The following is a 115,343-nucleotide window of genomic DNA, read 5'->3' as shown; positions in this document are numbered from 1 at the left end:
TAGTAATAATTTTGCTGGTATTGGATTTTTAGCAATTGCTTTATGAATGATGGCACATAGTAGATTTTTTTTAACTTCTATTATTTGTTTTATTTTTTCTTTTTTATATCAGTATATTAATGCTTCACAAACATTTATAGTTATTAGTAATAATATTCCAAGTTGATTATGAGGAATGTTTCCATATTTAATAGCATTAGTATCATTAATGATTTTTCGTCCTAATACAGAATTGGTAAAAAGTTGAGCGCAACCTTATGTTAAAGCAGGTAGAAAATGACAATAAAATTATATGCTAGCAATATTTTAAAACCTTTATCAGGTTTAATAAATATAATGTTTTAAATGTTTTTTAATAAATTCAGTTTTTATTTTTATTCTGTATAATAAATTTATTAAGCAATGAAAAAGGGGAATTTTAAATTATGGTAAAAAACTTAAATGACAGTTTTGAGAAATTGATTGAACAGAACAATGACAGTTTAGAAAAAATATTAAAAAAAAGAAAAACATTTAAAAATAATGAGAAAAAAATAATTAATAAAATTTCTAATATTAATTATCAAAAAATTAATGATGATGAAGTAATAAGTTTTAAATCTAAAAAAAATAAATGTATAGTAATGTAAATTAGATTAAAGCATTTATTTTTTAAGAAAATATTTTTTATAATTTGTATAATAATTTTTTAAAAAAAGATTGTTAATTACTAGTATTTATTAATAAATTTATTAGTTGTTATATTAGGAACTTGGGTTTCATATTTTGTTATTTCTTCATGCAAAGATTTTGATCATTTAAGGTGTGAATTTAATGGTTTCACATTTTGTAATAATATAGATTCTTTATATTCTTGATTTCCACCACTAAGACTTTGTTTTTTTTGTGCTTCTTGTTGGTAAATTTTTTTTGTTAAATCTTTTTTAGATTTGGTTTTTTGTTCTTGATTTTAATATTTTTCTTTTTTCTGGACTTAATGCTTCCATTTTTCTTGGACTTAATGCGGGTATTTGTTCTTTTGTGAGTGCTTCTATTTGTTGATTTGTAAGTCAACTAATTTGTTCTCTTGTCAATCCTTCTATTTGTTCTGATGTTAGTGCTTGTATTTGTTCAATTGTAAGTGCATATATTTTTTTTGAAATAATTATTGCTGAGATTTGTTTTGTTGTGAAATATGGTATTTGTTCAATTGTAAATGCTGGTATTTGTTTTTTGGTAAAGGATTGAATTTGTTTTTCTGTAAAAACTTGTATTTGTTTTTTGGTAAATGTTTGTATTTGTTCAATTATGAATCATTGTATTTGTTTTGAAATTATTCCATTTATGTATTTAATTGGAAACTCTTGTATTTGTTCTGGTGCAAATGATTGTATTTGTTGTGTTGTGAAAGCTTGGATTTGTTTTTCTGTAAATACTCTATTTTGTCTTGGTGTTAGTGCTTGTATTTGTTGATTTGTAAATATTTGTATTTGTTCTTTGGTAAATTCTGGTATTTGTTCATAATCAATTCATTGGATTTGTTGTGTTGTGAAAGCTTGGATTTGTGAAACTTTGAATTTCTTAGTTCATTGTGATGTAAACATTCTAATTTTATTGTAGTTAAGTGAACTTATTTGTTTGGTTGTCAAAGCTTGTACTTGTGAGATTTTTAAATAATAAATTTGTGAATTTGTAAATCATTGGATTTGTTGTGTTGTGAAAGCTTGGATTTGTCTTGATGTTAAGATAATAGTTTGTGAAGTTTTAAATGACGCTATTTGATTTTCTGTAAAAGATTGTATTTGCGAGACTGTAAATGCGGGTATTTGTTCTTTTGTGAGTGCTTGTATTTGTTCTTTAGTAAATATTTCAATTTGTTTGATTGTGAGTGCTGGTATTTGTTTTTTGGTTAATGCTTTTATTTGTATTTCTGTAAATGATGCTATTTGTTTTTTTCTAAGTCAAGTAATTTGTAAGTTTGTGAATCATGATATTTGTTTTTTGGTGAATCAAGAAATTTGTAAAGTAGTAAATGATTCTATTTGTTTTTTTGTCAATGATTGAATTTGTAATTTTGTCAATATTTGGATTTGTTCAATGGTGAATCAAGTAATTTGTCATTCTGTAAATGCTTGTATTTGTCTTGATGTTAAAATTACTATTTCTTCAGTTGTCAATCTCTGTAATTCTTTTTTTGTGAGTATTTCAATTTCATGTGTAGTTAATTTATTTATATTTTGTAGATTTATATCTTTTTTTTCTTCATTTATTTTAATAAATAGTACTTCTCTTTTCATTTTATTTATGAAATGTGGTTTATATGTATTTATTGATTTATTAAATAAAACCTTTGATAATTCTTGTGATTTTAGAAAATTTTGATATATTTCTTCAAGTTTGTTTTTATGTTCTTGGATAGGATTTGTTCAATTATTAATTTGTATACTGATTAGGTTTAATGAATTATTATTAATAGATTTTGTTAGTTCGTTTGAAAAATTAAGTAAAATTTTCATTTTTTTATTTTTCCTTTCAATGATATAAATTAAAACATAAAAACTCATTTACTTTAAATTAAGCAATGAGTTAAAAAACTTTTATAATTTTTTAATAATTCTTATTATATGTGTTAATTATATTTGAGTTTAAAGAAAATACAACGAAAATGATATTTTAAAGGTTTTAAATTATTTTTAGTAATATTTAATTTTGAAGGATAGTAGTTATGTGATAAAATTTCAAACATATACTAAAAAAACATTATAATTAAATATAATTTAATTATTTAAAGCATTATATTTATAGTCTACTTTAAATAAAGTATTTTATTAAATGATTGATTTAGGAGTAAGCAATGAATAAAAATTGAGCTATAGGTTTAACTAATTTAACTTTAACCCCAATAATGGAACAACAATTAAGTCAGTATTATAAAATTTTAATTGCTGAAAATAAAAAATATAACTTAACAACGATCATTGAAGAAATGGAAGTTTATTATAAACATTTCTATGATTCTCTTTTAATTAGTAATAATATCATTTTGGAGGATCAAAATATTTGTGATGTTGGTAGTGGTGCTGGTATACCAGGAATAATTTTAAAAATTTGTTTTCCCAAATTACAATTAACTATTATTGAATCAAATACAAAGAAATGTCAATTTCTAAAAACAGTAATTACTGAACTAAACTTAGAAAACGTTTATATAATTAATCAAAGAGCAGAAACATTTGCTCATCAATATCGTGAAACATTTGATATTGTAACAGCAAGAGCATTAGCACCGCTAAATATTTTAAGTGAATTATGTTTAGGATTAGTTAAAGTTGAAGGATTATTTATTGCTTATAAGGGTCTTAAAGTTGAAGAAGAACTTGCGTTGGCACAAAATAGTATTAACACAATGGGTGCAAAGTTAATTAATCAATTTACTGTTCAATTACCAAACAACTATGGTCAAAGAACAATCCTTCATTTTCAAAAATATAAATTATGTGCTTTAAAATATCCAAGACCTTATCAACAAATTAAAAGTAAACCTTTGTAAATAATATTAATTAAAATTAGTGTTAAACTTAATTAGTAGGATAAAATATTAGTCTATTAATTTAGAAAGGTAATTATTATGGGCAAAATTATTGCAATTGCTAATCAAAAAGGTGGAGTTGGAAAAACAACTACTGCTACTAATCTTGCTGCAGGTTTAGGTATAAAAAATAAAAAAGTGTTACTTATTGATTTGGATCCACAAGGTAGTGCTACTATTTCAATGGGTTTTGCTGCTGATAAAGTTGAACAAGATATATATGATGTTTTAGTACATGATGTTCCATTGGAAAAAGTAATTAAAACTGAAGTTTGTCAAGGAGTAGATTTATTACCATCAACCATTTCTTTGGCGGGAGCCGAAATATTTTTATTAGAGCAATCTCGTAATAAAAGAAATATTTTATTAGAAAAATTAGAACCCGTAAAGGAAGTATATGATTTTATTATTATTGACTGTCCACCTAGTTTAGGATTAGTTAATCGTAATGCTTTAGCTTCAGCTAATTCAGTTATTATTCCATTGCAAGCTGAGTTTTATGCATTAGGTGGTTTGGTACAATTATTATCTACTATTCGTTTAGTACAACAATTATTTAATCCCAATTTAGAAATTGAAGGGATTTTATTAACTATGGTTAATATTAGAACAACTTCTTCTGTTGAAGTTATCAAAGAAATTCAAAAAAATTTTAGAGAAAAAGTTTATAAAAATTATATTCCAAGAAATGTAACTCTAAGTGAAGCACCAAGTCATGGTAAAAATATTTTTAGTTATCGGCCACGTTGCAGTGGTGCTATTGCTTATCAAAGTTTAGTGAATGAGGTGTTAAATAATGTCTAATGATAAAAAAAATCGTATTTCTGCTAAAGGCTTAGCATCAATTTTTGGTGAAGGTTTAAATGATTTGATAACTAACATTGAAAGTTCACCAGAAATTGCTAAAACTTTTTCACAAACTATTTCTCTTGCAAAAATTATTCCTAATCCATATCAACCGCGTGTAGTATTTAATGAACAAGAAATTAAAGAACTAAGTGATTCAATTAAAATTCACGGTTTAATTCAACCAATTATTGTTAAAAAAACGATAACAGATGGTGTTTTTCAATTAGTTGCTGGTGAGCGTAGAACTAAAGCTGCAAAATTAGCAGGTCTAACAGAGATCTCTGCAGTAACTATTGAAGTAACAGATCAACAATTAATGGAATTTGCTTTGATTGAAAATATTCAACGTGTTGATTTGAATGCTTTTGAAGAAGCACAGGCATATCAAACTTTAATTAGTAAAATGAAATGAACTCAAGAACAACTCTCACAAAAAGTTAATAAATCACGTAGTCACATTGCTAATACTTTACGAATTTTGCAATTGCCAGTAGAGATTTTACAAATGCTTCAACGCAATGAATTAACAATGGGTCATGTTAAACCGTTATTAAGTTTAGGCACTAATCTTAATTTAATGGTAACTATTGCTAAAAGGGCATATAGTGAACAATGGAGTGTTCGTAAGGTTGAAGATGTTATTAAGATGCAACAATTAAGTTTAAATCAAAAACAAAATGTTAATAAAAAGTCAGATCTTCATTTAGTAGCATTAGAAAATACTTTATCAAGAACTTTAGATACTAAAGTAAAAATCAATAAAAAACAACTAATCATCAATTATAGTAATCATAAAGAATTAAATCGAATTTTAGAATTTTTAAAATTAATATAAATTTAAAATGAGTATAAATGTTTTAAAACATTTATACTCATTTTTTATCTTGTAAATTTATTTTATGATATTTCTCTAAAAGGAAATATTAATCCTGAATTAGTATAGATAATTAAGTTTGTAATAAAAACAAATAAGATAGACAAACCAATTGCAATTTTACTTATACCTAGTATGATTAATAACTTTTTTGATATATCATGAGGATAAGTTAAAAGTTTCTTTTCCATATTTTCCTCCTAAAAGTTATATTTATTTTTAAGCCTTACTTATTTATAATTATATACTATTGTAAAAGTTTTTATCATTATATTTGATGTTATAATGTTATTTAAAATAATTTATTTTAACATTGAAAGGAAAATTAAATATGCCAGAAAAAGATAAGAATACGTTATTTAAACGTATTATTTTTAGAAAATGCTGAATTATACTTGTAAGTGCAAGTATAACTCAGCATTAATAACTTTAGTAGTTCTGTTTTTAACTAATATTGCTAAAGTAAATCGTGATACTCTTTCAACTAAAGTTATTAAACATGATTTGCTTTTACCTCGTGATGATACTATAGTATCTCCTTCTCAATGACCAAGTGTTATACGATCATTAACATTTATATCTCGTTCTTTAATTGATTTACCATTAAACTTGCCACGATTTTCTTTAGATTTTCGTTTTTTACCTTTTCTTCTTAAATTTTTACTAGTAACTTTATCAAGCATTCCAAAATAAATTCAAGTATAAATTGTTTTAAAACTAATAATTCATTCTTTATGAAAATTTTTAATTCTGCCATAAATTTGTTCAGGTGATCAACCTAATAGTAATTTTTGTTGTACATATTTTACTAAATTCTTATTTTTAAACTTATGAAAACTAATATGTGATTGTTTTCGATTTTCAGCTTTATTTTGTGCAATTAATGAAAAATAATGATTATTATCTTTATTTCTATTAATTTCTCGAATAATAGTACTAATACTTCGATTAAGATTTTTAGCTATTTCACTAATTTTAAATTTAAATTTCAATTGATTCTCAATATAAATTCTTTCATCTATGCCAAGATGTTTATAACTCATATAAAAACTCCTTACTTTTTTCTAAACTAAATTTAGCATTATGAAATTTTTATATGAGAATTTTTTGCAATTTTATTTACTTGCACTTACAAGTATAACTCAGCATTTATTTTTTAAATTTAAGTTTTAATTTATAATAACTGGATAATTGTATTTATTTGATAACATTTAAAATTAACCATTTTTGTATACATATCAATGTTATAAGTTCTATCACCAATCATATGCTTTAAAATTTGTTTAATATTAGTTTCAGTAAAGCAACCAATATTTTCAACTAATGCTTGGTTTAATACACCATCTTTTGCATTAATAAAATAACCAACTTTTAATTTTTTATATGCTGAGTTATACTTGTAAGTGCAAGTAAATAAAATTGCAAAAAATTCTCATATAAAAATTTCATAATGCTAAATTTAGTTTAGAAAAAAGTAAGGAGTTTTTATATGAGTTATAAACATCTTGGCATAGATGAAAGAATTTATATTGAGAATCAATTGAAATTTAAATTTAAAATTAGTGAAATAGCTAAAAATCTTAATCGAAGTATTAGTACTATTATTCGAGAAATTAATAGAAATAAAGATAATAATCATTATTTTTCATTAATTGCACAAAATAAAGCTGAAAATCGAAAACAATCACATATTAGTTTTCATAAGTTTAAAAATAAGAATTTAGTAAAATATGTACAACAAAAATTACTATTAGGTTGATCACCTGAACAAATTTATGGCAGAATTAAAAATTTTCATAAAGAATGAATTATTAGTTTTAAAACAATTTATACTTGAATTTATTTTGGAATGCTTGATAAAGTTACTAGTAAAAATTTAAGAAGAAAAGGTAAAAAACGAAAATCTAAAGAAAATCGTGGCAAGTTTAATGGTAAATCAATTAAAGAACGAGATATAAATGTTAATGATCGTATAACACTTGGTCATTGAGAAGGAGATACTATAGTATCATCACGAGGTAAAAGCAAATCATGTTTAATAACTTTAGTTGAAAGAGTATCACGATTTACTTTAGCAATATTAGTTAAAAACAGAACTACTAAAGTTATTAATAAAAATGTCAGTTATTATTTATCAATTCTTCCTAAAAACATTGTTAAAACTATTACTTTTGATCGTGGCAAAGAATTTTCAAATTGACAACAACTTGAAAAAAATTTAGATGTAAAAATTTATTTTGCCAATCCATATTCACCTTGACAAAGAGGTACTAATGAAAATACTAATGGTTTAATTAGAGAAAAATTTCCTAAAAAATTTATTTTTTCAAAAACTAATAAAAATGAAGTTCATAAATTTATATTGTCTTTAAATCAAAAACCGAGAAAAATACTAAATTATCTTTCACCAATCGAATATTTGGATAGAAAAATAATTTAGTTGCACTTACCTTTACAATTTAGCATATTGTAAAGTTAATGATTGTAAAAAATCAATTAATTCATAATATTGACCTTTGGCAAATAAATTTATTGCATTTTGATAGTGTAATTTAGCAATTTGATTTTTTCTTCTTCCTGCCATTATACCAAGAAATAAAACATGAAAAGCATGAAATTTATCTAAAATAAATTTAGCATTTAAAATTGTAGCAGTTTTTCTAATTCATTTTGCACTATCTTCACAAACTATTAAATTTGCTTGGTCAAAGTTTTCAAAAAATAAATTACCATATTTTTCTATTAATTTTGCGGTTTTTTCAGCACCAATTTCTGTTTTTGAAACTCTTATTTTACATACAGCTCTTTTATTAATTAATTTTCCATTTTTCTTTTTACCAGTACACATTACTATTAATCTCATCGAACATTTTTTACAATTTTTAGTATTGTGTTTTTCATTAAACTTAAATTTTCGATGACCATCATCAATATTTACATATAAATTTTGATTTGGTTGTAATGGTATTTTGGGAATATTTGCTTTTGGTAATTCAAATTTTTGATATGTTCTACAAACTGTACTATTACTTATTAAATCTTCAATAAAAGTATCACAAACATCACGATACTTTTTACCATCAGCAAAATATTTTAAAATTTGTTTAATAACGTTAGGTGCAAGTTTACTATATTTTTTAACACCAAGATAATTATCTAATAATGATACGTACTCCATTTTTTGTGTTTTTGTGTTATAATGTGTGCAAATACGTCGTTTATAAGTTAATAAACCTTTTTTTGCTTTTAATTTTCGTTGTCTAAATCTATATGATTTATATTCAGATTTATCACATATACTTCATAAATAATCATCTATTTTTGCAAATAATTCTTCTGTTTGTTTTAAACTTAATTCATCTTGATTAAAATCATGTTTGTCTCAATCAAAATGATTTGCGAATGGTAATATAAACATTTTTAATGTTCCTTTCTAATTTTTGTTTGTTAATAATTTAAGTTTAATTTTTTTTTAAAAATAAGGAGTAAATATGGCTTTTATTAGTAGTTATGGACAATTAAATAAAAAATATAATCTTAATTTTAGTGATAATAATTATGGTTTTAGTTGAGATATTTTTAAAGAATTTGTTGGTGATGAATGAGCAGAATATTTTACTACTAATTGTTTTTATCGTTTTGTTCCAACAGCACGTGGAACAAGAAAAACTTGAAACTGTTTAGCATTTGATTTATTTATATGTTGTAATTTTAGAGATAGTAGTGTTCAAGAAGTAAGAAGATATGAAAATACTCATAGTGAAACTACAATTGGTGCTTTAATGAATGTTTGTCAAGTTTTATTAGATACATATAATATTAATTTATTACCTAATAATCCACATGGCATTAAATGAAAAATTACTAAGGATGGGGGATGTATTATCTTTCCAAGTAATCAACAAATTGACTTTATTGGTTATGCTAATGGTAATAAGATTTTTGGAAAAGAAGCAGGTGGGTCAAGTTTTTTAGGTTCAAGAACAGATGAAATTATTATGGCAGAAGAAAAAGAAACATTAACTGAAAAACAATTAACATATCGATATGAACGTTTACAAAACTCTATGTTTAGAAGTAATCGTATTAAAGTATCAAATAAACCTATTAAAGAGTGAAGTTAAACATTTATTGATAAAAATATATATAGTTCTACCTTTGGACAAAAGATTACTCGTTATTTTTGCTGAGTTATACTTGTAAGTGCAAGTAAATAAAATTGCAAAAAATTCTCATATAAAAATTTCATAATGCTAAATTTAGTTTAGAAAAAAGTAAGGAGTTTTTATATGAGTTATAAACATCTTGGCATAGATGAAAGAATTTATATTGAGAATCAATTGAAATTTAAATTTAAAATTAGTGAAATAGCTAAAAATCTTAATCGAAGTATTAGTACTATTATTCGAGAAATTAATAGAAATAAAGATAATAATCATTATTTTTCATTAATTGCACAAAATAAAGCTGAAAATCGAAAACAATCACATATTAGTTTTCATAAGTTTAAAAATAAGAATTTAGTAAAATATGTACAACAAAAATTACTATTAGGTTGATCACCTGAACAAATTTATGGCAGAATTAAAAATTTTCATAAAGAATGAGTTATTAGTTTTAAAACAATTTATACTTGAATTTATTTTGGAATGCTTGATAAAGTTACTAGTAAAAATTTAAGAAGAAAAGGTAAAAAACGAAAATCTAAAGAAAATCGTGGCAAGTTTAATGGTAAATCAATTAAAGAACGAGATATAAATGTTAATGATCGTATAACACTTGGTCATTGAGAAGGAGATACTATAGTATCATCACGAGGTAAAAGCAAATCATGTTTAATAACTTTAGTTGAAAGAGTATCACGATTTACTTTAGCAATATTAGTTAAAAACAGAACTACTAAAGTTATTAATAAAAATGTCAGTTATTATTTATCAATTCTTCCTAAAAACATTGTTAAAACTATTACTTTTGATCGTGGCAAAGAATTTTCAAATTGACAACAACTTGAAAAAAATTTAGATGTAAAAATTTATTTTGCCAATCCATATTCACCTTGACAAAGAGGTACTAATGAAAATACTAATGGTTTAATTAGAGAAAAATTTCCTAAAAAATTTATTTTTTCAAAAACTAATAAAAATGAAGTTCATAAATTTATATTGTCTTTAAATCAAAAACCGAGAAAAATACTAAATTATCTTTCACCAATCGAATATTTGGATAGAAAAATAATTTAGTTGCACTTACCTTTACAATTTAGCTTTTATAAAAGTTTTTTCATTACTTTTACATGTAATCCTTATGATAAATATCATCCATTTTATTTAAAATACTGTACACCATTTTTACCATTAAATGATGAAGTCATGAAAAATCTTAAAAAAGTTGGTAAAGTTTATTATGAAAATAAAGATATGTTTAGTGGTTTAGGTTTATTTGTTTTAAGATTTACTATTCAACCATTTTGAAATAAATTACCTGACATTCAACAAAGAACATTATTAGAAATGGAAAAAAGTAATCCAGATGAATATAATACTGTTTATTATGGTTTTGAATTTTTAGATAGCGATGCAACAATTTTCCCATTTCAAAAAACAGTAAAATATTGACAATCATATGATTTAAAACAATTTTATAATCAAGAAAAAGAAATGTATAAATTTGATTTTTATAGTGTTGGTATTGATTGAGCTACGGGACCAAAAGACCATACTGTATTTATGGTAGTTGGTTTTAAAGAATATAATAATACTGGTTATTATGATGCTTATATTATTTGTGAATTAGTAGTTACACCAAATGACTTTATAAATGAAAATGAAAAAATTAATGCTTATGTTAATGAAATTTTAGGATTAATGGATAATTTTGAAAATTTTGAACAAGCAATTTATTTTTATGATGATAAAGCACGAACTGCCATTGATTGATTAAATCAAAAATTAATCGATGAACATAATACTATTCTAATAACACAAACTGCTATTAAACATGCTTCAAATTTAAATCAAGAAGCAGGATTAACTAATAGAGTGGTTTGAATGAGAAATATTATGAGTTATGGAAATTTTTATGCAAATAAAGATGATTTACCAAAAACAACTCAATGTTTAGAAGAATTACGTTATGATGAAACAAAAACTAATATTCCTGACAAAAATATGTATCAAGACCCATATGATGCTTTGTTTTATTCACTGTATCCATATAAAAATGTAATTAGGGGTAAAAATAATGCTACTGTGAAAAAAAGTATCTTCACATTTGCTATATAATAAACAAATACAATTCAATTAATAGTATAGGTATCAAAAAATAAAAACCTTTAATTTAGGCGTTATTTTGCTTTTAAAAGCATACTTGTAAAAATAATCAAAAATAGTACAATTTAAAAGTAAAATCAAGGAAAAAAGGAGTAATTTAATATGAAAACATGAATAAAAACAAATTTAAGTAAAATAACATTAGCATTAGCACTAACTGGTGCTACAACCGGAACAATAGGATTAATCATGGGGGGTGCTTACCCATGAAAATACTAAACTTAAATATTATTTAACACCAGATGGAAAAGCAATATATGGAACAAGTATTATATGATGAAATAAAGCAATAAGCCCCAATAAAACAGAATTATATTTTGCATGAAAACCTACTAATAAAGAAGACGTAAAATGAGATGGAAATTATACTACTGGATATTTTAGTAATTAAATTTCTAGATTTATATAAGAAATATTTTCATTATATTTATCAAATAAATTAATATTTTGTAAGTTTATTTCTTGTTTATCAGTAATTAAAATTAAATCATAATTACCAGCACCAAATATTCCACTAATTTCAATTCGATTTAAGTTATTAATCGGATTTTCAATTTGCAATTCAAATTCGTTATTATTATCAATTTGTGAAATTTCTTTATAAAATTCTAATTTTGAAAATAACTGAAATTTATTTGAACCATATAAATTTAAAGAATTTTCAATTTTACTTTTATCAATAACTACTCTTGTAAAATATTTTCCATATTCACCATTACCTAATGTTCAATCTGCTGGGATTAGTGACGGTATATTATTAGTTTCTAATTCATTTGTAATAGATAATCAATTAAATTGATTATCATCTAATTTAAATAATTCATTTTGACTAATATCAATATTTTTTAATTTAATATTATTGATATCTATAAAATCAAAATATGCAGATTTTAATGTTACTTTTGCATCTTTAAAATTTCAAACTTCACCACTATCTGTATGTATAGGATTTGATTTTAATTCGAAATAATATGGTAATAAAATTTTATTATCATCATTTAAACCTTTATTAATTGACATATTTGAATAAATATTATGTGATAACATAATTATTAATTGTTTAAATATTTTTACTTGCTCTAAGTTAATATAATTTGGATAATCTAATTTTCATTGTTTGAATAAATTAGTAATAACATCATCGGGTTTTTGTCCTTCAAATTTTTGTCTTAATTCTGCTATTTTATTTTTAGGATTTCCATTTTCATATATAGCACCATCAAAGTTTCTATTATAATTATATGTATAAGTTAGCATATCTAATAATACTTTTTGTAAACTATCAACTGGTGGTTTATCTTTTATTTCTAATTCAACATCTTTAAATTCATCATTTGTAGCAATACTTGTATATGTTGTACCTAATGCATCATGAATTTTTCATACTTCTTTATCTTTCAGTTCTCGTTTTTCTTTTAATGGTCATTGTCCAAAATCATGAGAACTTATAAAATAACCTAATCAAGCATTAGTTACTCTGGCATTATTAATAATTTCTTTTCTTGTTTCTCTACCACCACCAATAGCAATTAAATCTAAAACTGATTTTTCTTGCCCTATAAATTGTTTTGCTAATTTTCAAGGTAAAATTTGTTCACTAAATCATTGTTGTAATATTCTAACTTTTGGTTGAGTTTCAATAGGCATTGATAATAGCGGAAATGCTATCTTATCTTTGACAAATAACTTTGGGTATACTTCCATATTATCAACTTCACCAAGTACCTTTATATTGCCAAAAATCATGCTTCTGGGTGATTTAATTTTTAAACCAATTACTTTTGTGTCTTTATCTAATGGTTTTTGTAATTTAATAATGATTGGATAACCATCTCTTGTTTTAAAATCTTTAATTTTAATAATAGTAATACTTTTAGTACTTCTTGTTTTTGGATTTTGATAAGGTTGTGAATAATTATTAATGATATATAAATTATCAATATTATTTTCAGTTAATGGTTCATTTATACTAACTGCATATAATTTAAATTGATTTAATAAATTTATTTCTTGAAATATTAAATTTTTAATATCAGTCATACTATATTCAATTGTATTATCATTAATATTTGTGCTAGCTCTTTGATTTAATTGCATAGTAAAGTCTGATGTTTCAACGGCAGTGGTTTTTAATGCTTTATCAATATCAATAAAACCTATTTTAATAGTATTTGCTGAAAATTTTAAACTATTATTTTCATTATTTTTAAATAAACGTTCAATTTCATAAATATATATAGTTCTTTTTTTAAATTCATCATATGCTCTATTAATATCTGGGTCACTAGTAGCACGCATCATATTAGTAAAGTCATAAGGAATATTATCAATTAAATAATCATTTTCTACTTCTGCTTGATTAAGTTTAGTTTGTTTCTGCGGAAACTTCGTTTGTGGTTTGTTGTCTTGGTTGTCCATTGTTTTCTCCTATTAATTGGTTATTTTCGGGATTAAATAATTTTAATTTAACTGTTAAATTATTAATTTCTTGTTCATCATTAATATTAAATGTTTTACTAATGCTGAGTTATACTTGTAAGTGCAAGTAAATAAAATTGCAAAAAATTCTCATATAAAAATTTCATAATGCTAAATTTAGTTTAGAAAAAAGTAAGGAGTTTTTATATGAGTTATAAACATCTTGGCATAGATGAAAGAATTTATATTGAGAATCAATTGAAATTTAAATTTAAAATTAGTGAAATAGCTAAAAATCTTAATCGAAGTATTAGTACTATTATTCGAGAAATTAATAGAAATAAAGATAATAATCATTATTTTTCATTAATTGCACAAAATAAAGCTGAAAATCGAAAACAATCACATATTAGTTTTCATAAGTTTAAAAATAAGAATTTAGTAAAATATGTACAACAAAAATTACTATTAGGTTGATCACCTGAACAAATTTATGGCAGAATTAAAAATTTTCATAAAGAATGAGTTATTAGTTTTAAAACAATTTATACTTGAATTTATTTTGGAATGCTTGATAAAGTTACTAGTAAAAATTTAAGAAGAAAAGGTAAAAAACGAAAATCTAAAGAAAATCGTGGCAAGTTTAATGGTAAATCAATTAAAGAACGAGATATAAATGTTAATGATCGTATAACACTTGGTCATTGAGAAGGAGATACTATAGTATCATCACGAGGTAAAAGCAAATCATGTTTAATAACTTTAGTTGAAAGAGTATCACGATTTACTTTAGCAATATTAGTTAAAAACAGAACTACTAAAGTTATTAATAAAAATGTCAGTTATTATTTATCAATTCTTCCTAAAAACATTGTTAAAACTATTACTTTTGATCGTGGCAAAGAATTTTCAAATTGACAACAACTTGAAAAAAATTTAGATGTAAAAATTTATTTTGCCAATCCATATTCACCTTGACAAAGAGGTACTAATGAAAATACTAATGGTTTAATTAGAGAAAAATTTCCTAAAAAATTTATTTTTTCAAAAACTAATAAAAATGAAGTTCATAAATTTATATTGTCTTTAAATCAAAAACCGAGAAAAATACTAAATTATCTTTCACCAATCGAATATTTGGATAGAAAAATAATTTAGTTGCACTTACCTTTACAATTTAGCTAATTAATAAATCTTTATCAACTTTCACTAATATTTGAATAAATTTAAGAATATCAATATTAAATTGTCATAATTTTTGTTCAATATAATTAATGGTTGAAATATTTACAGCTGTACTTTCGGGAACTGATTGTTGTGCTGATTTTTTTTGACTTGGAATGTGAATACCACAACGTTTAAATATTTCATTAACATTTCAATCGTATATATCGGTTAAATTTTTACCTTTAAAATTACTATTTGTCATATTGATATTTTCGTTTTGTTCATTATTATCTCCACCACTTTTAAATATGTAGTTTTTAGTAACCAAAGTTCTTACTGCTTCTTCTAATGCTGATTGAACATTACCATAAGTTTGACTAAATATAAATTTAGGTGAGTTTAAAATAGTATCTAAAACAATTTGTTCATAAATAACATCTAGTGCTTTAATTTTATCCATTACTTTTTCACAATCTGCTTGTTCATTTGCTTTATTTCTCATAATTGCTATTGGTATATAATTAATATTTAGTATTTGTTCTTGTTCTAAATTGGGATTATTAATGTATGATTTAAAATCTAATTTATTTTGTTTTTTAGTATCATTAATACTATAACATTTAAAAAAGACTGAGAAGCAGTTTTAATTAAAATTGTTATGGTTGTTGGTTTACCATCTTTAGCTTTTGATGGTTTTATGACAAATACAACAACAGAGCAAGTTAAAACGCAAGTTGCAATTTTACTAGTTGGTTTTTTATTCTATATGATACTGGGAATAGTTGCTAAATATTTTTATATTAAATATGATAAGGATATTCAAGATACATTAGCAATGTGTACTGTATTTGCTTCAACAACATTTTTTGGAATTCCTGTAGTAACAGCACTATTTGATAATGGAGCTGCCACCTTACCAGCTAATATTTTTAATATTCCATATCGAATATTTTTATATTCATTAGGGTTTATTGTAATGAGCAAACCTATTAAAGCAGCAGTAGTAACAAAAGGACAAACTGGTGCTGATTTTATTGTTGATACAAAACTAAATACTGATGGATATGCACAAATTAAATCAGAAATGAAAGTAATAAAAAGAGAAAATTTAATAAAGAATGTAAAGCAGATTTTTTTAAATCCAATTTTAATTGCAACTATGGTTGGATTTATTTTTTGAGTTACACAATTAATTCCTGGAATTGCTATTGTTCCTGATCAAAATGATATTACTAGTGGTCAACATTTTTCACCATTACGATTAGATAATACATTTCCACCATTGTTTAAAGTAACAAAAACTTTAGAGGCATTATGTACGCCATTAGCATGATTGGCAATTGGAATTACTTTAGCAAAAGGTAATTTTAAAGATGCTGCACAAGATAAAAAAGTATGATTTGGAATGGTAATGAAAATTATTTTTGCACCATTATTTGGATTAGCATTAGTTTGTGCAGTTGCGGCAATTGGAAAAGAAACCGGAGCATGAAAATTAGATACTGTTGGATTAGGCGTTATTGTAATTATGTTAGCAGCCCCCCAGCATCAGTTATTGTTGCCTATTCAATTGCTTACAAAAAACAGCCATTGTTAACAAGTAATTTAACATTAATTGCTACATTATTTTCAATTATTTCATTACCATTTTGAGTAATTATTACTACAGCGATTGGCGCAACACCGTTATTTAGTTAAAATATAAACAAAAGAAAGGGAATAAAAATATGGCAAAAAAAATTAAAATGGTTTGTTATGGTGTTCGTAAAACAGAAAAGGTTTTTTTTGAAACATTAAATAAAAATTATGGATATGATTTAACGTTAATTGAAGAGTATTTAACAAAGGATAATATTGAAACGGCAAAGGGACATGAAGCAGTAATGGTTCGTGCTAATTGTGACTGTTATGAGCAAAATTTATTAAAAATGAAAGAATATGGCGTTAAATATTTATTAACTAGAACTGTTGGTTATAATCATATTGATTTAAAAAAAGCTCATGAATTAGGTTTTAAAATGGCATATGTACCTGGTTATTCGCCCAATGCTGTTAGTGAATTAGCAGTAAGTATGGGAAACGGCTTACTTCGAAATTTATTTTATAGTGCTAATCATCAACAAAATCATAATTTTAAAATTGATGATTTTATGTTTGCCAAAGAAATTCGTAATTCAACAATAGGAATTATTGGAACTGGCCGCATTGGTTATCAAGCAGCTAAGGCATGACATGGAATGGGAGCAAAGGTATTAGGATATGATATTTATGAAAGTGATCAAGCAAAAAGTATTCTAACTTATTGTGATTTAAAAACTTTACTTAAAGAATCGGATTTAATTTCATTACATTGTCCATATATTAAAGAAGAAAATTACCATTTAGTTGACAAGAATTTTTTAGCAAAAATGAAAGCAAAGTTTTTTTAAAGATTTTGCTGGAAAACCAACTCCCGATAATATTACAAATAAATTATTATCATTATATCCACGTGTTATTGTGACACCACATATTGGATCGTATACTGATGAAGCTGTTAAAAATATGATTGAAATTACTTATGAAAATTTAAAAGTAATTTTATCTGGTCAAGAATGTAAAAATAAAATTTAATTTAATAATTGATTATAGTTATTTTACATATTGTATATGAAAAAAATAATATGAATATTAATATATACTAATGTATTATGTTATAATAACATCAAACTTAATATAAGTTTTTTACCTATTTACTTTATTTTAAAGTAAATAGGTTTTTTATTCTAAATTTCAAATAAGGAAGATTAAAAGATATGCCCATTATGGAAAAAAGAGAAAAATTAAATAATAAAGTAAAAAATAATGTTACTCCCATTGAACTTATTGCAGCGGGTAGTACTATTGGAGTTGTTACTGGCGCTGCAAAAGTTGTTGGTATTGGTGTTGCGGCTGTTAATTTAGTTGCCTCTACGGTTGCTAATGCTGCTACTATTGTTACTAATGTAGCCTCTATTACTTGTGCAGCCGGAGGGGTTGCTATTCTTGGTACTCCTCTATTATTGGTTTAGTTGCTGTTGGTGCCATTAGTGGTGCTATCGATGGTGGTTTTGAAATAACTCAAATGTTAGCAAAAAAAGATGATGAAAAACAAGAAGAGCAAAAATTAGATTTTGAAGGTTCAAAAAAAATTATAAATTCAAATTTAGAAAATTTATATTCTTCAACAAGTGTATACAATTCTAATACATCAACAATGTAAAAGGTAATTTATTAAAACACATCAATTTCTTCTTTACTAAAAAAATAAAATATATTTTTTAAATTTATTACTTTATTTTAAAGTAATAAATTTTATTTTAATTTTATAGTAGAAAAATGAAAAAAATATTCTTTTTATTACACATTTTTACACTAATAATTTTATATTTATTTTATTTTTAATAAATAAAATAAATAATTGTTTTTTTTAAAAAATATTATATAATTTTATTTGTATTATTTAACTTAAAGTTTAGTATAAATAAACAAAAGGAGAAAATAATCAATATGAAAATTGGAAGAAAGTTAAAAACTTTAAGATTGAAACACAATTTAACTATGGAAGAGTTAGGGAAACGTTGTGATTTATCAAAGGGATTTATTAGTCAGTTAGAGCATGATGTTTCTTCACCTAGTATTGAAACACTAAAAAGTATTTTAGACATTTTTGATTGTCCATTATCAACCTTTTTTGCTGGTGAAGTAAAAGAAAAAATAGTTTTTAAATCACAAGATGTTACTGTTAGTGACGAAGAAGATTATCAAATAAAATGAATTATTCCTAATGCTCAAAAATTAACATTAGAACCAGTAATTTTAAGTTTAAAACCATTTGGTAATTCAAATAAAATTCCGCCATTTCAAGGTCAGATCTTTGGATATGTATTAAGTGGAACAGTATTTGTTCATTATGGTGCAACTAGAGTAAAAGTAGTAGCTAATGAAGCATTTTATATTAAAGGTAATGAAAAACATTATTTAGAAAATCCCAATAATTCAATTGCAACTATTTTATGAGTTTCAAATCCACCAATTTTTTAAACCATTTAAAGGAGGAAATTATGAGTGTAAATATTTTAGAATTACGTAATATTACCAAAGAATATGATGGTAAAGTTGTTTTAAAAGGAATTAGTTTAAATATTCATGAAGGTGAATTTCTTACCATTCTTGGTCCTAGTGGTTGTGGTAAAACAACATTATTAAGGATTATTGCTGGTTTTGAACAACCAAACAATGGTCAATTATTGTTTAAAGGTAAGGATTTAACTAAAATTCCAATTCATAAAAGAGAAATAAATACTATTTTTCAAAATTATGCTTTATTTCCACATTTAAATGTTTTTGATAATATTGCTTATGGTTTAAAGTTAAGAAAAATTGATCGTGAAAAAATCAAAAAAGAAGTTAAAAAAGCTTTAGATTTGGTTAAATTAAATGGTATGGAAGATAAAGATGTTAATGATTTATCTGGTGGTCAAAAACAAAGAGTAGCAGTAGCTAGAGCATTAGTTCTTAATCCTAAAATTTTATTATTAGATGAACCTTTTGCTGCTTTGGATTTGAAATTACGTCAACAAATGCAAGTAGAATTAAAAAAAATTCAAGAAGAAATTAATATTACTTTTATCTTTATTACTCATGATCAAGAAGAAGCATTTATTATGTCAGATCGGGTAGTTGTTTTAAATCAAGGTCAAATTCAACAAATTGGGACACCACAAGATATTTACAATGAGCCTGAAAATAAATGAACATCACAGTTTGTTGGTAGCTCGAATGTTATTGAAAATGGTGTATTTGTTAATGATTATTGTGTTCGTTTTGACGGTAAAAAATTTGCATGCTCTGATACTGGTTTTGGTGAACAAGAACGTAATATTGATATTGTTATTCGACCAGAAGATATTGATTTAGTTAATGCAGGTAGTGGTTTTTTTGATGGAACTATTAAAACTATTGCTTTTAAAGGATTATTATGAGAAATTGAAATTATTGCTAATAAACGCAAATGGATAGTTCATACTACTGATAATTTTGAAGTAGGTAACCGTGTTGGTTTAAAATGAAATGTTGAAGATATTCATGTTATGTGAAAGGAAATTGAAGAGTAAAATGAAAAATTTGTTTAAACGTAATATTAAAACACAAATTTTAAAATCACAAGATATGTTAGTTAATAATTCAAATCCAGAAAAAATTATTGATAATCAAAATAAAAAAAAGTATAGATTTAAAAAATGGTTTAAGCTTAAAAAAAATAATGTTTCTTTACAAGAAGTAGCAAAAAATAAATCGAAAATGAAACGAGTAAAAAAGAAAAAAGCATTGTTATGTTGAAAAAAAACAAACCAAAAAATAAGTTTTATTAAAAATAAAATCAAAGATAAATCAGTAAATTTTGGTTTTAAATCATGAGTTACGCTTGCTTATCCATATTTATTGGTGATGGTAATTTTAATTGTATTGCCATTATTAATTGTAATTTTATATTCAATTATTAAAGCAACTAATAATGCTTGAATATTTCGTTTTACATTTAGTAATTTTAATGTTTTTTTTAAAGAAAATAGTTATGTTATGGTTTTATTACGTTCAATTGGTTATTCATTTGTTGCCACTTTAATTGCTGTTATTTTTGGTTATCCCATTGCTTATATTATGGCTTTTATGTCAACAAAAATTGCTTCAAAAAATATTTGAGTTTTAGTTACTTTACCAATTTGAATTAACATTTTATTACGTACAATTGGATTACAAATTATTTTTAGTATTTTAGGTCCTAATGTTTTATTAGGAACTCCAATTGGTATTATTTTAGCAATGGTTTATATGTTTATGCCTTTCGTTATTTTACCAATTTATAATTCTTTAGAAAAAACAGATCGCAATTTATTAGAAGCAAGTCAAGATTTAGGAGCTTCTAAGATGAAAACATTTTGAAAAGTTACCTTTCGTTTTTCAGTGCCTGGTATTGTTTCTGGTTTTACTTTAATGATGTTAAGTGCTATGACTTCACTAGTAGTAGTTAAATATATTGGTGAAGGAAAAACTATTTTAATTGCAAATATTATTGAATCATATTTTTATCGTGGTGCTAATTTTGCTTATGGTGCTGCTATTTCTGTTATTTTAGGTATTATTGTTTTAATTATTATTTTTACTTTAAAAGCGATTGGTAGTTGAGCTACTGGTAAAAAAATAGGAGGTATTAATTAATGAGATCTTTTTTTAAAAATAGTTATTTAGCTATTATCTTTTTATTATTTTATACTCCAATTTTAGTTTTAATGATATTCTCTTTTAATGGTGGCGATTCAGTTCGTAGTTGAAATTCTTGATCATTGCAACCTTATTACGATTTATTTCAACAAAGTGAACTTTGAGAATCGGTTAGTGTAACATTAATTGTTGCTTTTATTTCTACTTTTGTTGCTGTTATTATTGGTACGTTTGCTGCTTTGGGTTTAAGTAAAACAAAAAAAATAACACGTAATATTACTTTAGGGATTACTAATATTCCTTTAGTTAATGCTGATATTGTTACTGCTGTTTCTTTAATGTTATTATTTATGGCATTTGGTTTTAGTTTTGGTCTTGGAACATTAATTTTCGCTCATATTTCTTTTAATATTCCTTATGTTATTATTACTGTTTTACCAAAAATTAGATCAATAAATATGTCACAATTAGAAGCAAGTCAAGATTTAGGTGCGACACCTTGATATACGTTACGCAAAATTGTATTACCAACAATTAAACCAGCAATTATTGCTGGAGCAGCTATTGCGTTTGCTATGAGTTTTGATGATTTTTTAATTTCTTATTTTACTGGCGGTAATACTTCTAACGTTTCAACTTTTATTTATTCTTTAAAACGAATTAAGCCTTATATTAATGCTTTTTCAACAATAATTATTTTATTAATTGCAGTACTTATTATTTCTTGAAATACTTATGTTCTTTGCAAAAAACAAATTAAACAACGTAATGAAAAAATTGATAAAGGTATTTATCATGATAAAAAAATTATTAAAACTGAGAAGTTGTTAACTAAATATTATTTACAATTAAATGGTTTTAACTATAAAAAGGTTAAGAGTAAAGGTAGAAAACGTAAATCATTATATAGTGATGGTAATTTTGAAATTGTAACTGAGCAAGATATTATTAAAATTCAGGATTATATTAAAAATCACCCGAAACTTATTAATCAAATTTCTAAACTTGAAGCAAAACTTGAGATGGAATCAATTTGAATTGAACATATAAAGAATAAGATTAAAAAAAAGAAAGAGTTAAAAGAAGAACGCTCAAAATCAAGAAGAGAGAAATATCGTTTTTTACTATGACCGTGAAAATTAATTATGATTAGTATCATCTTATTATCAAGTTTTATTAGTTTGGGTGCTTTCTACATTTATACTAATGTTTATGATTTATCAATTGCTAATTGAGGCGAATATATGAATCCCAATATTTTAAAAGAATTTGAAAATAAATATCAAGTTAAAATAAAATATTCAACTTTTGATGATAATGAATCATTGTATGCTAAATTGTATACTACTAGTTATGATGTAATGGTTCCTAGTGATTATATGGTGGCTAAATTAGCAAGTGAAGATAGACTTTTTCCAATTGCATCAAAAAATTCTGTAGGTGATATTGAGTATGATAGTAGAATTGATTTTAATCCCAAAGAAGATATTAATCATGATTTATATGAATTAATGAATAATTATCGAGTTGAAAATAGTGATGGAATTTTAAATGAATTTGGTTTAAATAGTTATAGTATTCCTTATTTTTGAGGTGATGTTGTATTAGTAATTAATACTACTAATACAAATAATCTTAGTGATCTTGGTATTAAAGCTGATGGTTCAAATGTTCAATGAAGTGTTTTAACAGATGCTGCAAAATTAGGTAAACGTATCGTTTTAAATGATGATATGCATAACTTATTTATGACTGCGCTTACTGATTTACACTATAAAAATAAATGAGGAGAAAATAACGGTTCAGGTCAATATAATCAAGTAGGAAATGAATTTAGTGATAATATTAATGCTCATAGTCCAATTGAAATTAAAGATGCAAGTGACTGGTTAGAACCAGTTATCAAAAATAAAAATACAAAATTATTAAATGATGATATTGTTGATGAAATTAGTAATGAAAATAAGTGGGATGTAGCAATGATGTATAACGGTGATTTATTATCTGCAATTGCTGATGATCCTGATTCTTATAATGGTAAGTACCTTGTTGTTAGACCATATATGGGGACTAATGTTTGAAATGATGATATGGTAATTAGTAAAGATTCTCCTCATAAAGATTTAGCTTTTAAATTTATTAATTATATAATGCAAAAACAAACACAAGTTGATTTAAGTAGTGAATTTGGTTATACCTCACCTTTACAAGCAGCCATGGATGAAGTTAGTACTAATTTTTCAGCAGAAATTTGAAAGCATGTATATATTCCAAAAAATGGCCAATTACCCGATCCATTAGATCCAAGTAAGCATCATGAAGGATATTTTAACGGTTTATATACTCGTAGTTTTGACCCACAAATGCAAACTGCTTATAATAGAGTATTAGCACGTTAATAAAATAAATTGTAATATTAAGTTTAAAAAAATATAAAAAAATATTGTAACTTATAGTATAATTTAATACGAAAGGGGTTAATTCATTGTGGCACGTCGTAAAAAGTGAGAAAAAGAAGACAAAGAAAAAATATGAAACTATTCTATTCAAAAAATGGAGAAATATTTTAAAGGATTATCTGAATTTTGAACATTGAATGTGCAAGCTCCTTGTCCGTGGTGTTGTTTGCCAATGATAAAAGGTGCTTATCAAGGTGAACAACCAACTTCAGCATTTGCTTGAAATATTGATCACATTGATGGTGATCCAAATAATAATAGTTTAGAAAATTTACAACCAATGCATGTTGAATGTAATATTAAAAAAAATTAATCATAATTTAAAAATTCAATGACTATTTAATTTAATCATTGAATTTTTAATTTAATTTTTATCTTAATTAAGAAAAATTATTTTGAAAATTATTTTACTATTAGTGTTCTTTTTAATTAAAAATATTCAATCTTTTTTTAAAAAGAATATTGTCTTTTTTTATAATAAGTGTAATATTATTTTTAAGGACAGAGTATTTCTTTCCTTATAATTTTAATAGGTGTATAGCAAAGTTTATATGATTATTAAAATTATTAATATTAAAATATAAAAACTAAATTTAATTGGTTTACTTTAAACCTTAGTTTTATTTTATTAAAACTAAGGTTTAAACTATTTTAATATTTTTTCCTATTTTAATATTTTAGTTAAAAATAGCAAGTTAAAGCGTTAAGCTATATTTTTCACTTTAGATTATTTTAAAAATAATGCTAGGAAAGGATTGTTAAAATGAAATATAAAATAAATAGTAATAGCCCGAGTAAAGATATGGTTAATCAGGATAAACATAAAAAAATAAAAACAGGATCTAATTCAATATATACAATTAATGTTAAAAAAAATAAGAAGAAAAGAATCTTATTATTTTCGTTGTATTTATTAGCATTTGGTTCTACAACAGTTACTACGATATTACTCTTACATACTACTGCTGCTTTCAATAATTCTGAATTTAATCCGAATTCTAATAATAAATTATGAGATGATTATTATCAAAAGCATCATCGTAACTCTAAACCTATTAGTTTAAATTCTACTATTGCTTATTTTAGTAAATCAACAAATATTGTTAATTTTAATGTTATTGAAAATGCTGCTGATAATGGTAATATTGATTTTACAAATGTTTTAAGTAGTATTGATAATAATTTACAAAAAACTGATCCTAAAATTGAAAGTGATATTGATAATGATAATTTAACTTTATTACCAATTAATTTTTTCTTAAATGCTAATTATAATCCAGCAGTTAAGTTTACTGTTGGTAAGGATAAAAAGCCGATAACTAATACTTCTTTTATTTTGCCAAAGAACTTTAATGAGTCTAAAAGTTATGTTTTAAATTTAACAACTAATGATCAAGCATCAATTTTTGGTATTGAAAATACTAACGTTAATATCGAAATTAATATTAATATTATAAATCAAGTTGCAATTAATATTGCTAGTTTACCAGTTAACTTTCCTGATAAAATTATTAATATTACTAATCCTGAAAATGCTACTATTGATTCAATAAAAGATAAATGATTAATTCCAACAATTCAAGATCAATTTGAAACAACTTTAAGTAAAGCATTAAATGTACCCAAAAAAGAAATTAAACATAATTATTACGAAATTGAATTTCAAAATAGTTCAGAACCAAAAAATTTTACTACATCTGTTCCTGTTCAATTTTCAATTACGTCTTTAGATAATAATCCTTGAAACTTTACAGGAAAAAAAGATAATTGCACTATAAATGTTAAAAATGATATTGCTGATTTAAGTAGCATGAAAGAATTAACTAATGAAATTGAAACACAATATAATAATGATAAAGATAATAAAAACTTTCAAATTACTTTAGATAATCAAAAAGATAAAAATGGTAATTTTATTAATGCCGATAGTAAATTATCAGAAGAAGATGTTAAATTTGTTAATAGTCAAATTATTGAGAGTGTAAAGAAGATTTGTCAATCTTATTTCCAAAAAAATTATTCAGATCTTAATATTAAAGATAGTGATTATACAATATCAACAAATTTAAATGTTGGTAATAATATTTTTAATAATAAATTAGGTAAAAATATTGAAATAACAATAAAAGCTGCTGATAATAGTTATAAATTAGATGGTTCTTTAAGTGCTAAAGCTATTGTTCATGGTCATAATAAAAATAATATTACTGGTAATTATCCTTCGCCAAAAGATTTTGCATTAAAAGGTATTTGATTAAAAGATGGTCAAGATGCAAATATTTTACAAGAAGGTCAACATTTTTATGAACAAGATAATTTATTAGGTAATTGAATTACTAATAAAGATAGTTTATTAAATACAATTAATAACAATTCTTATCGTCCAGTTGAGAATGCATTTACTGGACAGTTCACTATGAATTATTTATTAGATGGTGACACAAAACCAAGTGGTATGTCAGTTGATATTAGTAAAGATATTAAAGGTGGTAAGGTAAATAATTTCTGAGATTTAATTACTCAAACAAAAAGTATTTTTCTAGAAACCGATGTTGCAGTAACAACAAAATCGGGTTGAGAGTTAAATAATGTAAAACTAGTATTTACTGACAGCGAAACACAACCAACTAAAGATAATACACTTTATACTCTTGATTTATCAGAAAGGTTTGCTGGCAAAACTATTAGTGATCGTGCTACTTTAACATTCCCTGATTTTAATTTTAATTTTAATTACCAGTTAGTAAGTTAAAAAAAGGAAAAAGTAATATGAAACAATTATTAATCATTTTAAGTACATTAACAACATTAACTTTGGCAAGTAATAGTATTATTAATACTATTGATGATACTAATACTACCATTAATAAATTATTAGCAAATAAATCATCAATAAGTGATTCTGTAACTTCATTATTTAATAATCAATATGGCTATTTAAATGATAGTGATATAATAACTAATCAATCAATAACTGATCATAAGTTTTATAGTTATGACACATCAGCTTTAAAAAGTTATACTTTTGCTAATGCAAGAGATGTTTTTTTAGTAAATAATGAAGGAACTTTAATTTATAATCCTGATGTTATTATTCCTGCTGATCAAAAATTAAATATTGAAAATACGATGCAAGAAATGATTAGTCATAAAAAAATAACTACAGTTAAAGCAAATTACAATTCTTATAGTAATAGTCAGTATTCATCTACTGATTTTAGTGGTGATAATACTGATTGACAATATTTGCAATTTGGTGGAGTTGAAAAACATATTGATATTTCACAACAAGTAGGTGCTGATAAAGTTGAATATAGCAATAGTTTAAGCGAAACATCAGGTTTATATTATATTGCTAAAGCAGTAATTGAAAATAAGATTAGTCAGTCAGTTGCTATTAATTTGGGAATATATTTTATAGCACAAAGTAGTTTAAAAGGAAAAATTAATAATGAATTAATTACTAAAATTATTGATTTAATTATTAATAATAAATACGTTTATAATTTTATGTTAAATATGCCATTTTCAAATGATGATACAAGTTATGTCATTAGTTATATTTTTGATCATAATAATAATATTATTGAGTTAAATTATAATCATTATAGTTACGAAAAAAGTAATACAAGTAATTTTGAAACTCATGTTAGTCCTGGTCCTTTTGCTTCAGTTGATTATACAGGTGATATTTATATTAATTATCAGGATTTATATTATTTAATTAATAATCAAAATAATTGAGATGTAATTTATAAGTATTTTATTAATGGAAACTTATTTGATTATAGTAATATGGAGCATGAAATTGGTGATAATTGAACTTTTAAAAATTTTTGAAATTCTATATTTAAAGATAATTTAACAAAATTTTTAAATAATGTGGGTGTTAATGGAATAATAATTCATATTGACTGTTATGGTACAGATATATGACATCCTTCTTTAATTAATACATTTTATATTAAAAGTATTTCTCAATGAAATTAAGTACTTACATACTAAATTTAGTTTTTAAAATAAGCATTTTATTAATCTTCTTAAATAAAATTAATAAAGTGTTATATTTAGTATAGATTAGTCAGATATTTTTTATAAAATAATTTTTAGTAAACTTAAAACGAAAGGAGAATGTAACATGAAACAATTACTAATAACATTAAGTACATTAACAACATTAACTTTAACAAGTAGTAGTATTATTAATACTATTGATGTTACTAACACTACTGTTAATAAACTATTAACAAATAAATCATCAATAAATGATACTTTATCTTCAGTGTTGAATAATCAATATGGTTATTTAAGTAGTAGTGATTGAATTACTAATCAAATAGATAATAACTATTATAGTTATGATACTAGTCATGCTGATTATTTATTAAGTGATGGTAAGACATCAGCACGAACATTATTTACTGTTGATAATAAAGGTGAATTAGTTTATAAAAAGGATGCTGTAATACCACCAAAAGATAAAGTCGAAGTTGATGCTACTAAACAAGAAATGATTACTCATAAAAAAATTACCACAGTTAAAGATAAATATAATCCATATAGTAAAAGTGAATATTCTAACAAATATTTTAGTGGTGATAATACTGATTGACAATATATTCAATTTGGTGGCGTTGAAAAACATATTGATATTTCGCAACAAGCAGGTGCTGATAAAGTTGAACATAGTAGTAGTTTAAGTGAAACATTAGGTTTATATTATATTGCAAAAGCAGCAAAAAATAATTTAATTGATAATACTATTGCTAATAAAATAGGTCAATATTTTATGACACAAAGTAGTTTAAAAGGGCAAATTAATGATAATTTAATTAATATTATTATTAATTTAATTAGTAGCAATAATAATGTTTTTAATTTTATATATAGTGCACCAATGAACGTAAATGATAAAAATTATTCAATTAATTATATTTTTGATAAAGATAATAATTTAATTGAAGTTTATTATACTGAATTTGATAAATCAAATATAGAAAATAGCTTAAATTATAAATGAAATGACTCATATAATTGATTTAGTTCAAATTATAGTGATTATTCTAATACATATACAATAGTAAAATGAACTGACTATGCAAGTGATTGAAATACTTTTACTAATAAATATCCAACTTTTATTTTTGCTGCTAATTCATATTTAAAAGTTTCAACGGGAAGTGGTAAAGAAGACTATAAATCTCTAAATTCTCAAGTCACAACAACAAATATAAAAACTAATCAACAAAAAGATATTGATAATTCAATTTTTCAAGTCAATATTAGTACGTGACCACCATATGATCCAAATTACCCAGGAGGTGTAGGAACTGCCATTGATATTTATTTAGAACTTTGACATGATGATAATAATATTTATTGAAAATGACATATAATGACAGCTACTTTTTTAGGATCAACTTCATATTCTGATATTAAATTAAATAATATAACATTTAATAATATTATGAATTAAATAAATATGTTTTTTTCAAATTAATTATTTATTATTAAATTTAATTATGATTTTAAAAATGGTAAAAAGTAAAAGAAGGTATTGTAAATGAAACAGTTTTTATTAACTCTAAGTACAGTAACAACATTAACAATAGCAAGTAATACAATGTTTAATAGTATGATGATAGTAGTTCAAAAAAACAATATTGCTAGTAAAAAGAAAATACTACCTGTCATTCCAATAAATCAAAATAAATCATTATTTAATAATCAATATGGTTATTTAAATAATAATGATTGAATTACTAATCAATCAATAATAGACAATAAATATTATAGTTATGATACTAATCATGCTGATTATTTATTAAGTGATGGTAAGACATTAGCACGAACATTATTTATTGTTGATAATAAAGGTGAATTAATTTACAAAAAAGATGCTATGATACCAGACAAAGATAAAGTTGACGTTAATAATACTAAACAAGAAATGATATTTCATCGTAAAGTTGCTACTATTAATAATCCAACTAACAGTTATAGTGGTAGCCAATATGCTATTAATTATTTTGCTGGTGACGGTATTAATTGAAAATATGTTCAACAAAGTGAAGTGGAAACTCATATTGATATTTCACAACAAGAAAATGCTAATAATGTTGAAAATAATAATAGTTTAAGTGAAGGTTTAGGGCTATATTATATTGCTAAGGCAGTAAGAGAATCAGATGGTTCTTTTAAAGAACAAGATGCTGATATTTTAGCACACTATTTTATTACTCAAAGTAGTCTAAACGGTAGTTTAAGTGATGTTTTAATTGACAAAATTATTCATTTATTGATTACAAATGATAATGCTTATGATTATATGACTAATGTTCCGTTTTTAACTAATGATAATAGTAAGTATACAATTAATTACATTTTTGATGAGTTTAACAATATCATTCAAATTTATTACAGTTATTATGATAAAGCTTTTGATCTTTCAACTTTGTCATTAATAATTCCACAACAAGTAATATCAGTAAAAACACCAGAAGCAACTCCAATTACTGATATAAAAGCTAATTTAGTTAGTAAAATTCAAACAGAATTTAAACAAAAATTAAGTCAACAATTAAAAATTAATTCAGAAGACATTAATGATAAATATTACAATATTTTTATTAAAGATAATAAAGAAAATCAAGATTTTACTAATGCAGTAAATATTGATTACAAAATAACTAGTTCTTGAAAAAATGCTAATCAATTAAATTTTGCAGGTACTTATCAAGGACAAGTTAGTGTAATTAATAAGTGCGTTGATTTAAGTAATGAAACAGATTTAAAAAATATTATTGAAAATGCTTACTATCATCAAAATGATAAATCTAAATGATTAAATGTTGATGTTGATAATACTATTGATAATAAAAATGTTGACACTAAATTAACACAAACTACTTTAGATTTAATTAATACTAATATTAGTACTACTATTAAAGTTATTGTTCAAAATTATTTTAAAACTCATGATACTGAACTTATTATTGATGAAACAGATTATGATGTAACAACTACTTTAGCGGTGGGTGATAATATTTTTAATAATAAATTAGGTAAAGATTTTACAATTAGCATTAAAGATAACGGTTCTACTTATAAATTAAAAAATAGTTTAGAGAATATTAACGTTACTATTCATGGTCATAATAAAAAAAGTATTGCTGGTAATTTTTCAAGAACACCTTTTGATTTAGATGGTATTTGGTTAAAAGATGGTAAAGATACAAACGTTTTACAGGAAGGTCAACATTTTTATGAACAAAACAAATTATTAGATAAATGAATTTCTAATAAAGATAGTTTATTAAATACAATTGTTAATAATTCTTATTATCCAATTGCTGATAGTTTTGGTGGAAACTTTATTATTAATTATATATTAGATGGTAAAAATAAAGGTAGTATGACAGCTGATATTAGTAAAGATATTACTAGCGATAAGGTAACTAATTTTTGAGATTTAATTACTAAAACAAAAAGTATTTTTTTAGAAACTGATGTTTCAGTAAGTTCAGATTGAGCTTTAAATAATGTAAAATTGATATTTACTAATGATGAAATACAACCAACCAAAGATAATACACTTTATATTTTTGATTTATCAGACAGATTTAAAGGTGAAACTGTTAGTGAACGCGCTACTTTAACATTCCCTGATTTTAATTTTAATTACCAATTAATGAGTTAATAAAGAAAAGAGAATATAAAATGAAACAATTATTAATAACTTTAAGTACATTAAAAACATTAACTTTAACAAGTAATACTATTAATAATAGTATTAATTGCACGATTAATTGTTACTTGTTCATTGTTTAATGTATAAACTTCAAATAATCTTACAGTTTGTGCATTTTGTTCATAATTATCATAAAAAATAGTACATTGAATTAATTTACCAGTAATATCATAAACTCTTTGTTGTATGTCAACTACTTGAAAATATAAATTATCATTTGCAATATAAATTAAATAACCACTAATTCCTAATTTACTTAATTTAAAAATAGAATTTCAATTTTTTCTATAAAATTCTTGTTGAATTAAATATTGTTTAATGGTTTCATTATTAATTTCTAATGGAGCATTATATAAATTAGCATTATTTTCTGCTACAAAATCAGTAAAATAAGTTTCATGGTTAAAATCATTAAAACCAAAATAATTTAAATTTGAAGCATGTGTACTTTTATTTTTATTAGTTAAAAATTTTAATTTTTCACTTTGATTATCATTAATATTGCTTTTATCTTTTCTTTTAAATAAACTTAACATAATATTCACCACCTTTCTTTAAAATATTTGATTAATTTTTAATATGATTTTTACAATAATAAATATAATTAAACCAGCAGTTGCAGATGATAGAATTACTCCTATTAAACCTAAAATAATTTTTATAATTTTAAAAAACATAATATTATTCCTGTAATTCTTCTAATTTTAAAATTTTTCCATATAAATGTGGATATGGTGCAGTAGTTAAAAATATACTATATATATTTAATTGTAATCAAATATAAATATAATCTTGTGTAATCATACAATTTAAATATTGTGTTGTATTAACATATATAAATTATGTACATATTCAAGAAGATTTTGTATTATCATTTGTAGGAGTAAAATTATAATAAATACGATATCTTTTATTTTTAGCTGAGTTATACTTGTAAGTGCAAGTAAATAAAATTGCAAAAAATTCTCATATAAAAATTTCATAATGCTAAATTTAGTTTAGAAAAAAGTAAGGAGTTTTTATATGAGTTATAAACATCTTGGCATAGATGAAAGAATTTATATTGAGAATCAATTGAAATTTAAATTTAAAATTAGTGAAATAGCTAAAAATCTTAATCGAAGTATTAGTACTATTATTCGAGAAATTAATAGAAATAAAGATAATAATCATTATTTTTCATTAATTGCACAAAATAAAGCTGAAAATCGAAAACAATCACATATTAGTTTTCATAAGTTTAAAAATAAGAATTTAGTAAAATATGTACAACAAAAATTACTATTAGGTTGATCACCTGAACAAATTTATGGCAGAATTAAAAATTTTCATAAAGAATGAGTTATTAGTTTTAAAACAATTTATACTTGAATTTATTTTGGAATGCTTGATAAAGTTACTAGTAAAAATTTAAGAAGAAAAGGTAAAAAACGAAAATCTAAAGAAAATCGTGGCAAGTTTAATGGTAAATCAATTAAAGAACGAGATATAAATGTTAATGATCGTATAACACTTGGTCATTGAGAAGGAGATACTATAGTATCATCACGAGGTAAAAGCAAATCATGTTTAATAACTTTAATTGAAAGAGTATCACGATTTACTTTAGCAATATTAGTTAAAAACAGAACTACTAAAGTTATTAATAAAAATGTCAGTTATTATTTATCAATTCTTCCTAAAAACATTGTTAAAACTATTACTTTTGATCGTGGCAAAGAATTTTCAAATTGACAACAACTTGAAAAAAATTTAGATGTAAAAATTTATTTTGCCAATCCATATTCACCTTGACAAAGAGGTACTAATGAAAATACTAATGGTTTAATTAGAGAAAAATTTCCTAAAAAATTTATTTTTTCAAAAACTAATAAAAATGAAGTTCATAAATTTATATTGTCTTTAAATCAAAAACCGAGAAAAATACTAAATTATCTTTCACCAATCGAATATTTGGATAGAAAAATAATTTAGTTGCACTTACCTTTACAATTTAGCTTTTAATAAAATTATACTTAATAGTTTTATTATCTTCTTTTGTTCCAACTTCTTTTCATTGTGGAATATTTGGACTTGGTGTTGGATTATTTTTTAATTCAATATCTCAATTATTTTCTTCTATTTCATTTGTTTCTAAACTTTTTGAATTAATTTTAATTGGTTTATCTATATTAATTACACTTGGTGAAGTAATATCTAATGTATCACTAGTAATTTGATAAGTATTTTCTTTTAATTCCTCAAAATTAAATATAGCACCACCATCAATTTCACATTTAATAAATAAACTTCATTTATTAACCTTAGTATAATCAGCATTAAGAATTAAAGAAGCTTCTTTATTATCAATTTTACCAATAATAAGAGTTCACGTACCAGTTCCAACTGCTTGTGCTGATTTAAACAATAACATTAATGGATAACCATTTTGTAATGGTGCAAGTCTTTCTCATGTTATAAATACACGATATGTTTTACCAAGATTAATATCAAAATTACTTCATGTTCTATTATCAACTCTATTTCCTATTACAACTCAATTTTCTTTATCTTTCTTTTTATCAATATTAGTTTTATTTTCATTAATAGCCCCAGCAATAGTTTTATCAGTAGTTTTTAAATTAGGAATTTCTTGACTTAGAGCATTTATTTGAAATGCAATCGGAAATTGTGCTTTTGTATCTTCTAATTTTTTATCTACTTCTTCTTTTTTATAATAATCAGATAAATCTACTTTACCACCAGTAGCACTAATTTTATTATTTTCATCAATAGTTATATTAGTACCAGCAATTAATTTATCTTGTTTTTTATCTAATAAATTATTAGTTTCTAGTTTTGTATAATAATCACGTTCAGTATTTTCTTCTGCTATAAATTCAGTTGGTGCACCTTTTCCTATATATTGATATATTTCTTGTATATCACCAATTAAATTAATTTTTCCACGTTCAGGATAAGAATTACCGCCACCACTAAATGTTTTATTTCTATTGTTATAGTAAATAGTTCCAATATTTAAAATATTTTTATTTTGTATTTGTTCTTTATAAGTCATGGAATCAACATTTAACAATTCAAATTCATGAAAAATATTATTTAAATAAATTTTAATTACTTTATAAAATTTCATAAAGTTATTTTCTGTTGAATATTGATAACTGATTTTAATAAAATATCATTTAAATGTTTCTATATTATTATTTTCAACTTTTTTTCATAAGGGACTAGTTTCAATATTAAATCAATTATTTTTAACATCATTAATATTTTCGTTTGTTTTAATTAATTCACTATTTAATTTGGTAATTTCATTTTCATTTGTAGTAATTCGTTTTTGTTGTTTAGCAGAAAAATCACAAGTTGGTGCATGTGTATAATCACCAATTTGTGGATTGTTTTGTAAAACATCAGGTGGTAATGTTCCAATTTCATTAGGTCAATCTAAAATCATAGTTTCAGTTTTTGAGTCATATTCTGTTGCAACATAACCTTTATTTATTAAATTTGTAACTGGTCCCCTATATGTTTCATTTTTATTACCATTAATGGTATCATCATATAATTTAATTTGTTTTGATAATGTAAATTCTTTTTGTTCTTGAATTAATTCATTAACTTGGTTTCTAGTATAAAATGCTTTTAAGTCAATTTTTTCAACATCTATTTCATCATTATTATAATTTGAAAATATTTGTTTTAATTCTGTTAATCTTGCTCATATTTTCATTCTACTAGGTGCTAAATCTCAAATATTAATCGTAGGAGTACTACTTGCACTAAATTGATTACCATTATTAAATTGAATAGTAGCATCAACATTAAATTCAATTGGTGTACGATTAAATACTCAATGTTCAACCATAACATAAACCATATCTCTTAAAGTTTCTTTAATTAATTCATCTTTAAAACTATCAAAAGGAAATTTAGATAAAATAAAATCAAGATAAGCATTAATATCATTTTGAGCACGAATAGCAAATGTTTTAAATCAATCATCAACATTTGGTCATGTATTTATATATTGTCGTGGTGTTTCTGTAATTGTTCCAGTTAATGGATATCAGTTATTATAATTTTCTAAACTGACACCAGTTCAAAGTTTATTAATCATATTTTATCATTCCTTAAAAAATGCTTTTTTATAACGTTTGGTTTTTGATTTAGTTTTTCTATGTGATATATGTATAATTTCTTTTTGTAATTTTTTCTTTCCTTTTTTTACAACTTGATTATATGCAAATTTTTCTAAATGTCTTAACAATCCAGTACCAAATACAGTATTAACTGAGAATTTTAAACCCACCCTTTTAAATAATTTATTGACATTATCAATAGGATTATTAATAACATTAACTACTTTATGATAAGTTCTAATTGTCCTTAATATTTGCCTATAAATTTTAAAACTATCTTTAATCATTTGTTGTACAACTGGTGGAGCAAAAGCAATACTTTTTAATCATTTATTTTGACTAACTCCATATCCAATATATCAACCGCTATATCATCTATATCAATGAAATGGATGTATTTGAATAACAAAAGTTTCTGCTTTGATAATACTATCAATAACTACAATTGGTTTATATTTAGGATTACGATGATAAATAGTAATTCCACATTTATCTAATGATAAAGGTTGAATTTTACAAGCCATAAATACTGGTGAATTTAATGGAATTAATTGTGCATGTTTAATTGCTTTCTTTTCAGCACTTGTAAATACATCAATTGTTTTTTCTTTTAATTTATTAATTTTTTCAAATGCTTGTTTTTCTAATTTTTCGAATTTCTCTTGTAATTTATAAATATTTATTCTTATTTTTTCAAAATATGAAGTATCTTTTCAAAATTTATTTAAACCTTTTTTAAAATAAAATTTAATATCAAAATATTTAAAAGTTTGATTTGCTTTTAATACTAATTTATGAATTGAACTATTTTTAAAATTAAATTTAATTGCATTAGCACGAATTTTTTGTAAATCTAAAATTAAAGATTTTCCATATCTATTTTCTGCATGTATTGTATGAACTAAATTTAATCAGTCATGTTGGTTCATTTTTAATACTTCTTTTAAATCAGTATTATATTTTTGTAAAAAATTGTTTGCTTTATCAATATCTTTAATTTTAAATTTAGGAGTTAACTGTGGACTTAACTTTATTAATTCATTTTGTAATAATAAATAATTTTTTAATTCTTGTACTTCTAATTTTGCAAAATTATTTTTATATTGTCTTTCAGCAACAAAACCTAAATTTTGTATTATTGTTTCGCGATTTGGAGCATGGTTATAATTAAATAAATAACGTTTATTTCCAATAATTTTATCTGTTAAAAATTGTTTTTCACTTACTTGACTAATGATTTCTTGTAAATTTTTTGCTTTTTTAATACCAATTTGTTCTAATGTTTTAGTTTTTTCTGCTAAACTAATAAATTTAGTTGTACGATAACCACGACTAATTCTATTAAGTCCAGCAAATGCAGGTAATATATTAAAAAAAGCATTTAATGGTGTAACATTTCCTTTTAAATAATCATAAACTTGATTAATAGTAAAATCAGTTAAAGACTCTACACCAACAGCACTAATACTAGCAAGTAAATCACTTGCACCTAAACCAAGTGCTAAACTTTCACTTAATCCACCAGTAAAAGGAGCAAGTGCTACTGCTATAACTTGTACACCAATCATTTCTAAAATTTCTCATCATCAACTTTTATGTTCTTGTTGTTGACTTGTTCTAGTATGTTTTGGTTTATTTATGTTTAAAAGTATTGCTGTACTAGTTGTACCAATTGGCATAATAATTATCCTTATTTAAGAGTTATTTTTATAGGATTTGTTGAACCTTGATAATTTTTATCAGTGTCATTAGTAGTGATTACTACATATAAATCTCCTGCTTTTTGGTTTTGATTACTTACATCAACTTGACCTTGGGCATCACTAAAATAATTAATAATTGGAGTTGTTAAATTTGGATTTAAATTATTTAGTTCAGTTGTATTTTTAATTGTTGTATCTAATAATTTATTCTTTTTAGTAGTATCAGCAGTAATATTAGTTGTTAATGTTGTAATTTCTTCACTTAAATATTTTTTATTAACAATACCACATAACATTCATCTTGATTCTGTTTCTGAGTTTGACATATAAGGAATAGATTCTCCTGTTACTTGTCCACCAACTAAATATCTTTTTGGAACTTTACCATCTTTAATATCTTCAACATATATACTAGTTTGTTGTAACATATATCTTTTCATTGCTTTTGGTGTTGCTAAAACAAAATTCATAATTTGATTTTTATTTTCAGTATTTTTAAATGTCATATAATCATCCATAACAATTTGACATAATACACCTTTAATATATAAATTTGTTCCATTTAATCTTAATTGTTGTGCTAGTTGATTATCAGTAATTAAACCTTTATTATCTGCTAAATAAACTAAAGTATCATAAAGACTATTTGTTATAAAAAATTTACAATTATTACTATTTCTTAATTGAAATAAAGTATTTCATGCTGATAACATTGATTTTAAATATCCTACTGGTGTTGTATCAGTAATGATTACTTTTTTGGCAGATTTAGCAATTGTATTTGTATCATTATTTGCTAAATAATCTGCTAAATCATTAGCAACTTCATATTGCATACTTTCTAGTAAATTTTGCCCATTATCTGCAAATAAATCAACTTCACCAATCATTTCTCCTGTACTAGCTTCTTTTGTAATTTCTTTAATAATTTTATCAGTATCAACATAACCAACTTCTAATCCTTTACTTTTATCATTTCAATGAAGTATTTTGAATGTTGGGTCTTTTGGTTTTTTAACAATAAACTCAATATTTACTGAATCAACAATTTCAGTAGGAAAAAAGTTTGCCCATGGACTATTTGATTGTTTATAAAATTCTATAAATTCAGGTGTTTCTACTAATTTTGTAGTATTATCTAAATTTTGTTTAAATGGCACTGGATTTGGCATTTTAAATTTTCCTTTCTTTTATAAATTATTTTTCTTTTTATAATCTAATAAACTACTTTTTATTGAAGTTTCTTGATTTGTTAATATTGTTTCTTGTTTACCACCTGTATTAATTGGTTCTTTAAATAGTGGTTGTTCTTTAATCATTTTTTTAATAGTTTCTTCAATTTTTGAATTTTCTATATTACTTGTTTTAAATTTTAAAAATTCATAAAATTCTTTTTTAACTTGATATTTTTTAAATATATTAATTATTTCTTTTTCTTTAATTTCTTGATTAAGTTTATTTAACTTATTTTCTAATTCAACAATCTTAATTTCTTGCTCTTGTTGTAAATTATTATTTTCAGTTAAAGGTTCAGTATTTTGTTCAACATTAGTTTCATTTTCTAACATTTAAATCACACCTTTATTATTTATTTTCTTTTCCATTAATTTTTTCATTAAGTTTTGCTAATTTTTTTTGATGTTTCATCACTTTATTATTTCTTCTAATATGTTTTGGAGTTGTAATAAATCTTTTAAATCAAACAATTAATTCTCTACAAATTAATGTTCCTACACTTGTTCCAATAATAATTAATTCATGTAAAAATTCTTTCATTTTCAATTATTTCCTTTCAATTATTTATTTTTAATTATTCGTCAAATTGACCATTATTAATTCTTTCAATCATTGATTTTGAATTACTTATAATAGTTACCAATAAAGATATTTCTTTATTTAATTGTTCCATTCTTTCTTTATATGTCTGAATTTCATTGTTATAATATTCAATCAATTTTTCTTTATTCATTAGTTATCATCTCCTTTATAAACTATCATATGTAGTTGGTCTTTCATATAAAACATCACTACTTCCACTATTATTACTAATAGCATCACTATTAATTAATCTTCTTGTTTCATTTGTAAATGATGTTTCTTGCATTTCTTGATTATGATTTGTAGTTTCCATAGGTAATAAATTATGTATAATTTCACTTGCACCAGCAACTATTGTTGGTACTGCATAAGCATTATTAAAATCATTATTTATACCCATAGCTACACCACTTGAAATTAGACATCCACTAGTTGCCATATTACATATTTTTCTTATTACTTCAAATCTATTAGGTATTAATTCACTTAACCCACCAATTAGATTTGATATACCATAAGTACTTAAACTAATATATGTATCTCAATCCATTTGTTGTTTATTATCATTAGTTAATAATAATGGTCATGGTGGTGTTTCTGTGGTAGTAGTTGTTAATCAAGGTGGTAGTTCAGGATTAGGATTGATTTTTGTAAATTTTGCATAATTAATTAAACCAATAGTTCCTAAACCTAATAATATTTTTTTACTTGAATTTAATATTTTCTTTTTAGTACTTGGCATTTGATTTAAGTTTCATATATCAATTCCTAACTTTTTACTAAATAATAAAGCATTAATACTTCCTAATACTGGATTACCAATAATTTGACCATAATAAGCACTTGTACCAATCATTGCTGATAATGGACTTATTCCAATTCTTATTATTTTTAATAAAGTATAGTTATTTGATTGTACATTCGTGTCATTTGGCATTTTCATTTACTCCTTCATTTTTTGGTTTAATAAACACTTCAACTCAACCTGTATAGTGAACGTTATCACCAACTAAAATAGCAGTATTTGCATGTGGTTGAGAAACAACTAAATATTCAGCAATAACATTAGGATATTTTCATAAAATAATTGCTTTTATATCATTACTATCTGTTAAATCTTTGGGATTTGGTGAAAATATTTCTATTTTATCTTGACCAAATAAATCTGTTAATTTAGTCATTATCAAATTCACCTTTTTCTATTTTTTCAATTAATAAATTTAAAATATTTTTGTCCAAATCAGAGTTTGTATAATTAATTTTTTTAGTTCATTTAATTATATCTTTCATATATTTAAGTAATTTTTCTTTATTCATTATTTATTCTCCTTTCTATTATTTCTTTCTTGCTTTATTAATAAATTTATTCAAATAATTTGATTATCACCATCACCTAATTTTTTTAAAAGATATTCATATCTTTTCTTAAAATCTTCACTATCAATATCTCTATCTTGGTAAATTATTTTTTTCAATTTTTTTATTTTATACAAGGTTTTTGGAGAATATATTTCTCCATGCATGCAAAGAAAACATTTCATTATTTATTCTCCTTATTTTCAATTTGATTAGCAATTTCACTTAATATTTTTAATACTTTATATTCATTTTTTAATTCTTTGCTGAGTTATACTTGTAAGTGCAAGTAAATAAAATTGCAAAAAATTCTCATATAAAAATTTCATAATGCTAAATTTAGTTTAGAAAAAAGTAAGGAGTTTTTATATGAGTTATAAACATCTTGGCATAGATGAAAGAATTTATATTGAGAATCAATTGAAATTTAAATTTAAAATTAGTGAAATAGCTAAAAATCTTAATCGAAGTATTAGTACTATTATTCGAGAAATTAATAGAAATAAAGATAATAATCATTATTTTTCATTAATTGCACAAAATAAAGCTGAAAATCGAAAACAATCACATATTAGTTTTCATAAGTTTAAAAATAAGAATTTAGTAAAATATGTACAACAAAAATTACTATTAGGTTGATCACCTGAACAAATTTATGGCAGAATTAAAAATTTTCATAAAGAATGAGTTATTAGTTTTAAAACAATTTATACTTGAATTTATTTTGGAATGCTTGATAAAGTTACTAGTAAAAATTTAAGAAGAAAAGGTAAAAAACGAAAATCTAAAGAAAATCGTGGCAAGTTTAATGGTAAATCAATTAAAGAACGAGATATAAATGTTAATGATCGTATAACACTTGGTCATTGAGAAGGAGATACTATAGTATCATCACGAGGTAAAAGCAAATCATGTTTAATAACTTTAGTTGAAAGAGTATCACGATTTACTTTAGCAATATTAGTTAAAAACAGAACTACTAAAGTTATTAATAAAAATGTCAGTTATTATTTATCAATTCTTCCTAAAAACATTGTTAAAACTATTACTTTTGATCGTGGCAAAGAATTTTCAAATTGACAACAACTTGAAAAAAATTTAGATGTAAAAATTTATTTTGCCAATCCATATTCACCTTGACAAAGAGGTACTAATGAAAATACTAATGGTTTAATTAGAGAAAAATTTCCTAAAAAATTTATTTTTTCAAAAACTAATAAAAATGAAGTTCATAAATTTATATTGTCTTTAAATCAAAAACCGAGAAAAATACTAAATTATCTTTCACCAATCGAATATTTGGATAGAAAAATAATTTAGTTGCACTTACCTTTACAATTTAGCCTTTAATAATAAATATTAAAAATATTATTAGTGTTATACTTGTTATTAATATTGGTGCTATTAATAAAATTTCTCATCATATCATTTTTTACTCTTTTCATTTTTTAAATCATTTAACATTAATTGAACAAAATACACGATTTTTAGGAATGTTTAAAGTATTAAAAATTTGACCAGTTACAATAATTTCATCGTTTTTGTTTAATAAAATACAGCGTCTATAAAGTTTTGGGTTATTAAAAATTAAAGTAACATAGTTTAAACCATTTCATTGACCACGAACACTATAATATAATTCTTTATTACCTTTTTCGTAATATTTTGCTTCAATAGTGTTACTTAGTTTTACTGTTAATTTGACATAATTTGCTTTCTTTTTCATTTTTATAATTCCTTAAATAATATTGAATATGCTTATAAGCATCTTGTTCATGTTTTGTTAATTTTATATTTCCTTTATAATTTTCTATTTTAGTTTTATTTTTAGGATGATTTTCTAAATAATCTCAGTTCATAATATCTTCTACTAATACCATTAATGCACCAATAATTTTAGGTGTTGCTAATGGATTAGTTAATAATTGTTTTGAACTTAAAAAGAAATTTTCTACAATAACTAATATTTTTTTATCAATAAATTTTTCTTTAATTAATTGAAATTTTTCTTTATACATATTTTTAGTTCATAAAACAGTTAATGTATTAAATGTTTCATTAAAAACAATATTATTAGTTTCATTTGAATATATAACAATTCCATTATTACCAATACCAGCGGGGTCAATCCCAATAATTAAGTCATATTGCATTATTAATCAAATTCACCATTTTTAATTTTTTGATTTAATTGAGATATAAGATTTAATCTTCCATTAAAACAACTTTTTCAAAGTTTAGTTACTTTTTCATCGTCTCTCATTTCTTTATTTCATTCTCATTCATCTTTAAGATATTCAAGTATTTTTTCTTTATTCATATTTATACCTCCTACTTAACCTAATATTTAAAATACAGTCATAACAAATTGCTTTACCATTTTTATCTCTTAAAAAATATTTTTTTGTTTTTATATCATTAGTATTAAAGAATAAATAATCTAATTTATTTTGTTTACATGTTCAACAAAAATACTTTTTCATTATGAGTTGAAATTTCTTTATAGGAAGTAATTATATAATTAGTTGGTAAATCATCATGTTTATATGGATTATTTATTTTAAAACCTTTTCTGTTCTCTTCTCACGTAATGTTATATTTAAAACAAGGATTAGTAATTTTAGTTTTGTTATCTGTTATTTCACCAATAAATCAACTATTATGCTGTTCATAAAATGTTAGTTGTTCAAGTTTTACATCATTAAGATAATATTCTTTTGGAGCAGTTGCTTTATTAACAGTTATTTTTTGGTCTTTAATATATGGTTCTAATAATTTTATTAATTCATTACCACTTAATTCTCTTTTAATATTTTCTAAATTAAAAACTCAATATGTATATTTATCATCAGCAATAAAAGTATTATTTTTAACCATTCATTTTGGACATTGTAATTTATATTCACCATAATCAATAAGAATAGATTGTGGTTTATCTTTTACAATTTGTTCTTTTTTAAATTCTATTTGCATAATAATCCTTTCCTAATATGTTCTGTTGCTTCTAGCATAAAGAACATATATTTTGATTTTTAGATTATTAATAATCCCACTATTCGTTTTATTCATTCCAGCAATTCTGGGCTCAAAAATAAATTGTGAAATTTTAAAAAACATTGAGGCATTCGATTCAATATTTATTTAATTTGCGTTTAGCAAATTAATATTTTAATTGAACCGGCACCGCTCAATTTTTTTTACAAGTTTGAAATTTATTTTCTCGCCCAAAAATTTTTTAAAAAAAATAAAAAATAAAACCAACACTTGCTCACTTGGTAGTGGCAAGGTTGGTTAAATAAATAATAATAGTTGGTCCCCACTCCGGGTCTATATATACTAGTTTCCAATCCGCTCCCACCCCAAGGATTACCATTTCTGGTTAGTATATTTTATTAGGTATCACTCCACTTTTTATTTATTCATGCAAGTCCACATGCTAGCTACTATTTTTAACAACTGTGTTGTAGTTCACTTTTTTAGTTCCCTAACACGTGTTGATAATAGTGCTAAAGACGGTTATTAAAAATTTTAAAATTTTACAATTACAAAAAAAGACAAGAATTTTATTCTCATCTTTTATCATTTATTTTTAATTTAAGGGTTTAAAAAAGAAAGGAGCTATTTTTAAAACTTTTTAGTTACCGACAACATCGGTACGCTCCCTTAGATTTTGAAATTAAAAAAATAGATAATGTAATAGAAGAATTTATTAAATTAAGTAATGAAGATAAAAAAACAGTTCATGCTTTATTACAAACACAGCAACAATGAGAAAAAAATATTGCTGATTGAAAAAATAAAAAAGAATTATCTGATACAGAACGTTTAGCAGGTATTAAAAAAGATAAAAAAGAATTAGAAAATGTAACTAAAAAAATCGAAGAAATTTTAGTTAAAAATGAAGAACATAAACAAAAAACACTTAATAGTTTACTTATAGATATGAAATTAGTTAATAATTTACAAATGTTAAGTTATTTACAAAAGAGTTTATTTTTAAAAAGTAAAGAATATTTAATAGCAAGTGATGTTTTTTATCAGGTACATAATTCATTTTCACTTCTTTCAATGCAAAATATTGAGAGATATGTAAAAAGTAAAAATCCAGATAACATTTCTCCTCCTATTGGTTCAATTGCTGAAATTGATAATTTACTAAATGATAATTTTTCTGAGTTTGTTGGAATATATAAGTTATTACCAATTGAATTTCAGAGTAGACCAGTCTATATTGTTTCTAAATTATTAAATCTTTTAGATAACTTTAAAAAAATAGAAATGAATAAACTTTTAGGACAAGAAATTATTATTGATGAAGAACATATGGCAAAAGTTTATCTTTCTCTATTAAACTTTTCAGATTATGAAGGATCTTTTTCACAATTTGTATGATTAAGCAATGATTTAGAAATAAAATTATCAAAGTCTGTAAAAAATAGTAAAGAATTTAAAGTATATAAACAAGAATTAGAAGATTTAAGGGTTAAATTTTGAAAATCGTATGATTTTACTACATTAATTAATGAATTAGTAAATGTTTATTTTCCTAGTGAAAAACAAGAAATTTTACCTAAATTTAGTTTAGAAGAACACTTTTTATTAGAAGAACAAATATTACAAACTAATATTCTTAAAGACAATGATAGTCATAATATAGCAAAATTAAAACTTATGAAAGCTAATAATATATTAAAAACAAATCAGAAACTATCAGAAGGTTTTCAAAAAGAATTATCTGATGCATTTCAAATTTCAGAAGAAAGAGCAAAAATAAATTTAGGTAAATGAGAAGTTAATGATATTATTGCAGTTAATAGTTTGGTTAATATTGATGCTATTAAAGAAAATGAATTAGTCTATTTTAAGGTTTTACAAAAAAATAGAGATAATTTTACTGTTATTATTCAATATTTAAATTCAAAAAAAAACATGAGACTATAAAATAAGAGATATTACAATTAATAATTGTAAATCATTTAATTTTACTTTTTCTAAAGAAAATCTAAACTTCCCAAGTCAAGAAGAAATCATTGATTCACAAACATTAATAAATGATTATATAACTTGAAAAGATAAAACAATACCAGAATATGTATTATTATTACTGGAAAAACTTAAAAAAATTAATGATCCAATTTTAGGTTTTGTAAAAGTTAATAACCAAAATTCTTTTAATTATTGAGAATGAGAAATTAATTTGCAAAAAATTAAAGAAAAATTATTAGAGATTATTGATAAAGAAATAATGAATGATAAGCAGTTAATAGAAGAAGGTCAATTGATACATTTAGAACGTTTAAGAAATAATGAAGATTTAAGATATGTTATTAGTAATAATATTTTAACGTTTGATTTTACTGAAAATAGTAAAGAAAAAATTAAAAGTTTAAAAGAAAATGTAAATAAAACAAGTGTTATATTTGATATTAGTTATCATTCAAATTTTTTAGGTAATTATAAGAAACAAACATCTGCAATTAATTTTAAAATTAATAGAGATAGTTCAATTGCAAAAAAAAGATTAGCAGCCATAAAAGAAGAGGTTAGCAAGATAAGAAATTCAGTAGTAGTAGTTAATAGTAAGATCAGAACCGTAGCTAATGATTTACGTGACTTACACAATAGTATTCTTAATCTTTTACAAACTAAAAAACAAGAATGGGAAACATTAAGTAATCATACAAATTTAAATGTTCAATTTCAAAATCAACGAGTAATAGCAAAATTAAAATTAGATATTGAACAACTTAATGAACAATTAGTTAATATTAAAGATAAAATTTTTAAATTAAGTGCCCAAAAAGTAGAAAATTCATTGTTTTATAATGATTATATAACTTTTATTAGATATTATGATCGAGTTACCGAAGATACACCTTCAGATATGAAAAAATATTTGTATTGAGATAAAAACTATCAAATTATTAAAAATAAGTTAAAAATATATAGTGGTTATAATAATTTTGATGATTATAAAACAGTGTCTTTAAATAAAATTAATAATATTAAAGATATTGACATTGAAAATTGTAAAAAATCTTTAGTAGAATTATCAAAAACAAAATTTAAAAAACTTAGTTGATGACAGAAAATAATAAATAAAATATCTTGAACATGAAAAAAAACAAAAATAGCTATTAAGACAGTTAAAGAAAATAATACAAAAAATTTTGGAACTTTAATTGTAAATTTAAATGATAATAAAACATCAATAGATGAAATAAGCGTACCTTATCAAAGACAAAGTATACCAGAACTATTACCAACATCTGAGCCTTGAGATGAATGAATAATTGAAAAAAAACCTAAATTATCACGTTCAAATAGTACTGATAGTGCGATAAGTTCACTTTCTTCTGAATTTGAAGAAAATGATTATTCTATTATTGATATCGATAAAATATTAAGAGAACTTAATAGTTATAGTTTTCCACAGTATAGTGATTTAGAAAGCAGTACTGAATCATCTCGTCAAGAATTTAATCATTGTCTTACTAGAACAGCATCTAGTGATAGTGGCATTTGTTCTGGTCAGATTACTCCTAAACCAGTTAGTACAAATCCTTTTGATGATGAAAGCGATGATGAAGAACTTGCTGGTAATACTATTAATGAATCTAATAATTTAGTAAATACTGTACCATTACCATCCAAATCAACTTCAAAATTAAATTTTTCTTAATTGATAATTAATTTTATATTTTTCTTTATAATTTATATGATACGATGTAATCATATAAGTAAAAGAAACAGGTGTATATTATATGTTAACTGCTGGTATCGTTGGTTTACCTAATGTAGGTAAATCAACATTATTTAAAGCCATTACCAATTCACAAGTATTAATTGAAAATTATCCTTTCGCTACTATAAAACCAAATATTGGTAGCGTTCCAGTCAATGATTCAAGAATTTTAAATTTAATAAAAATCTTTAATCCACAAAAAGTTGTACCAACAATTTTAGAATTACATGATATTGCCGGACTTGTCAAAGGTGCTAGTAAAGGTGAAGGATTAGGTAATCAATTTCTTGCTAATATTAGAACAGTTGATGCAATATGCGAAGTTATTCGTTGTTTTGATGATATTAATGTTAGTCATGTTGAAAATAAAATTGATCCAATTAATGATTTTGAAATTATTGAATTGGAATTAATGTTAGCTGATCAAGAAGTAATAAGTAAACGAAAAGAAAAAGTTCGTAAAAAATCGCAAATAACTAGAGATAAACAAGGTATTGCTGAGGTAGCTTTATTAGAAAAAATTAATAATGAATTAAACAATGGTGTTGCTATTCGTAATCAAAAGTTAAGTTCAGAAGAATTACTAATGATTAAACCTTATAATTTTTTAACTGCTAAACCAATAATTGTTATTGCTAATATTAATGAAAAAGATTTAATAACTAAAACCAATAAATATGTTGAACAATTACAACAATATATGAGCAAAAAAAATATTACTGTAATTGTTGTTTGTGCTAAGACAGAATGTGAACTTTCTGAATTAGAAGCAGAAGAAAAAAAAGAAATGTTTAAAGAGTTAAATATTTTTGAATCAGGAATTGATCAAATTGTATTAGCAACTTATAAACTATTAAATTTAGGTACTTATTTTACTGTTGGACCCAAAGAAGTTCATGCTTGAACTTTTATTAAAGGAATGAAAGCACCAGAGTGTGCTGGTATCATTCATACAGATTTCATGAAAGGTTTTATTAGACTTAAAGTTTATAATTATCAAGATATAGAATTATTGGGTAGTGAAAAAAATGTTCAGGAAAAGGGAAAAATGAGAGTTGAAGGTAAAAATTATATAGTTGAAGATGGTGATATTTGTCATTTCCTTTTTAATGTTTAGTTTTAAGATAATATTAATTATAAAAAGGTTATAGTTTTGTTATAATTAATTTGAAAATATATTAGCAAGAAAGGAAAAAATTATTATGTTAAAAAGTAATTTACAAAATCCTGATTCTGACATTCAAGAAAACAATTATGTTCCAAATAAAAAAACTAAAAAGTTTGATGTTCTTAATAAAATAAAAGTTTCAAGGGCTTTACTTTTTTGATCACCAATTGTGCAAATTATTGGTAGTATTGCTTTTTTAATACTATTAATAGTTAATGCATTTGTTGGGCAAAAAATGGGGTTTGAATTTAGTAAACTGCAATTAGCTTTATCATTATCATATGTTGGAATTGCAATTTTAGTTAGTATTATTTGTTTTATGATACCAGCAAAGAAACTTAAAAAGAAATCTTCATTTAGAATTACTGCTATTTCAACATTAATATTATCAACATTAATGTTAAGCGGTAGTCTAGTTTTTTGATCAATACCAGTATTACTATTTTTTTCATTAATATCATTAATTGTATGAATATGTGAAGTAATAGCAGCGATTATTTTAATTTTAGTAGTTGAAGAATTGCCTAATGAAAAATAAAGTAGGTGAAAATAATGAAAATTAAAGATTTAGATAATATTAAAAACAAAGAAACATATTTTATTCCATATGAACAAAAGACTAAAAATGCATATTTTGTTTATTTGGCAATATCAATAGTTCTTTTTTTATCAGTTTTTATTTTTTCTTTATTTGCTGCTATTAATGTATCAAAATATAAATTATATAATGTAAAACTTACTGATTTTAATTATCCTATTTTGAATTTATTTTATGCTCCAATTGTTTGTTTAATTGCAATTACTGTAAGTATGATTTTATTAATATTTGCTCCTAGAGTAAGTATTGTCTCTTCAAAGTATAGCAGTAGAATGTTTTATACTGCTTTTTGATTATTAATTCTTAGTGTAATGTTAAGTTCAGAAGTACAATTAACTTATATTTCACAATCTGGAATATTATATAATGAAAATTATCATTGAATTAATCCAATTATTGCAAGAATATTTATTATTTTTAGTCTTTTTTTAATTTTGATTACACAACTATTTTTTTGAATTATGCGTAGAAAGTTTACATTTATGAACTCAGATTATGAAATTTATACTACTAGAAGTATGGAAAAAAAACAAAGACGAATTAGAAAACAAGAATTAAAAAAAATTAAAAAACAAGAAAAGGAATTTAGTAAAAAAACTTTGAATATTAAATAAGGGGGGCAGATTTATGAGAATTCGTAATTGGTGGTTTATTAGTTTTTATTTATTATTAAGCACATTTATTATTTATGAATTATTTTTTTTAATTGCTTTGTCAAAAAATACAGCTTTAAAAGATTTATATTATTATGGTTTTGAAATTGCAGAACCTTCACCAAGTTTTAATCCTTCAAGTTATACTGCAATTTATTATTTACCAGTAATAGGTTTAGTTGTAAGCAGTTTCGGTTTGATTAGTTGTATTTTTACGGCAAGAGTTTTTCTTGAAAAATCTCCTCGTTTTAAATTTGTATTTTTAGTTGTAAACTTTATAATTTTTGTTGTTGGATTTTTGATAAGTTTTTCTGGTCAATTGCTTTATTGTGAATGAAGTAATGATAGTGCACAAATAATACCTAATAGAGGAGGAACGATTGAAGTACCAAGCTTTTATTATAGAAATTGAGTTTCTTCAACTATTGTTTGATCAATTTTTGGTTTTTATTTTGCATTACTTGTTGCAGCAGTTATTTTATTACTTAAATTAAATTTAATTAATGTTCAAACATATCACTTTTATCGTCAACGTATTGAAGCAGCAATTGATTTTGAACCAGAATTAAAACAACCATTACCAAGTTCTAATGAATTTGATCCAAATGATACACAGACTATTACAATTTTTCTTGATGAAGAAGTAAATGAAAAATTACAATCTAAAACTAATCGTAAAAAAATAATGAAATCCTCTAAAAATAATAATAAAAAATTAAATTCTAAAAAAAGACTAATAAAGTAGAAAAAAAAGTTAATAAGATTAAAAAATCTTAAATTAAATAAAGATGGTGAAAATATGAAAATTCGTGTACGATATGCACCTAGTCCTACTGGGTATTTACATATTGGTGGTGCTAGAACAGCATTATTTAATTATTTATTTGCAAAAAATAACAAAGGAGATTTTATAGTTAGAATTGAAGATACTGATTTAGAACGTAATATTGAAGATGGAATTAGTTCACAATTAGATAATTTACATTGAATGGGAATAATTCCTGATGAAACTATTGATTTACCAGGTAAATATGGTCCTTATAAACAAACTGAACGTTTAAATATATATATTCAACATGCATTAATACTAATAAAAGAAAAAAAAGCATATTATTGTTTTTGTACACCTCAATATCTAGAAGAAATGCGTAAGAAACAAGCAGATAAAAATATTTTAGCTTTCCAGTATGATGGAACATGTTCAAAATTAGAGCAGTCTGTAATTGAAGAAAATTTACAAAATAAAATTTCATATGCTATTAGAGTTAAAATTCCCACTAATAAAAGTTATAAAATTAAAGATTTAGTTCGTGGTAATGTTGAATTTAATTCAGTAGACTTAGGAGATTATATTATTATTAAATCAAATGGAGTGGCTACTTATAATTTTGCTGTTGTTATTGATGATCATTTAATGGAAATAAGTCATGTTTTTCGTGGTGAAGAACATTTGTCAAATACACCAAAACAATTAGTTATTTATGAATATTTTAATTGGAAAATGCCAATTTTTGCCCACTTAACATTAATTGTTAATAATAAACGTAAAAAATTATCAAAACGTGATGGTAGCATTATCCAATTTATTCATCAATATCGTAAAGAAGGATATTTGCCAGAAGCAATTTTTAATTTTATTGCTTTATTAGGATGAAGTTCGCATGAAGAAAAAGAAATTTATACTAAAGAACAATTAATTAAATTATTTACCCCAAAATATTTAAGTAAAGCACCAAGTATGTTTGATCCAGAAAAATTAGTGTGAATGAATAATTATTATATTAAAAGATTAAATGTTGAACAATACTTAGCTTTAGTTACACCTTTTATTAAAGAAAAATATAATTGAAATAGCAAAACTATTGAATGATGAAAAGAAGTATTATTAATTTATCAATCACAGTTAGAATATGGTAGTCAAATTAATGAATTGGTAAGTTTATTTTTTAAAAATAATTTTAAGGTAGATATAGAAGCAAAGACTTTTTTGAATGATAATGAATGTAACTTAGTTTGTACAGCATTTATTAAAAAGATTATTGATTGTAAAAATTGAACTAGTGATAATATTAAAAACATTATTAATGAAGTTAAAAAAGAAACTAATGTTAACGGTAAATTATTATTTATGCCAATTAGAATTATTACAACAGGACAAATGCATGGACCTGATTTAGTTAGCACCATTAAACTATTAGGTTATGATACCATTATTAATAATGTTAAATTAAATTTTAAATATTAAAGAAAAATAAATATTATTACTTATATAGAAAATATAATATTTGCTTTTGTTATAAATAAAAATTATAAAATTGTTCTTTTTACTCAAAATAATTACTAAAATAGAAGAAAAATTTTATATTATGTTACTATTAAAATAAAAAATTAATAATACCTAAAATTTATAAGATATTAATGAGAGGTTAAAATTTATGTCAAGCAATAATTATAAAGTAACTTTTATTCGTGACGCTATACACAAAAATATTAATATCAGCGAACCCGTTATTCAGGCGTTAATATCTTGTAAAGAATTTCAAAGATTAAGATGAATTAATCAACTTGGTGGTGTGCAAATTGCTTTTCCTAATGCAACTCATACTAGATATGTTCATAGTATCGGTGTTTACCATATATTAAATCGTGTTCTTAGTGAAGTTGAAGGTTCTTCTTTATTAACTAAAGAGGAAAAAACAAACATTAAAATTGCTGGTTTATTACATGATTTAGGACACGGTCCTTTTTCACACACTTTTGAAAAAATCATAAACCTTAATGTTAATAAAAAAGAAAATTTTACTCATGAAGATTATACTTGTGCTATTATTAATGATAATAGTACTGAAATTAACATGATTTTAAAACAATTTAATATTAATATTAATGCTATTATTGGTATCCTTAAGAAGGATTATAAAAATTATCCTAAATATCAAATTCAATTGGTATCATCGCAATTAGATTGTGATCGTATTGATTATTTAATGCGTGATGGATATTTTACAGGAGTTGGTTATGGAAGTATTGATATTGATTGAATTATTACGAATATGATAATTGATATTAAAGAGGGTTTAGTTTTTTCATACAAGGCAATTTCTGCTATTGAAAATTATTTAATCACAAGGTTCCATATGTATTCTCAAGTTTATTATCATAAAAGCGGAATTCTTTTTGATCTTAATTTACAAAAATTATTTTCAAGAATAACTGAATTATATTTTGATAAAACTTATTCATTTAAAGTCAATATTCATGATTTTATTGCTATTTTTGAGGGAAAAAGTGTTGAAATACAAACATATTTAAATTGAACAGATGCTACTTTAATTAAGTTAATGCAAGATATTATTAATTTTGAAAAAGATAATGAGTTAGTAAAAATATCAAAAGTAATTTTATTTTGTTTTAACTGAGAAAATGAATTGTTGTTATTAACAAGTCAGAATAACACTAATGTTATTGGCGTTAAACAAGATTTAAAAAATGTACTTTATTATTTTAAAAAAGATCCAATTATTATTAAAACAAAAAACGAAGAATATATTACTTTAGAAAAAATCTCACAAATTTTGCAAGATCCAATTAAAGCACCAAATACAATTTATTTTTTAAAAAAGAAATAGAAATTTAAAAGTATTATAAAATGAGGTAATTATGAAAATTTTAAAATCAATTAATAAAATTTTTGAGTATCCAAATATTTTAGATTTAACGCCAGGAGATTTTTACTTAAATTCACATGAGTATCATTTAGCAACGCAAGAAGTAATAGTGATATTGGGTGTATTAATTAATAAAGAAATAATAGAAAATGCTATTAAAACTTTAAATTTTACTTGAATAAATTTTAAAGAAAAAGTAATTGTTTATTTTTCTATTTTTGCCTACCTTATAATAGGTAATGAATATAATGATTTAAAATCAGTTAAAATAAATCAAATTAAATTTAAAGATAATACGTTAAAAATTAAATTTAAAGAAACATTACTTACAATGATTAATAAGTTTCCAAGAACTTTGCATTTAACTAATGTTTTGGGTAATGATAATGATCGCGCTAATATGTATGCAGTTAACGCTATTTTAAATATTAAAAAAGGGATTGGATATGATAATTTTCATATTACTCTTTTTTCAGTATATCAATCGTTAGAATTAAAATTAAAGCATTGTTTAAGAAAATATATTCAAGTTGAACCTTCAGCTAGTAAGAAAAAATTTAATTTTCATAATTTAATACGATTGATTAAATTAATTAGTACTACAAGAGTTGAAAGTGAGGAAATGAGTAAAATATTATTAAACTTAAGAGAACGTTTGCGTTATTTTGAACAAATTAATCCTGGCGGTCAAGCAGCAAGATATGAAGCTGAGATAAATCATAATTATTTTCATAATTTAAATTCGTATATAATTAATGAACAAGAATTACTAAGTAATTTTGTCAAGGCTTTAAGTTTATTACAAGAATTATATTTAAAATTAATAGAATTATATAAAGATGATAATACTAAAGTTAAAATGCAAAAAAAAATTGATTTAGAATTAGTTAAAGTTTCAGGAATTAAAATCGAAGATGATCCAAAAAAAATTAATGATAAATTAAGAAATGTGCTTGATAATCAAATTTTTGGTAACTATCAAGAATTAATTGATTTAAATTACAATGATGTTGCTATTTTGGAATTTTTAATCAGAATTGGATTTATACAGTATGTTAATGATATAATTGAACAACTTTTATAAAAAAGTATTTATTTTTACTTTTTTATATGATATAAATTAAATTTATGAGTATAATATTTTAGATATTGAAAGGGGTCTGAACTGTGGACAGTTATGTTATTAATGAACTCACTACTATTATTCTTGATGCAGTAGCATTTGCAAATTATGAAATAGAATTGAATCAGGTTGTTATTGAAATTAATAAAAATAATGACTTAGGTGATTATTCTACATCAATAGCAATGATATTAGCAAAAAAATATAAACAAAAACCATTAGACATTGCTGAAATTATAGTTAAAAATATTCATCAGAAACACCCATTAATTAAAAAAATTGATTATATTACTCCTGGTTTTATTAATATTAATATTAATGTTGAAGTATTTAGTTTGTTATTAATGAAAATTATTAATGAGAAATCATTATATGGTCAATCTAATAAAAAAAATATTACTTATAATATTGAATTTATTAGTGCTAATCCAACCGGACTTTTACATTTAGGACATGCAAGAAATGCGGCTATTGGTGATAGTTTAGCTAATATATTAGAACATAGAGGATATAATATAGTTAGAGAATACTATATTAATGATGCTGGTAATCAAATTAATGTTTTGGCCAATTCAATTTTCATAAATTATCAAAATCTTTGTGGCAATGCTGTTGAATTACCAAAAGAAAGTTATCGTGGTTCTGAAATTTTAGCTGCTGCACAATCATTTTTGAAATTAAATGGTAATAAATTTGCAAATAAACCTTTTGATGAAACTTCTTCTTTAATTTTTAAAGAATTTGGTATTAATTATATGCTTTCAGAAATTAAAAAAGATTTAAAAAAATTTAAAGTTAAAATTAATATTTGATTTTCTGAATCATTTTTATATAAAGAAAATATTATTTCTAATTTAATCAAACAATTTGAAATGCAAGGCAATACTTATCAACTTGATGGTGCTATTTTTTTAAAAACTACTTTATTTGAAGATGATAAAGATCGTGTAATTGTTAAGAAAGACAAAACTTATACATATATGCTTCCTGACTTAGCTTATCATCATATTAAATTTCAACGTAGTGATATGTTAATTAATATTTGAGGAGCAGATCATTATGGCTATATTCCACGAATTAAAGCGGGATTATATATGCTTAATAATGATGCCACTAAACTTGATATTTTATGTATGCAAATGGTAAAGGTTATTGATAATGGTAAAGAACAAAAAATGTCAAAAAGAGCAGGAACATCAATAACTTTAAGACATATGATAGATTTAATTGGAAAGGATGCTTTACGTTATTTTTTAGTATCAAGATCAGTTGAATCACATCTTGATATTGATTTAGCACTTGCTAAACAACAATCTAACGAAAATCCTGTTTATTATGCTCAATATGTTCATGCGCGTATAAATCAAATTATAGAGAATTATCCAAAATTTGAAATTGCAAATAGTATTAATTTATTAACAGAACAAAAGGAAAAAGAATTATTGATTACATTAGATGAATATATAATTATTTTGCAAAAAATTGAAAAACAGCATCAACCACATTTGCTTACAAATTATATTCAAAAATTAGCTAAGTTATTTCATTCTTATTATAATAAACATAAAGTTATTAGTGAAGATCAACAATTAACAATTCAACGATTAACATTAGTTTTAGCAATAAAACAAATAATGGCAAATGCTTTAAATTTAATTGGTGTGGATGCGCCTAAAAAGATGTAAAAAATATATTTTTTATTATTTATAATATACAATTTAGAAGGTGATTAAGAAATGCAAAACAAACAAACATTAGTAGAAGTAGCATATAGTTTTTTATGCAAAAAGAAAAAAAGCAGTTTTAATGAAATTTGAACACATGTTAAAAAACAATGTAATATTTCTAAAGAAGATGAAGAAAAAATTGCTGGTGAACTTTATACTGGAATTATTTTAAATACCAATTTTTTCTTAAAAAATGATAAACTTTGATATCCACGTAATGAAGTCTCATTAGAGGAAATTAAAGAACATATGACAAGAGTAGAAATTCCAAGTAATACAAAAGAAGAAATTGATAGTACTGAAACAGTTACAGATAATGATGAAACTATAGATTTAAGTGAAGACGTAGAAGATGAAGATGATGATTTAAATACCATTAGTATTCAACCATTAGAAGATAGTTATGATGATGAATAATAATGATATTATTAATTAATATTTAGGAGAAAACTAATGAATTCAAAGTATATATTTATTACTGGTGGTGTTGTATCATCTTTAGGTAAAGGAATTACAGCAGCATCGCTTGGGCGTATATTAAAGCAAAAAAATATTAAGATTTTTATGCAAAAATTTGACCCTTATATTAATGTTGACCCAGGTACTATGAGTCCTTATCAACATGGTGAAGTATATGTAACTAGTGATGGTGCTGAAACTGATTTAGATTTAGGTCATTATGAACGTTTTATTGATGAAAATCTGACTAGAGACTCCAATATTACTGCCGGAAAAGTATACCAAACTGTTTTAAAAAAGGAACGCGATGGTTTTTATGAAGGGAAAACTGTACAAGTTGTACCACATGTTACTGATGAAATTAAAAAACATATTTTTAATTCCGCAATTAATAGTAAGGCTGATGTTATTATTACCGAAATTGGTGGAACAGTTGGTGATATTGAATCATTAGCTTTTATTGAAGCCATTAGACAAGTTAAAAACGAAAAAGGTCATGAAAATGTTATTGTTATTCATACTACATTAATTCCTTATTTACATTCGGTTGGTGAATTTAAAACGAAACCCAGTCAACATTCAGTAAAAGAAATATTATCATTAGGTATTCAACCTGATATTTTGGTTTGTCGTAGTGAAACTATGCCACCCGATCATATTTTTGATAAATTATCTTTATTTTGTAATATTAAACGCAGGCATGTTTTAGCAATTCCTGATTGTGATAATATTTATAAAGTGCCATTATCTTTAGAACAACAAAAAATTGATGAAGTAGTTTCAGAATTATTAAAATTAAATAAAACTAAACCAGATATGTCAGAATGACATACAATTGTTAAAAAGTTAGATAATATTAATCAAGAAGTTACTGTTGGTATTGTGGCAAAATATTCGAATTTAAGTGATGCTTACTTATCAGTAATTGAATCATTGAAAATTGCAGGTTATAGTCTTAATACTAAAGTTAATTATAAAATTATTAACGCTGAAAGTTTAGATAGTAAAAACATTAATTCTATGCTTTCTCCTTTCCAAGCAATAATTGTTCCTGGTGGCTTTGGTAATCGTGGTGTTGAAGGCAAAATCAATGCAATTAATTATACTCGAGTTAATAAAGTTCCTTTCTTGGGATTATGTTTAGGTATGCAGTTAGCTTGTATTGAATATGCTCGTAATGTATGTAATTTACAAGATGCTAATTCTACTGAATTTAATGAAAAAACTAAAAATCCTATTTTTGATTTATTACGTGGCAAAAATAAAAATGATCAAATCGGGGGAACTTTAAGATTGGGTAATTATCCAACCACTTTAATTAATGATTCATTAGCAAAATCTCTTTATAAACAAACTATTATTATTGAACGTCATCGTCATCGTTATGAATTTAATAATAGTTATAAAACATTACTTGCAAAAAATGGATTAATTTTTAGTGGTATATATAATAAAGAAGATTTGGTAGAAGTGATTGAGTTGCCAAAAGAAGTACATCCATTCTTTATTGCAAGTCAGTTTCATCCTGAGTTCACATCAAGAATTAATAAACCAAATCCTTTATTTTTAGGATTAATTAAAAGTATTATTAAAAAATAATGATAAAGTAAGAAAATTTAATTTTAAAATTGTTATAATTTTTATGAATTGTATATTCTCAAAATATATATGCAACTAGATTTTTTATGAAAATATATAATATAAGGTTATAATATTTTAAGAAAGAAGGAAAAGAAATGAATAAATTTGTTAGTGCAAAAAATATGATTGATAAAGCAAAAGCAGGTAAATATGCCGTTGCTCACTTTAATATTAATAATTTAGAATGAACAAGATCTATTCTTGAAGTTGCACAAGAAACTAAATCATCTGTTATTTTAGGTGTTTCAGAAGGTGCTATTAAATACATGGGTGGATTTAACACAGTTGCTAGTATGACTTTAGCGCTATTGAATGATTTAAATATTACTATTCCAGTGGCATTACATTTAGATCATGGTCAATCAGTAGATTCTTGTAAGAAAGCATTAGATGCTGGTTTTAGTTCTGTTATGTTTGATGGTTCTCATTTAGATTTTAATGAAAATATAAAAGGTACCAAAGAAGTAGTTGCTTATGCTAAGAAAAAAAATGCATCTGTTGAAGCAGAAGCAGGTACTATTGGTGGTGAAGAAGATGGAGTTATTGGTAGTGGTGAGATTGCTAGTGAGGAAGATTGTAAATCATTAGCAGCTTTAGGAATTGACTTTTTAGCAGCCGGAATAAATAATATTCATGGAAAGTATCCTAAAAATTGAGATGGTTTAAATTTTGATGTGTTAAAAAATTTATCAGTAGCTTCAAATAAGCCAATGGTATTACATGGTGGTTCTGGAATTCCAAAAGATCAGGTTAAAAAAGCTATTAATTTAGGAATTAGTAAAATTAATGTTAATACTGAATTACAAGAAGTGTTCGCCGCAGTTATTGAAAAATATGTTACGGAAGGAAAACTTAATGAAGATAAAGGGTTTGATCCTAGAAAAATTTTTAAGCCAGGAATGGAAGCAATTAAACTTAAAGCTAAAGAATTATTAACAGAATTTGGTTCATTAGGAAAATCTTAAATTAAGATAAATTTCAAATATGAAAATTACTTTTATTATCAATAACTTGTGATATTTTTTCATTACTTAAAATATCAATTATTACTTCAGCCTTAATAGCAACTTTCGCGTCTAACATATGACCACCAATTACGTTAAAATTATCATCACCAAAAGTAGTATGGCAATGAATAATTGGTTTATTTCTATCTTTTTCATCTCAAATGATTGTTCCAATTGTTGATAACAATTCATATTGTTCAAGAAAAGTTTTTTTTACATAATCAGTACTTTTTTTAGGAATATAGCCTAAAGTGACATTAGTAATAGCACCAATCATTTGGAATTGTGCCATTCCTATATTTTCTTTAATAGCAAATTGCTCTAAAGTTTTAATAATCATTTCATCTTTTTCAATAATTAATGCATACTTATTTCCGATCATTTTTTTAATTTTCATAATAAGAATCTCACCTTTCTTTTAGCAGTATTTTAACATATTTATTAATAGCAATAATGATTAAATTTGATTATTATAGGAAAAAATATTTTTCTTTTTGTAATAAAAATTATTTTAAAAAGAAAATATATTAATTTTAAAATTAATAGGTATAATAAAACTAATATTTAAACTAAGGAAGTGATAAAGTTGAAAACTAATGGTTTAGTAATTGCTATTGGTAATGATCATACCGCTTATGAATTTAAACAACCAATTATTAAATTTTTACATACAGAAGGCTATCAAATTTTAGATTTAGGAACAAATAGCAGTGAGCCTGTTGATTATCCTAATTTTGGTTTTAATGTTGCTAATGCTATTGTTAGTAAAAAAGCAGATTTTGGTATTGTAATTTGTGGTACTGGTATTGGTATTAGCATTGCTACCAATCGTATTAATGGTGTTCGTTGTGCCCTTTGCTATGAAGAAGAAACAGTAAGATTGGCAAGGCTTCATAATGACGCTAATGTTTTAGCACTAGGTGCTAGAATTATTTCTGATTATAAAGCAGTAGAACTTGTGAAATTATTTTTAAATACTAAAACAAGTGATGAAAAAAGACATCAATTAAGAGTTGCAAAACTAAAATAATTTTACTATTAAATTATTAAAGAGAGGATGTTTAAAAATGGATAAATCTTTTAATAAGGGTCTTGACCCAGAATTAAAAAAAATTGTGAAAGATGAATGACAACGTCAACAAAATCATATTGAATTAATAGCTTCAGAAAACTATGTATCACCAGCTGTACTTACACTTGCTGGAACAATATTAACTAATAAGTATGCAGAAGGTTATCCGGGCAGAAGATATTATAATGGTTGCGAAAATGTTGATAAAATTGAAAATTTGGCAATAGAGCGTTTTAAACAATTATTTAATTGTAATCATAAACCAGGTCAATGTAAAAAAGGTAATTTTCATGCTAATGTACAACCTCATTCTGGTAGTCAAGCTAATGCTGAAGCATATGCTGCTATATTACGTCCAGGTGATACTATTCTTGGTATGGAACTTGATGCCGGTGGTCATTTAACTCATGGTTATAAAATTAATTTTTCTGGTAAAATTTATCACGGTGTTAATTATGGTGTAAGTAAAAAGGATGAATATTTAGATTATGATGAAATTTTAAAAATTGCTAAAGAATGTAAACCAAAAATTATTGTAGCAGGAGCTAGTGCTTATTCAAGACTTATTGATTGATCAAAGTTTCGTAAAATTGCCGATACTGTTGGAGCATATTTAATGGTTGATATGGCGCATATTGCTGGATTAATTGCTGCTGGATTACATCAAAATCCTATTTGTTATGCTGATATTACAACAACAACAACTCATAAAACATTAAGAGGACCACGTGGTGGTGCTATTCTTTGCACCGAAGAATTAAAAAAGAAAATTGATAGTGCGGTATTTCCCGGTAATCAAGGTGGGCCATTGGAACATATTATTGCAGCAAAAGCACAAGCTTTTTATGAAGCATTAACGCCAGAATTTAAAACTTATCAAATGCAAGTAATTAAAAATGCTCAAGCATTAGCGAAAACTTTTCTTGATGCAAAATTTCATGTAGTGGCGGGTGGAACTGATAATCATTTATTAACTGTTAATGTTACTAATATTAACGGTTTAAATGGTAAAGAAGCTGTTGATATTTTAGAAAAGATTAATATTGTTGCTAATAAGAATGGTGTTCCCTTTGATCCTTTACCAGCTGTTATTACTAGTGGTGTTCGTTTTGGTAGTCCAGCAATGACAACGAGAGGTTTTAAAGAAGAGCAGTTTATTGAATTAGGAAAGATTATTATTAGTGCTTGAAAATTACCTAAGGGTATTAATGATGATGGTTTAAATGAATTAAGAAAAAAAGTTGATATGCTTTTAAATAAATTTCCCATTTATGAAAATATAAAATTACCTCAATAATAAAATAATTATTTTATTTTTTTGAATCTTTAATTTCTTTCATTTTTTCAATAAAATTATTATCATATTTAACCGAAGATTGTTCTTTAATAAACTTTATTAATTTTGAAACATCTTCATCACTAATTCATGGTGCTTGTAAACGATTGATATTATTTTGTCCTGGAGCTAAAAATAACATATCGCCTTTACCTAATAATTTTTCTGCTCCAGCAGTATCAAGGATTGTTTTTGAATCAATTCAAGATGCAACTTTAAAAGCAATTCTTGCTGGAATATTATTTTTAATTACGCCAGTAATTACATCTACTGATGGTCTTTGTGTTGCTATTACTAAATGAATTCCTGCTGCTCGACCCATTTGTGTAATTCGCATGATCCCTTCTTCAATTTGTTTGCTTGCTTGTACCATTAAATCTGCTAATTCATCAATAACAATAATATAATAAGGTAATTTATCAATTTCTTGACTTATTTTTTTATTATAACTTTCAATATCACGATTTCCATTTTTTGCAAATAGTTGGTATCGACGCATCATTTCTAAAATTACTACTTGTAATGCTGCTGGTGTTTTGTTTGCTTCATTAATTACTGGAATAATTAAATGTGGGATATTATTATAAATTGCTAATTCTACTCATTTAGGATCGATTAATATTAGTTTTATTTCATGAGGTTTGTATTGTAAGAGCAAAGAAATTAGTAAATCATTAATAAAAACTGATTTTCCTGAACCAGTACTACCAGCAATTAATAAGTGGGGCATTTCTTTTAATGAATGAAAGATGTAATCACCAGTAGTATTTCTACCAATACTAATTAATAATTTTTTATTTTTATATTTTTCGCTTATATTTTCAAATTGTTCTTGCATATTAGTTGGAACAATATTTTTATTACTAACTTCAATTCCAATCATTGATTTACCAGCTATTGGTGCTTCGATTCTAATATTATTATTTGCTAAAACTAGTTTTAGTTCTTTTTTAGATTATTGATTTTGATAGTATTATTTTGTGCCAAAGTAAGTTTTTTTTGTTTTTCTTTTGCTTTTTCTAATTTATTAATTTTTTGATCTTTTCGCTTAACTTTAAAATCTAAAATTGTTTCTTTGATATGATTTGAAATAGTGATAAATAAAATTAAGGGACGGTTAAAAAATAATCAACTAAAACAAATAATAATCATTAATATATTTAATATAAAATTAACAAAAAAAGTTGTGTAACCTAAAAATTCTAATATAGTATTACCAATTAATCCGCCAACAAGATAAGAGGGAAAGAAACTATCAATAGTTCAATTATTAAAGGAAATAGGTGATTTGAAAAATCCATGATAATTATTAAAAATAGTTGAATTTCATCAAGATTGATAATAATCATTAATTAAATTAATATGAAATTTATTATTAAATCAAATATTATCATAATGACTAATAATAGTAATAGTTTCAATTGTTCAAGCGCAGCATATAATAGTAGTAATTATTGCTCAAACAAAGGAAGCTTTAAATTTAAAATAATAATTAAAACAAAGTGGAATTAAAGATATATATAATAATATATAAATTAAATATTTGCTTCATCCAAATAAAAAAGAAAATATAAAGTCGTCTAAAAATTTACCAATTGGTAGTAGTCTTAATAAACTAAAAGTTATTAATAACAATAAAATTAGAGTACCTAATAAGATACCAATTTTATTATTGCTATTTTTAATTTGTTTAATTTTAATATTTTTAAAATCTTTCATAATTTTAAACTCCTAACTTTTCTATTTTAAATTTATTGGTTGAGTGATTGTATAAAAATAATATCATATATAGGGGTGTTTGTTACTACTTACTAACCATTTTAATAAATATTATTATGATGTGAACTATTAGTAATTTTTATTTATTTTTTTAAAAAATATACAATATATATAAATTAAAATATTATTAGTACTTTAATTGATTATATGGTTATATATAATAAACAATATCCATAGTTTAAATTTTGAAAAAGAATAAAAAATAAATTAAAAGAGAAAAGTAAAAATTAAAGATTGAAAGTGAATTAAAAAATGTATAATACTGAAATGAATAATAATGATTTAATGTTTATGATTATAGGTTTGCCTATAATAGTTATTGTTATAGGAGTTATTATAGTTTGTGTAGTTGCTTCAATTAATAGTAGTTCTAGACTAGATACAATTAATAATGCAATTGAAAAAGAAATAAAAGATTTTTTATTGAATAAAAATGATATAAATTATGTTTTTAAAAATGGTAATTTATATCAACAAATGAAAAATGAGGTAAAGACTGCAATAATAGATTTGAGATATAATAAATATACGTTTAATAAATCATATATTAATAGATCTGAAAATAAGATTAAACAAATACAACGTATTATTAATAAATATTATAAATTAGATAAAAAAATATTATTGAAATTGATAATGAAGAAGTTACTAATAATATTATTTTAATAGAAAACAAAGAAATTGATAATGAATAAAATAAAGTTACCTAAATAACTTTATTAATAATATTATTGGATTGAATTCATTTTTATTTATTATTATGTTTGGATTTTATATAGCATATTTTATTATATAAGATATTTTAATATGACTGTTTAATGAATAATTATCTATTTAAATTAGCAGTTATATTAATTTTATTCAGTGTCGACTTTAATAATTTCAGTTTTTGTTTTTTGTTTAAATAGTTTATTATTAATTTTTATAAAATAGATTTTAATATTATTTCAAAAAGTAAAAATTAAAGTAAATAATAAAACAGTAATAGCTCCTAGCGTCAAGCCAATAGTTAGAAATATAAAAGGATTACTAATTATATTATTAATTAATTGATATAAAGCAAAGACCAAGTTAATTAAAATAATTGTTGGAATAAGGATTAAACATAAATATTTGAAACCTTTATTTCATTTAACTCATGAATATTGATTATTAAATTCTTTTAAACTATCATAACATTTTCAAATAAGGATAACACCAATTAATTCACAAATACCAATAATCATTTGTCAAATACCAGTAACTCATATTGCAAGTCCATCAATTAAAGGACTACTATTATTAAAGCAGAATATTAAACCAAGCATAAAACTACTAATAATCATTATTAATAATGCTTGATAACGTTTAATGCCATAACAACTAATTAGAGGATTAACAACGGCTTCAGCTATTGCTATTAATGAAGATATACCAAAAATACTGATAAAAAGAAAAGGAAAGCTAGGGTGTGACTTAAAAATGGAAGATGTGTTTGCTCAGTAATGATTGCAAAAACTTGTGGAAAAACTTGAAAAATTAAAGTTGGACCCGAAATAAATACTTCATCAATAGTTTTATGCTGATTATATGCAATTGCACCGATTCCTCCAAAAACAGTACATGTTGTTAATAAAGCAACAATAACAGTACCAACCATAATAATTAAACCTTTATTAGTATTACTAGTACCAATTGGCGCATGACTTGAAAAAATAATAATGACACCTGTACAAGTTGAAAGCATAAAGAAGGCTTGTCCAAAAGCATCAGTTCAAATGCTACTAGTTAATATTTTTTTACTATTAAAACTAAACATTGTTTTTAAACCATCTAGAGCACCAGGTAAAGTTAAAACATAAATCATCATCATTAAAATCATGATAAATAGGCTAGGAATAAAAATTTTATTTGCTAAATCAATCCCTTTAACAACGCCACCCAACAAAATAACACCAGTAATAATTCAAACCATAATTAAACTAATTAAAACTCAAATACTAATATTACCCAATTGACTAAAATTTTGTGGTACATCGTTGGAAGTTTGACCAATTAATTTATTTAAGAAAAATCCTTGTTGATTTAAACCAGGAAGAAAAGACATAACTATTGCCAATAATGATCAAGCGACAAGAACACTATAAAATACACCCATTATTCAAACAACTGCAGTTTGTAAAAATCCAAAGAAAGTCCCAGGAGTTTTTGCTAAATCTTTAAAAATTTCAACATGATTTTTATGATATTTATTACCTAAATTGATTTCAATTAATAAAATTGGTAAAGCACAGACAATTAGTGCAATAAAGAATGGAATTAAAAAGATACCACCATGTTTATTCATTTGATTTGGAAATCCCCAAATACTTCCTAATCCTACAGCAGCACCCAGTACTGACATAATAAATCCTCATGTAGTTATGTTTTTTTCTTTTTGCCTTTCATATAATCAGTCCCTTTATTTTTAGATAGTATTATGAATTTTACACAATAGTGATCAAAGTTACAATATATATTAGTAATATATTTTTAATCTTTAGTTAAAAGTTATATTTTTTAAAACCATTAAAATTCAAATTTAAAAATATCAATGTATAATATTCTTAGTTATGTATATTTGATTTTTGTTTATTAGGAGGAAGATAGATGATAAAGATATTACTTACGTGTTCAGCTGGTATGAGCACTTTAAGACTAGAAGCAAATATGAAAGAGTATATTAAAGAGTTAAATTTAGATTATGAAGTGAAAGCATTAGGTGCTACTGAAGCAAAAGCATCTTTTGCTAAAGGTGAAAAATGGGATGTTGTTTTATTAGGACCACAAGTAAGTTATATGAAAAATGATTTTACTAATATTATTGGAAATGCTGCTCTTAATATTATTCCAGCAGCAGTTTATGCGATGGTTCAAGGTAAAGAAACGTTAGAATTAGCAATGAGTTTGTTAGAAATTAAAAAATAATACTATGAGCATTAAAGAAAAAGAGAAAAGTAATAATATTGATTTTGAAAAAATTTCACTTGAAATAATTTCTTTTGCTGGAAAAGCAAAATCTTTAGCAATAGAAGCAATTACTCTCGCTAAGGAAGGACAATTTGAAACAGCATTAAAAATGATTGATGAAGCAAACGATAATATTACTAAAGTTTTGCAATCACATATGAGCGTCATTGTTGAAGAAGGTAAAGGTTATCAATTACCTTTTTCAGTATTGTTTATGCATTCTGAAGATCATTTGTTAACAACACAAATGATGATTGAAATTAGTAAAGAATTTATTAATTTATATCAATTTATAAACAGAAAAAAATAAAAATAGGCAAATGCCTATTTTTATTTAAAGTATAAAATTAATCTTTTGGTTTTTTTTCAAAATCTTCTCCATCTTTTTCTAATCCTTTGATTGGACAAAGTAGAGGATAATTTTCTTTACAATAATCACAATGTCATTTTTTCTTTTTGAAAATTTCTTTAAATTTTTTAAACATTATATTTTTTCTCTCTTTCTTTTCATTATTTTTTTGTAAGTATATTTTATTCTTGTTCAAGTTCTGTTCATGAGCCAGTAGTGTTAGTTACTACTTTTCATCCTGTATTACTATTTTCGAATTTAGTTTTTAATTGATTAAAATTCTCAATAATTTTTTCAGATAAAGTATATAAATCTTTGTTTGAGATATAACCTTTTCAACCACTTGCATCTCATTCGGGAAATCTAGAAATAATATTAAAAATTTCAGTTTTATTTTTATTAGTATTTAAAATTTTTTGTCATTCATATCGACTTAATGCAATTTTTAAAGTATCATGTCATAAAAATTTATAATATTTTTCTATTATATTTTTATCGTGAGTATTTGGTGAAAATTGTGGCTTTTTACTAAACAAAGTTCCAAAATAGTAACATAGTTCAACTCCGTATGTATTGTATCCACGTATACTAGTTAAAGATTTAAGAATATTCATTAATACCTCTGATAATTTATATATGTTAGGTTTTGCTCAATTATTTCCTTGATAAGGAAATTTTATGGTATCGTAGTATATTTTTTCTCTTAATTTTTCAAGGTCATTTAAAGAAAAAAGTTTAAATCAACTATCTAAAGTACTACTTTTTATATAAATTAATGTTGCAGGACTTTTTGAATTTTCTTTTCAGACAGTACAAATTTCATCTTTTCCATCATATTTTATTGGTTCATTTTTTAAAATATTTGTAGTTTTAATTTCGGTGTTTAAAATAGAATTTAAGTTTCCAATTGATGATGAAACCGTTAAAAAACTTACTGCTGTTAATAGTGTTTTCATAATCATTCCCCCTTTTTAGTTTTTTTACTTTATATAAAAATTATTTTAATTATCTGTTTAAAATTTTACTATATTCTAAGTAAAATAAAATATAAACGATAATAAGTCAATTTTAAACATTGGATTTATTTGATAACTAAACTTTAAATTTTTTAAGAAATTTATTATAATTTTTATACTTATAAAAATCAAAAAATAAGTATAGTATTTATATTGTTTTATAATAATTTTAGTTAAGTATCATTTTTCACCGCAAGTGTAAAGTTTGATACTTTTTTTATTTTCTATGATAAGATATATAAAGATTTATATTTATTTATAAATCATTCAATTTTATTTTTATAAAAATTTCATGCGAGGAATGTTTATAAATGAATATTTCATATAATTTTTATGTTAAAAAAATTTTTTATGCTTGTTATGTTAAAAATGTTGTTTTACCTATTGATATGTTAAAAAATGAAAGAAATAAATTAGGTATAAAGAATATTGGTAATATTACTAAGTTAAGAAATAATAACGTTCGTACTAAATGTAAATTAGTTCAAAAAGCATTACATAATTTTTATAATGCAAGAATTTTAAGTTTTTTAACTTTAACTTATCATAAAAATGAAACTGATATTAGAAAAGCAAAACATGATTTACAATTATTTTTTAAACGTTTAAAACGTTGATGAAATGACCCTAAACGTTCTAAACATTTAGGTGAATTAAGATATTTTTATGTTTATGAATATCAAAAACGAGGAGCCGTACATTTTCATATATTATTTAATCGTAAAATACCTTATAGTATGATAACTAAATGATGACCACATGTTGGTAATAATAAAGGTATTGATTTAAAAGTTGTACATAAAGGTACAAATGAATTTGTGGTTAAATATTTGAGTAAATATGTAACAAAAGTACAAGAAAATATTAAATCTTTAAATCAAAAAGATGTTGGTATTCAAGCATATTCTTTTAGTAGAAATTGTAAAAATCCGCTTGTAGTTCGTGGTACTAAAATGTTAAGTTTACAAAAATTAGTACAAGCATGTGAAAAAGCAAAAGAATTTTATTTATTTAAAACTAAACCAAATGAACAAGGTAATACTCAATTAATTGGCGGAAGTTATGATTATGTTGTTACTAGTGATTATTTTAAAGATTTTAACTATTATATAAGTTTAGATAGTTTAAGATTTAGGTATTGATTAAAAAATAAATTTAATAAAAATGAAGTTTTAGATTTTCTTTATAAAGTTTTTGATAAAACTAAAATTGAAAAAATATTTTTAAAAAATCGTATTCTACATTAATTTTAAATTTTTTCAAGTAATATATATACTATTGTCATTATTTAGTGATAATTTCCTATTAGTTATCGAGCAAAAATTTCCCAAAAGTAAAGTTAAATATACTTGGTGATAAATATGGAAAGAAGCATGACTATGAAAGAAAAATATAAGTTTAATATTATAAATGACATTATTATTAATAAATTATCTAAACATCAAGCTAAGAATAAACTTAACCTAACTATTAGAAGAATTAACCAATTAATTCAAATTTTCAATAGAGAAGGTAAAGTTGGTTTTATTCATAAATCCCGAAATAAAATTTCTAATAAAACAACAAATTTTGAAATCAAAATTAAGATTATAAATTTATATAAAACCAAATATTATAATTTTAATTTTCAACATTTCCATGAGAAATTAAACAATGAAGAAAAAATTAAAATTTCATATAGTACACTTTATACTATATTAATTAAAGAAAAAATTACTTCACCAAAAAGACATAAAAATAAGAAAAATAACTTGCATCCTACAAGAAACCGAAGAACAAATTTTGGTGAATTAATTCAAATGGATGCAAGTAATCATCATTGATTTGGTAAGGATAAACCAAAAGCTTTTTTACATGCTGCAATTGATGATGCTACAGGCAATATTGTCGGACTATGATTTGATCATCAAGAAACATTAGATGGTTATTATAATGTTTTTTATCAAATTTTAACTAAATATGGCATACCAAAAACATTTTATACTGATAATAGAACAGTTTTTGGATATAAAAAACAAATCGATGCTGGCAAAATAAACACGGAAAATGATACTTATACTCAATTCCAAAAGTCTTGTAATGATTTAGGTGTTGAAATTATTAGAACTTCCATTCCACAAGCTAAGGGTAGAATCGAACGCTTATTTGGAACACTTCAAAGTCGCTTAATTAGTGAACTTAGACTTAATAAAATTAAAAATTTAGAAGAAGCTAATCAATTTCTTAAAATATATATAAGTATTTTTAATAAGCAATTTGCCTTACCTATTGATAATAATAAATCTGCTATGATTAAAGCTCCAAACCAAGAAGAAATAAATATTTATCTTTCAAGATTTTCTAAAAGAAAAACGGATAGTGGTTCAACTATAACATATTATGGTAAAAAGTATTTTCCTTATAAAAATAGCAAAGTTCAATACATACAACCTAGAACTGATGTAATTGTACTTAAATCGTTTATTAATGAGTTATATCTTAGTTATAATCATCAAATATATGAATTAAAAGAAATAGCACCAAAACCAATTATCAAAGAAGAGTTGATAAAAACTAAAAAGGTTTATATACCAAATAAAAACCATCCTTGAAGATATGGATACTAATAATACCAAATTAAAATTAGATAAAATTCTTTTTATAAAAGATTATTTTTGTGAATACTTAACTATATAAAATTTTAAATCGTTTGTCGAGCAGCAAATTTGATGCCTTAAAATTGATTTTAAAGATATAAAAAAATAAAATTATACACCACCAATAGCACAAGCACCAGAAGCCATTGTTGTAATACCACCAACAACATTACCAATTATGGGAATAGTATTTAAAGCACCATTAACAATAGTTAATGTGTTTTCACAATTTAAATTTGATTTATTTTCTAGATTTAGAAGTCTGTTGTCAAGTTCATTAACTTGTTTTTTTAAAGTTTCAAAATCTGCTTTGATTCCTTGAATATTTTTGTTTAATTCATCTAACTTTAATTCATGTTCAATTAAAGTTGAAATATAACTTCAATCTCTTATATAACCTTTTATTATTTCTTTTTCTTGTCTTTTTCAATTATATAATGCTTGAGGATTAAATGTTTTAGAATTATTGATTGCTTGTGGTAAAGTAGAATTTCATTCATTTATATGTGCAAATCATTGTTTAACTTTTGAATCATTTGCTATAATATTTGAAATTTCATTAAATTTATCTTGTGTTACATAGGTAAAAGTTGGTTTTGTCAAACCATAAGAATAGGGACTAAAAGTACCAACAATTATTTTTTTTCAAAATAGCCAATAAAGTGTGAGTAATTAGATTTATCCAATAAATAAACTTCTGATAATTTAAAATTATGATATTTTTTCTTTATGGCACTTTTAATTTCGTTATCAACGTTATGATTAATTTTTCCTAAATTAATTTTTATATCTTTATTTCAATCTGGAAAATCATTTTCTAAATTATCAAGACGATTATTTGGATAATATTTCTCATCTTCTGTTATTATTCTTACTGATTCAAAATCAAATCAATTAAATGGTTTTTCATAAAGTACAATTTCTATACGTTCTTTTCTAGAACTATCTGTATATACTTTTTCAATTTTTGAAAAATTATCTCAAATTGTTTTACCTACTTGTTGTATTTCTTTTCATGTTCATGGAAAAATTGCAGTAATTGAAATATCATTAGAATTATATCGTTGCATCATATCCTCTTTAAATTTTTCGCCAAGTTCTCATGCAGGATTATCTTTTCAATAATGATAATCAGCTATTATTCCTTCAAAAGTTTTTGGTGTAAATGAACAAGTTACTTTACCTCAACTACCCCTTATTTCGTTTTTACCATTTAATGTTCTTTTTAATCGATTTCTGTGTTTTTCATGACGATGTTTATTCATATTTATTTTGCTATTTGTTGTTGGGTTGTTAATAATAAAATCTGTTTGATTATTACTTGCAAAATTTAATTGTTGATTTACTAAATCTAAACTAGTCGTATTTTTTCTAACTCAATTTTTAATATTTGAATTATCAATTGACTTACCATTAATACCTTGTATTTTATTATTTAAAAGTGGAGCAGTTAATACTCACAATTTAAATCAATAACTTGGACTAAAATATTTCATAATTTTGTTCTCCTTTGAAAGTAAATATAAAAATATTTACTTTCAAAACAAAGCAACTTTTATTTGTTAAATTTTACTTCTTTTTTATTTTTTTTGATAAATATTTTTGGGAAATTTTCACTCGATATTGACACAATAATACTTACTTTTATAACTCAAAAATTCTTATTAAAGTTTTCTTTAATAAGTTTTATTTTATTTTTATTTATTTTTTAAATTTAAGTTTTAATTTATAATGCTGAGTTATACTTGTAAGTGCAAGTAAATAAAATTGCAAAAAATTCTCATATAAAAATTTCATAATGCTAAATTTAGTTTAGAAAAAAGTAAGGAGTTTTTATATGAGTTATAAACATCTTGGCATAGATGAAAGAATTTATATTGAGAATCAATTGAAATTTAAATTTAAAATTAGTGAAATAGCTAAAAATCTTAATCGAAGTATTAGTACTATTATTCGAGAAATTAATAGAAATAAAGATAATAATCATTATTTTTCATTAATTGCACAAAATAAAGCTGAAAATCGAAAACAATCACATATTAGTTTTCATAAGTTTAAAAATAAGAATTTAGTAAAATATGTACAACAAAAATTACTATTAGGTTGATCACCTGAACAAATTTATGGCAGAATTAAAAATTTTCATAAAGAATGAGTTATTAGTTTTAAAACAATTTATACTTGAATTTATTTTGGAATGCTTGATAAAGTTACTAGTAAAAATTTAAGAAGAAAAGGTAAAAAACGAAAATCTAAAGAAAATCGTGGCAAGTTTAATGGTAAATCAATTAAAGAACGAGATATAAATGTTAATGATCGTATAACACTTGGTCATTGAGAAGGAGATACTATAGTATCATCACGAGGTAAAAGCAAATCATGTTTAATAACTTTAGTTGAAAGAGTATCACGATTTACTTTAGCAATATTAGTTAAAAACAGAACTACTAAAGTTATTAATAAAAATGTCAGTTATTATTTATCAATTCTTCCTAAAAACATTGTTAAAACTATTACTTTTGATCGTGGCAAAGAATTTTCAAATTGACAACAACTTGAAAAAAATTTAGATGTAAAAATTTATTTTGCCAATCCATATTCACCTTGACAAAGAGGTACTAATGAAAATACTAATGGTTTAATTAGAGAAAAATTTCCTAAAAAATTTATTTTTTCAAAAACTAATAAAAATGAAGTTCATAAATTTATATTGTCTTTAAATCAAAAACCGAGAAAAATACTAAATTATCTTTCACCAATCGAATATTTGGATAGAAAAATAATTTAGTTGCACTTACCTTTACAATTTAGCATTAATAACTTTAGTAGTTCTGTTTTTAACTAATATTGCTAAAGTAAATCGTGATACTCTTTCAATTAAAGTTATTAAACATGATTTGCTTTTACCTCGTGATGATACTATAGTATCTCCTTCTCAATGACCAAGTGTTATACGATCATTAACATTTATATCTCGTTCTTTAATTGATTTACCATTAAACTTGCCACGATTTTCTTTAGATTTTCGTTTTTTACCTTTTCTTCTTAAATTTTTACTAGTAACTTTATCAAGCATTCCAAAATAAATTCAAGTATAAATTGTTTTAAAACTAATAACTCATTCTTTATGAAAATTTTTAATTCTGCCATAAATTTGTTCAGGTGATCAACCTAATAGTAATTTTTGTTGTACATATTTTACTAAATTCTTATTTTTAAACTTATGAAAACTAATATGTGATTGTTTTCGATTTTCAGCTTTATTTTGTGCAATTAATGAAAAATAATGATTATTATCTTTATTTCTATTAATTTCTCGAATAATAGTACTAATACTTCGATTAAGATTTTTAGCTATTTCACTAATTTTAAATTTAAATTTCAATTGATTCTCAATATAAATTCTTTCATCTATGCCAAGATGTTTATAACTCATATAAAAACTCCTTACTTTTTTCTAAACTAAATTTAGCATTATGAAATTTTTATATGAGAATTTTTTGCAATTTTATTTACTTGCACTTACAAGTATAACTCAGCATATAAAAAGATTTATTTAAGGGGGTATAAATTATGAAAAAATTATTAAGTATTTTGGGGGCAATAATTTTAAGTACTACTGCTACTACAAATATTATTGCTTGTGGTGGAAATAATGATGAACCAATACCAGAAGAGCATGGTAAAGAACAAAGTGATACTAATTTATTAAAAATAGCAGAAGAAAAAATTAATAGTTTATTTGGTGAACTAATAAAAGACAAAAAAATATTTTAAGACCAGATAACTTTGGTAGTTCTGGACAAGAACTATTAACTGAAATTAATAAAATTATTGATAACCAAGAAATTACTAATCAAGATTTAACTAAACATTTTTATGACATAATTAAAGAAAACATTAGTAATTTTGGTGCTGAACTACGTAAGGATTCTAACTTAAAGTCATTATTTTCTGGTATTAATATTAATGAAATTTTAAAGTTAAATACTGATAAATCAAAAATTACTAAAGTTGAATTTAATGAATGAAAAAATAATAATGCTTTTGGGATGGATGATTATAATAAAGAAAAGTATCACATTGAATCTTGAAATCTTTTAAAATCAAGTTTAAAATTTGATTTAATTAAGTATCACAATTCACCGCAAGATAATTCATTAATTATTTTGTTTTTTGTGTTATGATTATTTTGTTAGTAAAAAAATATATAAAATTAATAATGCTGTCGAGGATTTTTATATTAAAAAAGTTTATTATGGTGCTTATGTTAAAAATATAGTTTTGCCTATGAGTGCTATTTTAAATAATAAACGTAATGAAATTGGTATTAAAAATTTAGGGATTAATGATAAAAAATTACGTAATAATGCAATTCGGACTAAAACAAAATTAATACATAAAGCGTATCATAATTTTTATAATTCAAAGGTTTTAAGTTTTGTTACTTTGACTTATGCTGATAATATGCAAGATATTAATAAAGCAAAACATGATATTTCTATTTAAAAAATGGTTATTCTTATTTGGTTAATTATAATGATGTTTTTACTTTTAATCAGTTAGCAAGTAATTATGCTTTTGAAGAAGAAGATTTAATAATTTTAGATGAATTAGCATTAAAGATAAATTCTAATGATTTAGGAGTACAGTTTAAAAATCAACAAGAAAGTTTAGGACAATTTTGTAAGTTAATAGGTCATATGTTTAATGGTACTATGTATTTGATTGAACAACATCCTAATAGAATACCAGTACAAGCAAGAGAAAAAGTAGAGTATGTTGTGCAAGTTAAAAGAATGCGTTTTTTGGGCTTTGTTGTTATATTTAATCTTAATTTATATACTAATATTGATGATTATAATAAAGTAGTGTTTTCACGACGTAGAACAAAGAAAATGATTAAAAAAGGTATTATGCCTCCAAGTTATAGTGGTGAAGCAATGGCTATGACTTTATTTTTTCCTAGACACTGGTTAAAAAGGTATAATTCACGTGCTTTACATTATGTGCATGAACTTAAAAGTGAATTGTCACCTAGAAAATACCTTAAAGAAGCAAGTAGTATTGATATGACTTATACTGATATTAAGTCTGCTGGTTTAGATAAATTAGATAATATTTTAAAGAAAAAAGATAAACCTAAAAATAAAGATAAATAAAAATAGTTATAGTCCCAGTGAACCTACTGGGACTATAATTTGGGTGAGCCACGTAGTGGCGAGGGACGTAGTCCCTATATACTTGAAATGAAAGGATTTTGATGGTAATACATTAGATCGTGAATTAAGTATAGATTTTTTTGATATAAACTTTATTAATCAAAATGCTAATACTGAAGGCGTAATTGAAAAAGTAGCAAGCAAAATTGAAGATAATTTAAAAGATTATACTGTTGAAACTACTTTAGATTTAAAATGAAATATTTCAAAATGATGAAATAGTAATGAGTTAAAAGAAAACATTTTAGAAAAGATAAAAACAAAATTGGGAGCTAAATTTATTGCTCGTGATCAAACGAAATTTCATAATTATCAATTGCCAAATAATAATAATAATTGAAGTGTTACTAAAGAAAAACAAAATGATTTTCAAAGTATGGCACAAAAAGTATTTTTAAATCAATCAGGTTCTGATGTTAAATCAATTTTTACTAATAAAGCTAATTCATATGCACAAACCTTTGAAAACAAATTTGAAAGTTGAAAATATAGAAGCAAAATTACTTCAGATCTAGATAAAGTAAGTTTGTTCGGAGAATTTGAAATTAATAGTTGAACATATCATAATTTAACATTAAACCCTATTAAAATTCCTGTTGTCATCCGTGATACTATGTCAACACAAAATCGAATTAATAGTACTGCTGATAAATTAGCCAAATTTTGTTCTAAAGATGGTATTTGAAACAATCGCCTTACTATCAGTAAGTTTGAAGGTAACTTTACAATGAAAATGAATAAAAATGATTTTAAAGCTTACGAAAATAATAATTTTAGTGATACTTTAAGATATTTACAAGATAAAACTACTGATTTAGCAAAAAAGAATGGTTTTTTTCAAAATAATGATTCACTAGAATTAATTAATTGTCATGAATTAGGGCAAAAAGGTCTTAGATGACAAAACACGCAATTAAAATCTAAATTAAAAAATAATAAATATATTATAGATAATTTGTCTTTAGGTACCGTTGATATTTGAATGTATTTTAATGGTTATGTTTTATCTTTAGCGTATTCTTTTGCTCCAACTTATGCGGTAATAGAAGGTGATGATAATAATGTTTGAAATTAATATATAATTTAAAAAAATTATTAAACCTTAAAGATAGATAATACAAAAATTAGTAGTTTTTTAATTGAAAAATTACTAATTTTATATATTAAATATTTTTTTAAAATGAAATCTTTTTTGATTTTAATTTTTAAAATTTAGAATAGATTGCATTTATGATGAACAAAAATAAAAATCGTAAATATGTTCAAATTTAAGGGATGATAAATTATCAATAATGAAAATCAAAAAAATTGAAAATCTTATTTATAAAAGCTGAGTTATACTTGTAAGTGCAAGTAAATAAAATTGCAAAAAATTCTCATATAAAAATTTCATAATGCTAAATTTAGTTTAGAAAAAAGTAAGGAGTTTTTATATGAGTTATAAACATCTTGGCATAGATGAAAGAATTTATATTGAGAATCAATTGAAATTTAAATTTAAAATTAGTGAAATAGCTAAAAATCTTAATCGAAGTATTAGTACTATTATTCGAGAAATTAATAGAAATAAAGATAATAATCATTATTTTTCATTAATTGCACAAAATAAAGCTGAAAATCGAAAACAATCACATATTAGTTTTCATAAGTTTAAAAATAAGAATTTAGTAAAATATGTACAACAAAAATTACTATTAGGTTGATCACCTGAACAAATTTATGGCAGAATTAAAAATTTTCATAAAGAATGAGTTATTAGTTTTAAAACAATTTATACTTGAATTTATTTTGGAATGCTTGATAAAGTTACTAGTAAAAATTTAAGAAGAAAAGGTAAAAAACGAAAATCTAAAGAAAATCGTGGCAAGTTTAATGGTAAATCAATTAAAGAACGAGATATAAATGTTAATGATCGTATAACACTTGGTCATTGAGAAGGAGATACTATAGTATCATCACGAGGTAAAAGCAAATCATGTTTAATAACTTTAATTGAAAGAGTATCACGATTTACTTTAGCAATATTAGTTAAAAACAGAACTACTAAAGTTATTAATAAAAATGTCAGTTATTATTTATCAATTCTTCCTAAAAACATTGTTAAAACTATTACTTTTGATCGTGGCAAAGAATTTTCAAATTGACAACAACTTGAAAAAAATTTAGATGTAAAAATTTATTTTGCCAATCCATATTCACCTTGACAAAGAGGTACTAATGAAAATACTAATGGTTTAATTAGAGAAAAATTTCCTAAAAAATTTATTTTTTCAAAAACTAATAAAAATGAAGTTCATAAATTTATATTGTCTTTAAATCAAAAACCGAGAAAAATACTAAATTATCTTTCACCAATCGAATATTTGGATAGAAAAATAATTTAGTTGCACTTACCTTTACAATTTAGCAAAATAAAAATTATATAAAAAGTATTAACTATATTAACTATAATTAATATGTTGGTAACACAACACATTTATTAATTTTTTAAATTTAAAAACAATTAATTATCAAATAAAATTGACTAAGTAAAATAAAAGGAGTAGTAAGATTTATGAATAATTCAACAGAACAATCAAGAAATGAACCAACACATTTATTAGAAGAAAATATGACAAGTACAAGTACAAGTTGTTGACAAAAAGAATTTGGTTGTTGTTGTATTACAATGTTATCATCATCATTACTTTCAACAATGGGCTTCGGTGTTGGTGCAATATATGGTTTATTAAAAAACAATGATGCTAGTAATGTCAATAGTGTCGGTATAGGACTTTTCTTATTAGGAGCTATAACAGGACTTAGATGTGGAGTTGCAATTAATGACTGGTTAATAAAAAGAAATAATAATGAGCATCAAAATAATTTCAACAGTGGTTATGATAATGAGGGATTTTTACAGGAAGTTACTATAATAGATAAAGATGCTAGACCATTAATAATTTCTTTTCGGGAGCGTACCGAAGATGTCGATAAATAAAAATTTTTAAAAATAACTCCTTTCTTTTTTAAACTATTAAATTAAAAAATAAATGACAAAAGACGAGAATAAAATTCTTGTCTTTTTTTGTAATTGTAAAATTTTAAAATTTTTAATAACCGTCTTTAGCACTATTATCAACACGTGTTAGGGAACTAAAAAAGTGAACTACAACACAGTTGTTAAAAATAGTAGCTAGCATGTGGACTTGCATGGATAAATAAAAAGTGGAGTGATACCTAATAAAATATACTAACCAGAAATGGTAATTCTTGGGGTGGGAGCGAATTGGAAACTAGTATATATAGACCCGGAGTGGGGACCAACTATTATTCTTTATTTAACCAACCTTGCCACTACCAAGTGAGCAAGTGTTGGTTTTATTTTTTATTTTTTTTTGAAAAATTTTTGAGCCCAGAATTGCTGGAATGAATAAAACAAATAGTAGTATTATTAATAATCTAAGAATAAAAATATATGTTCTTTATGCTAGAAGCAACAGAACATATTAGGAAAGGATTATTATGCAAATAGAATTTAAAAAAGAACAAATTGTTAAAGATAAACCACAATCTATTCTTATTGATTATGTTGAATATAAATTATCTCTTCCAAAATGAATGATTAAAAATAATTCTTTTATTGTTGATAACAGTTACACATATTGAGTTTTTAATTTAGAAAATATTAAAAAAGAATTAAGTGGTAATGAATTAATAAAGTTATTAGAACCATATATTAAAGACCAAAAAATAACTGTTAATAAACCAATTACTCCAAAAGAATATTATCTTAATGATATAAAACTTGAACCATTAACATTTTATGAACAGCATAATAGTTGATTTATGGGTGAAATAACTGATAACAAAACTAAAATTACTAATCCTTGTTTTAAATATAACATTACGTGAGAAGAAAACAGAAAAGGTTTTAAAATAAATAATCCATATAAACATGATGATTTACCAATTAATTATATAGTTACTTCTTATAAGGAAATTTCAACTCATAATGAAAAAGTATTTTTGTTGAACATGTAAACAAAATAAATTAGATTATTTATTCTTTAATACTAATGATATAAAAACAAGAAAATATTTTTTAAGAGATAAAAATAGTAAAGCAATTTGTTATGACTGTATTTTAAATATTAGGTTAAGTAGGAGGTATAAAAAAAATACTTGAATATCTTAAAGATGAATGAGAATGAAATAAAGAAATGAGAGACGATGAAAAAGTAACTAAACTTTGAAAAAGTTGTTTTAATGGAAGATTAAATCTTATATCTCAATTAAATCAAAAAATTAAAAATGGTGAATTTGATTAATAATGCAATATGACTTAATTATTGGGATTGACCCCGCTGGTATTGGTAATAATGGAATTGTTATATATTCAAATGAAACAAATAGGATTATTTATACAGAAACATTCAACACAACACATGTTTTTGAAAGTAAAAATCGTTATAAAAGAATATTATCAATAATCAAAGAACAATTTTTTGAAAACAAAATATTAGTTATTGTAGAAAATTTCTTTTTAAGTTCAAAACAATTATTAACTAATCCATTAGCAACTCCTAAAATTATTGGTTCATTAATGGTATTAGTACAAGATGTTTTCAACTGAGATTATCTAGAAAACCAACCAAAAAATAAAAATAAAATAACAAATTATAAAGGAAATATAAAATTAACAAAACATGAACAAGATGCATATAAACACATTCAATACTATTTAAGGAATTATAAAAATGAAAGATAAAGCCAATTATGTCAAATTAACAGTAAAACTAAGTAACACTATTGAAGCAAAATATTACGAAAAAGGTAATAAAGAATTATATTATAGTGTTCGTGGTCAATGAAATGGTTTAAACTATGTTACTTTAATTTTTAATAATCCAAAATTTTATAACCGATGTATTTTATTAAACAAAAACGATGAAATTATTGTAACTGGTCAAATTTTTAATACTTTAAACATTCCTAAAAATCGTGTATTTTGTTCAATTAATGTTAAATGATTTAAAAAATGAAAAGAGTAAAAAATGATATGATGAGAAATTTTATTAATAGCACCAATATTAATAACAAGTATAACACTAATAATATTTTTAATATTTATTATTAAAGAATTAAAAAATGAATATAAAGTATTAAAAATATTAAGTGAAATTGCTAATCAAATTGAAAATAAGGAGAATAAATAATGAAATGTTTTCTTTGCATGCATGGAGAAATATATTCTCCAAAAACCTTGTATAAAATAAAAAAATTGAAAAAAATAATTTACCAAGATAGAGATATTGATAGTGAAGATTTTAAGAAAAGATATTCATATCTTTTAAAAAAATTAGGTGATGGTGATAATCAAATTATTTGAATAAATTTATTAATAAAGCAAGAAAGAAATAATAGAAAGGAGAATAAATAATGAATAAAGAAGTATGTTGTGAAGATTGTTGTGTATGTGATAAAAAACATGATTTATTTACTTGTGAAAAAAACTGCTGAGAAAATGTATGTGAACATTGTTATCAAGGTGATAAAGAACATAGAAATAAAGTTGATGAAATTAATAAATCAAGACATAAAAATTGTATTAATAAAGAAAGATTTATGCAATATCTTAAAAACACATATCGCTTAAACGGATATTATGAAGAAGTTTATAAACCAATTAAAACCAGAATTAAAGACCGGTGATTTGATAATGACTAATTATTTACTTTCAATTGACCCAAGTATTAAAAATACTGGATTTACTTTATGAAAAAAAGTTTATTTACATGATAAATATGATTTTTGAAATTGAAAACCAATATTTGTTAAAAGTTATAATTTAAAAGAATATGATGGACAAAGAAAATTTTATTGAGATATAAAAGTTAATGATAATGAATTGGATTTAATTATTGAACGTGGTACTTTTAATTCAAAAAATGGTATTGGTTATGAAACTCAAGAACATTTACGTGGTTTTATTGCAGGACAATTTAATAAATTATTAACAAAAGATATGTTAATAAGTCCAAGTGAATGAAAGAAATGATATGAACGTTATGACCCACCTATTTTTTGATTAAGACCTTGAGATAAAGAACTAAGTATATATGTTGCTGAAGAAATTATTAAAGAAAATAATTGAAATATAAAAATATCAAATCATGATGAAGCAGATAGTTTATTAATTGGTTGATATTATTTAAATAAGGAGAATAAATAATGAATAAAGAAAAATTACTTAAATATATGAAAGATATAATTAAATGAACTAAAAAAATTAATTATACAAACTCTGATTTGGACAAAAATATTTTAAATTTATTAATTGAAAAAATAGAAAAAGGTGAATTTGATAATGACTAAATTAACAGATTTATTTGGTCAAGATAAAATAGAAATATTTTCACCAAATCCCAAAGATTTAACAGATAGTAATGATATAAAAGCAATTATTTTATGAAAATATCCTAATGTTATTGCTGAATATTTAGTTGTTTCTCAACCACATGCAAATACTGCTATTTTAGTTGGTGATAACGTTCACTATACAGGTTGAGTTGAAGTGTTTATTAAACCAAAAAATGAAGGAGTAAATGAAAATGCCAAATGACACGAATGTACAATCAAATAACTATACTTTATTAAAAATAATAAGAATTGGAATAAGTCCATTATCAGCAATGATTGGTACAAGTGCTTATTATGGTCAAATTATTGGTAATCCAGTATTAGGAAGTATTAATGCTTTATTATTTAGTAAAAAGTTAGGAATTGATATATGAAACTTAAATCAAATGCCAAGTACTAAAAAGAAAATATTAAATTCAAGTAAAAAAATATTATTAGGTTTAGGAACTATTGGTTTAATTAATTATGCAAAATTTACAAAAATCAATCCTAATCCTGAACCACCACCTTGATTAACAACTACTACCACAGAAACACCACCATGACCATTATTATTAACTAATGATAATAAACAACAAATGGATTGAGATACATATATTAGTTTAAGTACTTATGGTATATCAAATCTAATTGGTGGGTTAAGTGAATTAATACCTAATAGATTTGAAGTAATAAGAAAAATATGTAATATGGCAACTAGTGGATGTCTAATTTCAAGTGGTGTAGCTATGGGTATAAATAATGATTTTAATAATGCTTATGCAGTACCAACAATAGTTGCTGGTGCAAGTGAAATTATACATAATTTATTACCTATGGAAACTACAAATCATAATCAAGAAATGCAAGAAACATCATTTACAAATGAAACAAGAAGATTAATTAATAGTGATGCTATTAGTAATAATAGTGGAAGTAGTGATGTTTTATATGAAAGACCAACTACATATGATAGTTTATAAAGGAGATGATAACTAATGAATAAAGAAAAATTGATTGAATATTATAACAATGAAATTCAGACATATAAAGAAAGAATGGAACAATTAAAGCTAAATTGTAAAGGTAAGTGCAACTAAATTATTTTTCTATCCAAATATTCGATTGGTGAAAGATAATTTAGTATTTTTCTCGGTTTTTGATTTAAAGACAATATAAATTTATGAACTTCATTTTTATTAGTTTTTGAAAAAATAAATTTTTTAGGAAATTTTTCTCTAATTAAACCATTAGTATTTTCATTAGTACCTCTTTGTCAAGGTGAATATGGATTGGCAAAATAAATTTTTACATCTAAATTTTTTTCAAGTTGTTGTCAATTTGAAAATTCTTTGCCACGATCAAAAGTAATAGTTTTAACAATGTTTTTAGGAAGAATTGATAAATAATAACTGACATTTTTATTAATAACTTTAGTAGTTCTGTTTTTAACTAATATTGCTAAAGTAAATCGTGATACTCTTTCAACTAAAGTTATTAAACATGATTTGCTTTTACCTCGTGATGATACTATAGTATCTCCTTCTCAATGACCAAGTGTTATACGATCATTAACATTTATATCTCGTTCTTTAATTGATTTACCATTAAACTTGCCACGATTTTCTTTAGATTTTCGTTTTTTACCTTTTCTTCTTAAATTTTTACTAGTAACTTTATCAAGCATTCCAAAATAAATTCAAGTATAAATTGTTTTAAAACTAATAACTCATTCTTTATGAAAATTTTTAATTCTGCCATAAATTTGTTCAGGTGATCAACCTAATAGTAATTTTTGTTGTACATATTTTACTAAATTCTTATTTTTAAACTTATGAAAACTAATATGTGATTGTTTTCGATTTTCAGCTTTATTTTGTGCAATTAATGAAAAATAATGATTATTATCTTTATTTCTATTAATTTCTCGAATAATAGTACTAATACTTCGATTAAGATTTTTAGCTATTTCACTAATTTTAAATTTAAATTTCAATTGATTCTCAATATAAATTCTTTCATCTATGCCAAGATGTTTATAACTCATATAAAAACTCCTTACTTTTTTCTAAACTAAATTTAGCATTATGAAATTTTTATATGAGAATTTTTTGCAATTTTATTTACTTGCACTTACAAGTATAACTCAGCTAATAAAAATGTCAGTTATTATTTATCAATTCTTCCTAAAAACATTGTTAAAACTATTACTTTTGATCGTGGCAAAGAATTTTCAAATTGACAACAACTTGAAAAAAATTTAGATGTAAAAATTTATTTTGCCAATCCATATTCACCTTGACAAAGAGGTACTAATGAAAATACTAATGGTTTAATTAGAGAAAAATTTCCTAAAAAATTTATTTTTTCAAAAACTAATAAAAATGAAGTTCATAAATTTATATTGTCTTTAAATCAAAAACCGAGAAAAATACTAAATTATCTTTCACCAATCGAATATTTGGATAGAAAAATAATTTAGTTGCACTTACCTTTACAATTTAGCATATATTTAAATATATTCAATACAACTATTATTGAAATTAGTAATAAAAAATGATTATTTTTTGTTTTAAAACGCTGAGTTATACTTGTAAGTGCAAGTAAATAAAATTGCAAAAAATTCTCATATAAAAATTTCATAATGCTAAATTTAGTTTAGAAAAAAGTAAGGAGTTTTTATATGAGTTATAAACATCTTGGCATAGATGAAAGAATTTATATTGAGAATCAATTGAAATTTAAATTTAAAATTAGTGAAATAGCTAAAAATCTTAATCGAAGTATTAGTACTATTATTCGAGAAATTAATAGAAATAAAGATAATAATCATTATTTTTCATTAATTGCACAAAATAAAGCTGAAAATCGAAAACAATCACATATTAGTTTTCATAAGTTTAAAAATAAGAATTTAGTAAAATATGTACAACAAAAATTACTATTAGGTTGATCACCTGAACAAATTTATGGCAGAATTAAAAATTTTCATAAAGAATGAGTTATTAGTTTTAAAACAATTTATACTTGAATTTATTTTGGAATGCTTGATAAAGTTACTAGTAAAAATTTAAGAAGAAAAGGTAAAAAACGAAAATCTAAAGAAAATCGTGGCAAGTTTAATGGTAAATCAATTAAAGAACGAGATATAAATGTTAATGATCGTATAACACTTGGTCATTGAGAAGGAGATACTATAGTATCATCACGAGGTAAAAGCAAATCATGTTTAATAACTTTAGTTGAAAGAGTATCACGATTTACTTTAGCAATATTAGTTAAAAACAGAACTACTAAAGTTATTAATAAAAATGTCAGTTATTATTTATCAATTCTTCCTAAAAACATTGTTAAAACTATTACTTTTGATCGTGGCAAAGAATTTTCAAATTGACAACAACTTGAAAAAAATTTAGATGTAAAAATTTATTTTGCCAATCCATATTCACCTTGACAAAGAGGTACTAATGAAAATACTAATGGTTTAATTAGAGAAAAATTTCCTAAAAAATTTATTTTTTCAAAAACTAATAAAAATGAAGTTCATAAATTTATATTGTCTTTAAATCAAAAACCGAGAAAAATACTAAATTATCTTTCACCAATCGAATATTTGGATAGAAAAATAATTTAGTTGCACTTACCTTTACAATTTAGCAAACATAATATTATTAAAATCAAACTTGGATAAAATATGTTTTTAATTTAATAAATTAAAGACATATTTAAATTGTTGAATATATTTACTTCATTTTATATTATTCTAAAATTGTTTTTTATATTATGTTTTAAAATTTTATAATAAACACCAATAGTATAATATTTAGTGATTTTTTATAAGTTTTTTTATGTTTTTACTTATTTTATTTTTAAAATAATAACTAGTTTTAAAATTTAACATTTACTGTATTTAATACTATTAAAACAAGATTTATTATATAAAACATAGTAAAATTCTACTAAGAAATGTTTCATATTATGCTTAATATTGATTATATAATTGCTAGTATATATTGTTGTTTCTAAATTAATAAAATTGTTTTTTTAAATAAAAATATTATAAACTAATACATTGAGAGGTTATTTAAGAGAGGTATGGTTGAAAAAGCAAATTTAGGTAAATTATTAGAGTTTATTTTTATTAAGGTTTATTATTCTTTTATTACAGTTTTTTTATTTATTTTATCAATATTTATATCTTTAACAATAGCGATTGTTTTTTTTACTTTGAAATTAAGTTCAAATACTTTTTTCATTATTTTTCAATATTATATTATGATTTTGTATAGCATTTTTCTTTTTATTTTTGCTTTAATGAATTCTATTAAGTTATTTGGTACACAATTTGAAGATAATTCTTTTCTTCTAATACTAACAAGGCCATATTCAAGAAAAGTAATTATCCTTTCACAATATTTCGTGTTATTTTTATCTTCATTATTTTTTATAGTATCTAATATTATTACTTTATTAGTTTTTGGAGGCATCATAGGGGTAATTCTAAAAATAATATATATTAAATTTTATATTTTAATTATTTTAAAATTATTTCTTTTTTTACTTTTTTTCTCAATTTTAGTAACTAATGGATCGGTAGCTATGTTAGCGTTTTTTTCATCAGAAAAGGTTTTTTTTAATATTTGTTATTTTTTGTAGTTTATTCCTTTTGGGTGGTTTACCTTCTTCTTTGATATTAAATAAAACAGAAAATTTACCAATTTCTTTTAAAGAAGGTGTTGGACCTTATTTGGTTAAACAAATTAAAGAAGCAATGTTATTTAATAAATATTATAAAATGGAATTAATTCGTTATCCTAATTTAACTAAAGATATTGCTGATTTTTATAATAGTTTAACAATTGATGAATTACAAGATATTAATAAAAAAGAAGTTATTAGTAAAAGACAAGATTTTTATAAAAAAGAAGGATTTCTTTTAAATAGTTCATTTAATAGTGGTGAAATGGAAGGTAAAATTGATGTTTGAAATGGACATAATGATTTTAATGGCAAAACAGTTAAAATAGTTTTAGTTTTTAATAAATACTTTATTAATTTAAAAGAATTAAAACAAAAGATTCAAGAATCTAATAAAGATACTCAAAAAGATTTATTACAATTATATGAAGATTATAATAATGAATTTGAAATTAATAATTTTTGTTATTTACAAAAATCAAAAATACCTGATTTGTTAGAATATGATCTTGCTAAATCTTATGTTGAGGAAGGTAGTAATAAAAAAACATTAACTAGTGATGATTGAACAAGAGCTTTTAAAGATGGTGGATATTATGTTAAATTTAGCAGTCCATTACGTAACCAATATGATAATCTTTTTTTTAATCCAATTTATATTTTATTAAGAACTGTGGAAGATTACATTTATAATCAAATATGAATTTATTATCAAGTTAAATCAGAAAAAGTTTTAAATGATGAAAATTTTATTGCATTTAAAAATAATATGAATTTATATACTTTGATTAACTATTTTAATTTTATTGAGCACTGAAACCAAATGTGAACAAATTATATGGGATGTTATGGTAATTTTTGATTTAAACCATTAGCTTTATCAAGTATTGATTTTAATGTTCAAAAAAATACTTTATTTAGTTATCCTGATTTTACTTTTCATTTAAATAGCGAATATAAAATTGATGTTAATAATACTACAAGCATACAAAATAATTTGATTGTTAGTTTATTTTACGGTGTATTGTTTTATTTTTCTTATCATTTTGTTTTTTCTTAAAAAAGAATATTGGATAAGTTAGTTAGGAGAGTATTTATGTCAACAAATGATAAAAATAAAATTTTAATTAATGTTCAAAACTATAGTAAAAAATTTAAGAAATTTCACATGAATAATATTAGCTTTACTGTATTTGAAGGAACTATTCATGCTTTAGTTGGCCGTTCAGGAAGTGGTAAATCAGTACTGTTAAAATCAATTATTGGTGCTATTCCAAAAAGTAATTACGAAGGATTAATTACCATTAATGGCTATAAAGCGGGAACAACTTTTTCAAAAAATAGTTTAGGTTATTCTTTGAATATAGAAAATTTTCCTCAAGGATTAAGTGCTTATAATTTTTTGAAATTTTTAGGTAAAACAACAATAATTTCAGAAAGTAAATTACTAATAAATTTAGAAAGATTATTAAAAAATTTTGGTTTATGAGAATCACGTAATAAATCTTTAAATTCATTTTCTTCAGGAATGAAAAATAGAATTATGTTAATTGTTGCCCTAGCACATGATCCAAACCTAGTTATTTTAGATGAACCAGGAGCTAATTTAGATTCAGAATCAAGAAAATTTTTTACTTCTGTTTTACAAGATTTAAAAAAAGAAGGAAAAACTATTTTATTAACAACTCATATGATTGATGAAACAAAAGATATTATTGATAATTGTACTATTATTGAATATGGTAAATTAATTTATACTGGACCAATTGATAAATTTGGGGTTGGTAAAATTTTTGTTTTAAAAACAAGCAATAATCTTGTAGCATCATCACTTTTAAGTTTATATAATTTTCAATTTAAATATAATAAAGATACTGATAGTATTTTAATTAAATTAATTGATAAAAATTATATATCACAACTTAATTTTATTTTAAGTGAAAAGAAAATTGTTATATATGATTTACATGAAAAAGAATTAGATTTATTTTTTATCAATTCATTTTTTTAATTTATTTTTATTTTATAAATAAGATTTTCAAATTTTTTGATTTTCACTTAAAACATGTGCAGCAGGAGGATATTCATCAGCTAATTTGTTGATTGCATTTACCATTACTTCTTTTTGATAATTATTATTAAATTGTAATTCTTGTTTTGTTTTTTTAGTTTTTTGATATCATTTTTGATTATATATTTTCCTTTTTGCTTTTACCTCGGATTTTTGCTCATATTTTTGCTTTCTTGCCTTCACTTCTGGCCTTTGAGCATATTCTTTCATTTTTTCTTTATTTTTTTGATATCACTCTTGATCATATTTTCTCCTTCTTGCCTTCACTTCTGGCTTTTGAGCATATTCTTGTTTTTTTGCTTTTACCTCAGATTTTTGTTCATATTTTTGCTTTCTTGCCTTCACTTCTGGCCTTTGAGCATATTCTTTCATTTTTTCTTTATTTTTTTGATATCACTCTTGATCATATTTTCTTTTTCTTGCCTTCACTTCAGGTCTTTGAGCATATTCTTGTATTTTTTTTTATTTTTTTGATATCACTTTTTCTTATACTCTTTTTGTTTTTCATTATTCATAAATTTATCACCTCTTAAATTTGTGTCATATTTACAATTTTTATTACTGTTTAATTTCTTTTGATCATCATAAATCAAAATCTTCTTTGAACTTTAAAATGCAAGTAAAATATTTAATATATAAAATTAGCGATCTTAATTAAAAGATCGCTAATTTATTAAATATTTAAATTTGGATATTTGCGTTTTAAAAAAAATAATAAAACTTGAATATCAGCAGGACTAACACCAGAAATTCTTGTAGCATGACCAATTGTTAATGGTCTAACGCGCTTTAATTTTTCTCTAGCTTCACCAGTAATACTTTCTACTAAATCATAATCAATATCACTAGGAATTTGTTTTTTTTCTAAACTATTAGTTTGTTGCGCCATTTTTAGTTGCTGATTAATATACCCTGAATATTTAATTGTAATTTCTAATTCCATTAATTCATGATATTGTAAATCATTTATTAAAGGTAACTGTGAAGTAAACATTGATAATTTGACACCTGGGCGTTTTAATAATTCATAAGCAATAATATGATTATCGGGAATTGGACCTAAATTATTATTAATAATATACTTAGCAACTTCTGAATTGGGACTAACTTTAATGGTTTTTAATTTTTCAACAATATTGGACATTAATGTTTGTTGAATATTAAATTGTGATCAACGTTGTTCACTAACTAAGCCAACTTGATAACCATACTTAATTAATCTTGTTTGAGCATTATCATTTCGTAATAATAAACGATGTTCAGCTAAAGAAGTTAATAAACGATAAGGTTCAACTGTTCCTTTTGTTACTAAATCATCAATTAAAACTCCGATATATGCTTCATCACGCTTTAAAATTAATGGTCTTTCTTTTTTTATTTTTAAATGGGCATTAATTCCGGCTATTAAACCTTGACACGCTGCTTCTTCATAACCACTAGTACCATTAATTTGACCAGCACTAAATAAGTTTTTAATTAATTTAGTTTCCAATGTTGGTCATAATTGTGTTGGTTCAAAAGCATCATATTCAATAGCATATGCTCATTTTAATACTTCACAATTTTCTAAACCAGGTAACGTTCTCAACATTTTATCTTGCACATCAATTGGCAATGATGTTGAAAAACCTTGGACATAAATTGAATCCAAAGCAAGTGATTCTGGCTCTAAGAAAATTTGATGACGAGGCTTATCAGCAAAACGTACTACCTTATCCTCAATACTTGGACAATAACGTGGTCCAGTACCTTGTGCTTCACCATTATACATTGGTGATTTATCTAAATTATTATTAATAATGGTATGAGTTTTATCATTTGTATAAAGTAAATAACAAGGTAATTGTTTTGCTAATGGTAAAAAATTTTTAGTTTCATGTGAAAATGCTAAAGGTAAATCACTACCTAGTTCAATATTAGTTTTGTCAAAATCAATACTATTTTTTTTAATACGAGGTGGTGTTCCTGTTTTTAAACGTATCATATTAAAGCCTACAATTTTTAATTGTTCAGAAATACCATTACTTGTTCTTTGACCATCTGGTCCTTCTGATTTCTTATTATGACCTTGTAAAGTTAAAGCTGTCATATAAGTACCAGTAGTTAAAATCACAATTTCACTTGTAATTTTTTCGCCATTCTCTAAAATAACACCCTTAGCAGTGTTTTCTTCAATTATTAATGATTGTACCATAACTTCTAAAATTGTTAAATTTTCTTGTTTATTTATTGCATTTTGCATATATTGTGAATAAGCAATTTTATCAGATTGAGCACGAATAGCTCAAACTGCTGGACCACGTGAATGATTTAATAGTTTCATTTGCAAAGCAGTAGCATCTGCTGCTTTAGCCATTTCGCCACCAAGTGCATCAATTTCACGAACCACAACTCCTTTGGCGGGTCCACCAATAGAAGGATTACATGGCATTAATGCAATTTTAGTTTTATCAAGAGTAATAATAGCAGTTTTATGACCTGCTCGTGCAGAAGATAATGCCGCTTCAACACCAGCATGACCCGCACCAATTACAATAATTTCATAGTCATATTTCATTGATTTCACCTCCATTTCATAAAATATTACATATCAAAATTAATAACATCAAAAATAAGAAATTTTATTTTTAATTTTTTTAGTAATGTTATCATAAACAAGCAAAATATTCATGTACTTTTTAGACTTTTATTAAATAAAAATTGAATTTTAGTTAATAATCTTCTCGATTATAATTCATTATATTTTATACAAGATATAAATATTATTTAAAGAATTAGTGCTGCACTTAAAAATAGCAACTGTTTTAACTAGTAATCATTAATACTAATTTAAAACCAGTAATTACTTACTTTTAAGTATTTTATTTATTATCACAAGATGTGTTTTTATTGAAAAGACACTTTTGTCATTAACATTAGTGACTGTATCCAATGGTGATAAAACATATGCAACATCTATTTCTTTTTCCATAACTGTAACCTCTTTTGTATACAATTTGACTTAAATAATTTATCTTAATATCCCTACATAAGTATAATTATAATGTTAATTTTTAAATTTGCAAATTTTTATTTACTATACCTTTAAACTTAAAAAGTATTTTTATATGCTGAGTTATACTTGTAAGTGCAAGTAAATAAAATTGCAAAAAATTCTCATATAAAAATTTCATAATGCTAAATTTAGTTTAGAAAAAAGTAAGGAGTTTTTATATGAGTTATAAACATCTTGGCATAGATGAAAGAATTTATATTGAGAATCAATTGAAATTTAAATTTAAAATTAGTGAAATAGCTAAAAATCTTAATCGAAGTATTAGTACTATTATTCGAGAAATTAATAGAAATAAAGATAATAATCATTATTTTTCATTAATTGCACAAAATAAAGCTGAAAATCGAAAACAATCACATATTAGTTTTCATAAGTTTAAAAATAAGAATTTAGTAAAATATGTACAACAAAAATTACTATTAGGTTGATCACCTGAACAAATTTATGGCAGAATTAAAAATTTTCATAAAGAATGAGTTATTAGTTTTAAAACAATTTATACTTGAATTTATTTTGGAATGCTTGATAAAGTTACTAGTAAAAATTTAAGAAGAAAAGGTAAAAAACGAAAATCTAAAGAAAATCGTGGCAAGTTTAATGGTAAATCAATTAAAGAACGAGATATAAATGTTAATGATCGTATAACACTTGGTCATTGAGAAGGAGATACTATAGTATCATCACGAGGTAAAAGCAAATCATGTTTAATAACTTTAATTGAAAGAGTATCACGATTTACTTTAGCAATATTAGTTAAAAACAGAACTACTAAAGTTATTAATAAAAATGTCAGTTATTATTTATCAATTCTTCCTAAAAACATTGTTAAAACTATTACTTTTGATCGTGGCAAAGAATTTTCAAATTGACAACAACTTGAAAAAAATTTAGATGTAAAAATTTATTTTGCCAATCCATATTCACCTTGACAAAGAGGTACTAATGAAAATACTAATGGTTTAATTAGAGAAAAATTTCCTAAAAAATTTATTTTTTCAAAAACTAATAAAAATGAAGTTCATAAATTTATATTGTCTTTAAATCAAAAACCGAGAAAAATACTAAATTATCTTTCACCAATCGAATATTTGGATAGAAAAATAATTTAGTTGCACTTACCTTTACAATTTAGCTTTTAAAAATAATATTATGAATAAAATATTATATTGTTGACAATAAAAAAGATTGCAACTGCAATCTTTTTTTAAATAAGAAAAATATTATAATGAAAATGAAGTTGAAGAATTATTTCTAGTAATTAACGGTTCACTATCATTTACTTCATTTTGAAAATTATTAATTTTTTTTAACTTTTTAGCTATTTTAACTTGTTTATTAAGTTCTTTTTCTTCTAATCTTTGATTTTTTGCTTTTAAATTTTTTAGCTTATTTTCTGCTTCTTGCAGTTTATCTTTACTTTTTACAATTTTATCACTAAGTGTTTCTAATAATGGACTATTTTTTTTATTAAGTTTTCTTTGACGTTGCGCATCTTTAAGATTCATTCGTACTAGTTTATCTTTTTGCAGTTTAGTTATTACCTTATAAATCTTGACACTTATTGCAGCAGCAATTGCTCCTCCAATAACTATTGGTACAGCATAAAGTAAAAAGTCTAATCCTTCAAATAAATCACTAAAAAATGATTCTATCCCTTGTCAACCTTTTTCAAAAAAATTTCCTACGTCTTTTGTAAAATCCTCAAATCCTTTTGAAATATCTTCTCAAATGCCACTAATATCTGAACCAATATCATCTACACCTTTACCAATTTCTTCTAATCCTTTACCAATATCATTTCCAATATCTTCTATACCTGAACCAATGTCTGATATAATATCTTCCAGTCCTTTACCAATATCTGAACCAATATTATCTACACCCGAGCCAATATCTGATATAACACCTTCTACACCTTTACCAATATCATTTCCAATATTTTCTATTCCTTTGGCAATATCATCTAATCATCCAAACATAATTTTTCTACCTTTCTTTTAACCTAAACTTGGTCTTAATGTTGTTTTATCACTATTATTTATATTTGTTTCTAAACTATTAGCACCTAATACTATACTATTATTAAACTGATTAATATTGGGATTTAATTCAGACAATGGTTCTCTATTAGATTTATTATTTAGTTTTTCTAAATGATCATCTAACATTTTTAATTCAATTTTTAATTTTTTGTTTTCTACTTCTTTTTCAAGCAGTCCCACTTCAAATGTTTTTCTTTCATAATCATATTGTGCTTTTTGACTTGCTAATTTTGATTTGAAACATTCCATTTGTTCTTCTTTAAATATTTCATTTTTTTGTTTACTTTCTTTTTTTGCTTTATTAGTTTCTAGTTTTCTATCAACAATAGAAGTGACAACAGCAGCTGATGCTGTTGCTGCTAATGCTCCTACTACAGGAGTACCTGCTAATAATAATCCTCCACCAACTGCAACAGATCCTATAATAGGCATATTTTTTTTAAGTTGTTTTTTAACATTATTTTTAATTTTCTTTGGTGATGGTATTCCACTAGACTTCTTTGCTTTTTCATTATCATTAATTTCTAATTCAGATGATGAAGACACATTTGAATTCAATCTTTTAAAATCGGGCATTTTTATTTCTCTCTTTCTAATCTATAAAATATTTTTTTAAAGTCTTGTTACTGATTCAGTACGTAAAAGGGGTGTTGCATTATTTTCTAAATTATTAGCAACTAATAACATATCATTATTAAAATTATTAATGTTTGGATTTAATTCAGATAATGGTTGTCTATTAGAACGATTATTTAGGTTTTCTTGTTCTTCTCTTTTTTGATTTTTTTTAACTTCCTTTTTTGTTTTATTATTTCTTATTTTGTTTTCAATAGCAGTATTTGCAACAACAGCAGAACCTGTTGCTGCAAATACTGCTGCTGCACTACCACCTGTTAGTATTGTCGTTGTTGCAACAATGGGAGGAACTATAAAAACTAAATTTTTTTTAACTGTTTTACTAACATTTTTTGTAACATCTTTATCTTTCTTGGGAGATTCTGGTTTCACATTATTTTCTAGTTCATTATTATTAATTTCTAACTCAGGTAAAGGTAAATTAGATTTTTTTTGTTTTTTGTTATTAGACATTTTTATTTCTCTCTTTCTAATCTATAAAATAAAATATGTTTATTTAACTAAATAATTTAATAAAAAAACTAATATAAATAAATCAGAAAATCTATATTAGTAATGAACATTTATTAAATTAATAACAATATAACATATTTTTTTATGAATGTCAGAATCATACATATATGACTATTAAATGGTGAAAATAATAGTTAATAATCATTAATAATGTGTGAAAATAATTTCTTTTATAAAAAAACAGTAACACAAAGTTACTGTTAATTAATTTTTATTTATTTTAATTTAAAAACATATATTTTATCAATTCTTGTTGCTTTACCAGCTTTGCTTCCAAGAGAATTAGTAGCTTTTTTCTTTTGAATTATTGAATCTTCATAAGTTTCTTCTAATCTTAATGGAATTTCAATTTTAATACTATCCCACATAATATCAAAATAATTACATACTTTTCTATTATTTGCATCACCAACTACTAAAATAACTGAAGTATCTTTATTACATATTTTTGAAATTTGTAATAAATACTCTTTCATAAAAATTTTATACGTTTCTAAATCATGTCTATCATCTAACTTAATGTTTTTATTATCTTTATTAGTATCAAATCCTAATATTCACATCTTAAGCCAATTTTGTCTTGTATAATTAATTAAATTTAAATATGGTGGTGATGTAAAAATTAATTTAGGTTTAATATCAAAATAATCCTTTATTTTTAAAGCATTACCCAACTTCACATTAGCAATTTTATTACAATAATGAGCTTTTGATAATACACGTTTTACACGATTACTTATTTTTTCAAAAATATTATCTTCTGGTTTTTTAAGATTATGTTTCAATGCATATTTTCTAACATAGTTAACTGACATTGAAGTGTGATTACTCATACCTAAGGAAAAATATATTGATTCACCATTTTTCTTCATTGGACCATGCATTAATCCTAATGTTATAGCTAAAATAAAATTATCAATTGCTGAAATATATTTTTTTATCTTTGCAATATTTTTCTTCTCAATATTTAATTCTAATTAATACTTCATTAAGTTTAAAACTTTGAGATTTTGCACGAGAAAGTACATAAGCAAATGGATTTAAATCTATTGCATAAGTTTCTCTATTCAATAAACGTGATTGTAAAAGAGTTGTTCCTCTACCAGAAAAAGTATCTAATACAATGTCATTTTCTTCTGAATACTTTTGAATAAAATAATCGGCTAAACTTGGTGAAAACATAGCCACATAAGAACAAATTCTATGCATAGAATCACCTCAAACACGACTAAAGTTTTTTCATGTTTTTTCTTTTGGTAATTCTAATTTGATATTATTAATTTATTTTTCATATATTACTATGTTTGAATTAAATTCCATCTGTTCACCTACTTTCATATTTTGTTATTTTTTTTCTTGAAGTCAACCTATTTTAGTTAAAAATCAATTATAAAAATGAATATAATTTTTTATATTTTCTACTCATAAATTTAAAATTTTTTCACTTTCAAATATATTATATATATTATGAATTGTATCATTAAATATACTTCTAGGAGAATTTTGATATTTCGCAGTAACTAATTCCTTAATAGAAGATTTATTTGAAATAATATCATTTTTAGTATTTTCATCTATTTTTTTCATCTCAAGTAAATCTTGAATAAATAATTCAAAATATTTACTAAATTGTAATCCTGTTTTAGACGTATCAAATAATTTATTTAATATTCCATAAAGAGAATTTATTCTGTTCTTTTTAATTAATTTGTTTATATTTTGAAATAACTCAAGTACACCATAAAGATTTATTAATATCATTACTTAAATTTTCAATAGTTCTATCATATTTAAAATGAATTTTCTTTAAAATTTCTTTTTTAATCTGCCTAATATCCTTATTTTGAAAATTAATTTCTTTACTTTTTTTATATAAATCAGAAAATTCTTTACCTAATCTTCTTAAATAAAGAAGTCTAGGAAATGCACTTTTTCCTGTACTACCTGCAGTATGTCTATTATTTACTATTTGTCATAATTCTTCTTCTGTAGATAATTTTCTATTAACTAATGTAATAGAAATGTTATTAAAATAATGAACATTTAGTTTTTGATAATCATTTATACAAATTAAAATTTTTTTTCAATTGTCTTTCAATGCTGAATTTTCTTTTCCTAATTCATTAACTATATAATCATTAATTTCTTTTCATTCAGAATTATTGAAAGAAAATTCTTCTAATAAATACATGCACATCAATCTTCTGTTACCTTCTAATACATAGAAATTTTGTTCTTTATCATCGGAAATAATATGAATATTATCATTAGAAGCTGTAAATCTATCAGATAAAGATGAAATTAATTCATATAAAACTTCTAAGTTTTTTCTTTCTAAATTTAATATTTTTTTAATTTCAACAAAAATTGAATAGTTATCATAATATATTTTATCTAATTTAATATTAAGATCTGGAATTCTAGGGTTTACAGGCAACATTCTTAAATCATTATATTTTTTTTCAACTATTGTAAATTTTTGTTCCAAAATATTCACCTTATTCTAAACTAAATCTTCATACTTATATTTATTTTAACAAATATACTTAAGAAGTATGCTAAAAATTAATAAAGTTACATTAAATAAATATTTAGAAATTGAATATAATTATGAAGATTTTATTATAGAATATAAATTATAAGAAGATAAAATGAATAAATTAATTTTATTTTTAGTTGAAAAAACGTTAGAAAATAAATTAACTACTAGAGGGTTAAAACTTTTAAACTATAATCCTACTTTTTTTAAAAAAACTTTATTTTTTAAAATACTCACTACGAATAATACTAAATATTTTACAATCACTAACTTTACCATCTTTAATAAAATTACTACGAGAAATTCCTTCAAACTTCATGCCAACACTTTCCATCGTTTTCGCTGAAGCAATATTCTCTTTAACACAACTACCTTCAATTCTAATACTATTAGTATTTTCAAATCCATACTTAATAGCAGTCAACAATGCCTCTTTGGCATAACCTTTACCCCACTCTTTTGGATTAAAAGCATAACCTATTTCCAAACATTTAGTATGAGCAAAATATCTAATAAAACCACAAGTACCGATCATCGTATTGGTTTCATCATCTTTTAATTGCACTGCTCACATTAAAGAACTTAATTGTTTATATTCTTGTAATAAAGAATTAATAAAACCAATACTATCATTAATACTTTTATGAGCTTTTCACGGTACATATTTTGTCATATTTTCATTCTTTGCATAATTAAATAATGCTTGTGCATCATTTAAAGTAATAGGTCGTAGTTTTAAACGTTGACTTTCTAAAACTGGGATAGCAGGTAAACGATCAATATCATTCATAATTTTCTCCTTTAAATATTTTTAAACATACTTATTATATATTTTCATAATTTTTTCAACACTTGGCAATAGTTTATTAACCTGACTAACACTATAAGTAACTTCCATATTTCTAACAACACCATGTGAAACAAAAAAAGTATTTAAATAATATGTACCATAATAATATTTAATTGCTTTTAAACTTCCACCAGCTGTTAAACCCATTGCAACAAAACGGACATTTTCATCTTTTACTAAATCTTTAGCAAAATAATATTTATTATATGATAATTTATATTTTTTAATAGCAATATCTTCAATATTAATACGAATTTTAGTATCTTCATCAGTGGGTCATATTGTTTGATAAGAAATTAACTTAGTTTTAATATTGCCACCAGCACTTAATGCTAATGCTCCTTCAGGAGCACCACCAATACCATAAACAAAATCTGCTTCCTTATTAATAACATCAATAGCAGCAAGCACATCACCATCACCAATTAAACGAACAATAATACCTAAATCATGCAACTTTTCAATTATTTTTTGATGTCTTGGTTTATCTAAAATAATACCAATTAAATCATTATGTTTTTTCATCTTTTGCATAGTTTTAATATTAGTAATAAAATCATCTTCATTGTTAATAGCATCTTCTAAATCGGGTCCAACAAATAATTTTTCCATATACATTTCTGGTAACTTTAAAATAGTATTAGGTGCTGCTGCTGCTAAACAAGCAATACTACCAGCAATATTATAAGCAGCAGGATAAGTACCTTCTACTGGATCAACTGCTAAATCATAAGTTAAAGTTTTTCCTTTTCCTAACTCTTGATTAACAAATAACATTGGTGCTTGATCTAACTCACCTTCACCAACGATAATACGACATTTAATAGGGGCATTATCTAACATAATTGTCATTGCTTCAACAGCAGCAAAGTCAACAGCATTCTTATTTTTACGACCAATAAATTTATAAGCAGCAATTGTTGCCATTTCTACTGCTCTAATTAAATACATATCCTTATTCATATTTTTCTCCATAATTAAAATGCTGAGTTATACTTGTAAGTGCAAGTAAATAAAATTGCAAAAAATTCTCAATATAAATTCTTTCATCTATGCCAAGATGTTTATAACTCATATAAAAACTCCTTACTTTTTTCTAAACTAAATTTAGCATTATGAAATTTTTATATGAGAATTTTTTGCAATTTTATTTACTTGCACTTACAAGTATAACTCAGCATTTTAAAAAATTAATCAAATATTAAACTCATCGCAAACTAAATAATAACTTGATAACTATCAATTTAACATTTACAAATATTATTTATAAAATTTAATAAAATTTCACTTTGAATGTCCATCTTTCTTGACGGCGCTATTTCAAGTTTTCTTAAATTGATAATCTAATAATAAAAGAGAACTAATTCAATCATATTTTTATTTTAAAATAATAAAATTTAAAAATTGTTTTGTTTTGAAAGTAAATAAAAAAATATTTACTTTCAAAGGAGGGCAAAAATTATGAAATATTTTAATCCAAATTATTTATTTAAATTATGAATATTAATCGGACCATTTTTTAACAATAAAGTGCAATATACTAATACTATGTCAACTGATAATGAAATAGATTGTAACAATACATTTGACATAACATCAATAAAAAATTTAATATACAATCAAATAGAACTAGAAACAATAACAAAAGAACTAATTTTACTCAATAGAAATAAGAGAGCAAAAGGAAAAATAAATATTAAAGTAAAAAATAAAACAACGATTACCAAAAATGCTAGTAAAGGAAAAATAAAAAAAAATAAGGAAAAGTCCTAGAAAAATTACAAGAAAAAATAGTGAAGATTCAAATAAAGAGTCAGGAATTTCTAAATCAGACAAAGGAAATATTGAAGAAAAAAGTTTAAAAAAAAGAAAACTAATAATATTTGAAAGAAAAGACAATGATAAAGTAATGGATTTTGTTCCTGAACCAATCACAATTAATGGAAATGATATTTTAAATATTTTAAAATTAACTAAAAAAGAAATTCGAGCATTCAATGAAACAACACAAATTCCATACTTTAGCAAACAACAAATTGAAACATTTACCTCAACACAGATTACCTGATTTACAATAAAACAAATTCCACATTTTACAAAATGACAAATTCCGGTGTTTACAAAATTACAAATTTCACACTTTGCACAAAAACAAATTGCATCATTTACATGATGACAAATACCAACACTCACAGAACGACAAATACCAGCATTGAAATGATCACAAATACAAGCACTAACAGAACGACAAATTAAAGCATTCACAGAACAACAAATTGCATCATTTACAGAAGAACAAGTTCCATTTTTTACAGAAAAACAGATTCAAACTTTCAATACAACAACACAAATACCAGAATTTAGAAAATGACAAATTGAAGAATTTCAAGAATGACAAATTCAAGCATTTCATTGATCACAAATTCAGTCATTTACAGAAAAACAAATTCCATGATTTACAATAAAGCAAATTCCATATTTTGAAGAATGACAAATACAACACTTTAGCAAACAACAAACTCCATCATTTACAGAAAAACAAATTCCATGATTCACAGAACAACAAATTAAAGCACTCACAGAATGACAAATTGCATCATTTACACCATTATGATCAGAAATTTTATTTAAAAAATATATTAATGATGAAAAATCATGAGAAGAAATCAATGTTAAAAATAGAAGTATTTCAAAATTTATATAAAAAACTTAATTATTAAACATCTTTCTTTGTTAATTTTACAAAATTTGTAAATTATAAATTCAAATCATAAAATAAAAAATTACAAAATAAGTAAATAATATTTTAAATTCCAGATAATTTAATTATCTGGAAAATATGCATTATTTATAAGTTTAAAACTTTTGATTATATATTATTTGTAAATACTATCTTTTGTTCAGAAAGTACTAAACCAACTGATAATTCTTGATTTATTGATTCAACATCTGCTATTTGTAATACATTATTAGAATTTCCTATCAAACATTCTGAATTTATCAAATTTAATGTTATATCTAAAATATTAGATATTTCTTTTACCATTTTATATACAAAATCATTTTCTTTAAGAAATTCGCTAGTTTGTTGAGTTTCATAATCACTTATTTTTATACTTTGCTGTTTTTTATTTAAATCAAGAAATTCATTAAATTCAAAAAATAAATGTTTTAACTCTTGTAATTGATCTTTTTGTTGATAAATTTTTTCATATAATAAATCTAAATTTTTAATATAATTTTTAATATTATTGTTTTGTACTCTAACTTTTATAAACATAAATTTATAATCTTTTTTATTTTTTTGTTCAAAATTATTAATTATTTTTTTAGATATTTTTTGATTTAAATTATATTTTTTTTGATAATCATACATTAATGGAATAAACTTTTTAGGAATTTTAATTAATGTTGTAAAATCAATTAAAAACAAAAGATTTTGAGAACTATCATTTTCACTAATACATAATAAAGCAAATTTTTTGTTTTCATTAAAAAGAAAGTTCTTTTTATTATTTTTTGCTATTTTATTTTGTAATTTTTTAAAAATTATTTTTTCTTCTTCATTACAATCTTCAAATAATAGTAATGGATTAAAATAAAGGTTTTTTGCTATTTTTTGATTCTTCCCTTCATTTAAACTATCATCTTTAATAAAAATTAAATAAGAATATGGACCTTTATATTCTTGTAAAAAATTATAATAATTAAGAGTCATTTTTACTATTGATCCTGATTCTAATTTTAATTCTTCAAAATCAAATAATTTGCATTTACCATTATTTTCATTATTGATATCAATAGTGATATCACTAGAAGTTGATGGTTGTAATTCTTGTTGAGCATTACTTTCTTTATAGTTATTAAACTGTTTTATACTTTTTAAAAGTTCACCATATTTATTTTCTCCAAAAAAAGTAGTGAAATTCTTGATAATAATTTTAAGTGCAGCATCATAATCAGCAACTATTGATATAGAATTTTCAATTTTAGAGTTTTTAATAAAAAAATATTCACCTAAAAATTTATCTATTTGTTCTTTTATTGTAATGAAAAACTTAAAATCTTCTTTTATTTTTTCATTAAAATTTTTAAATTCATTAAATAAATTAATAATATCATTACTCTTTTTGGTTATATTCAATTTATTTTCAGTAAAACAACTATTCATTTTATTATTAATTTCACTTAATTTATCCCTTATTTCTTTTATATTTTTTTCAATTTTATCTTTAATTTTTTTTATATCAATTTCTAACTTTAATTGTTCTTCCGTTAGTAATATTATTTCTTTTTTTTGGCTTTTAATACTACTTTCATTTTCCAAAATTTGTTTTTTATAACTTGAAATTTTTGTTTCTAAAATTTTAATTCTTTCTTTTGCATTTTTAACTTTATTATTATAATCGATTCATAATGCATCTCAATGCTTTTGTATGTTTGCATCACTTGAATTAACTTCAATTAAGGTTGATACTACTTCAACATATTTTATTTTTGTTCTCATAGTAGCTTGGAAATCTTCAATATTTTTTTGAGTTTCTTGAAAAGTATCTTTATCTATCTTTGTGATTTTTTCTTTAAACTCTTCTTTATCTTTTTGCAAAGCTTTAATTTCTTTTCTTATTATTTTTAATTCTTTTTGATCTTTTGCTATTTTTTCATCCAATGTTTGATTTCTAAGTTGATTATTAGTGCTACTTTTTGTTAAATGTTCAATATGACTTTTTAAGTTTTTTAAATCATCTTCTTTATAAGCTAAATCCTTTTCATATTTACTATTTTCTAATTCTTCTTCTGATAAAATATCTTGATATCTTTGTTTATAATTACGTTGTTCCTCAACACTTTCATTTATGAAAAATGTGAATTCTTTTTTAAAAATTTCTAAATTTTCTTTAAATTTTCTAATCTTATTTTCAATATCACTTATTGAAACATTTGTTGTCGCTATCTCTAGAATAATTTTAAACCTCTCTTTCTTTTCTTTCAAAAATAAAAAAACCACTTGCTTTAAAACTAAAGCAATGGCCAAACACTTTTATTTTTGTAATTACATTTTATAGAAATTATAATTATAGTTAAGGAATATACTTATTTATACTATTGAATATAATAAAGAAATTTTTATCTTTGATTCTTATTATTTTTAATGTTAAAATTATTCAAATTAAATATGTAAAATGCCTTTTATATATAAAATTATTAACAAGCAAAGTACGAAAAATTTATAGATTACATTTTATAAATAAAATAATATAAAATAATATTAGAAGGATATGGGCAAACAGATAGGGTTGATTTTTATGAACGCAAAAGAATTAATTGCAAGAGTATCAGATAAAACTAAATTTAACATTCAAGATATTGAAATAGTTTTTAATTGTGTAATTGAAGAAATTAAAAATATTAACCAACTAGGTAAAGTAATTACTATTCCTAATTTTGGTACTTTTAAAATCAAAAAAGTAAAACCCTGTTTACGACGAAATAGTAAAAATAATGGACAACACGTAGTTAGCAAATACAAATATATTAAATTTATACCTTATAAAAAATATATTCGTTGTAAACCAAAACCAACAATACTAAATAATGTCGACTATTAAAATGTATGACCTAAAATGTGAGGAAAACCAATGAAACAAAGTAGTATTAATAGAATAAAATTAAGACAAAAAGTTAATATAAATTCAATTGAAATGTTTAAAGCATGCTTGCAATATAATTCACAATTTCAACCGAAAGTTAAAATTGAATTAGCAAAATGGCCAATGTATTTTGAATATTGAGAATACCTAGAAAAACATGAAAATATAATTCCTTTTTCAATTAAAACATCAATTGACAATTTAACATTATACGGTAATCTTTTAAAAAGTCCCCTTAAAAATGAAAATAATAATAAAACAATAATTCTATTACACGGAATAACTAATACAAGATTTTGAATATTTAAACAAGCTTTCATTTTTTTACGTGCTGGCTACAATGTTATTTGATATGATGCTCGTAACCATGGTGAAAGTGATGCATCACCAACAACTTTTGGTTTAAAAGAATCACAAGATTTACAAGACATTATTGAATACTGTTGTAAAACATATAAACAAGAAACTACTGCTTTAGGATTATATGGTTTTTCATTAGGTGGCGCAACAGTAGTAATGTGAAGCAATTTATATGCAAAACATAAAATTAATCAAAAAGTAAAATTCATTATTTCTGATTGTACATTTAGTCGCTTAGATCGTACCTATAGTGAAAAACTATACAACTATGCTTTCTTACCTACTAATTTAATGCTGAAATTAAGTCGTAAAAAAGCACAAAAAGCATTTGGTGTTGATGGTTTACAAGAAATACAACCAATTAAATATTTAAAACTAATACCTGATATGCCAATGTTATTTCTTCATGGTCAAAATGATCACTTTATTAACTACACTAATGCTAACGAATTATTTCAAGAAAAAATTCGCTATGAAATACCAAAAAAAAGTTCATTATACACTATCCTTGATGCTAACCACGGTCAAAGTTTTTTAATTGGTGATTTAGACCACACAGTTGTTAATGAATATAATTTAGTAACTGATAAGGGTATTAGTGACACTACTTTAGAATTTGTTCAAAAATGAATCAATACTTAAGATAAACACTATTAATTGATTTTTTTATTAAATATATATTATAATTAATGAGAGTGGAGCGATGATAAAAATGAAAATTAAAGTTATTATTATTGGTGCTGGTGCGACTGGGATGGGAGTTGCGAATAAATTATTACGTAGTGAAAAAAATAGTGATAAAAACTTTGATATCCATGTTTATCAAGAAAAAAACTATATTTCACTTGGTGCTTGTGGTATTCCTTATTATATTGCTAATGAATTTAAAGATAAAAAACTTTTAAATGACCGTACAAAAAAAGATTTTTCAGAAAAAACTAATAATGCTGAGTTATACTTGTAAGTGCAAGTAAATAAAATTGCAAAAAATTCTCATATAAAAATTTCATAATGCTAAATTTAGTTTAGAAAAAAGTAAGGAGTTTTTATATGAGTTATAAACATCTTGGCATAGATGAAAGAATTTATATTGAGAATCAATTGAAATTTAAATTTAAAATTAGTGAAATAGCTAAAAATCTTAATCGAAGTATTAGTACTATTATTCGAGAAATTAATAGAAATAAAGATAATAATCATTATTTTTCATTAATTGCACAAAATAAAGCTGAAAATCGAAAACAATCACATATTAGTTTTCATAAGTTTAAAAATAAGAATTTAGTAAAATATGTACAACAAAAATTACTATTAGGTTGATCACCTGAACAAATTTATGGCAGAATTAAAAATTTTCATAAAGAATGAGTTATTAGTTTTAAAACAATTTATACTTGAATTTATTTTGGAATGCTTGATAAAGTTACTAGTAAAAATTTAAGAAGAAAAGGTAAAAAACGAAAATCTAAAGAAAATCGTGGCAAGTTTAATGGTAAATCAATTAAAGAACGAGATATAAATGTTAATGATCGTATAACACTTGGTCATTGAGAAGGAGATACTATAGTATCATCACGAGGTAAAAGCAAATCATGTTTAATAACTTTAGTTGAAAGAGTATCACGATTTACTTTAGCAATATTAGTTAAAAACAGAACTACTAAAGTTATTAATAAAAATGTCAGTTATTATTTATCAATTCTTCCTAAAAACATTGTTAAAACTATTACTTTTGATCGTGGCAAAGAATTTTCAAATTGACAACAACTTGAAAAAAATTTAGATGTAAAAATTTATTTTGCCAATCCATATTCACCTTGACAAAGAGGTACTAATGAAAATACTAATGGTTTAATTAGAGAAAAATTTCCTAAAAAATTTATTTTTTCAAAAACTAATAAAAATGAAGTTCATAAATTTATATTGTCTTTAAATCAAAAACCGAGAAAAATACTAAATTATCTTTCACCAATCGAATATTTGGATAGAAAAATAATTTAGTTGCACTTACCTTTACAATTTAGCAATAAAAATAAAATTAAAATTCATTTAAATCAAAATGTTATTAAAGTCGATACAGCAAAACAAGAAATTCATGTCAAAAAAACAATAGACGATAAAACTAAAGCAAAAGTTGTATCTTATCATGCCTTAGTTATTGCAACAGGAGCCAAACCAAAAATTCCGCCACCTTTTAGTCATGGTATTTTACCACATAATGTTTATAATGTTTTTACTAAAGAAGATGCTATAAATCTAAAAAAAGCAATGAAAAATGCTAAAAAAATAGTTATTATTGGTGGTGGATTTATTGGCATGGAAATGGCAGAAGCATGCTTAAAACAAAAAAAAGATGTCACAATCGTTGAAATGAAAGATCGATTAATGGCAGACGTTGTTGATAAAGAATTTAGTCAATTAATTTATGATGAACTAACCAAAAAAAATATTAATCATAAAACTAAATCAAAAAACAATGCCACTATTTTACTAAACTATCAAGTTGAAGAACTAATGATGACTCATAATAATGTTAATGATTTGCGTTTAAGAAGTGTAAATGATAAAAAAAACGGAAAAACAATACCTTGTGATTTAGTAATACTAGCAGTTGGTTTTGAACCAAATACGAATTTTTACAAAATAGCAATATTGAATTAAACAAAAATAAAGCAATTATTATTAACGAATTCTGTCAAATTCCTTCTAAAGAAAATCTTACAAAAAAGTTTTCAAATATGTATAGTGGTGGTGATTGTGCACAAATATATAGTCAATTTGATAAATCATCAATATATGTTCCCTTGGCAACTAATGCTAATAAAATGGCACGTATTATTGCTGATAATATTAAAAACCCAGAACATAAATATCCAGGAACTTTAGGGTCAAGTATTTTACGTGTTGGTAATTTAGAAATAACAAAAACTGGTAGTTTTGATACGATTGATAAAAATAAAATTGGTAGTGTTTATATTAAAGATTATGATCTACCAAGATACTTAAAACAATCTCGTCCTTTATACTTAAAACTATTTTATGATAAAACAAATTTCCAATTACTGGCAGCACAAATGGCAGGTTATAATCATGCCACATTAAGAATTAATGCTCTTGCTACTGCCATTTGAAATAAAATGGACATCCGTGATTTACAAAATTTAGATTTAGTTTATTCACCTCCTTTTGCTCGTACTAGTGATATTATTCATATAGCAAGCAGAAAAGTAACATCGTCATAACCTATAAAAAATAAAAAGAATGAGGTAGCAACTATGACAACTCTTAGTAATAACAATATTAACTTATTAAGAGACTTTGTTGGTATTTCACACTGACAAAGTCTAATCGGGATAATTGTCTTTTTTAGTATTATCCTAGCACTTTCTATTTTTATTAAAAAAACTAAACCTAAATTTCCAATTCGTATTTTTACTGGAATGGGATTAGGACTAATTTTTGGTATTACTATCCAAGCTATTACTGGTTTTAATAGTCATAACATTACTTATCCTAACTTACCTGGAACACCAATAAAACCTAATCCTGACTATATACCCTGAGTTGCAGAAATTGTACACTGAATTGAATTATTAAAAACTATTTTTATTATTGGTATTACTATGTTAACTATTCCATTAGTATTTTTAGCTATCGCTAGAATTACTAGTAAAAAAAATAGTAACTCAAAAACAATAACTAAAGTTTCAGGAGTTGGTATTACTATTTTATTAATAAATGTGGCTATTGCTTTTACTATTGCCTTTGGACTAGGAATTGCTTTCAAAATTGGGCAAGGTTTTAATTTAACTGATGGTGGTAATTACGATAAAACTACTGCCAAAACAATTCCCGAAATTATCATTAGTTACGTTCCTAGCAGCTTAATTGGTGTTTTTACTCAAACATTAATTATTCCAATTATTGTACTTGGTGCTTTAATTGGATTTGCAATTAAAAAACTAACTAAGCATAATGAAGAACGAATGGACAAAGCAAGAAACACTTTAGAAACAATGTGAAAAATTATTATTTCAATATTAATGATGTTTATTAAAATTATGCCATTTGCTGTTATGAGTATGCTAGCAACAGCAATTATTAATCAACCAATTGGTGCACTTGCTAATATTGGCATTATTATTGGGGTTGCTTATTTAGCACTACTTATTACTTTCTTATGACATTTATTATCATTATATTTATTTGGTATTAATCCTTATCGTTGATTAGTAAAAGCACAGAAACCAATTATTGCTGGTTTTACAACTCAGTCTTCTAATGCCGCTTTACCAATTGCTATGAATACCTTAAAAGAAGATTTAAAAGTGAAAGAAGAGGGTAGTGATACAGTAATGCCACTTTCAACAACAATAGGTTTAAGTGGCTGTGCTGGAGTACAAGCTGGAATTATTTTATCTTTCTTATGATTTAGTGTTATCCTTCCTGGTAATTTTCCCAACTGAACAATCGCTATTTTATTTATTAATGGTTTAATTGTAACACTAGTTGCTTCATTAGGAATTGCGGGAGTGCCAGGAACTGCTGCTGTTGTAACGGCTGGTGTTTTAGGTGGTCTTGGTTTTGGTAGCTATTATGCTGCTGTTTATGGTATTATTGGTGCCTTAGATGGTTTATTTGATATGGGCAGAACTGCAGTTAATATTTCTGGTGGTTTACAAGCTACTGTTATTGCTTCTCGCAATCAAGAATTAATTGAAGATGAAAAACTTTTATTAAAAAAATACCCTTTTAAGGGTTTACACATTTTAACAAAGAAAGTTGGAGCCAAATTGTTAATTAGATCTGAAAAAAATGATAAGATTCAAGCATTAAAAAAAGATACTAAAGTTAAAATTGAAGCATTAAAAAAAGTAAAAAATAGTGAGAATGATATTAAATTTTTAAAAGAGCAGTTAAAAAAAGATATTAAAGCAATTAAGAATGGCAAAGATGTATAATTTCCAACTATTATTACATTAAATATTTTTAGTAATCTATTTCATAAAGATATCACAAAACTAAATATATAATAGAAATTAAATGAGGAAAATAACTAATTTTTTGAGATGGACTAATAAAGATTAATTGATGTGCTAATATATTTCTACCTTCAATAATACCTTTTATTAAAGGACTTTTATCAAATCCTAATGTATAATCATTATCCTTTGATTAAAATCATTTTTTTCTTTATACATATCTTCTAATTGACTTAGTAAGATATTCATTTTTTTGAATTTTCTTTAAACTATCTGTAACATTTGCAATTGCCTGCTGTTTATTTGATGTTACTGGTTTAGTTTTCTCTGCAAAATAATTTTGCATATAAATATCTGAAATATTTGTTTGTTTAGTTATATCAATAATTATTGAACCTTGATAACTTTTATCATTAAAACTACTAATTATTTTTACATTTTATTTTAGAAATTTTTTGTCATTCTTATTTATTGCCGTGAATAATATTATATAATGGTATTTAAGTTCTATTTTATATAATTTATATGAAAGTAAATGAATTTAAAGGAGAAAAATAAAATGAAAAATTTATTAAAATTATTATCAATTTTAGCAATATCAACACCAATACCATTAACTGTAGTTGCTTGTGATACACCAGACTCAAAAAAAGATACAAAAATTGATATTTCAACAAAAATTCCTAATAATATAGATTTAGGGATATTAAAATTTAAAAAAAATATAAAATCTGAATTTTTAAATAAATTACAAGAAAAATTAGTAACAATGTTAGGTTTAAAAACTATTACAAGTAATGACTATGATGTTTATGCTGAGTTATACTTGTAAGTGCAAGTAAATAAAATTGCAAAAAATTCTCATATAAAAATTTCATAATGCTAAATTTAGTTTAGAAAAAAGTAAGGAGTTTTTATATGAGTTATAAACATCTTGGCATAGATGAAAGAATTTATATTGAGAATCAATTGAAATTTAAATTTAAAATTAGTGAAATAGCTAAAAATCTTAATCGAAGTATTAGTACTATTATTCGAGAAATTAATAGAAATAAAGATAATAATCATTATTTTTCATTAATTGCACAAAATAAAGCTGAAAATCGAAAACAATCACATATTAGTTTTCATAAGTTTAAAAATAAGAATTTAGTAAAATATGTACAACAAAAATTACTATTAGGTTGATCACCTGAACAAATTTATGGCAGAATTAAAAATTTTCATAAAGAATGAGTTATTAGTTTTAAAACAATTTATACTTGAATTTATTTTGGAATGCTTGATAAAGTTACTAGTAAAAATTTAAGAAGAAAAGGTAAAAAACGAAAATCTAAAGAAAATCGTGGCAAGTTTAATGGTAAATCAATTAAAGAACGAGATATAAATGTTAATGATCGTATAACACTTGGTCATTGAGAAGGAGATACTATAGTATCATCACGAGGTAAAAGCAAATCATGTTTAATAACTTTAGTTGAAAGAGTATCACGATTTACTTTAGCAATATTAGTTAAAAACAGAACTACTAAAGTTATTAATAAAAATGTCAGTTATTATTTATCAATTCTTCCTAAAAACATTGTTAAAACTATTACTTTTGATCGTGGCAAAGAATTTTCAAATTGACAACAACTTGAAAAAAATTTAGATGTAAAAATTTATTTTGCCAATCCATATTCACCTTGACAAAGAGGTACTAATGAAAATACTAATGGTTTAATTAGAGAAAAATTTCCTAAAAAATTTATTTTTTCAAAAACTAATAAAAATGAAGTTCATAAATTTATATTGTCTTTAAATCAAAAACCGAGAAAAATACTAAATTATCTTTCACCAATCGAATATTTGGATAGAAAAATAATTTAGTTGCACTTACCTTTACAATTTAGCATTTAAACAATGATCATACATTAGTAATTCCTTACGCAATGCAGTTAAACTCATATCTGGTGTATAACTAAATAATTCATACGGAATAATTCTCATTATTAATTTTCCATTCTATATTATTTAACTTTTACTTTATTTTGTTCTTTTTTAATTAATTTATTAACTAAAAGTCTAATTCCTTTATACACTTCTAATAATCACATTGGTATTGTTGATAAAGCAATACAAAGTAATCAATCAACTGCACGAAAACCAGCACCAATACCAAAAGCATTGCTAACAACAGGTGTAAAAATAATAAAAGTATTAATAGCAAAAGCACTAATCGCCGCAACTCAAATATATTTATTTTTTCAAGTAATCTTATTAAAAATACTTGTATTAGCACCTGAAACAAAAGAAAATGCATAAAAAAAAGGAGCATTAGTCATTATAACAAAAACAAAACCTTCGCTATTATTTTCATGTAAAATTTGAGGTAAAAAATGAAAAGCTAATAGTAACAAGGTACTTAATATTATACTAACAATACCAATAAATCCTCAACTACCAGTAAGAATTCTATCATTCCGTTTTGTTGGTTTTCTAAGCATTAAATCAGGGTTATTAGGTCCCATTGACATTGGAATTGCAATAACAGATTCAACAATTAAATTAATTCATAAAATTTGAATTGGTTGCAATAATTCATTTCATCCAAAAATAGCACCAATAACAATTGAAAATACTTGGGCCATATTAGTAATTAAAATAAAAATAACAATTCTTTTAATTTTACTGTAAATATTACGCCCTTCTTCAATAGCATCAACAATAGTAGCAAAATTATCATCAGTTAATACTATTTGTGAAGATTCTTTAGCAACATCGGTTCCCGTAATACCCATCGCTACTCCAATATCTGCTGCTTTTAAACTAGGAGCATCATTAACACCATCACCAGTCATCGAAACAACCTTATTATGACTCTGTAATGCTTTAACAATCTTAACTTTATGTTCAGGAGAAACACGAGCAAAAACTCGATATTGATTAATATTAGCATTAAATGATTCTTCTGGAATATCATCAATTGTATTACCACTAAGTGCTTGTGTTTTATTTTCAATCAAACCTAATTCTTGACCAATAGCAACAGCAGTATTTAAATGATCACCAGTAAGCATAATTGTATCAATACCTGCTTTTTTAGTTTTAACTAAAGAATCTTTAACTTCGTTTCTTGGCGGATCAATCATTCCAACTAATCCTAAAAAAGTTAAATTACTTTCAATTTCATTAATATTACTATAATCTTTCGTATTATTAACAGTTTTATAACTTGCTCCTAAAACACGTAATGCTGAATTTGACATTTCTTCCATACTTGCAATTATTTCTTTTTTAATTTGTGCAGTTAATACTACTCTTTCGTTATTAATAAGCGTATGAGTACAAATATTAATCATATTATCAACCGCGCCTTTAACAAAAACATAAGTTTCTTTATCATATTCATTAATTGTTGACATTAATTTACGATTGGAATCAAAAGGTATTTCATGAACTCGAGTATGTTTATCACTAAGTGCCTTTGTTGGAAACTTTAATGTTTCTGATCAATTAATAAGTGCTGCTTCTGTTGGATCACCAATAGTTTTATTTTTACTAACTTCACTATTATTACATAATACTAAACAATCTAAAAATAATTGTTCTTGTTTAGTTTTCTTTTTAAAGTCATTACTATCATTAACTGATTTTGTTAAATAATATTTTTTAATAGTCATTTTATTTTGTGTTAAAGTTCCGGTTTTATCAGAACAAATAATATCAACTTGACCTAATGTTTCAACAGCAGGTAAATGTTTAACAATAGCATGTTTTTTTGCCATTCTTGAACTTCCCAGTGATAATGAAACGGTGACAATAACTTGCAAACCTTCAGGTATTACTGCTATTGTTAAAGCAATTCCAAAAATTAAAGCATTAATAGCAGGTACTTTAATTAAGAAAAATTGTAGTAAAAACATAGCTAAACCTAATAATAAAGCAAAAACTGAAATTATTCTAATTAAAAAAGACATTTGTCGCGTTAATGGTGATTTAGGTTCTTTTTCTTCTTGTAATAACTTAGTTATTTTTCCAATTTCAGAAGTTTTTGCTGTTGCATAAACTAAACCAAGACCACTACCTGTAGCAATAGAAGTAGACATAAAAGCAAGATTAGTTCTTTCACCAATTGATAATTTTTCTTCAGTTAATGCTTCAGTAGTTTTACTAATTAAGGTTGATTCACCAGTTAAAAGTGATTCATTAGTACGTAAATTATAAGACTGAATAATACGCAGATCAGCAGGTACAAACATTCCCGCATCTAAATAAACCAAATCACCTACCACTAAATCTTTAGCATCAATATCGTATTTATTACCATTACGAATTACTACTGCTTGTGAAGAAACTAATTTCTTTAAAGAGTCCAAAGAAGCTGCAGCTTTTACTTCTTGATAAGTAGCCAAAGTAGCATCAACAATTACAATTAAAAAAACAACTAATGCTTCTTGTCATTGACCAATAACAGTAGCAATAATTGCTAATGCAATTAATACTAAAACAAATGGTTCAATAAAATGTGCTAAAACTATTTTTCAAATTGGCTTTTTTTTCGTAACTGGTAATTGATTAGGTCCTGTTTCTATTAACAATTGAGCTGCGGCTTCTTCAGTTAAACCTGTAACAAAATTAGTATTTAGTTTTTTTGCTAATTCCTTAGTTGTATCATTTCAAATCACAATTATTTAACCCCCTTTTTAAATTTAATCCATCATAATTCCTTTTCAAAATTTTTTATCATTAGATTGTGGGCCTAAAGCAGTTTGTGGTAATTTTTGAATTTTTAACATTTCTTCTTCTGTTAGTTCAAAACCCCCAATATCGGGATTACTAATAATTCGCTCTGGATTAGTTGATTTAGGAATAACTACTTGACCCAATTGTCAAGCTCATCTTAAAGCAATGTGACTAGTAGTAACCTTGTATTTATTTGCTAATTCTTGTAATAATGGTATTTCATCTGCTCTACCACCTAGCATTGTTCTTCATGAAGTAACAGCAATATTATTCTCGTAACAAAAATCTATTGTGTTTTTTTGATTAAAACCAGGATGTGTTTCAATTTGATTAATTGCTGGTTTTATTTTTATTTTTTTAAAAAAATCTTTTAATTGTGAACTATTAAAATTTGAAACACCAATTGCCCTAACTTTACCATATTCATAAAATTCTTCTAAGGCTCTTCAACATTCAAAACTTTGTTTAGTTGGTCAATGAATTAAACATAAATCTAAATAATCTAGTTTTAAACGAGTCAGGATACCACGCAAAGCATCTTTAGTAAGTTCATATTCATGATTGTCATTTCAAATTTTAGAAGTAATAAATAAATCTTCCCTTTTAACTTCTGGATTTTCTGCTAAAAAATCTTTAATTGCATTACCAATTATCTCCTCGTTTTTATAATATTCTGCAGTATCAATATGACGATAACCATTTTGCAAAGCACAAATTACTGAATTATAAATAGATTTACTATCAACCATTAAATATGTACCTAATCCAAATTGAGGAATTTTGACACCATTATTTAGAGTTATCGTTTTTTGTAAAATTTGTTCTTTTGTAAGTTTTACCATTTGTCTAATATCCTTTCAAACAAAATATTAATTATAACCCGCTGTAAAACGTTTTTTAATAAATTTTTGTTCTTTAATCTCATTAATAATAGCAATTGCAGCATCACCATAACTAATCTCACTTTTTCCTTCTTTATT

131 protein-coding genes and 1 pseudogene (2 of these 132 running past the window's edge) are annotated in these 115,343 nt (G+C 23.5%); 80 read left to right on the top strand and 52 right to left on the bottom strand.

What is annotated here, in order from left to right; genetic code table 4:
* Together AACL03_RS04350 and AACL03_RS04345 are read left to right on the top strand one after the other, a co-directional pair.
* Positions 1–286, top strand: partial view of an ABC transporter permease subunit gene (locus AACL03_RS04350; protein ID WP_338958854.1) — the 3' end only. It extends 629 nt beyond the left edge of the window; 286 of the gene's 915 nt are visible here — the last part of the coding sequence; its start codon lies off the left edge, out of view; the stop codon is at positions 284–286.
* Positions 287–425: 139 nt separating this feature from the next.
* Complete coding sequence (locus AACL03_RS04345; protein WP_338958852.1) at positions 426–629, top strand: hypothetical protein; 204 nt, start codon at positions 426–428, stop codon at positions 627–629.
* A 294-nt stretch (positions 630–923) separates the two neighbouring features.
* Here AACL03_RS04345 and AACL03_RS04340 read toward each other — a convergent pair whose 3' ends face one another.
* Positions 924–2,495, bottom strand: coding sequence for a hypothetical protein (locus AACL03_RS04340; protein ID WP_339039502.1), 1,572 nt, complete (start codon positions 2,493–2,495; stop codon positions 924–926).
* Positions 2,496–2,833: 338 nt separating this feature from the next.
* Between AACL03_RS04340 and rsmG the strand changes: the two genes are divergently transcribed.
* The 3 genes from rsmG to AACL03_RS04325 all read left to right on the top strand — a co-directional run bounded on the left by rsmG (position 2,834) and on the right by AACL03_RS04325 (position 5,252).
* The gene (rsmG, locus tag AACL03_RS04335) at positions 2,834–3,529 is read left to right on the top strand and encodes a 16S rRNA (guanine(527)-N(7))-methyltransferase RsmG (protein ID WP_174480210.1); all 696 of its coding nucleotides are present in this window, start codon (positions 2,834–2,836) and stop codon (positions 3,527–3,529) included.
* Between the two features lie 78 nt (positions 3,530–3,607).
* Entirely contained in the window at positions 3,608–4,372 is a 765-nt protein-coding gene (locus AACL03_RS04330) for a ParA family protein (RefSeq protein ID WP_174480209.1), read from the top strand.
* On the top strand, positions 4,365–5,252 hold the full coding sequence (locus AACL03_RS04325) for a ParB/RepB/Spo0J family partition protein (RefSeq protein ID WP_174480208.1): 888 nt from the start codon (positions 4,365–4,367) through the stop codon (positions 5,250–5,252). The genes AACL03_RS04330 and AACL03_RS04325 overlap by 8 nt, the downstream gene beginning before the upstream one ends.
* Positions 5,253–5,314: 62 nt before the next feature.
* On the opposite strand, the gene AACL03_RS04320 is transcribed toward AACL03_RS04325, so the two are convergent.
* Complete coding sequence (locus AACL03_RS04320; protein ID WP_252319837.1) at positions 5,315–5,482, bottom strand: hypothetical protein; 168 nt, start codon at positions 5,480–5,482, stop codon at positions 5,315–5,317.
* A gap of 198 nt (positions 5,483–5,680) precedes the next feature.
* Positions 5,681–6,334 carry an IS30 family transposase gene (locus AACL03_RS04315; protein WP_339039499.1) on the bottom strand — a complete coding sequence of 218 codons (654 nt, stop codon included), beginning with the start codon at positions 6,332–6,334 and terminating at the stop codon, positions 5,681–5,683.
* 446 nt (positions 6,335–6,780) lie between these two features.
* On the opposite strand from AACL03_RS04315, the gene AACL03_RS04310 reads away from it, so the two are divergent.
* Positions 6,781–7,731 carry an IS30 family transposase gene (locus AACL03_RS04310; RefSeq protein WP_339039497.1) on the top strand — a complete coding sequence of 317 codons (951 nt, stop codon included), beginning with the start codon at positions 6,781–6,783 and terminating at the stop codon, positions 7,729–7,731.
* A 12-nt stretch (positions 7,732–7,743) separates the two neighbouring features.
* Here AACL03_RS04310 and AACL03_RS04305 read toward each other — a convergent pair whose 3' ends face one another.
* Positions 7,744–8,709, bottom strand: coding sequence for an Mbov_0401 family ICE element transposase-like protein (locus tag AACL03_RS04305; protein WP_339039495.1), 966 nt, complete (start codon positions 8,707–8,709; stop codon positions 7,744–7,746).
* 73 nt (positions 8,710–8,782) lie between these two features.
* On the opposite strand from AACL03_RS04305, the gene AACL03_RS04300 reads away from it, so the two are divergent.
* From AACL03_RS04300 to AACL03_RS04285, 4 genes are all read left to right on the top strand, one after another.
* A complete protein-coding gene (locus AACL03_RS04300; protein ID WP_339039493.1) occupies positions 8,783–9,415 on the top strand; it encodes a hypothetical protein in 633 nt (210 codons plus the stop codon).
* A gap of 165 nt (positions 9,416–9,580) precedes the next feature.
* Positions 9,581–10,531: an IS30 family transposase gene (locus AACL03_RS04295; protein WP_339038665.1), complete on the top strand. Its 951-nt coding sequence runs from the start codon at positions 9,581–9,583 to the stop codon at positions 10,529–10,531.
* Positions 10,532–11,572 carry a hypothetical protein gene (locus tag AACL03_RS04290; protein WP_339039491.1) on the top strand — a complete coding sequence of 347 codons (1,041 nt, stop codon included), beginning with the start codon at positions 10,532–10,534 and terminating at the stop codon, positions 11,570–11,572.
* 244 nt (positions 11,573–11,816) lie between these two features.
* On the top strand, positions 11,817–12,011 hold the full coding sequence (locus AACL03_RS04285) for a hypothetical protein (protein WP_338957845.1): 195 nt from the start codon (positions 11,817–11,819) through the stop codon (positions 12,009–12,011).
* On the opposite strand, the gene AACL03_RS04280 is transcribed toward AACL03_RS04285, so the two are convergent.
* A complete protein-coding gene (locus AACL03_RS04280; RefSeq protein ID WP_339039489.1) occupies positions 12,008–14,038 on the bottom strand; it encodes a hypothetical protein in 2,031 nt (676 codons plus the stop codon). The genes AACL03_RS04285 and AACL03_RS04280 overlap by 4 nt on opposite strands.
* 207 nt (positions 14,039–14,245) lie before the next feature.
* On the opposite strand from AACL03_RS04280, the gene AACL03_RS04275 reads away from it, so the two are divergent.
* Entirely contained in the window at positions 14,246–15,196 is a 951-nt protein-coding gene (locus AACL03_RS04275; RefSeq protein ID WP_339038665.1) for an IS30 family transposase, read from the top strand.
* Between the two features lie 19 nt (positions 15,197–15,215).
* Here AACL03_RS04275 and AACL03_RS04270 read toward each other — a convergent pair whose 3' ends face one another.
* Positions 15,216–15,707 (bottom strand): hypothetical protein, encoded by a 492-nt coding sequence (locus AACL03_RS04270; protein ID WP_339039487.1) that lies wholly within the window; start codon positions 15,705–15,707, stop codon positions 15,216–15,218.
* Between the two features lie 87 nt (positions 15,708–15,794).
* On the opposite strand from AACL03_RS04270, the gene AACL03_RS04265 reads away from it, so the two are divergent.
* The 13 genes and pseudogenes from AACL03_RS04265 (at position 15,795) to AACL03_RS04205 (ending at position 31,606) form a co-directional block, all read left to right on the top strand.
* Positions 15,795–16,802, top strand: a complete 1,008-nt coding sequence (locus AACL03_RS04265; protein WP_339039486.1) for an AEC family transporter — start codon at positions 15,795–15,797, stop codon at positions 16,800–16,802.
* 130 nt (positions 16,803–16,932) lie between these two features.
* Positions 16,933–17,818 (top strand): annotated as a pseudogene (locus AACL03_RS04260) (NAD(P)-dependent oxidoreductase).
* Positions 17,819–18,000: 182 nt separating this feature from the next.
* Positions 18,001–18,255 (top strand): hypothetical protein, encoded by a 255-nt coding sequence (locus AACL03_RS04255; protein ID WP_339039482.1) that lies wholly within the window; start codon positions 18,001–18,003, stop codon positions 18,253–18,255.
* 53 nt (positions 18,256–18,308) lie between these two features.
* A complete protein-coding gene (locus AACL03_RS04250) occupies positions 18,309–18,446 on the top strand; it encodes a hypothetical protein (protein WP_339039480.1) in 138 nt (45 codons plus the stop codon).
* A gap of 287 nt (positions 18,447–18,733) precedes the next feature.
* Positions 18,734–19,267 (top strand): XRE family transcriptional regulator, encoded by a 534-nt coding sequence (locus AACL03_RS04245; protein ID WP_339039478.1) that lies wholly within the window; start codon positions 18,734–18,736, stop codon positions 19,265–19,267.
* A gap of 20 nt (positions 19,268–19,287) precedes the next feature.
* Complete coding sequence (potA, locus tag AACL03_RS04240; RefSeq protein WP_286640486.1) at positions 19,288–20,340, top strand: spermidine/putrescine ABC transporter ATP-binding protein; 1,053 nt, start codon at positions 19,288–19,290, stop codon at positions 20,338–20,340.
* Position 20,341: 1 nt separating this feature from the next.
* Complete coding sequence (gene potB / locus AACL03_RS04235; RefSeq protein WP_338957161.1) at positions 20,342–21,445, top strand: spermidine/putrescine ABC transporter permease; 1,104 nt, start codon at positions 20,342–20,344, stop codon at positions 21,443–21,445.
* Positions 21,445–23,847 carry an extracellular solute-binding protein gene (locus tag AACL03_RS04230; protein ID WP_339039475.1) on the top strand — a complete coding sequence of 801 codons (2,403 nt, stop codon included), beginning with the start codon at positions 21,445–21,447 and terminating at the stop codon, positions 23,845–23,847. The genes potB and AACL03_RS04230 overlap by 1 nt, the downstream gene beginning before the upstream one ends.
* 88 nt (positions 23,848–23,935) lie before the next feature.
* Positions 23,936–24,220 carry an HNH endonuclease signature motif containing protein gene (locus AACL03_RS04225; RefSeq protein ID WP_252319983.1) on the top strand — a complete coding sequence of 95 codons (285 nt, stop codon included), beginning with the start codon at positions 23,936–23,938 and terminating at the stop codon, positions 24,218–24,220.
* Positions 24,221–24,670: 450 nt separating this feature from the next.
* Positions 24,671–26,659 (top strand): hypothetical protein, encoded by a 1,989-nt coding sequence (locus AACL03_RS04220; protein WP_339039473.1) that lies wholly within the window; start codon positions 24,671–24,673, stop codon positions 26,657–26,659.
* 17 nt (positions 26,660–26,676) lie between these two features.
* Entirely contained in the window at positions 26,677–27,897 is a 1,221-nt protein-coding gene (locus AACL03_RS04215; protein ID WP_338957154.1) for a hypothetical protein, read from the top strand.
* Positions 27,898–28,045: 148 nt separating this feature from the next.
* Positions 28,046–29,383, top strand: a complete 1,338-nt coding sequence (locus AACL03_RS04210; RefSeq protein ID WP_339039471.1) for a hypothetical protein — start codon at positions 28,046–28,048, stop codon at positions 29,381–29,383.
* A gap of 87 nt (positions 29,384–29,470) precedes the next feature.
* Positions 29,471–31,606, top strand: a complete 2,136-nt coding sequence (locus AACL03_RS04205) for a hypothetical protein (protein ID WP_339039469.1) — start codon at positions 29,471–29,473, stop codon at positions 31,604–31,606.
* Positions 31,607–31,671: 65 nt separating this feature from the next.
* Here the strand turns inward: AACL03_RS04205 and AACL03_RS04200 are convergent, their stop codons facing one another.
* Both AACL03_RS04200 and AACL03_RS04195 read right to left on the bottom strand, forming a co-directional pair.
* Positions 31,672–32,193 carry a hypothetical protein gene (locus AACL03_RS04200; protein WP_339039467.1) on the bottom strand — a complete coding sequence of 174 codons (522 nt, stop codon included), beginning with the start codon at positions 32,191–32,193 and terminating at the stop codon, positions 31,672–31,674.
* 18 nt (positions 32,194–32,211) lie between these two features.
* Positions 32,212–32,334: a hypothetical protein gene (locus AACL03_RS04195; protein ID WP_255495924.1), complete on the bottom strand. Its 123-nt coding sequence runs from the start codon at positions 32,332–32,334 to the stop codon at positions 32,212–32,214.
* A gap of 346 nt (positions 32,335–32,680) precedes the next feature.
* Between AACL03_RS04195 and AACL03_RS04190 the strand changes: the two genes are divergently transcribed.
* Positions 32,681–33,631, top strand: coding sequence for an IS30 family transposase (locus AACL03_RS04190; protein ID WP_339039040.1), 951 nt, complete (start codon positions 32,681–32,683; stop codon positions 33,629–33,631).
* 19 nt (positions 33,632–33,650) lie between these two features.
* Here AACL03_RS04190 and AACL03_RS04185 read toward each other — a convergent pair whose 3' ends face one another.
* Genes AACL03_RS04185 through AACL03_RS04140 form a run of 10 tightly spaced genes read right to left on the bottom strand, consistent with a single transcriptional unit; the run spans position 33,651 to position 40,858 of the window.
* Complete coding sequence (locus AACL03_RS04185) at positions 33,651–35,774, bottom strand: hypothetical protein (RefSeq protein ID WP_339039465.1); 2,124 nt, start codon at positions 35,772–35,774, stop codon at positions 33,651–33,653.
* Positions 35,775–35,777: 3 nt separating this feature from the next.
* Positions 35,778–37,475 carry a hypothetical protein gene (locus tag AACL03_RS04180; RefSeq protein ID WP_339039463.1) on the bottom strand — a complete coding sequence of 566 codons (1,698 nt, stop codon included), beginning with the start codon at positions 37,473–37,475 and terminating at the stop codon, positions 35,778–35,780.
* Between the two features lie 11 nt (positions 37,476–37,486).
* Positions 37,487–38,671 carry a hypothetical protein gene (locus AACL03_RS04175; RefSeq protein ID WP_339039461.1) on the bottom strand — a complete coding sequence of 395 codons (1,185 nt, stop codon included), beginning with the start codon at positions 38,669–38,671 and terminating at the stop codon, positions 37,487–37,489.
* 18 nt (positions 38,672–38,689) lie between these two features.
* The gene (locus AACL03_RS04170) at positions 38,690–39,067 is read right to left on the bottom strand and encodes a hypothetical protein (RefSeq protein ID WP_338957549.1); all 378 of its coding nucleotides are present in this window, start codon (positions 39,065–39,067) and stop codon (positions 38,690–38,692) included.
* A 16-nt stretch (positions 39,068–39,083) separates the two neighbouring features.
* Positions 39,084–39,275, bottom strand: coding sequence for a hypothetical protein (locus AACL03_RS04165; RefSeq protein WP_338957816.1), 192 nt, complete (start codon positions 39,273–39,275; stop codon positions 39,084–39,086).
* A 34-nt stretch (positions 39,276–39,309) separates the two neighbouring features.
* A complete protein-coding gene (locus AACL03_RS04160) occupies positions 39,310–39,468 on the bottom strand; it encodes a hypothetical protein (protein WP_338957552.1) in 159 nt (52 codons plus the stop codon).
* A 15-nt stretch (positions 39,469–39,483) separates the two neighbouring features.
* A complete protein-coding gene (locus AACL03_RS04155; protein ID WP_339039458.1) occupies positions 39,484–40,254 on the bottom strand; it encodes a hypothetical protein in 771 nt (256 codons plus the stop codon).
* On the bottom strand, positions 40,223–40,498 hold the full coding sequence (locus AACL03_RS04150; protein ID WP_338957557.1) for a hypothetical protein: 276 nt from the start codon (positions 40,496–40,498) through the stop codon (positions 40,223–40,225). Before AACL03_RS04150 ends, AACL03_RS04155 begins: the two co-directional genes overlap by 32 nt.
* The gene (locus tag AACL03_RS04145; protein ID WP_338957559.1) at positions 40,491–40,634 is read right to left on the bottom strand and encodes a hypothetical protein; all 144 of its coding nucleotides are present in this window, start codon (positions 40,632–40,634) and stop codon (positions 40,491–40,493) included. The genes AACL03_RS04150 and AACL03_RS04145 overlap by 8 nt, the downstream gene beginning before the upstream one ends.
* Positions 40,634–40,858 carry a hypothetical protein gene (locus AACL03_RS04140; protein ID WP_338957562.1) on the bottom strand — a complete coding sequence of 75 codons (225 nt, stop codon included), beginning with the start codon at positions 40,856–40,858 and terminating at the stop codon, positions 40,634–40,636. The genes AACL03_RS04145 and AACL03_RS04140 overlap by 1 nt, the downstream gene beginning before the upstream one ends.
* Before the next feature lie 184 nt (positions 40,859–41,042).
* Here AACL03_RS04140 and AACL03_RS04135 point away from each other — a divergent pair, with 184 nt between their 5' ends.
* Positions 41,043–41,993, top strand: coding sequence for an IS30 family transposase (locus AACL03_RS04135; RefSeq protein WP_339038665.1), 951 nt, complete (start codon positions 41,043–41,045; stop codon positions 41,991–41,993).
* A 112-nt stretch (positions 41,994–42,105) separates the two neighbouring features.
* Here AACL03_RS04135 and AACL03_RS04130 read toward each other — a convergent pair whose 3' ends face one another.
* From AACL03_RS04130 to AACL03_RS04110, 5 genes are all read right to left on the bottom strand, one after another.
* Complete coding sequence (locus AACL03_RS04130; RefSeq protein WP_339039456.1) at positions 42,106–42,399, bottom strand: hypothetical protein; 294 nt, start codon at positions 42,397–42,399, stop codon at positions 42,106–42,108.
* Positions 42,353–42,826: a hypothetical protein gene (locus AACL03_RS04125; protein ID WP_339039455.1), complete on the bottom strand. Its 474-nt coding sequence runs from the start codon at positions 42,824–42,826 to the stop codon at positions 42,353–42,355. Before AACL03_RS04125 ends, AACL03_RS04130 begins: the two co-directional genes overlap by 47 nt.
* 2 nt (positions 42,827–42,828) lie before the next feature.
* A complete protein-coding gene (locus AACL03_RS04120) occupies positions 42,829–42,993 on the bottom strand; it encodes a hypothetical protein (protein ID WP_338957566.1) in 165 nt (54 codons plus the stop codon).
* A gap of 134 nt (positions 42,994–43,127) precedes the next feature.
* On the bottom strand, positions 43,128–43,646 hold the full coding sequence (locus AACL03_RS04115; RefSeq protein ID WP_338958814.1) for a hypothetical protein: 519 nt from the start codon (positions 43,644–43,646) through the stop codon (positions 43,128–43,130).
* Between the two features lie 12 nt (positions 43,647–43,658).
* Complete coding sequence (locus AACL03_RS04110; protein WP_338957802.1) at positions 43,659–43,790, bottom strand: hypothetical protein; 132 nt, start codon at positions 43,788–43,790, stop codon at positions 43,659–43,661.
* A gap of 825 nt (positions 43,791–44,615) precedes the next feature.
* On the opposite strand from AACL03_RS04110, the gene AACL03_RS04105 reads away from it, so the two are divergent.
* From AACL03_RS04105 to fba, 13 genes are all read left to right on the top strand, one after another.
* Complete coding sequence (locus AACL03_RS04105) at positions 44,616–45,614, top strand: hypothetical protein (RefSeq protein ID WP_339039453.1); 999 nt, start codon at positions 44,616–44,618, stop codon at positions 45,612–45,614.
* A 256-nt stretch (positions 45,615–45,870) separates the two neighbouring features.
* Positions 45,871–47,355: a hypothetical protein gene (locus AACL03_RS04100; protein ID WP_339039451.1), complete on the top strand. Its 1,485-nt coding sequence runs from the start codon at positions 45,871–45,873 to the stop codon at positions 47,353–47,355.
* 82 nt (positions 47,356–47,437) lie between these two features.
* Positions 47,438–48,535 (top strand): redox-regulated ATPase YchF, encoded by a 1,098-nt coding sequence (gene ychF / locus AACL03_RS04095; RefSeq protein WP_338958806.1) that lies wholly within the window; start codon positions 47,438–47,440, stop codon positions 48,533–48,535.
* Positions 48,536–48,620: 85 nt separating this feature from the next.
* On the top strand, positions 48,621–49,124 hold the full coding sequence (locus tag AACL03_RS04090) for a hypothetical protein (protein ID WP_252319777.1): 504 nt from the start codon (positions 48,621–48,623) through the stop codon (positions 49,122–49,124).
* Positions 49,125–49,138: 14 nt separating this feature from the next.
* Positions 49,139–49,798 (top strand): hypothetical protein, encoded by a 660-nt coding sequence (locus AACL03_RS04085; protein WP_338980013.1) that lies wholly within the window; start codon positions 49,139–49,141, stop codon positions 49,796–49,798.
* A 13-nt stretch (positions 49,799–49,811) separates the two neighbouring features.
* Complete coding sequence (locus tag AACL03_RS04080) at positions 49,812–50,582, top strand: hypothetical protein (protein WP_338958803.1); 771 nt, start codon at positions 49,812–49,814, stop codon at positions 50,580–50,582.
* A gap of 54 nt (positions 50,583–50,636) precedes the next feature.
* Positions 50,637–52,082 (top strand): glutamate--tRNA ligase, encoded by a 1,446-nt coding sequence (gene gltX / locus AACL03_RS04075; RefSeq protein ID WP_339039447.1) that lies wholly within the window; start codon positions 50,637–50,639, stop codon positions 52,080–52,082.
* 190 nt (positions 52,083–52,272) lie between these two features.
* Positions 52,273–53,466: an HD domain-containing protein gene (locus AACL03_RS04070; protein ID WP_338988086.1), complete on the top strand. Its 1,194-nt coding sequence runs from the start codon at positions 52,273–52,275 to the stop codon at positions 53,464–53,466.
* A 31-nt stretch (positions 53,467–53,497) separates the two neighbouring features.
* A complete protein-coding gene (locus AACL03_RS04065; protein WP_339039444.1) occupies positions 53,498–54,589 on the top strand; it encodes a hypothetical protein in 1,092 nt (363 codons plus the stop codon).
* Between the two features lie 83 nt (positions 54,590–54,672).
* Positions 54,673–56,313, top strand: a complete 1,641-nt coding sequence (argS, locus tag AACL03_RS04060) for an arginine--tRNA ligase (protein ID WP_339039442.1) — start codon at positions 54,673–54,675, stop codon at positions 56,311–56,313.
* A gap of 51 nt (positions 56,314–56,364) precedes the next feature.
* On the top strand, positions 56,365–56,772 hold the full coding sequence (rpoE, locus tag AACL03_RS04055) for a DNA-directed RNA polymerase subunit delta (RefSeq protein WP_174480191.1): 408 nt from the start codon (positions 56,365–56,367) through the stop codon (positions 56,770–56,772).
* 36 nt (positions 56,773–56,808) lie between these two features.
* Positions 56,809–58,413 (top strand): CTP synthase, encoded by a 1,605-nt coding sequence (locus AACL03_RS04050; RefSeq protein WP_339039439.1) that lies wholly within the window; start codon positions 56,809–56,811, stop codon positions 58,411–58,413.
* Positions 58,414–58,550: 137 nt separating this feature from the next.
* Complete coding sequence (gene fba, locus AACL03_RS04045; RefSeq protein WP_338958782.1) at positions 58,551–59,420, top strand: class II fructose-1,6-bisphosphate aldolase; 870 nt, start codon at positions 58,551–58,553, stop codon at positions 59,418–59,420.
* Between the two features lies 1 nt (position 59,421).
* Here the strand turns inward: fba and AACL03_RS04040 are convergent, their stop codons facing one another.
* Positions 59,422–59,859: a PPC domain-containing DNA-binding protein gene (locus AACL03_RS04040; RefSeq protein ID WP_338977998.1), complete on the bottom strand. Its 438-nt coding sequence runs from the start codon at positions 59,857–59,859 to the stop codon at positions 59,422–59,424.
* A 204-nt stretch (positions 59,860–60,063) separates the two neighbouring features.
* Between AACL03_RS04040 and rpiB the strand changes: the two genes are divergently transcribed.
* Together rpiB and glyA are read left to right on the top strand one after the other, a co-directional pair.
* Positions 60,064–60,492 carry a ribose 5-phosphate isomerase B gene (gene rpiB / locus AACL03_RS04035; protein ID WP_174480264.1) on the top strand — a complete coding sequence of 143 codons (429 nt, stop codon included), beginning with the start codon at positions 60,064–60,066 and terminating at the stop codon, positions 60,490–60,492.
* A 37-nt stretch (positions 60,493–60,529) separates the two neighbouring features.
* Positions 60,530–61,831 carry a serine hydroxymethyltransferase gene (gene glyA / locus AACL03_RS04030; RefSeq protein ID WP_339039436.1) on the top strand — a complete coding sequence of 434 codons (1,302 nt, stop codon included), beginning with the start codon at positions 60,530–60,532 and terminating at the stop codon, positions 61,829–61,831.
* Between the two features lie 13 nt (positions 61,832–61,844).
* Here glyA and AACL03_RS04025 read toward each other — a convergent pair whose 3' ends face one another.
* Positions 61,845–62,753 (bottom strand): FtsK/SpoIIIE domain-containing protein, encoded by a 909-nt coding sequence (locus tag AACL03_RS04025; protein ID WP_339039434.1) that lies wholly within the window; start codon positions 62,751–62,753, stop codon positions 61,845–61,847.
* A 56-nt stretch (positions 62,754–62,809) separates the two neighbouring features.
* Positions 62,810–63,589, bottom strand: coding sequence for a TMF family protein (locus AACL03_RS04020; RefSeq protein WP_339039432.1), 780 nt, complete (start codon positions 63,587–63,589; stop codon positions 62,810–62,812).
* 312 nt (positions 63,590–63,901) lie between these two features.
* Between AACL03_RS04020 and AACL03_RS04015 the strand changes: the two genes are divergently transcribed.
* A complete protein-coding gene (locus AACL03_RS04015; protein WP_339039430.1) occupies positions 63,902–64,315 on the top strand; it encodes a hypothetical protein in 414 nt (137 codons plus the stop codon).
* Positions 64,316–64,506: 191 nt separating this feature from the next.
* Here AACL03_RS04015 and AACL03_RS04010 read toward each other — a convergent pair whose 3' ends face one another.
* Entirely contained in the window at positions 64,507–64,974 is a 468-nt protein-coding gene (locus tag AACL03_RS04010) for a hypothetical protein (protein WP_339039428.1), read from the bottom strand.
* A 74-nt stretch (positions 64,975–65,048) separates the two neighbouring features.
* A complete protein-coding gene (locus tag AACL03_RS04005; RefSeq protein WP_339039426.1) occupies positions 65,049–66,032 on the bottom strand; it encodes a sodium-dependent transporter in 984 nt (327 codons plus the stop codon).
* Positions 66,033–66,277: 245 nt separating this feature from the next.
* Between AACL03_RS04005 and AACL03_RS04000 the strand changes: the two genes are divergently transcribed.
* Together AACL03_RS04000 and AACL03_RS03995 are read left to right on the top strand one after the other, a co-directional pair.
* On the top strand, positions 66,278–66,595 hold the full coding sequence (locus tag AACL03_RS04000) for a PTS sugar transporter subunit IIB (protein ID WP_338958767.1): 318 nt from the start codon (positions 66,278–66,280) through the stop codon (positions 66,593–66,595).
* Between the two features lie 4 nt (positions 66,596–66,599).
* Positions 66,600–66,947 carry a PTS lactose/cellobiose transporter subunit IIA gene (locus tag AACL03_RS03995; RefSeq protein WP_339039424.1) on the top strand — a complete coding sequence of 116 codons (348 nt, stop codon included), beginning with the start codon at positions 66,600–66,602 and terminating at the stop codon, positions 66,945–66,947.
* A gap of 37 nt (positions 66,948–66,984) precedes the next feature.
* Here the strand turns inward: AACL03_RS03995 and AACL03_RS03990 are convergent, their stop codons facing one another.
* Positions 66,985–67,122, bottom strand: a complete 138-nt coding sequence (locus AACL03_RS03990; protein WP_252320481.1) for a hypothetical protein — start codon at positions 67,120–67,122, stop codon at positions 66,985–66,987.
* A gap of 46 nt (positions 67,123–67,168) precedes the next feature.
* Entirely contained in the window at positions 67,169–67,942 is a 774-nt protein-coding gene (locus tag AACL03_RS03985) for a hypothetical protein (RefSeq protein WP_339039421.1), read from the bottom strand.
* Positions 67,943–68,313: 371 nt separating this feature from the next.
* Between AACL03_RS03985 and AACL03_RS03980 the strand changes: the two genes are divergently transcribed.
* Together AACL03_RS03980 and AACL03_RS03975 are read left to right on the top strand one after the other, a co-directional pair.
* The gene (locus AACL03_RS03980) at positions 68,314–69,249 is read left to right on the top strand and encodes a rolling circle replication-associated protein (RefSeq protein ID WP_339038695.1); all 936 of its coding nucleotides are present in this window, start codon (positions 68,314–68,316) and stop codon (positions 69,247–69,249) included.
* A 114-nt stretch (positions 69,250–69,363) separates the two neighbouring features.
* Positions 69,364–70,608 (top strand): ISNCY family transposase, encoded by a 1,245-nt coding sequence (locus AACL03_RS03975; RefSeq protein WP_339038837.1) that lies wholly within the window; start codon positions 69,364–69,366, stop codon positions 70,606–70,608.
* A gap of 141 nt (positions 70,609–70,749) precedes the next feature.
* On the opposite strand, the gene AACL03_RS03970 is transcribed toward AACL03_RS03975, so the two are convergent.
* The gene (locus AACL03_RS03970) at positions 70,750–71,241 is read right to left on the bottom strand and encodes a hypothetical protein (protein ID WP_338980346.1); all 492 of its coding nucleotides are present in this window, start codon (positions 71,239–71,241) and stop codon (positions 70,750–70,752) included.
* 32 nt (positions 71,242–71,273) lie between these two features.
* Entirely contained in the window at positions 71,274–72,134 is an 861-nt protein-coding gene (locus tag AACL03_RS03965; RefSeq protein ID WP_339038780.1) for a hypothetical protein, read from the bottom strand.
* Positions 72,135–72,475: 341 nt separating this feature from the next.
* Here AACL03_RS03965 and AACL03_RS03960 point away from each other — a divergent pair, with 341 nt between their 5' ends.
* Positions 72,476–73,426 (top strand): IS30 family transposase, encoded by a 951-nt coding sequence (locus AACL03_RS03960; RefSeq protein ID WP_339038665.1) that lies wholly within the window; start codon positions 72,476–72,478, stop codon positions 73,424–73,426.
* 12 nt (positions 73,427–73,438) lie between these two features.
* On the opposite strand, the gene AACL03_RS03955 is transcribed toward AACL03_RS03960, so the two are convergent.
* Positions 73,439–74,074, bottom strand: coding sequence for an IS30 family transposase (locus AACL03_RS03955; RefSeq protein ID WP_339039419.1), 636 nt, complete (start codon positions 74,072–74,074; stop codon positions 73,439–73,441).
* Between the two features lie 137 nt (positions 74,075–74,211).
* On the opposite strand from AACL03_RS03955, the gene AACL03_RS03950 reads away from it, so the two are divergent.
* The 17 genes from AACL03_RS03950 (at position 74,212) to AACL03_RS03870 (ending at position 83,224) form a co-directional block, all read left to right on the top strand.
* A complete protein-coding gene (locus AACL03_RS03950; protein ID WP_339039417.1) occupies positions 74,212–74,415 on the top strand; it encodes a lipoprotein in 204 nt (67 codons plus the stop codon).
* A gap of 399 nt (positions 74,416–74,814) precedes the next feature.
* Positions 74,815–75,147 (top strand): hypothetical protein, encoded by a 333-nt coding sequence (locus AACL03_RS03945; protein ID WP_339039416.1) that lies wholly within the window; start codon positions 74,815–74,817, stop codon positions 75,145–75,147.
* A 17-nt stretch (positions 75,148–75,164) separates the two neighbouring features.
* Positions 75,165–75,800, top strand: a complete 636-nt coding sequence (locus tag AACL03_RS03940) for a zonular occludens toxin domain-containing protein (protein ID WP_339039414.1) — start codon at positions 75,165–75,167, stop codon at positions 75,798–75,800.
* Between the two features lie 82 nt (positions 75,801–75,882).
* Positions 75,883–76,935 (top strand): hypothetical protein, encoded by a 1,053-nt coding sequence (locus tag AACL03_RS03935; RefSeq protein ID WP_339039412.1) that lies wholly within the window; start codon positions 75,883–75,885, stop codon positions 76,933–76,935.
* Positions 76,936–77,293: 358 nt separating this feature from the next.
* Positions 77,294–78,244, top strand: a complete 951-nt coding sequence (locus AACL03_RS03930) for an IS30 family transposase (protein WP_339039040.1) — start codon at positions 77,294–77,296, stop codon at positions 78,242–78,244.
* 170 nt (positions 78,245–78,414) lie between these two features.
* Positions 78,415–78,840 carry a hypothetical protein gene (locus tag AACL03_RS03925; protein WP_339039410.1) on the top strand — a complete coding sequence of 142 codons (426 nt, stop codon included), beginning with the start codon at positions 78,415–78,417 and terminating at the stop codon, positions 78,838–78,840.
* Positions 78,841–79,211: 371 nt separating this feature from the next.
* Positions 79,212–79,352: a hypothetical protein gene (locus tag AACL03_RS03920; RefSeq protein WP_338957569.1), complete on the top strand. Its 141-nt coding sequence runs from the start codon at positions 79,212–79,214 to the stop codon at positions 79,350–79,352.
* A gap of 12 nt (positions 79,353–79,364) precedes the next feature.
* Positions 79,365–79,883 carry a hypothetical protein gene (locus AACL03_RS03915; protein WP_339039407.1) on the top strand — a complete coding sequence of 173 codons (519 nt, stop codon included), beginning with the start codon at positions 79,365–79,367 and terminating at the stop codon, positions 79,881–79,883.
* 289 nt (positions 79,884–80,172) lie between these two features.
* Positions 80,173–80,610, top strand: coding sequence for a hypothetical protein (locus AACL03_RS03910; protein ID WP_338957565.1), 438 nt, complete (start codon positions 80,173–80,175; stop codon positions 80,608–80,610).
* Positions 80,600–80,893 (top strand): hypothetical protein, encoded by a 294-nt coding sequence (locus AACL03_RS03905; protein ID WP_338957564.1) that lies wholly within the window; start codon positions 80,600–80,602, stop codon positions 80,891–80,893. Before AACL03_RS03910 ends, AACL03_RS03905 begins: the two co-directional genes overlap by 11 nt.
* 3 nt (positions 80,894–80,896) lie before the next feature.
* Positions 80,897–81,058: a hypothetical protein gene (locus AACL03_RS03900; protein WP_338957563.1), complete on the top strand. Its 162-nt coding sequence runs from the start codon at positions 80,897–80,899 to the stop codon at positions 81,056–81,058.
* Positions 81,058–81,282, top strand: coding sequence for a hypothetical protein (locus AACL03_RS03895; RefSeq protein ID WP_339039405.1), 225 nt, complete (start codon positions 81,058–81,060; stop codon positions 81,280–81,282). Before AACL03_RS03900 ends, AACL03_RS03895 begins: the two co-directional genes overlap by 1 nt.
* Positions 81,282–81,569, top strand: coding sequence for a hypothetical protein (locus AACL03_RS03890; protein WP_338957561.1), 288 nt, complete (start codon positions 81,282–81,284; stop codon positions 81,567–81,569). Before AACL03_RS03895 ends, AACL03_RS03890 begins: the two co-directional genes overlap by 1 nt.
* Positions 81,562–82,074: a hypothetical protein gene (locus tag AACL03_RS03885; protein ID WP_338957560.1), complete on the top strand. Its 513-nt coding sequence runs from the start codon at positions 81,562–81,564 to the stop codon at positions 82,072–82,074. Before AACL03_RS03890 ends, AACL03_RS03885 begins: the two co-directional genes overlap by 8 nt.
* Positions 82,074–82,217, top strand: a complete 144-nt coding sequence (locus tag AACL03_RS03880) for a hypothetical protein (RefSeq protein ID WP_338957559.1) — start codon at positions 82,074–82,076, stop codon at positions 82,215–82,217. The genes AACL03_RS03885 and AACL03_RS03880 overlap by 1 nt, the downstream gene beginning before the upstream one ends.
* Complete coding sequence (locus AACL03_RS03875; RefSeq protein WP_338957557.1) at positions 82,210–82,485, top strand: hypothetical protein; 276 nt, start codon at positions 82,210–82,212, stop codon at positions 82,483–82,485. Before AACL03_RS03880 ends, AACL03_RS03875 begins: the two co-directional genes overlap by 8 nt.
* Positions 82,454–83,224 (top strand): hypothetical protein, encoded by a 771-nt coding sequence (locus AACL03_RS03870; RefSeq protein WP_338958822.1) that lies wholly within the window; start codon positions 82,454–82,456, stop codon positions 83,222–83,224. Before AACL03_RS03875 ends, AACL03_RS03870 begins: the two co-directional genes overlap by 32 nt.
* Before the next feature lie 113 nt (positions 83,225–83,337).
* On the opposite strand, the gene AACL03_RS03865 is transcribed toward AACL03_RS03870, so the two are convergent.
* The gene (locus tag AACL03_RS03865; protein WP_339038665.1) at positions 83,338–84,288 is read right to left on the bottom strand and encodes an IS30 family transposase; all 951 of its coding nucleotides are present in this window, start codon (positions 84,286–84,288) and stop codon (positions 83,338–83,340) included.
* Positions 84,289–84,333: 45 nt separating this feature from the next.
* Here AACL03_RS03865 and AACL03_RS10000 point away from each other — a divergent pair, with 45 nt between their 5' ends.
* On the top strand, positions 84,334–84,723 hold the full coding sequence (locus AACL03_RS10000; protein ID WP_422397985.1) for an IS30 family transposase: 390 nt from the start codon (positions 84,334–84,336) through the stop codon (positions 84,721–84,723).
* 201 nt (positions 84,724–84,924) lie between these two features.
* Entirely contained in the window at positions 84,925–85,875 is a 951-nt protein-coding gene (locus tag AACL03_RS03860; protein ID WP_339038665.1) for an IS30 family transposase, read from the top strand.
* A 634-nt stretch (positions 85,876–86,509) separates the two neighbouring features.
* On the opposite strand, the gene AACL03_RS03855 is transcribed toward AACL03_RS03860, so the two are convergent.
* On the bottom strand, positions 86,510–86,731 hold the full coding sequence (locus tag AACL03_RS03855) for a hypothetical protein (RefSeq protein ID WP_338958915.1): 222 nt from the start codon (positions 86,729–86,731) through the stop codon (positions 86,510–86,512).
* A 197-nt stretch (positions 86,732–86,928) separates the two neighbouring features.
* Here AACL03_RS03855 and AACL03_RS03850 point away from each other — a divergent pair, with 197 nt between their 5' ends.
* Together AACL03_RS03850 and AACL03_RS03845 are read left to right on the top strand one after the other, a co-directional pair.
* Entirely contained in the window at positions 86,929–87,999 is a 1,071-nt protein-coding gene (locus AACL03_RS03850; protein ID WP_339039402.1) for a hypothetical protein, read from the top strand.
* Between the two features lie 36 nt (positions 88,000–88,035).
* Positions 88,036–88,950 carry an ABC transporter ATP-binding protein gene (locus tag AACL03_RS03845; RefSeq protein WP_252319855.1) on the top strand — a complete coding sequence of 305 codons (915 nt, stop codon included), beginning with the start codon at positions 88,036–88,038 and terminating at the stop codon, positions 88,948–88,950.
* A 12-nt stretch (positions 88,951–88,962) separates the two neighbouring features.
* On the opposite strand, the gene AACL03_RS03840 is transcribed toward AACL03_RS03845, so the two are convergent.
* From AACL03_RS03840 to AACL03_RS03830, 3 genes are all read right to left on the bottom strand, one after another.
* Positions 88,963–89,439: a hypothetical protein gene (locus AACL03_RS03840; protein ID WP_339039400.1), complete on the bottom strand. Its 477-nt coding sequence runs from the start codon at positions 89,437–89,439 to the stop codon at positions 88,963–88,965.
* A gap of 244 nt (positions 89,440–89,683) precedes the next feature.
* Complete coding sequence (gene mnmG, locus AACL03_RS03835; protein ID WP_338958921.1) at positions 89,684–91,567, bottom strand: tRNA uridine-5-carboxymethylaminomethyl(34) synthesis enzyme MnmG; 1,884 nt, start codon at positions 91,565–91,567, stop codon at positions 89,684–89,686.
* Between the two features lie 285 nt (positions 91,568–91,852).
* Positions 91,853–91,981 carry a hypothetical protein gene (locus tag AACL03_RS03830; protein WP_339039398.1) on the bottom strand — a complete coding sequence of 43 codons (129 nt, stop codon included), beginning with the start codon at positions 91,979–91,981 and terminating at the stop codon, positions 91,853–91,855.
* A 242-nt stretch (positions 91,982–92,223) separates the two neighbouring features.
* Here AACL03_RS03830 and AACL03_RS03825 point away from each other — a divergent pair, with 242 nt between their 5' ends.
* Positions 92,224–93,174, top strand: a complete 951-nt coding sequence (locus tag AACL03_RS03825; RefSeq protein WP_339039040.1) for an IS30 family transposase — start codon at positions 92,224–92,226, stop codon at positions 93,172–93,174.
* A 111-nt stretch (positions 93,175–93,285) separates the two neighbouring features.
* On the opposite strand, the gene AACL03_RS03820 is transcribed toward AACL03_RS03825, so the two are convergent.
* From AACL03_RS03820 to AACL03_RS03780, 9 genes are all read right to left on the bottom strand, one after another.
* Positions 93,286–94,044, bottom strand: coding sequence for a hypothetical protein (locus AACL03_RS03820; RefSeq protein WP_339039397.1), 759 nt, complete (start codon positions 94,042–94,044; stop codon positions 93,286–93,288).
* 18 nt (positions 94,045–94,062) lie between these two features.
* Positions 94,063–94,683 carry a hypothetical protein gene (locus tag AACL03_RS03815; protein ID WP_338958931.1) on the bottom strand — a complete coding sequence of 207 codons (621 nt, stop codon included), beginning with the start codon at positions 94,681–94,683 and terminating at the stop codon, positions 94,063–94,065.
* Between the two features lie 36 nt (positions 94,684–94,719).
* Complete coding sequence (locus AACL03_RS03810) at positions 94,720–95,196, bottom strand: hypothetical protein (protein ID WP_339039394.1); 477 nt, start codon at positions 95,194–95,196, stop codon at positions 94,720–94,722.
* 275 nt (positions 95,197–95,471) lie between these two features.
* Positions 95,472–96,128: a hypothetical protein gene (locus AACL03_RS03805; protein WP_338976099.1), complete on the bottom strand. Its 657-nt coding sequence runs from the start codon at positions 96,126–96,128 to the stop codon at positions 95,472–95,474.
* A 40-nt stretch (positions 96,129–96,168) separates the two neighbouring features.
* Entirely contained in the window at positions 96,169–96,465 is a 297-nt protein-coding gene (locus tag AACL03_RS03800) for a DNA methyltransferase (RefSeq protein ID WP_339039392.1), read from the bottom strand.
* A 135-nt stretch (positions 96,466–96,600) separates the two neighbouring features.
* Positions 96,601–96,843 (bottom strand): hypothetical protein, encoded by a 243-nt coding sequence (locus AACL03_RS03795; protein WP_339039390.1) that lies wholly within the window; start codon positions 96,841–96,843, stop codon positions 96,601–96,603.
* A 112-nt stretch (positions 96,844–96,955) separates the two neighbouring features.
* The gene (locus AACL03_RS03790; protein ID WP_339039389.1) at positions 96,956–97,744 is read right to left on the bottom strand and encodes a hypothetical protein; all 789 of its coding nucleotides are present in this window, start codon (positions 97,742–97,744) and stop codon (positions 96,956–96,958) included.
* Between the two features lie 268 nt (positions 97,745–98,012).
* Entirely contained in the window at positions 98,013–98,585 is a 573-nt protein-coding gene (locus AACL03_RS03785; protein WP_339039388.1) for a GNAT family N-acetyltransferase, read from the bottom strand.
* Between the two features lie 21 nt (positions 98,586–98,606).
* A complete protein-coding gene (locus AACL03_RS03780; protein WP_339039387.1) occupies positions 98,607–99,608 on the bottom strand; it encodes a fructose-bisphosphatase class II in 1,002 nt (333 codons plus the stop codon).
* A 498-nt stretch (positions 99,609–100,106) separates the two neighbouring features.
* Between AACL03_RS03780 and AACL03_RS03775 the strand changes: the two genes are divergently transcribed.
* Together AACL03_RS03775 and AACL03_RS03770 are read left to right on the top strand one after the other, a co-directional pair.
* Positions 100,107–100,418 (top strand): hypothetical protein, encoded by a 312-nt coding sequence (locus AACL03_RS03775; protein ID WP_339039386.1) that lies wholly within the window; start codon positions 100,107–100,109, stop codon positions 100,416–100,418.
* A 136-nt stretch (positions 100,419–100,554) separates the two neighbouring features.
* On the top strand, positions 100,555–101,349 hold the full coding sequence (locus AACL03_RS03770) for a hypothetical protein (protein WP_339039385.1): 795 nt from the start codon (positions 100,555–100,557) through the stop codon (positions 101,347–101,349).
* Positions 101,350–101,514: 165 nt separating this feature from the next.
* Here the strand turns inward: AACL03_RS03770 and AACL03_RS03765 are convergent, their stop codons facing one another.
* Positions 101,515–103,638 (bottom strand): hypothetical protein, encoded by a 2,124-nt coding sequence (locus AACL03_RS03765; RefSeq protein WP_339039383.1) that lies wholly within the window; start codon positions 103,636–103,638, stop codon positions 101,515–101,517.
* Between the two features lie 313 nt (positions 103,639–103,951).
* On the opposite strand from AACL03_RS03765, the gene AACL03_RS03760 reads away from it, so the two are divergent.
* The 7 genes from AACL03_RS03760 (at position 103,952) to AACL03_RS03730 (ending at position 109,617) form a co-directional block, all read left to right on the top strand.
* Positions 103,952–104,254, top strand: a complete 303-nt coding sequence (locus AACL03_RS03760) for an HU family DNA-binding protein (RefSeq protein WP_339039381.1) — start codon at positions 103,952–103,954, stop codon at positions 104,252–104,254.
* Between the two features lie 30 nt (positions 104,255–104,284).
* On the top strand, positions 104,285–105,298 hold the full coding sequence (locus tag AACL03_RS03755) for an alpha/beta hydrolase (protein WP_338958708.1): 1,014 nt from the start codon (positions 104,285–104,287) through the stop codon (positions 105,296–105,298).
* A 70-nt stretch (positions 105,299–105,368) separates the two neighbouring features.
* Positions 105,369–105,620, top strand: a complete 252-nt coding sequence (locus AACL03_RS03750; protein WP_339039379.1) for an FAD/NAD(P)-binding protein — start codon at positions 105,369–105,371, stop codon at positions 105,618–105,620.
* Positions 105,621–105,706: 86 nt separating this feature from the next.
* Entirely contained in the window at positions 105,707–106,657 is a 951-nt protein-coding gene (locus AACL03_RS03745) for an IS30 family transposase (RefSeq protein WP_339038665.1), read from the top strand.
* Entirely contained in the window at positions 106,658–107,317 is a 660-nt protein-coding gene (locus tag AACL03_RS03740) for an FAD/NAD(P)-binding oxidoreductase (protein WP_339039377.1), read from the top strand.
* A gap of 77 nt (positions 107,318–107,394) precedes the next feature.
* The gene (locus AACL03_RS03735) at positions 107,395–107,898 is read left to right on the top strand and encodes a hypothetical protein (protein WP_339039375.1); all 504 of its coding nucleotides are present in this window, start codon (positions 107,395–107,397) and stop codon (positions 107,896–107,898) included.
* A 33-nt stretch (positions 107,899–107,931) separates the two neighbouring features.
* Positions 107,932–109,617 carry a dicarboxylate/amino acid:cation symporter gene (locus AACL03_RS03730; RefSeq protein WP_339039373.1) on the top strand — a complete coding sequence of 562 codons (1,686 nt, stop codon included), beginning with the start codon at positions 107,932–107,934 and terminating at the stop codon, positions 109,615–109,617.
* 232 nt (positions 109,618–109,849) lie between these two features.
* Here the strand turns inward: AACL03_RS03730 and AACL03_RS03725 are convergent, their stop codons facing one another.
* On the bottom strand, positions 109,850–109,984 hold the full coding sequence (locus AACL03_RS03725) for a hypothetical protein (RefSeq protein ID WP_338958697.1): 135 nt from the start codon (positions 109,982–109,984) through the stop codon (positions 109,850–109,852).
* Between the two features lie 213 nt (positions 109,985–110,197).
* Between AACL03_RS03725 and AACL03_RS03720 the strand changes: the two genes are divergently transcribed.
* Positions 110,198–110,470: a hypothetical protein gene (locus tag AACL03_RS03720; RefSeq protein WP_339039371.1), complete on the top strand. Its 273-nt coding sequence runs from the start codon at positions 110,198–110,200 to the stop codon at positions 110,468–110,470.
* 86 nt (positions 110,471–110,556) lie between these two features.
* The gene (locus AACL03_RS03715; RefSeq protein WP_339038665.1) at positions 110,557–111,507 is read left to right on the top strand and encodes an IS30 family transposase; all 951 of its coding nucleotides are present in this window, start codon (positions 110,557–110,559) and stop codon (positions 111,505–111,507) included.
* A 140-nt stretch (positions 111,508–111,647) separates the two neighbouring features.
* On the opposite strand, the gene AACL03_RS03710 is transcribed toward AACL03_RS03715, so the two are convergent.
* The 3 genes in view from AACL03_RS03710 to AACL03_RS03700 are tightly spaced (at most 27 nt apart) and all read right to left on the bottom strand, a layout consistent with a single transcriptional unit that may run on beyond the window.
* Positions 111,648–114,305, bottom strand: coding sequence for a cation-translocating P-type ATPase (locus AACL03_RS03710; RefSeq protein WP_339039369.1), 2,658 nt, complete (start codon positions 114,303–114,305; stop codon positions 111,648–111,650).
* 24 nt (positions 114,306–114,329) lie between these two features.
* A complete protein-coding gene (locus AACL03_RS03705; RefSeq protein ID WP_339039367.1) occupies positions 114,330–115,205 on the bottom strand; it encodes an aldo/keto reductase in 876 nt (291 codons plus the stop codon).
* A gap of 27 nt (positions 115,206–115,232) precedes the next feature.
* On the bottom strand, positions 115,233–115,343 hold the 3' end of the coding sequence (locus AACL03_RS03700; RefSeq protein ID WP_339039365.1) for an NAD(P)-dependent oxidoreductase. It continues 540 nt past the right edge of the window; 111 of the gene's 651 nt are visible here — the last part of the coding sequence; the start codon falls outside the window, past its right edge — the gene reads right to left on this strand; the stop codon is at positions 115,233–115,235.

It is taken from the genome of Spiroplasma endosymbiont of Andrena trimmerana (assembly GCF_964019575.1).
Classification (GTDB): Bacteria; Bacillota_I; Bacilli_A; order Mycoplasmatales; family VBWQ01; genus Spiroplasma_E.
This window is presented reverse-complemented; position numbering and strand designations above follow the sequence as displayed.